The following is a 115,343-nucleotide window of genomic DNA, read 5'->3' on the forward strand; positions in this document are numbered from 1 at the left end:
AACTGGTTTTGATGATAGCATTGCAACTCAACCACCAAAACCAATTATTCGTCCGAATGCGAACCACACGCAACAACAGCAACAACCAGTAGCTCAACCTTCAAAACAGCGTGAAGTAAAACGTGAAATGAAGCGTGAAGAGCCAGTTGTACATGAGCGTCATTCAGATTCAGATGATATCGATATTCCAGCATTTTTACGTAACCGTCGTAGACGATAAAAAAAGGAGCTTTCATGCTCCTTTTTGTTTTTTATGGAAAAGACCTGCTAAGCAGGTCTTTTTTTTTATTTCGTATATTTCAATATATTTTGTTTGTGAAAATAAGAGTATATCATTCTATGAATTTGTACTTTTATTTTTTACCGACAGATTATGTCTAGAAATCACAAAATAACAAAAAAACACCTCCGCAAATTGACACACTTTCCTATTGGATATGCATTATACTAGTCTCAACTTGAAAAAAGAGGTGAATTGTTTGGTTGTTTACGCCGACGTTGTTTGGTTGTTAAACGCCTGCATTGATTTTCTTTTGCTTTTATTAACAGCTACCGTGTTAAAAAAGAAAATCAAAAGATGGAGGCTTGTGTTAGGGGCATTTATAGGTTCAACTATTGTTATTTTTGCCTTTACTCCTTTTGCTTCTATGATGACACATCCAATTATGAAACTACTATACTCGTTACTTATTGTGTATACAGCATTTGGGTTTACAACATTTAGAAATTATGCACAAACTGTTTTTACTTTTTACTTTGTAACCTTTATGGTTGGCGGAGGATTAATTGGAACTCATTTCTTTTTGCAAACGAATGAAATGGTAAATGGATTGGTTCAATCTCAGTCAATTTCTTACGGTGATCCAATTAGTTGGTTATTTGTTATTTTTGGTTTTCCAGTAATTTATTATTTTTCTAAAAAGCGTATTGAAAGCGTAGAGGTCACGAAAATACACTATGATCAAATTGTGAAAGTAAAAATTCAATTAGCCGAAGAAGAACTAGAACTCGCAGGTCTTATTGACAGTGGGAACCAACTTTATGACCCATTAACAAAAACACCTGTTATGATTATGCATGTTTCATCATTAGAACATTGCTTACCATCTTGGTTAACAGAACAAATTTATTCCAAAACAGAAATTCCTCAAATACCAGAAAATGATTCTGGTTGGGCGACCAAATTACGCTTAATTCCTTTCCGTGCAGTAGGAGTAGAGAGTCAATTTTTGTGGGCAATTAAGCCTGACAGTGTGCAAGTTGACCATGAAGGTAGTTCTATTGTTGTAAACAAAGTATTAATTGGATTAAATACACAACAGCTGTCTACTAATGGGGAGTATCAATGTATTGTGCATCCAAAAATGTTGATTTCGCAAAAAATGGTGATCGCTTAATAAATGAGAGGCGGGATAATATGATGAAATTAAAATTTTATTTAGTATACCTTTGGTATAAAGTATTGCTGAAATTAGGAATTAAGACCGATGAAATTTATTATATTGGTGGAAGTGAAGCGTTGCCACCACCGTTAACAAAAGAAGAAGAGGAAGTTCTTTTGAATAAATTGCCAAAAGGAGATCAGGCAGCAAGGTCATTACTTATTGAACGTAACTTAAGGCTCGTTGTATATATAGCAAGAAAGTTTGAAAATACAGGGATAAATATTGAAGATTTGATTAGTATAGGAACAATCGGCCTTATTAAAGCGGTAAATACATTTAATCCAGAAAAGAAAATAAAATTAGCAACATATGCATCGCGTTGTATAGAAAATGAAATTTTAATGCATTTACGTCGAAATAACAAAAATCGTTCGGAAGTTTCTTTTGATGAACCACTAAACATTGATTGGGATGGGAATGAACTGTTATTGTCTGACGTGTTAGGTACAGATGATGATATTATTACAAAAGATTTAGAAGCTACTGTAGATCGTCACCTTTTAATGAAAGCATTACACCAATTAAATGATCGTGAAAAACAAATTATGGAACTTCGGTTTGGGCTTGCTGGAGGAGAGGAAAAGACGCAAAAAGATGTGGCGGATATGCTTGGGATTTCACAGTCATACATTTCGCGTTTAGAAAAAAGAATTATAAAAAGATTACGAAAAGAATTTAATAAAATGGTGTGAAGAATAAGACCAGCCGTTATGTAGGCTGGTCTTATTCTATTTAGTTGTATTAGGAAAGATAATTTAAATAAAAAATCGTGAAAAAACCACATGCATAAAATCCCCTTCAAAGGAAATACTTTACACTGTACAGCAACTCCCGATAGGAGGGAACACTTTGACGAGAAACAAAGTAGAAATTTGCGGTGTTGATACAGCTAAACTTCCAGTATTAAAAAATGATGAAATGCGTAAATTATTTCGTGAAATGCAAAGTGGAGAGATAAGCGCAAGAGAAAAATTAGTGAATGGAAACTTACGTCTTGTACTGAGCGTCATCCAAAGATTTAATAACAGAGGAGAATATGTTGACGATTTATTTCAAGTTGGTTGCATCGGACTTATGAAATCAATTGATAATTTTGATTTAGGCCAAAATGTAAAATTTTCAACGTATGCTGTGCCGATGATTATTGGGGAAATACGCAGATATTTGCGTGATAATAATCCGATTCGCGTATCGCGCTCATTGCGAGATATTGCGTATAAAGCTTTGCAAGTAAGAGAAAAATTGATTGCAGAAAATTCAAAAGAACCAACAGCAATGGATATTGCAAAAGTGCTAGAAGTAACTCATGAAGAGATAGTATTTGCTTTAGATGCGATTCAAGATCCAGTTTCATTATTTGAACCGATTTATAATGATGGGGGAGATCCTATCTTTGTTATGGATCAGTTAAGTGATGAAAAACAAAAGGACGAGCAGTGGGTTGAAGAATTAGCATTGAAAGAAGGAATGAAGCGTTTAAATGATAGAGAGAAAATGATTATTAGAAAACGTTTCTTCCAAGGAAAGACACAGATGGAAGTTGCAGAAGAAATTGGGATTTCCCAAGCGCAAGTATCACGTTTAGAGAAGTCAGCTATTAAACAAATGAATAAAACGATTCAAGGATAAGGTCTCACCAATTATGGTGAGACCTTTTTATATGTAATATGGTTTGTGCTCATAGTAGGGGATTAGTGTTCATATAATGAAACTAGCATGGTGTTTCGTATAGATGGCTTCCTGTAAATATGAGAAACAGTTTCCAATTTGTCATATAAGGGAGAGGATAAAAATGGTGATACGAATTTCAGAGTTACAGATGAAGGATGTTATAAATATTTCAGATGGAAAAAGGATTGGGAATATTGGAGATATTGAAATTGATATGAACACAGGGCAAGTTTGTTCTGTTATTATTTCCAAACAGACACGTATGCTAGGTATTTTTGGAAAAGATGTTGAGATTGTAATTCCTTGGAAGGAAATTGTGAAAATTGGGGAGGATGTCATACTTGTAAGAGTAAATCCTGTTAATTCTGTAACAGAATCAATACAAACACCGACAATTTCATAAAGAATATTACAAATTCCTCTTTTTTTTCTGTTAGGATTATGAAAAAATAAAAGTATGGTAAAATAGACAGGAAGTACCATGCTTTTTTCTGTTATTTTAATTAAAAGGAGCCGCTTTATTATGAGAGAACCATTTAAATATGTGGACGGTATACTGTATTTACAAGCGTGGAAAGAACTTGGAAACATTACTGCTGGATTTACGACAAAAGATGGTGGGATAAGTACGGGCTCCTTTCATGCGATGAATTTAGGATTACATGTGAATGATATCGTGGAGAACGTTCATGAAAACAGACGCATTTTAGCAAATAAGTTACAAAAACCATTAGAAAACTGGATTTGCTCTGAACAAGTTCATGCTCATCATGTTGAAAAAGTAGGGCAACAGGAAAAGGGAAGTGGTGTCTATTCATATGAGGACGGCATTTCAAAAACAGATGGCATTTATACGAGTAATGAAGATGTTCTGTTAACGTCTTGTTACGCGGATTGTGTTCCGCTCTATTTTTATGCACCATCACATGGTATGATAGGACTTGCGCATGCTGGATGGAAAGGCACTGTACAAGAGATTGCAAAGGAAATGATTCAAAAGTGGAATGCAGAAGGTATTTCAAGTGATGAAATTCATGTTGCAATTGGGCCGTCGATCGGATCTTGTTGTTATGTTGTGGATGATCGTGTATTAACAGCAGCACAGGAAGTAGTTAGCGGTGCTGTTCCTCATCAAAAAATTTCTGACGGGCAGTACGCAATTAATTTAAAAGAAATTAATCGTATATTATGTGTACAAGCAGGCATAAAAGAAGAGCATATTGTAATGTCATCTCTTTGTACAAGCTGTGAAGAGCAACTATTTTTCTCTCATCGTCGTGATCAAGGTAAGACAGGAAGAATGTTGAGTTTCATAGGTTTTAAGGAGGAAGGAAGCAAGTGACAGTACAAGAAAATTTAGTAATTGTAAACGAAGCTATTAAAGAATCTTGCGCTCGAGCTGGACGTTCGTTGCAAGATATTAAACTTGTTGCAGTTACAAAAACTGTAGGGATTGAAAAAACAAACGAAGTAATTGAAGCTGGAATTATCGATTTAGGTGAAAATAGAAATGAAGGTTTCTTACAGAAATACGAGCATTTCGGTTCAAAAGTTAATTGGCACTTTATTGGCTCATTACAAACGAGAAAAGTAAAAGAAATCATTAATGAAATTGATTATTTACATTCGTTAGATCGTCTTTCGCTGGCGAAAGAAATTCAGAAACGTGCTGATAAGAAAGTGAAATGCTTTATTCAAGTGAAAACCTCATCTGAAGAATCGAAGCAAGGATTGGCAATAGAAGAGGTTGTTTCTTTTATTCAAAGTTTGCAAGAATTCGATAAAATTGAAGTGGTTGGACTAATGACGATGGCTCCATTTACAGAAGAAGAGGAAGAAATCAGACGCTGTTTTAAGGAATTACGTATGCTGCAAACAGAGGTGCAGGAGCTAGAGTTATTACATGCGCCATGTAAAGAATTATCAATGGGAATGTCCAATGATTACACAATTGCAATTGAAGAAGGGGCTACATATATTCGTTTGGGAACGATTTTAGTAGGAAAAGCGTAAAAGGAAGGAGAATCTTATTATGAGTTGGTCAAAAGTAAAATACTTCTTTTTTGATACACCGGAAGAAAAAGAAGCAGCTCAATATGGTTATGAAAAGGAGCAAACAGACATGAAAAAGCAGCAAGATCCACCAGAACAACAAGACGTTACGTTTCCGAAAGCGCAACCGAAGCAAAATGTTGTGAGTATTGAAACAGCAAAACAATCTTCAAAAGTTGTTTTATTAGAACCACGCACATATTCGGAAGCACAAGGGATTGCGGACCACTTAAAAGGTAGACGAGCTGTTGTAATTAATTTGCAGAGAATGTCTACTGATCAAGCGGTACGTATCGTTGACTTTTTAAGTGGTACTGTATACGCTATAGGCGGGGACATTCAAAAAATAGGACCGAAAACATTTATGTGTACACCTGAAAATGTAGATATTGTTGGTGCGATTTCAGAGTTATTCGGTGAAGAAGAAGAAACAAATATAAAGAGGTGGTAATACGCCATGACAACAGTTTTTATAGTGTTAAGTTATGCTATCGAGATTTACTCGTGGGCACTTATTATTTACATTCTCCTATCATGGTTTCCTGGTGCAAAGGAATCAGCTTTTGGAGAGTTCCTGGCACGTATTTGTGAACCGTATTTAGAACCATTCCGCCGCTTTATTCCGCCGCTTGGAATGATTGATATTTCTCCAATCGTTGCGATCTTTGCGTTGAAACTTGCTAAAACTGGTTTGTTCAGTTTATTAAGCTATTTCTTATAGTAAGAAGGTAAATACATGAGCATCTACGAACATTTTAGGCCTGATGAGGAGGTCTTTGTGGATAAAGTGCTAGAGTGGAAGCGAGCGGCGGAATACCATCAAGTGAAGTTAACGGATTTTCTTGATCCTAGGCAACAACAAATTGTTTCTATGGTAATAGGACAAGGTGATGTTGCTGTGCAATTTGGTGGTGCAACGCCTAATGCAGAGCGTAAAAGAGCACTTATTTATCCAGACTATCTAGAATTAAATGAAGAAGAATTTCAAGTAGAAGTATTAGAAATTGACTATCCTTCCAAGTTTTATACGCTAGAACATAGGCAAATATTAGGTACATTTATGTCTCTTGGTTTAACAAGAGAAAAATGTGGTGATATTTTGCTGCAAGAAAATCGTGCCCAAATTGTAGTTGCGAAAGAAATTGTATCGTATATTGAGATGAACTTACAATCAATAGGGAAAGTAAAAGTCTCTTTAGCGTCAGTGCAAGGAGAACAAATTCTACAGATAGATGAAACGTGGGGAGAGAAATCTGGAACGGTTTCTTCACTTCGTTTAGATGTTATGTTAGCTGAAATGTTACATTTATCTAGACAGAAAGTACAACCTTTCATAAAAAATGGTTTAGTAAAAGTCAATTGGAAAACAGTGGAGCAAACTTCTTATGAATGCTATCCAGGAGATGTTTTTTCTGTTAGAGGATATGGCCGAAGTAAATTATTTTCTGTAGAAGGTAGAACAAAACGCGACAAATGGAGAATTTTGTATGGTATACTAAAATGATTGGTTTTTTAGAAGGAAATCCTCCTATTTTGTCGAAGAAAAGATATAATTGAAAGAGGAAATTTAGATAACTACTTGGAGGTGGCGTTGTGCCGTTAACACCATTAGATATTCATAACAAAGAATTTGGTCGCGGATTCCGTGGCTATGATGAAGATCAAGTAAATGAGTTTCTTGATCAAATTATCAAAGATTATGAATTGGTCATTCGTGAGAAAAAAGCTTTAGAAGAAAAAGTTGCGCAGTTAGAAGGGAAGTTAGATCATTTCTCTAATATTGAAGATACGTTAAACAAATCTATCGTCGTTGCACAAGAAGCAGCGGAAGAAGTAAAACGTAATGCGCAAAAAGAAGCGAAATTAATTGTGCGTGAAGCTGAAAAGAATGCTGATCGTATTATTAACGAAGCATTAGTAAAATCAAGAAAAGTTGCTTTTGATATTGAAGAGCTAAAGAAACAAGCGAAAGTATTCCGAACTCGTTTCCGTATGTTATTAGAAACACAGCTTGAGATGTTAAACAACGATGATTGGGATAAACTAATTGAATTAGAAGACGAAGTAGATGAACTGTTGAAAAAAGAAGAAACAGTGTAAGCTTGACGTTTTTCTCATTATTACATATAATTTTAAACAACATATTTATTAAGAAAAACGAAGATAGGGATAAGTACCTTTTCAAACCTTATATAGCGAACTGAGGATGGTGTAAGCTCAGGATAAGGAGATAGTGGGAATATCACCCTGGAGTTCCGCGCTGAACAAATAGAGTAAGCGTAGGCGTGTATTCGCGTTAAGAATATAAAGAGGATTCTATACACATGTATATGATCTACTAGGGTGGTACCGCGGGAGACTTTCTCGTCCCTTTTTGGGATGAGAAGGTCTCTTTTTTATTCCGTTTTTTAAGTGTTTCTTTTATACATGTAAGGAGGAATTGAGCATGGAGTACAAAAATACATTACTGATGCCAAAAACAGAGTTCCCAATGCGTGGGAATTTACCAAAACGTGAGCCTGCAATGCAAGAAAAATGGGCTGAAATGAATATTTACGAAAAAGTACAAGAACATACAAAAGGACGTCCTTTATTTGTATTGCATGATGGACCTCCATATGCGAATGGTGACATTCATATGGGACATGCATTAAATAAAGTATTAAAAGACTTTATTGTTCGTTATAAATCAATGACTGGTTTTAGTGCGCCATATGTTCCAGGATGGGATACGCACGGTTTACCAATTGAACAAGCTTTAACAAATAAAGGTGTAAAACGTAAAGAAATGACAGTTGCTGAGTTCCGTAAGTTATGTGCAGAGTATGCATATGAACAAGTAGAACGTCAACGTGAACAATTTAAGCGTCTAGGTGTACGTGCAGATTGGGATAATCCATATATTACTTTAGAGCCAGCTTATGAAGCACAACAAATTAAAGTGTTTGGTGACATGGCGAAAAAAGGTTATATCTATAAAGGTCAAAAACCAGTTTACTGGTCTCCAACGAGTGAATCTGCTTTAGCGGAAGCTGAAATTGAATATCAAGATAAAAAATCAGCATCTATTTACGTAGCATTCCCTGTAAAAGATGGAAAGAACGTATTAGAAGGTGATGAAAAGTACATCATTTGGACAACGACACCTTGGACATTACCTGCAAACTTAGGTATTTCTGTTCACCCAGAGCTTGAATATAGCATTGTAAAAGTAAACGATGAGAAATATATCATTGCTTCTGAGCTGTTTGAGACAGTTGCAAAAACGTTAGAGTGGGAAAATGCTGAAGTTGTGAAAACAGTAAAAGGTAGCGAACTTGAGTACACAGTTGCAAAACATCCATTCTACGATCGTGATTCATTAGTTATGCTAGGAGACCACGTAACAACAGATGCAGGTACAGGTTGTGTTCATACAGCACCAGGACACGGGGAAGATGACTTCGTTGTTGGTAAAAAGTATGGATTAGAAGTACTTTGCCCAGTCGATGATAAAGGTGTATTAACAAATGAGGCACCTGGATTTGAAGGCTTATTCTATGATAAAGCTAACAAACCAATTACAGAAAAATTAGAAGAAGTAGGCGCGTTACTGAAACTAACATTCATTACACATTCATACCCACATGATTGGAGAACGAAAAAACCAATTATTTTCCGTGCGACAGCACAGTGGTTTGCATCTATTGAAGCATTCCGTAAAGAATTAATAGAAGCTGTAGCAGAAACAAAATGGGTACCAGCATGGGGAGAAACTCGTCTTCATAATATGGTTCGTGACCGTGGTGACTGGTGTATTTCTCGTCAGCGTGCATGGGGTGTGCCAATTCCAGTATTCTATGCTGAGAATGGTGATCCAATTATTACGGATGAAACAATTAACCATGTAGCAGATTTATTCCGTGAACACGGTTCTAACGTATGGTTCGAGCGTGAAGCGAAAGATCTATTACCAGAAGGATTTACACATCCAGGTAGCCCAAATGGCGAATTCCGTAAAGAAACAGACATCATGGATGTATGGTTCGATTCAGGTTCTTCTCACCAAGCGGTATTAGAAGAGCGCGAAGATTTACAGCGTCCAGCTGATTTATATTTAGAAGGATCTGACCAGTATCGTGGTTGGTTTAACTCTTCATTATCAACAGCAGTTGCTGTAACAGGTAAAGCTCCATATAAAGGCGTACTAAGTCACGGTTTCGTACTAGATGGTGAAGGACGTAAGATGAGTAAGTCGATTGGAAACATTGTCGTACCGAAGAAAATTATGGATCAATTAGGCGGAGACATTTTACGCTTATGGGTATCTTCTGTTGACTATCAATCTGACGTACGTATTTCAGATGATATTTTAAAACAAGTAGCAGAAGTGTATCGTAAAATCCGTAACACATTCCGTTTCTTATTAGGAAACTTAGACGACTTTAAGCCAAGTGAAAATGCAGTAGCTGTAGCTGAACTTCGTGAAGTAGATCGTTACATGTTAGTGAAATTAAATGACTTAATTACAAAAGTTAAAGAAGCATATGAGACATACGACTTCGCTGCTGTGTATCATGCAATTCATAACTTCTGTACAATTGATTTAAGTTCATTCTATTTAGACTTTGCAAAAGACATTTTATATATTGAAGGTGCAAACCACGAAGATCGTCGTGCGATTCAAACTGTATTATATGATGTTCTTGTTGCGTTAACGAAACTTGTAACACCAATCTTACCGCATACAGCTGATGAAGTATGGCCATACATTCCAGGCGTAACAGAAGAAAGTGTACAATTAACTGATATGCCAGAAGCTGTACAATTAGATGACGCGGAAGCGTTAAAAACAAAATGGGATGCATTTATGACATTACGTGATGACGTGTTAAAAGCACTAGAAGTAGCTCGTAATGAAAAAGTAATCGGTAAGTCATTAAATGCAAGCATTACGCTATATCCAACTGCAGAAATGAAAGCTATGTTAGAGTCTATTAGTGAAGACTTAAAGCAATTATTCATCGTTTCTGAGTATAAACTTGGTGGTATGATGGATGAAGCGCCAGCAGATGCACCGAAGTATGAACATACAGCGGTTGTTGTTGCTCAAGCAACTGGTGAAACATGTGAACGTTGTTGGGTAGTTTCAGAAACAATTGGTAAAGATGCTGAACATGAAACATTATGTGAGCGTTGTGCAACAGTTGTTAAAGAAAACTATGTAAAATAATAAAAAAAGCTGACTGCTATTGATGCAGTCAGTTTTTTTGTTGATGGCATATCAAAATCACTTTCAGACTCTTTCCTGTGAAGGAAAAATGTGTGTGAGGTAAGCAAATAAATTTCGGACACACTAACTGTACATTACAGCTAGGAGGAATGTACACGTGAATGAAATTTACATGGAAATAAAAGAAGAATTGCAATTGATGAGAAAAGAGTTGCAAGAGAGACTAGCTAAAGAAGTAATGCACAAATATGATGTCGAGTTCAGCCAAGAGCTTGGATATGAAATTAAGGAAGAGATAAAGAAAAAATTGCTATTACATGATATAAAAGAGGATTTAAAGGATGTAGAACGCGCATTATTTAAAATGGAAATAGACATGTATGGTATTTGTGAAGATACGGGGAGATTAATTTCGACAAAGCAAATGAAGACAATGCCGACTGCCCGTACGATTCATGAATTCTTTTATGAAAAGGTAAATGTATGAATACGCACAACGATATTATATTACCTTTTTTTAATTTATTTTATTCTTCTATAAAGGTTCATTGTGAAAAGGTAGCAGCTATGCTAAAATTTTGAGGTACACTGTCTTTGTGGGGGAAATGAAAATGATATATTATGTAATAGCGTTATTCGTCATTGCTATCGATCAAATATCGAAGTGGTTAATTGTAAAGAACATGGAATTGGGTACGAGTATTCCGATTATCGACAATGTATTATACATAACATCACATCGAAATAGAGGCGCTGCTTGGGGTATTTTAGAAAATAAAATGTGGTTCTTCTACATTATTACAGTTGTTTTTGTAGTGTTTATTGTATTTTATATGAAAAAGTATGCGAAAACAGACAAGCTTCTAGGTATTTCGTTAGGCCTAATTTTGGGCGGGGCAATTGGTAACTTTATTGATCGTGTATTTAGACAAGAAGTAGTGGATTTCATTCACGTGTATATTTTCTCGTACAACTATCCAGTATTCAATATAGCTGATTCAGCATTATGTATTGGTGTTGTATTAATTATTATTCAAACATTATTAGAAGGCAAGAAAGCGAAGGAGTAATTGAATGAGTGAAGTAGTACAAGTAACAGTTGCAGCAGAGCAAAAAAACGAGCGAATTGATAAATTCGTTACAGGGATAAATAACGAATGGTCACGTACGCAAGTGCAGCAATGGATTAAAGATGAAGTTGTGACAGTAAACGGGAAAGCGGTAAAAGGGAATTATAAAGTAAAAGAAGAAGATGAAATTACAGTAACAATTCCTGAACCAGAAGAGTTAGATATTCAACCAGAGGATTTAAATTTAGAAATTTATTATGAAGATGCAGATGTGCTTGTTGTAAATAAGCCACGTGGTATGGTTGTACATCCAGCACCAGGGCATACAAGTGGTACACTTGTAAATGGCCTTATGCACCATTGTACAGACTTATCAGGCATTAACGGTGTAATGCGTCCAGGTATCGTGCATCGTATCGATAAAGATACATCTGGACTATTAATGGTTGCTAAAAATGATATGGCACATGAATCGCTTGTAAATCAGCTTGTAGCAAAAACAGTAACGAGACGTTACAAAGCGATTGTACACGGTGTGATTCCGCATGATAAGGGAACGATTGATGCTCCGATTGCTCGTGATAAGAAAGAGCGTCAAAGTATGACAGTTGATGAAAATGGTAAGAACGCTGTTACGCATTTCCAAGTGTTAGAACGCTTTAAAGACTTTACACTTGTAGAATGTCGCTTAGAAACGGGACGTACGCACCAAATTCGTGTTCATATGAAATATATTGGCTATCCACTTGCAGGAGATCCGAAGTATGGTCCGAAGAAAACGTTAGATATGAATGGACAAGCACTTCATGCGGGTATTTTAGGCTTTGATCATCCTCGTACTGGTGAATATATTCAGTTTGAGGCACCGATTCCAGAAGTGTTTGAAGACGCATTAAATATTTTACGAAAATAGTATTGACAAATCATAAGAAAACTGAGATACTGACAACAGTTAAATAATGATCCTTTAACACAGCCCCGTGAGGTTGAGAAGGTAACGGTTTGAAATACTTAGGGTATGTTGTACCCTTTTTTCAAAAGTCCTCTCGCACACGCTGAGAGGACTTTTTTTATACCATTACTCTCACGCAAGAAAAAAGCTTGGAGGTGTAGAGCATGCAAGAGAAAGCTGTCGTTTTAGATGACCAAATGATTCGCCGCGCTTTAACACGAATTAGTCATGAAATCGTGGAACGAAATAAAGGTGTCGATAATTGTGTTCTTGTCGGAATTAAAACTCGTGGAATTTTTATTGCACAACGTTTGGCAGAACGAATTGGTCAAATTGAAGGAAAAGAAATGGAAGTTGGAGAGTTAGACATTACGTTATATCGTGATGATTTAACACTACAATCGAAAAATAAAGAACCACTTGTAAAAGGTTCTGATATCCCTGTAGATATTACGAAGAAAAAAGTTATCCTTGTGGATGACGTATTATATACAGGAAGAACAGTTCGAGCAGCAATGGATGCTCTTATGGATTTAGGTAGACCATCTCAAATCCAATTGGCGGTTCTTGTTGATAGAGGTCATCGCGAATTACCAATTCGCGCTGATTATGTAGGGAAGAATATTCCAACATCAAGTGAAGAGCGTATCGAAGTTGATTTGCAAGAGACAGATCAACAAGATCGAGTAAGCATATACGATAAGTAAAGCCCTTTTAAATGTAGTCCTGTGAGGCTGCCAAAGGGTCTTGGCTTTCATATGTCAAATTTGGCATACGAAAGTGTAGGACTCTTTGTGCACAGGCACAAAGAGTTTTTTTATTGCAAAGATTTAAACTGAAGGAGGATGTAACAATGGAACAAAAGCCAGTGTTAGACGTTAATGAAGTACCGAAACCGGGAAAATGGTTATTTTTAAGTATACAACATTTGTTCGCGATGTTTGGATCAACAGTGCTTGTTCCGTTTTTAACAGGATTGAATCCATCAGTAGCATTAATATCAAGTGGATTAGGAACGTTAGCGTTTCTTCTTATAACGAAAGGTCAAGTACCTGCTTATCTAGGATCATCATTCGCCTTTATCGCACCGATTATAACAGCGAAAACGGCAGGTGGACCGGGAGCGGCAATGCTTGGTGGTTTGCTAGCAGGACTTGTGTACATCTTAATCTCACTCGGAATTAAGAAATCAGGATCAGAGTGGATTATGAAATTACTACCACCAATCGTAGTTGGTCCAGTAGTAATGGTAATCGGTCTAGCTTTAGCACATACAGCAGTTAACATGGCGATGAACGGTGCGGATGGCAAATATAGCTTTACACACTTTTCAGTAGCGTTAGTAACATTAGCAATTACAATTATATGCTCGATATTTGGAAGAGGATTTTTCAGTATCATACCAGTGTTACTTGGCATTATCGGCGGATATATCTTCGCTTACTTCCAAGGGCTAGTAGACTTAAAGCCGGTAGCTGAGGCAAAATGGTTTGTTGTACCAGATTTCACAGTACCATTTGTAACATACACACCAGAGTTTTCATGGAAGATTGTACTCTTGATGGTACCAGTTGCACTAGTAACAATATCAGAACATATCGGACATCAAATTGTTCTTGGAAATGTTATTAAAAGAGATTTAATTGAAAAACCAGGTTTACACCGTTCAATCTTCGGTGACGGAGTAGCAACATTAATCGCGTCACTAATCGGTGGGCCACCGAATACAACGTATGGTGAAAACATCGGTGTGCTAGCAATTACGAGAGCATACAGTGTATACTTATTCATCGGTTCAGCAGTATTCGCAATCATGTTCGGATTTATCGGTAAGATTTCTGCACTGATTCATTCGATCCCAACACCAGTTATGGGTGGTGTATCAATCTTACTATTCGGTGTAATCGCATCAAGCGGATTACGCATGATGGTAGATGATAAAACAGATTTAAGTGACAAACGAAACTTAATGATTGCATCAGTAATATTAGTAATCGGTATTGGTGGAGCGGTACTTCATGTAGGAGAATCATTCCAAGTAGAAGGAATGGCACTAGCAGCAATTGTAGGTGTACTGTTAAATCTACTACTACCGGAAACGAAACAAATAAAACAATCTAAGCAGATTGCTTCATAATAATAACCTTTTAATTCAGTCCTGTGAGACCGGAAAGGGTGGCTTCTTTCTTGCACCCTAGTCTCACACGATTAGGGTATTTTTATGCAAAGGTTGTTATAAAAATTCAAAAGTGGTAACATAAAAATCAGAAAGATGAGGGATGACGATGAGCCATTTGTTAACGATGAGTGAATTATCGGAAGTAGAAATTTCAGAAATCCTAAAAGATGCAGAAGATTTTGCGAATGGAAAAGAGAGCAAAACGACAGAGCAAACTTTTGTTGCGAACTTGTTCTTTGAGAATAGTACGAGAACGAGATTTAGCTTTGAAGTTGCTGAGAAGAGATTAGGACTTGATGTTTTAAACTTTTCAGCTGATGCATCTAGCGTACAAAAAGGAGAAACTCTATACGATACGATAAGAACACTAGAATCAATCGGAACAAAAGCAGTGGTCATCCGCCACGAGCAAGATCGCTACTTCGATGAACTAAAAGATCAGGTGAATATTCCAATCTTAAATGCTGGAGATGGATGCGGAAACCACCCAACACAGTGCCTACTGGACCTTCTTACAATTAAACAAGAGTTTGGAAGATTTGAAGGTTTGAAGATTGCAATAGTAGGAGATGTTCGTCATAGCCGAGTAGCACGTTCTAATGCAGAAGCATTAACGAAGCTTGGTGCAACAATTTACTTTGCAAGTCCAGAAGAGTGGCAAGATGAAGACAACACATTTGGAACATACAAACCATTAGATGAACTTGTTCCAGAAGTTGATGTAATGATGTTACTCCGTGTACAACATGAGCGTCATGATCATTATGAAACAGACATTATGAAAGAATATCATGAGAAACACGGATTAACAGTAGAAAGAGAAAAGCGTATGAAAGAAGGAAGCATTATTATGCATCCAGCTCCTGTAAACCGTGATGTTGAAATTGCAAGTGAACTTGTTGAGTGTGAGCGTTCACGTATATTTAAACAAATGGAAAATGGAGTTTACGTAAGAATGGCTGTACTAAAACGCGCCTTACCAAATGTATTAGGAGGAATGAAACATGAATTATTTGTTTAAAAATGGTCGTTATATGAATGAAGAAGGAAAAATCGTAGCAACGGATCTTCTCGTACAAGACGGTAAAATCGCTAAGGTAGCAGAAAATATTACGGCAGATAATGCTGAAGTAATCGATGTGAACGGAAAGTTAATCGCACCTGGATTAGTAGATGTACACGTACATCTTCGTGAACCAGGTGGTGAACATAAAGAAACAATTGAAACAGGTACACTAGCAGCGGCAAAAGGTGGATTCACTACAATTTGCGCAATGCCAAATACACGCCCGGTACCAGATTGCAGAGAACATATGGAAGACTTGCAAAAACGTATTGAAGAAAAAGCTCATGTTAACGTACTACCATACGGAGCAATTACAGTACGTCAAGCTGGTTCTGAAATGACAGATTTCGAAACATTAAAAGAACTTGGAGCATTTGCTTTCACAGATGACGGCGTAGGCGTACAAGATGCGAGCATGATGTTAGCGGCTATGAAACGTGCAGCAAAATTAAATATGGCAGTAGTTGCGCACTGTGAAGAGAATACGCTTATTAATAAAGGTTGTGTACATGAAGGGAAGTTTTCTGAGAAACACGGATTAAACGGTATCCCATCAGTATGTGAATCTGTACATATTGCAAGGGATATACTGCTTGCTGAAGCAGCAGATTGCCACTATCACGTATGTCATGTAAGTACGAAAGGTTCTGTACGTGTAATCCGTGATGCGAAACGCGCTGGAATTAAAGTAACAGCAGAAGTAACACCGCATCACCTAGTGTTATGTGAAGATGATATCCCATCAGCTGATCCTAACTTTAAAATGAACCCACCGCTTCGTGGAAAAGAAGACCATGCAGCATTAATTGAAGGTTTATTAGATGGAACGATCGATATGATCGCAACTGACCATGCACCGCATACAGCGGAAGAGAAAGCACAAGGAATTGAAAGAGCACCGTTTGGAATTACTGGTTTTGAAACAGCATTCCCGCTTCTATACACAAACCTTGTGAAAAAGGGAGTTATTACGCTAGAACAGTTAATTCAATTCTTAACAGAAAAGCCAGCTGATACATTCGGCTTAGAAGCAGGTCGCCTAAAAGAAGGTAGAGCAGCTGATATTACAATCATTGATTTAGAACAAGAAGAAGAGATTGACCCAACAACATTCTTATCAAAAGGAAAAAATACACCATTCGCAGGTTGGAAATGCCAAGGATGGCCGGTAATGACAATCGTTGGTGGTAAGATCGCATGGCAAAAGGAGAGTGCATTAGTATGAAAAGACAACTTATCTTAGAAGATGGAACAGTATTAATTGGAACAGGTTTCGGAGGCGAAATCGAAAAGTCAGGTGAGGTTGTATTTACAACAGGAATGACTGGATATCAAGAAACATTATCTGATCCATCATATTGCGGTCAAATCGTAACATTCACGTACCCATTAATCGGAAACTACGGCATTAACCGTGACGATTTTGAATCCATTCACCCATCTGTAAATGGTTTAATCGTAAACGAAATTTGTGATCACCCATCAAACTTCCGTAATGAAATTTCGTTAAATGATTACTTGAAAGAAAGAAATATCCCAGGATTAGCAGGGATTGATACGAGAAAATTAACGAGAAAAATTCGTCAATACGGTACATTACGTGGACGCCTTTGTAACATGGATGCAGATGTAGAGTACATTGTAAGCCAATTAAAAGCGACAGTATTTACAGATCATGTAAAACGCGTATCAACGAAAGATCCATACCCAAGCCCAGGTCGTGGTCACCGAGTTGTACTAGTAGACTTCGGTATGAAACATGGTATTTTACGAGAATTAAATAAGCGTGACTGTGATGTAATTGTAGTTCCTTACAACACAACAGCGGAAGAAATTTTACGCCTTAGCCCAGATGGAATTATGTTAAGTAATGGACCTGGAGATCCGAAAGATGTACCAGAAGCAATTGAAATGTTAAAAGACATTATCGGTAAAGTTCCTTTATTCGGAATTTGCCTAGGACATCAATTGTTCGCTCTAGCATCAGGTGCAAATACAAGTAAGTTGAAATTTGGTCACCGTGGTTTAAACCATCCAGTAAAAAATCTTGCAACTGGAAAAGTAGCAATTACATCTCAAAACCACGGATACGCAGTAGAAGAAGAATCAGTTGAAAATACAGATCTTGAAATTACACATGTTGCTTTAAACGATGGAACGGTAGAAGGTCTTCGTCATAAGAAGTTCCCGGCATTTACAGTACAATACCATCCAGAAGCTTCAGCGGGACCAGAAGATGCAAATGATTTATTCGAAGATTTCTTAACAATGATTGAAAACTTCAAGAAAGAAGGGGAAGAGTTATGCCAAAACGCCTAGACATTAACACAATTTTAGTAATCGGATCAGGACCAATTGTAATTGGGCAAGCAGCGGAGTTTGACTACTCTGGTACACAAGCTTGTCAATCTCTTAAAGAGGAAGGTTACAAAGTAATCCTTGTTAACTCTAACCCAGCAACAATTATGACGGATACTGCAACAGCTGATAAAGTATACATCGAGCCATTAACATTAGAATTCGTAAGCCGTATTATTCGTAAAGAACGTCCTGATGCAATCCTACCAACATTAGGTGGTCAAACAGGTTTAAACATGGCTGTTGAACTTGCAAAATCAGGCGTACTTGACGAGTGCGGAGTTGAAATTTTAGGAACAAAATTATCAGCAATCGAGCAAGCGGAAGATCGTGATTTATTCCGTACATTAATGCAAGATTTAAATGAACCAACACCACCAAGTGAAATTATTCATAACCTTGATGAAGCATATGGATTTGTAAACGAAATTGGTTACCCAGTAATCGTTCGACCAGCGTTCACATTAGGAGGAACGGGCGGCGGAATTTGTCATAACGAAGAAGAGCTAATTGAAATCGTAACAAGTGGTTTAAAACATAGCCCAGTAACACAATGTTTATTGGAGAAAAGTATTGCTGGCTGTAAAGAAATTGAATACGAAGTAATGCGTGATTCAAATGATAACGCAATTGTAGTGTGTAACATGGAAAACATCGATCCAGTTGGTGTTCATACAGGTGATTCAATCGTTGTAGCACCGAGCCAAACGCTAAGCGACCGTGAATACCAAATGTTACGTAACACGTCATTACGAATTATTCGTGCACTAGGAATTGAAGGTGGATGTAACGTTCAGCTTGCACTAGATCCATATAGCTTCCAATACTATGTAATCGAAGTAAATCCACGTGTAAGTCGTTCATCTGCACTAGCATCTAAAGCAACTGGATATCCAATTGCGAAATTAGCAGCAAAAATTGCAGTCGGCTTAACGTTAGATGAAATCGTAAACCCAGTAACACAAAAAACTTACGCTTGCTTCGAGCCAGCGTTAGACTATGTTGTTTCAAAAATTCCACGTTGGCCGTTTGATAAGTTTGAATCAGCGAACAGAACGCTTGGAACACAAATGAAAGCAACTGGTGAAGTTATGTCAATCGGACGTAACTTAGAAGAATCATTACTAAAAGCAGTTCGTTCTTTAGAGCTTGGCATTTATCACTTAGAATTAGACCACTTAAAAGAACTTGATAAAGAAACGATGAAAAAACGTATCATTAAAGCGGATGATGAACGACTGTTTATTGTAGCAGAAGCAATTCGCCAAGGTGTAACGAAAGAAGAAATCAATGAATGGTGTGAAATGGACTTCTTCTTCTTACAAAAAGTTGAAAACATCGTAAATATGGAACGTGAAGTAAAAGCGAATGTAGGAAATATGGAAGTACTACAAACTGCAAAAGAAATGGGCTTCAGCGATCACTACATTGCAGCAGCTTGGAACAAAACGGAGCGCGAAATTTACGATATGCGTAAAGAAAATAATATGATGCCAGTATTCAAAATGGTAGATACTTGTGCGGCAGAGTTTGAATCTGCAACGCCATATTACTACAGCACATATGCGGACGAAAATGAATCGATTGTAACAGATCGTAAGAGTGTAGTAGTTCTAGGATCTGGTCCGATCCGTATTGGTCAAGGTGTTGAGTTTGATTACGCAACAGTTCACTCAGTATGGGCAATTAAAGAAGCTGGATATGAAGCAATTATCATTAACAACAACCCAGAAACAGTTTCAACAGACTTCAGTATTTCTGACAAATTATACTTTGAACCATTAACGATTGAAGATGTAATGCATATTATCGATTTAGAAAAACCAGAAGGTGTTATCGTTCAGTTCGGTGGACAAACGGCAATTAACTTAGCAGCGAAACTAGAAGAACATGGTGTGAAAATTTTAGGAACATCACTTGAAGACTTAGACCGTGCAGAAGATCGTGATAAATTCGAAGCTGCTTTAACAAAACTTGGCATCCCGCAACCAGTTGGTAAAACAGCAACGACTGTAGAACAAGCGGTAGCAATCGCAGAAGAAATTGGTTACCCAGTATTAGTAAGACCATCTTACGTACTAGGTGGACGTGCGATGGAAATCGTATATCGCCAAGAAGAACTACTGCACTACATGAAAAATGCAGTTAAAGTTCATGCAGATCACCCAGTATTAATCGACCGTTACATGGTTGGTAAAGAAATTGAAGTAGATGCAATTTCCGATGGTGAGAATGTATTCATTCCAGGTATTATGGAACATATTGAACGCGCTGGAGTTCACTCTGGTGACTCAATTGGAGTATATCCACCACAAAGTTTATCTGAAAAACTAAAAGAACAAATCATTGAACATACAATTGCACTTGGAAAAGGATTAAACATTGTTGGATTACTAAATATCCAGTTTGTAGTATTCAAAGATCAAGTGTACGTAATTGAAGTAAATCCACGTGCAAGCCGTACAGTACCGTTCTTAAGTAAAATTACAGGCGTACCGATGGCGAATGTTGCAACGAAAGTTATTTTAGGGCAAGACCTAGTAGAGCAAGGATACGGAACTGGCTATCACCCAGAAGAGAAAGAAGTATATGTAAAAGCTCCGGTATTCTCATTCGCGAAACTACGCTCAGTTGATACAACATTAGGACCTGAAATGAAATCAACAGGGGAAGTAATGGGTAAAGACTTAACGCTTGAAAAAGCATTGTATAAAGGATTAGTTGCTTCTGGAATTAACATCCCAACGCACGGCTCAGTAATCATTACTGTAGCGGATAAAGATAAAGAAGAGGCGATGGAAATTGCAAAACGTTTCCACGAAATCGGCTATAACTTATTAGCAACAGCTGGAACAGCACAATCATTAGAAGAGCAAAATATCCCAGTACAAGTTGTAAACAAAATTGATTCTGAAGACTACAACTTACTAGATATTATCCGTCAAGGAAAAGCACAGTTTGTAATTAACACATTAACAAAAGGTAAACAACCAGCGCGTGATGGTTTCCGCATTCGCCGTGAATCAGTAGAAAATGGTGTGGCTTGCTTAACATCACTTGATACAACAAGAGCAATCTTACGAGTATTAGAATCTATGACATTCTCAGCTCATTCAATGAAAGAAATTACGCAAACAAAGCGTCACGAGGTGGTACATGCATGATGCAAAAGCAAAATATGATCGTCGTTAACCAAAAAGAAATCGCAAAAAATATTTACGAATTAGTGCTTCAAGGAACGTTAGTACAGCAAATGAACGAACCAGGGCAGTTTGTACACATTAAGGTAGCAGAGGGCATTGCGCCCCTTCTGCGCCGCCCAATTAGTATTTGTAATGTAGATCAAGAGAAGAACGAATTTACAATGCTATATCGTGCCGAAGGACAAGGGACAAAAACATTAGCAACTAGAAAACAAGGTGAAATGGTAGATGTACTAGGACCATTAGGACACGGTTTTCCTGTAGAAGAAGCAGAAGCTGGTCAAACAGCTTTACTAGTAGGTGGGGGAATTGGTGTACCACCACTTTATGAATTATCACAGCGCCTCGTTGCAAAAGGTGTACGTGTTATTCACATCTTAGGCTTTCAAACGAAAGATGTAGTTTTCTATGAAGAAAAATTTGCAGAACTTGGTGATACGTACGTTGCGACAGTAGACGGTACACACGGTACAAAAGGATTTGTCACAGATGTAATTGATAATTACGGAATTGACTTTGATATTCTTTATTCATGTGGTCCGCTAGCGATGCTTCGTGCATTAGAAGGACGTTACAAAGAGAAAAAAGCCTATATTTCATTAGAAGAACGTATGGGCTGTGGTATTGGAGCTTGTTTCGCATGTGTATGCCACTTACAAGAAGATCCAAGTGGACATTCTTACAAGAAGGTGTGTAGCGACGGACCAGTATTTCCAATCGGGGAGGTTGTACTATGAACAGATTGCAAGTTGAATTACCAGGATTATCATTAAAAAATCCAATTATACCGGCATCTGGATGCTTTGGGTTTGGTCGTGAATATGCACAGTTTTACGATTTAAGTGTACTAGGATCAATCATGATTAAAGCGACGACAGAACAACCACGTTATGGAAATCCAACGCCTCGTGTTGCTGAAACACCAGGCGGCATGCTAAATGCAATCGGACTTCAAAACCCGGGATTAGACAAAGTAATGAATTCGGAATTACCATGGTTAGAACAATTTGACCTTCCAATTATTGCAAACGTTGCAGGCTCACAAGCTGAGGATTACGTAGCGGTTGCGAAGGAAATTTCTAAAGCGCCTAATGTCCATGCACTAGAATTAAACATTTCTTGTCCGAACGTAAAAACAGGTGGTATCGCCTTTGGTACAAATCCTGAAATTGCTGCTGATTTAACGAAGCGAGTAAAAGAGGTTTCTGAAGTACCTGTATACGTGAAATTGTCACCGAACGTGGCAAACATAGTAGAAATTGCAAAAGCGATTGAAAATGCAGGTGCAGATGGTTTAACGATGATTAATACATTGCTTGGTATGCGTCTAGATTTAAAAACAGCTAAACCAATTTTAGCAAACCGTACAGGCGGATTATCAGGTCCTGCGATTAAGCCAGTAGCAATTCGCATGGTACATGAAGTAAGCCAAGCGGTTAACATTCCAATTATCGGAATGGGTGGTATTGAAACAGCTGAAGATGTAATTGAATTCTTCTATGCTGGCGCAAGCGCAGTTGCAGTAGGTACAGCGAACTTTATCGATCCGTTCGTATGTCCGACAATTATTGAAGAGTTACCAGCATTATTAGATGAATTAGGATTTGATCACATTTCGGAATGTCAAGGAAGGAGCTGGAAGCAAACATGTCACAGTCGTTAATCGTTGCACTAGATTTTCCAGGGAAACAAGAAGTAGAACAATTCTTACACCACTTTGAAGGGGAAGAGTTATTTGTCAAAGTAGGTATGGAGTTATTTTACAAAGAAGGCCCTGCGATTATTACGTACTTAAAAGAAAAGGGACATAAGATCTTCTTAGATTTAAAACTTCATGATATTCCGAATACAGTAAAAAGCGCTATGCGTAGCCTAGCTAGTCTAGATGTTGATATGGTAAATGTTCATGCTGCTGGGGGAAGCAGCATGATGAAAGCTGCGATTGAGGGATTAGAGGAAGGTAAGCAAGAAGGTAAGCAAGAAGGAAAAGAGAGACCGATTTGTATTGCAGTTACACAACTAACAAGCACTTCGGAAGCTATGATGAAAAAAGAGATCGGCATTGAGAAAACGTTAGAAGAAGCGGTTGCTCATTATGCAAAATTAACGAAAGAAAGTGGACTTGATGGCGTTGTTTGTTCAACACTTGAAGTTCCAAAATTACGTGAAGTATGCGGAAATGAATTTGTAACAGTAACACCGGGGATTCGTCTTGCAAGCGATGATGTAAATGACCAAGTGCGCGTAGCAACACCGAAACGTGCGAGGGAACTTGGCTCAAGCTACATCGTAGTTGGACGTAGTATTACAAAAGCAGAAAATCCGCTTGAAGCGTATAAAACAGTAAAACAACAGTGGGAAGGTGTAACAGTATGAAAAAAGAAATCGCATCGCATTTATTAGAAATTGGAGCAGTATTTTTACAACCAAATGATCCATTCACTTGGTCTTCAGGTATGAAATCACCAATTTATTGTGATAACCGTTTAACTTTATCTTATCCAAAAGTACGTCAAGCGATTGCAGCTGGATTAGAAGAGTTAATTAAAGAGCACTTCCCAACTGTAGAAATTATTGCAGGAACAGCAACTGCTGGTATTGCGCACGCTGCATGGGTAAGCGATCGTATGGATTTACCAATGTGCTACGTACGTAGTAAAGCAAAAGGTCACGGTAAAGGGAACCAAATCGAAGGAAAAGCTGAAAAAGGTCAAAAAGTCGTAGTAGTAGAAGACTTAATTTCAACTGGCGGTAGTGCAATTACATGTGTAGAAGCACTTCGCGAAGCTGGATGTGAAGTATTAGGAATCGTATCAATCTTCACATACGAGCTTGAAGCAGGAAAAGAAAAACTAGAAGCAGCTAACGTAGTATCATACTCTTTAAGCGATTACAGTGCATTAACTGAAGTAGCAGCAGAAAAAGGTATGATTGGACAAGCTGAAACGAAAAAATTACAAGAGTGGCGTAAAAATCCAGCTAACGAAGCTTGGATCACAGCGTAACACGAAAAAAACGACTGCGGGGGAACGCGGTCGTTTTTTTATATCATTGTTAAAAATTCAAGTAAAGTTCCATCAATATCAAAGAAAATCATATTACAATCTCCTTAACTACTTAGTGCTTTCTGCAAGCTTATATCCTCTTACAAACAATAGAGTCACATAAGAAACAATAAATGAGAAAATGCTATACATGCCGACCCAAAAGAAAAATTTTGGAGTAAAGGCGATAACACCTATTATTAAAAAACTAGCAAACGTTACAATCGGCATTACGTAATACGTTTTCGACTTGCGCGTTCCAATAACAGAAACGATAAAGATAAGTAACGGACAAATTAATAAGACGAAAATCAATTCATTCATAGTTATGTCCCCTTTTCTAATTGCAGTAATCTGTTTCTCGTAAACGTTTTGAAAAAATTACTCTCCTAATATAATTTCGCTAAGGGATAACGAATCCCTGTTGAAAACCAGTAATTCATGATGAATTTTACAAGAAAAAACGTAAGCAAGAGAATGCTTGCTTACGTTATAAAATAAACATTGCAAAGATAGTGGTGACAATTAAACCGATAACAACCGGTAAAAAGTTTCGGCGTGCCAGTTCAAATGGATCTACCTTGCAAATTGCAGCAGCAGGAATAAGCGCCCAAGGAATTAACGTCCCGCCCCCGGTCCATATAGCCGCAATTTGTCCGAGTGCTGTTAATGTAGCTGTTCCATGACCTAAAGCTGTTCCGAAAAGGTTTGCAATGGAACCAGCAAGCGATATACCGGAAAAACCAGATCCATCTAAGCCTGTTATGACACCAACGATAGTTAATGTTCCCGCCGATACGTATTGGTTTAAAGGGACCGTTTGAGATAAGGCAATCCCTAAGTCGTTAATGATTCCATGTGAACCTTTCGGTAAATAGTCTCCGATAATTTTCACAAAGCCGCTATCTCCTAAATAAAAGAGTGCAGCAATTGGAATAACTGGACCAAAGATTTTAAATCCAAATTGGAGCCCTTCTATAAAATAATCGGTTGTTTTATTTAGTCCATTACCTTTGTAGGCGATGAGTGAAATGATGATAATCATAATAACAGTCGTTCCGCCGATAAGTGCAGTTGCGTCGCTTCCTTGTAGTTTAAATTGAATCATGCAAAGGATATCAATGATATATACGATAGGAATACATATAGCGAGCCATTTCTTTATGCGAGGAGATAATGAAGTGAGCGTTTTAGAAGACGCAGTTAATGGAATAGATTCTTGTATAGATAAGCCTGTATGAAACTCTTTTCGTAAGAAGAAAAAAGCGACGGAAGTTGTCACAATGCCCATAACGATAACAAGTGGAACACTTGCAGATACGACGCTGGAAACAGGGAGACCAGCCGCGTCTGCAGTTAATTTCGGTGCACCTTGAATAACGAAGTCGCCAGATAAGGCGATGCCGTGTCCGAATAAGTTCATAGCAATTGCAACCCCAATTGGAGGAAGACCGACACGTACAGCAACCGGCAATAAAATAGCTCCCATTAAGGCGACAGCTGGAGAAGGCCAAAAGAAGAAAGAAATGGTCATCATTAAAAGGCCGATAATCCAGTAGGCGAGTGTAGGTGTACGAATCATTTTTGTAAATGGTGAAATCATCGTATCATTTATGCCAGTATGAACGAGTAAATTGCTCATTGATACGATAATGGAGATGATTAATATAGTTGGTAATAGCTCAGTAATGGCGTAAATGAAACTTTGAAAAATCCCGCTAATGGCAAGAGGGATAGAACTTGTTGCAGTTAATGCTAATAAAAAGATAAAAACGATACAAATAATCGTCGTATCTTTCCGGAGAATAAAAAAGGTAATAATAGTGAGTAAACAAATAATGTAGAGAGCGTGTAATAGCGTTAATTCAACTCCCATAACATTCACATCCTTTAGGCATTCGTGTAGTTTATTGTATGAAAGCAGTGAAAGTATGTGAGTATAGGAAAAAGAAAAAAGTAAAATTTCATGTACTGTAATGGTAAGGACGATAAATGGATGTTACAATACAATTAATCCTAAAAATGGAATTTGAGGAGAAGTAGAATGGGGGAGTACGAATGAGAGAGAGAATAGGATATTATGGTGTGCTCGTTTGTTTACTATTATCAGTTATTTCAGGGCAATTTCTTAACAGTGGATGGGTACCAGTTATATTATGTATTGGCGTATTGATTTTTGCTCCTATGTATCGCTGGAATGAATGGAAAGCATATAGTCGAAAAAAGAAAATGCTTTTCAGTATCGAGTTTATCATTATAATTAGTATGATCCTATTTTTGTTATTAAAAGGAAATGAAATAATAGATGGAATTGTAATGTTTCAAGGATGGTTGTTTATTGCGAAATTACTATATTTAATTTGCATTTTAATGTTGGTAGCGATAGTCACTAAAAAATTAAACGAAAAGTTATTCGTTAATGAATAAAAGAAAATGCCACCTTATTCGGTGGCATTTTCTCATTTTACTGAATGGGCTTTTTGCATTTTTTTAATTAAACGAATTTGTCCGCGATGATTGATTTCATCTTCAAAAACGTGAAACCATTTAAAGTAGTTGTTAGCTGGTTTGTCATACCAAAAGTCTGTTGTTTTAAACAGCCATTCATCAGGTAATGATTGAAATGTTGCAATCGTTTTGGAACGTACTTCTTGTAATGTATTGATGTAAAATTTTATAGATTTTCCTTTTATTTTCTCGCGTCCAAGGTTCCCTAACTCAATAGCAGGTAACCAATGTTCTAATTCGGCTTCCGTCGGTTCACGGTCTTCAAAGGTATGAATTTGGTAGTAAAATTCAATAGCAGCCATATGGTACAATAACATACCAATTGAATTTGCGTCCTTATCATATAAATAATCAAGTTCTTCAATTGTTAAACCTTCCACTGCTTGCATTGTTGTATAGCGAGCGTAATTCATCATGGAAACAAGATTTGAAAATTCTACTTGTAAACCCTCTATTTTATCAATTACAAAATTCAATTTAAATTCCTCCTCTTTAAACGAATACTCCAGAGAAGGAATTCTATGTGTAGAGAAAAACTCCTTTTAAAAAGGCCATGATTTTAACAAGGGATTACAATTAGTTCTCTATTTGATTTTGTAATAACTTCATATCCGTCTTTTGTAATGACGATATCGTCTTCAATTCTACAACCGCCCCAGTTTGGTATGTAAATACCTGGTTCAACTGTAACAACCATACCTTCTTTTAATGTAGCTTTACTTTCTTGGGATAAGCGAAGAGGTTCATGTATTTCTAAGCCAAGACCATGACCAGTAGAATGACCAAAATATTGACCATATCCACAATCTGTAATGTAGTTTCTTGTTACATCATCGATACTTTTCGCGGTTTCTCCAGGCTTAATCGCTTCAGTCCCACGTTTTAACGCTTCTCGTACAACATTGTATATTTTTTTGAATTCTTCCGATGGTTCCCCTATTGCTACAGTACGTGTTATATCAGAACAATATCCGTCATAAAGTGCACCGAAATCTAATGTAACGATGTCGCCTCGTTCAATTATTTTATTTGATGCAACTCCATGTGGAAGAGAAGAACGAACACCAGAAGCTACAATAATTTGAAATGATGAAGATGCAGCACCTTTTTTTCGCATGAAAAATTCTAATTCATCTCGTACAGCATTTTCACTTAGTCCTGGTTTTAGAAACGTAAGAATGTGGTGAAATGCTTCGTCCGCGATATTAGCTGCAATTTTCATTGTTTCTATTTCAGGCGTGTCTTTAATGATACGAATATTTTCGATAATTTCGCACACTTGAATCATTTCCGCCTGTACGTATTTTTGCAAGTTTTTATATTGTTGCAATGTCATGTTGTTTTCTTCAATTCCAAGTTTTTGAATGTTTAATTTCGATACTTGATGTGCAATTTCTTTTTCTAAATTTCCTTTATGCATAATAATTTCAGCATCTTTTATTTGTGATTTCGCTTGATCTACATAGCGGAAATCAGTGATAAAAACAGCTTGATCGGCAGAGATTAAGACGACGCCAGCGCTACCTGTAAAGCCTGTTGCATATTGGCGATTTTCTTTTTTTGTAATAAGTAACCCGTCAATTTCATAGTTTTGTAGTTGATTTTGGATTTTATTAATTTTTAAAGTCATGTTAATTCCTCCTATTCATAGTATTGAATAAAGCAAATAGCGTGCCAAAATGTATATTTGAAGAAAGGATAGTAGGGACAACATATATTTTAGGGGAGATAAAAAAATAGCCCGTAATTTGTGGGAGACGGTTTGTTCATAAAATCTAGATTGCTTCAATGAATAGCAGGGGGATGGGGAAAAATGATTGGAGTTACACTTGTACTTTATTTACATGCTGTAAAAAAATTTATACAAATGTGAAATGATACTGTCAATTTTTTTGACAATATTGAATGGATATAGCAACGAAATTGAAAACATATAAAAAATGCGCTGCATACAAGCAACGCATTTTTTTATTTATGCTTTTAATTTCATTACAATATCAGCATCTGGTGTTACATATACGGTTTGCTGATTGTCGTACGTAACAAAACCAAGTTTTGCACCACTCGGTTTTTTGACATGGCGTATTTTGGTGAAATCAACAGGTACAGAGCTAGACTCTTTCGCTTTACTGTAATAGGCAGCAATTTTGGCAGCTTCTAGTAAAGTTTCTTCAGCAGGCTCTAAAGAACGAATGACAACGTGAGAGCCAGGTATATCTTTCGTATGTAACCAAATTTCATCACGGCGGGCAAACTTCGTTGTTAAATAATCATTTTGTTTATTGTTTTTACCAACGAAAATCTCTGTGCCATCACTTGCTACATATTTATCTAATACTGGTTTAGTAGGCTTTTTCTTTGCGTTTTTCGTTTTGCGATTGCGCACATAACCTTCTTCAGCTAATTCCTCACGAATTTCTTCAATGTCTTTTGAAGAAGCAGCTTCCATTTGTTGAAGTAAGCTATCAAAATAAAGAATTTCTTCATTTGTTTTTTCAATTTGTTCTTCTACAACAACAACTGAATTTTTTGCTTTTTGATACTTTTGGAAATAGCGTTGTGCATTTTCAGATGGTGTTTTTAAAGGATCTAATGTGATTTTTACAGTTCCACCATTCTCATCGTAATAATTAACGACCTCAATATCTTTATCGCCCTTTTTTAAAGCGTACATATTGGCTGTAAGTAGCTCTCCAAATAGTTGATACTTATCTGCTTTTCCAGCATCTTGCAGTGTTTTTTCGAGTTTAATGAGTTTTTTCTCGTTTTTATTTTTTTCGTTTTGCATAAAGCGTTCTAAATCATGAGCTTGTTGTTTTACACGATCACGTTCTGCTTTGCCAAAGAAGAAACGATCTAACAATTCGCTCACTGATGAGAATGTTTTTTCTTCTCCTTGCAAGTGTGTAAGAGGGAAAAGATAAAAGAATTCTTTTCCATTTGCAGTAATCATTGTAGGTGTATATGCATGAGATAGTAATGGTGTTTGTACAGAGAAAAATGCTTCTGATAATGCTTTCTCGTTTACCATACCGGCTTTCTTTACTACTTCTTTTGCAAATAATGGGGATATTCCCATGAAAGCACCGACGAGTTGTTTATCCATATTTCCAGATAGAAAGTCTAGCGGTCTAATAAAATCATCTGCGGTTTCAATTTGCAGAGGATTGATTTTATGTTGGGCTGGTGGCGCGACGTACTCAGCACCAGCATATACAGTTCGGTGACGGTTTACGGCTAATGAAACGTGTTTTAAGCTATCTAAAATCACGTTTGTTTTCGTATCTAATAAGATAATGTTACTATGTCGTCCCATTATTTCAATTACTAATGTTTTTAATGATTCGTCTCCGATCTCATTACGACTGCGAACTGTAATTTGAATAATGCGTTCTAAGTCGATTTGTTCAATTTTTTCAATAAATCCACCTTCTAAATGTTTGCGAAGAAGCATACAGAACATCGGCGGTATTGCTGGCGAATCGTAGTTTTGATTCGTTAAGTGCATACGCGCATATGTAGGATGAGATGAAAGAATTAGTTTTTGGTTCTTTCCATTCGCTCGAATATGTAATAAAATCTCGTATTTTGAAGGTTGATATATTTTGGAAATTCTTCCTGTGTAAAGAGAATTTTCAATTTCATGTGTAATCGCTCTTGTAAATAATCCATCGAATGCCATAAATGAACACTCCTTTCTAACTAAATGTTAATTATAGCATTTTTTTGGACGAGGCTGAATAAGCTTTCAATAGAGTATGTCTGGAATCAGGAGGTCGATAGCAGGATGAACTGGTATGGAATGCGAGCACATGAAGTGGAAGAAAGAACGAATACGAATGTAAAGGTTGGACTTACAGAGAAAGAAGCAGAAGGGCGAGTAAAGAAATTTGGTACTAATGAATTAGAAGAAGCAAAAAGGCCTTCTGCACTAATGGTATTTTTAGCACAGTTTAAAGATTTCATGGTACTCGTTTTGTTTGGAGCAACAATTGTTTCTGCGTTTTTAGGTGAATACATTGATTCTATTGCTATTGTTGCCATTGTTATTATCAATGGTATTCTCGGCTTTTTTCAAGAAAGAAAAGCTGAAAAATCATTGGAAGCTTTAAAGGAACTAGCTGCCCCGCAAGTTACTGTAATGCGGAATGGAAAGTGGGTAAAAGCACCATCTAAAGCACTTGTTTTAGGTGATATTATTAAGTTTTCCAGTGGTGATCGTATTGGGGCTGATGTGCGTCTTGTTGAGGCATCAAGTTTATATATTGAAGAGTCTGCTTTGACAGGGGAGTCCGTACCTGTACAAAAGAAGGTAGAAGCACTGCAAGGGCAAGATGTTGCAATTGGGGATCAAAAAAATATGGCTTTTATGGGGACAATGATTACGCGAGGATCTGGTACAGGAGTCGTTGTAGCAACTGGTATGAATACAGCGATGGGGCAAATTGCAAATATGTTGCAAAATGCAGAGCAAATGGAAACGCCACTGCAAAGAAGGTTAGAACAGCTCGGAAAAATATTAATTATTGTAGCTCTTATTTTGACAGCGCTCGTTGTATTGGCTGGTGTGTATCAAGGGAATGAAGTATATCATATGTTTTTAGCTGGGGTATCGCTAGCTGTTGCGGCTATTCCAGAAGGATTGCCAGCAATTGTTACAGTAGCTTTATCACTTGGTGTACAGCGTATGATAAAAAAGAGAGCAATTGTAAGGAAGTTACCGGCCGTAGAAACGTTAGGCTGCGCTTCTGTTATATGCTCTGATAAAACGGGAACAATGACACAAAACAAAATGATGGTAACACATATGTGGTCAGGCGGAGAATTGTGGAAAGTGACAGGGCAAGGATATGAACCTAATGGCTCTTTTATGAAAGGTGAAAAAGAAGTGAATCCAGCTAAGACAAAATCACTTTATCAGCTACTTACATTTGGTTCACTATGTAACAATGCAAATATTATTCAAAAGAAAAAGGCGTACGTATTAGATGGGGATCCAACAGAGGGAGCGCTTGTAGCTGCAGCAATGAAAGCTGGGATAACACGTGAGGCATTGAAAGGGAAATTTGAAATTATTCGTGAATTTCCATTTGATTCAACTCGAAAAATGATGAGTGTTATTGTACGAGATCGAGAGGGGAAAAAGTTTATTGTTACGAAAGGAGCACCGGATGTTCTTTTGCAAATGAGTCAAACAATCTTATGGGGGGATAAGCAGCAGCCGTTAAGTGAGCTATATAGAAAAGAAGTACAGGCGGCTATTCATAGCTTAGGTAGTCAAGCGCTTCGAACAATTGCAGTTGCGTTTAAACCTTTAAAAGTCACGGATTCTATTGAACATGAAAGAGACGTTGAAAAAGATTTTATGTTGGTTGGGATACAAGGTATGATTGACCCGCCAAGGCCAGAAGTCGCGCAGGCGGTAAAAGAGTGTAAAGAAGCTGGTATTCGAACAGTAATGATTACAGGTGATCATAAAGTGACAGCAATGGCGATTGCTGAACAATTAGGAGTTTTACCACCAGATGGACGCGTTGTTGAAGGAGTAGAACTCGCGAATATGGATGTGGAGGAATTAGAAAATGTTGTAGAAGATACGTATGTATTCGCTCGTGTATCACCTGAGCATAAATTGAAAATTGTTAAAGCATTGCAAAATCAAGGACATATAGTAGCGATGACAGGTGATGGAGTGAACGATGCTCCAGCTATAAAAACAGCGGATATTGGGATAGCGATGGGGATTACAGGGACAGATGTTGCAAAAGAAGCCTCTTCACTTGTTTTACTAGATGATAATTTTGCTACAATTAAGTCAGCGATTAAAGAAGGAAGAAATATATACGAGAACATACGTAAGTTCATTCGCTACTTATTGGCGTCAAATGTTGGAGAAATTTTAGTTATGTTATTTGCGATGTTACTTGCATTACCACTGCCGATGGTTCCTATTCAAATTTTATGGGTGAACTTAGTTACTGATGGTTTACCAGCGATGGCATTAGGTTTGGATAAGGCTGAAGGAGATGTGATGAAGAGAACACCGCGTCACCCGAAAGAAGGGGTATTCGCTAGAGGGCTTGCGTGGAAAATAATAAGTCGAGGGTTTTTAATTGGAGCAGTGACGTTAGTGGCGTTTATTATTGCGTATAACCAACATCCAAATGAACTGAAATATGCACAAACTGTAGCGTTCGCGACGTTGGTACTTGCACAGCTTATTCATGTATTTGATTGTCGTAGTGAGCATTCTGTCTTTCACCGTAATCCATTTGGGAACGTGTATTTAGTAGGGGCGGTTATTATTTCGTTACTACTTATGCTAGTGGTTATATATTATCCACCGTTACAACCGATCTTTAGCACAATGCCGATACAAGCAAGAGATTGGTTATTAATTGGAGGTTTGTCATCAATTCCGACTTTCTTACTAGTAGGTTCTTTATTAACAGGGAAAAAGGCTAAGAAGAAAAAGCCGATGTTATATAAGAAGGGATTAAACTTGAAATAGTCAATGTTATGAAAATGTGATATAATTTACAGAAGGTAGTAGAGCCTTGTCTCTATTACCTTTTTCATTGAGTTATTTTATGGCTTGGATGTGATAAAAATGATTTCTAGTATGACAGGGTTTGGAAGATCGAAAGTAGAAAGTGATACTTTTCAAATTACAGTAGAAATGAAATCGGTGAACCACCGTTTTTTAGAGATGAGTATTCGACTTCCTAAGCAAATGATGGTATTTGAGGACAAAATTCGTAAAATAATTGCACAGCAAGTTCGACGTGGACGCATCGAAGTGTCTATTAGTATAGCAGGTGAAGGACTTGTTGAAAGAAAATTAAGTGTGAATTGGTCACTTCTTGAGCAGTACCAATCGATGATGGAAGATATAAAAGGGAAATTTCAATTACAAGATTCTATTACACTCGAACAATTAATGGCAATGCCAGAAGTAACAGCAATTGAAGAAATAGAAAATGTAAATGAACATTTTGAGAACAGTTTATATGAGGCTGTTCGTCAAGCTGCTCATATGTTGAAAACGATGAGAGATGGCGAAGGAGAACGATTACATAAAGATATAGCGTATCGTTTACAAGAGATTAGCAATTGTGTAAATGCGATTATTCCACATGCACCAATTGTTACACAAAAATATCGTGAACGATTAGAAAATCGCTTAAAAGAATTACATAATCAAGATCTAGATGAACAAAGATTGCTAACAGAAGTCGCAATCTTTGCAGAGCGTTGTGATATTCATGAAGAGTTAGTTCGTTTGCAAAGTCATTTAGAGCAATTTCGTGAAACATTGCAGATTGAAGAGCCTGTTGGAAGGAAAATGGATTTCATCGTGCAAGAGATGCATAGAGAAATTAATACGATTGGTTCTAAGGCAAATGACTTAACAATTTCAAAATATGTTGTAGAAATGAAAAATAACCTTGAAAAAATTCGTGAACAAGTACAAAATATTGAGTAGCTTTCAAAAAATATATAAAGTTATACGTGGTGGAGAAATCGGATAGACTTACTAGGAGGCGCAAACTATGGCCATGCGGTTTTTAAATATTGGATACGGAAATATTGTATCTGCTCATCGAATTATTGCTATTGTAAGTCCGGAGTCAGCTCCTATTAAACGAACAGTACAAGAAGCACGCGAACATAATGCTTTGCTTGATGCTACGTATGGGAGAAAAACAAGGGCGGTTATTGTTATGGATGATGGGCATGTTGTATTAAGTCCAATTCAACCAGAGACGATTGCACATCGTTTGAATAATAAAGAAGATTTAAGTGAGGAAGGGTAGGTTTTACATATTTATGAGAAGTAGAAGAGGATTGCTCATCGTTCTTTCAGGGCCTTCTGGGGTTGGAAAAGGGACGGTTCGTAAAGAGCTGTTTAGCCATGAGGATACACGTTTTCAGTACTCTATTTCAGTAACGACACGTAAGCCGCGTGAAGGTGAAGTAGATGGTGTGGATTATTTCTTTAAAGAAAGAGAAGAATTCGAGGAAATGATTCGTAATGAAAAATTACTTGAGTGGGCTGAGTTCGTAGGTAATTATTACGGAACACCGATTGACTATGTTGAAAAAACATTACAAGAAGGAAAAGATGTATTCTTAGAAATTGAAGTGCAAGGAGCAATTCAAGTTAAGAAAGCTTTCCCAGAAGGTGTATTTATTTTCTTAGCACCTCCAAGTTTATCTGAACTAAAGAGCCGTATTGTCGGACGTGGTACAGAGACTGAAGATGTTATTGAAAATCGTTTAACTGTAGCGAAAGAAGAAATCGAGATGATGGACGCTTACGACTATGTAGTAGAAAACGATCAAGTTGAATTAGCTTGTGATAGAATTAAAGCAATTGTGGTTGGCGAACATTGCCGCCGCGAAAGGGTAGCAAAATATTATAAAGAAATGACGGAGGGTCTATAATTATGTTAAATCCATCAATTGACTCATTACTACAAAAAATCGATTCTAAGTACACTTTAGTAACAGTGGCTGCAAAACGCGCACGTGAAATGCAACTTGCTAATAACTGTGTTGTAGAAAAACCTGTTTCTCATAAATGTGTAGGTAAAGCATTAGAAGAAATCGATGCAGAAGCATTAAGCTACGTACCAAGTGAAGATAAAGTAGCTGAATAAGCCTTTGCCTTCGACAAAATAAAACATAGACTTTATAATTTTCTATGTAACGGTAACAACCTATTTACAAGTAGGTTGTTATTTTTTTACGAAAGGAATGAAATATTGGTACTGACGAGCTGAGAATTCTATTTCAGTATTATAAGTTTGAAAAAGAAAGAGGACGAGTCATATGCTAAAAGGGAAAAAGATACTTCTATGTGTAACAGGAGGCATTGCGGTTTTTAAAGCAGCTGCGTTAACGAGTAAATTGACACAATCTGGCGCGATTGTCAAAGTAATGATGAGTGAGTCGGCAATGAAGTTTGTTACGCCTCTTACATTCCAAGCGCTTTCTCGCCATGATGTATATACGGATACATTCGATGAGAAAGACTCAGCTGTTATTGCTCATATTGATTTAGCAGATTGGGCGGATGTTGTACTTGTCGCACCTGCTACTGCCAATTGTATTGGAAAGTTAGCTGGTGGTATTGCAGATGATATGATTACAACTACTTTGTTAGCTACTACAGCTCCGGTATGGATTGCGCCTGCTATGAATGTGCATATGTATGAAAATAAAATAGTTCAAAAAAATATGATGACATTGAAAACGCTAGGATATACATTTATTGAGCCTGGGGAAGGCTTTTTAGCATGTGGATATGTAGCGAAGGGACGACTAGAAGAACCTGAAGCAATTATTGCACGGTTAGAGGAAGCTTTCTCAGAACACAAACCATTGCAGGGAAAAAGAATATTAATAACTGCTGGCCCAACACGTGAAAAGGTTGATCCAGTTCGTTTTATGACGAATTTTTCTTCTGGGAAAATGGGGTATGCGATTGCGGAAGTGGCAGCGAATTTAGGCGCTGATGTTATACTCGTTTCAGGACCGACAGCATTAAATCCACCGTTACATGTAACGACAGTGCAAGTGGAATCTGCACAAGATATGTTAGAAGCAGTTCTTCAACATTATCAAAACGTAGACGTTGTCATTAAAACAGCAGCAGTTGCAGATTATCGTCCGAAATATGTGCATGAGAATAAAATGAAAAAGCAAAATGGTGATGCTGTCATTGAACTTGAAAGAACGGTGGATATTTTAAAAACGTTAGGTCAGAAAAAGGATAAACAGTTACTTATCGGTTTTGCTGCTGAAACGACAAATGTAGAGGAATATGCAACGAAAAAACTACGTGAGAAAAATGCAGATATGATTGTCGCGAATGATGTAAAAGCGCAAGGAGCTGGATTTGGCACGGATACGAATATTGTAACAATGTATAGAAAAGATGGAAAAGTTATTGAGTTGCCACTTTTAATGAAAAAAGAGGTAGCTCGTGAAATATTGAAGCAAATTGAAATGATGTTAGAAGATGATCGTTTATGAAATTTGCAAGTGTAATTGTTGATGTACCTGCCCGTCAGACAGATCGACCATTTGATTATATTATTCCTAAAAAATGGGAAGATATTGTACAGACAGGAATGCGTGTAGTAGTTCCGTTTGGGCCAAGAAAATTGCAAGGTTTTATTATTGGGATTAAAGATTCGGTGGATGTAGAAAGTAAGAAGTTAAAGACAATCCATGAAATATTAGATGTAACACCGGTTTTAAATGATGAATTATTAAAGCTTGGATATTGGCTTACAAGTGAAACGTTATGCTACATGATTTCAGCTTTTCAAGTGATGCTTCCAACTGCGATAAAAGCAACGTATAAAAAACGTCTACAACTTTGTAAACAGGAAGAAATAGCACCTGAAATACTATATTTATTTCAGGATAAAGAAGCAATTGATTTTGAAGTAATCGAGCAACAGCCACATTTATACCGAACTATTCAACAAGAAATTAAAAATGGTACGGTTGAAGTCGCTTATCAAGTGAAAGATAAAGTACAAAAGAAGAAGCAAAGAGTGGTTCAGCCGGAGTTGCCAGAAGATAAATTGGAATTAGCGGCATTTGAACTGAAAAGTAAAAAACAACAAGATGTACTTTATTATTTTGTGGAAAATTATAAAAGTACACCGTTGAAAGTAATTACAGAAGAGTTACAAATAACAGATGCTCCAATAAAAGCACTTGTTAAAAAGGGATTCATTTCAGAAAAGTATGTGGAAGTATACCGAAATCCGTATGACGATGATGATTTTGAACAAACAAAACCATTTCCACTTACGGAGGAACAAAAACAAGTTATTACACCGATTTTATCATCAATTACAAATGAAACTTATAATCCATTTTTACTATATGGTGTTACAGGAAGTGGAAAGACAGAAGTATATTTACAATCTATAGCAGCAGTGCTCAAGAAAGGAAAAGAAGCTATCGTTCTTGTTCCTGAAATTGCACTAACGCCCCAAATGGTGGATCGTTTTAAAGGTAGGTTTGGCTCGCAAGTTGCAGTTCTTCATAGTGCGTTGTCTGTTGGAGAAAAGTATGACGAGTGGCGTAAGATTTTAAGAAAAGAAGTGAAAGTTGTAGTTGGTGCGCGTTCAGCTGTTTTTGCGCCTTTTGAGAATTTAGGGATTATTATTATTGATGAAGAGCATGAATCAAGTTACAAACAAGAAGATAATCCGAGGTATCATGCAAGAGATGTAGCTGTCTGGAGAGGACAATATCATAAATGTCCTATCGTTCTTGGTAGTGCGACACCAACACTTGAATCGTTTGCAAGGGCGAAAAAAGGTGTTTATGAACTATTAACAATGGAAAAACGTATGAATGAACAAGCTTTACCAACGGTAGAGATTGTTGACATGCGAGAAGAACTTCGTGACGGGAATCGATCAATGTTTTCTAAGGCGCTGCATGAAAAAATAGCAGATCGATTAGAAAAGAAAGAACAAATGGTACTCTTTTTAAATAGAAGAGGTCATTCTACATTTGTTATGTGCCGTGATTGTGGGTATGTTGTCCAATGTCCGCATTGTGATATTTCATTGACATATCATAAAATGAATCATCGTTTAAAATGTCATTATTGTAGTTACGAAGAGAATATGCCAACTGAGTGTCCAGCTTGTCAAAGTACATACATTCGTTTCTTTGGTACAGGTACACAAAAGGTAGAAGAAGAAATTACAAAACTATTTCCAGAGGCACGAGTCATTCGAATGGATGTAGATACGACAAGTCGAAAAGGAATGCATGAAAAATTATTAAAGGCGTTTGGGGAAGAAAAAGCAGATATATTACTTGGAACACAAATGATTGCTAAAGGATTAGATTTTCCGAAAGTAACGCTCGTTGGGGTTTTAACTGCAGATACGATGCTTCACTTACCTGATTTTCGGGCGAGTGAAAAGACATATCAGTTACTGACGCAAGTAAGTGGACGAGCGGGTAGACATGAATTGCCAGGGGAAGTTGTGATTCAAACGTATACGCCAGAACATTACAGTATAGAGTTAGCGAAGAACCAACAATATGATGTGTTTTTTGACCAAGAAATGCAAATGAGACGAACAAGACAATATCCCCCATATTACTATGTTGTACTCGTAACTGTATCTCATCCAGAATTATTAAAAGCGGTACAAGTGACGGAAAAAATTGCCTCGTATTTACGAACGCATTGCTCACAGCAAACAATGGTGCTAGGACCAGTTGCTTCAGCGATTCCAAGGATAAAAGATAGATATCGTTATCAATGCATGATAAAATACAAACGGGAACCAAACTTAAAGAACGTGCTCAAAATGGTAAATGAACATTATCAAGCAGAAATGCAAAAAGAGCTACAAATCTCAATTGATTTTAATCCAACAATGTTAATGTAGCGGAGGGAAATATGGCAGTTTTAGAAATAATAAAGCATCCAAATGAAGTGTTAGAAACACCATGCGAAAGAGTAATTAACTTTGATAAAAAGTTAGTGAAATTGTTGAAAGATATGCATGAAACAATGTTAATTGCGGACGGAGTCGGTTTAGCTGCGCCTCAAGTAGGTGTAAGCTTGCAAGTAGCGGTTGTTGATGTAGATGATGATACTGGGAAAATCGAGTTAATCAATCCATCAATATTAGAAAAACGTGGTGAACAAGTAGGTCCCGAAGGCTGTTTAAGCTTCCCGGGACTTTATGGTGAAGTAGAACGTGCCGATTATATTAAAGTAAGAGCGCAAAATCGCCGTGGGAAAGTATTCTTATTAGAAGCGGAAGGATTTTTAGCGCGTGCAATTCAACATGAAATTGATCATTTACACGGTGTTTTATTTACATCGAAAGTGACAAGATATTATGAAGAAAACGAACTAGAATAGGTGTTAAAAGGAGCGGTTTTTAAATGATAAAAGTAGTGTTTATGGGAACACCGGACTTTTCAGTGCCGGTGCTTCGTCGTCTTATTGAAGATGGCTATGAGGTAGTAGGTGTTGTGACGCAACCTGATCGTCCAGTAGGTAGAAAAAAAGTATTAACACCTACACCTGTTAAAGTTGAAGCGGAAAAACATGGTATCCCTGTGTTACAGCCGTTAAAAATTCGTGAAAAAGATGAATATGAAAAAGTATTGGCATTAGAGCCAGATTTAATTGTAACAGCTGCATTTGGGCAGATTGTACCAAATGAAATTTTAGAAGCACCAAAGTATGGGTGTATTAATGTTCACGCTTCTTTACTTCCTGAACTTCGTGGTGGTGCACCAATTCATTATGCAATTATGGAAGGTAAAGAAAAAACAGGTATTACAATTATGTATATGGTAGAAAAATTGGATGCTGGTGATATCTTAACGCAAGTGGAAGTTGAAATTGAAGAGCGTGAAACGACAGGCTCATTATTTGATAAATTAAGTGAAGCAGGAGCACACCTTCTATCTAAAACAGTGCCTTTATTAATTCAAGGTAAGTTAGAACCGATTAAACAAAACGAAGAAGAAGTAACGTTTGCGTACAATATAAAACGTGAGCAAGAGAAAATTGATTGGACAAAAACAGGTGAAGAAGTATACAATCACATTCGCGGATTGAATCCATGGCCAGTTGCTTATACAACTTTAGCAGGACAAGTTGTTAAAGTATGGTGGGGGGAAAAAGTGCCTATAACTGAACCGGCTGAAGCAGGTACGATTGTTGCAATCGAAGAAGATGGTTTTGTTGTAGCAACGAGTAATGAAACAGGTGTTAAAATTACTGAATTGCAACCTTCTGGTAAAAAGCGTATGAGTTGTTCACAATTTTTACGTGGAACAAAACCTGAAATTGGAACGAAGTTAGGAGAAAATGCATGAGACAAAATGTTCGTGAATTAGCTCTTGATGGTTTAATTCAAGTGGAAAAAAGTGGTGCATATAGCAACTTACTTTTAAATAATCTAATTGAAAAAAGTGCAATTGATAGAAAAGATATTGGTTTATTAACTGAAATTGTATATGGAACGATTCAACGTCGTGACACATTAGATTATTATTTACAGCCTTTTTTAAAAAAGAAGGTTGAGGCGTGGGTAAGAGTATTGCTTCGCTTATCTTTATATCAAATGATTTATTTAGACCGAGTGCCAGAAAGAGCGGCTATTCATGAAGCGGTTGAGATTGCAAAGCGTCGCGGGCATAAAGGAATTGCTGGTATGGTGAACGGTGTATTACGTTCGATTCAGAGAGAAGGTGTACCTTCTGTAGATGAAATCAAGGATCCAGTAGAACGTCTTGCAATTACAACAAGTCATCCAGTTTGGCTTGTCCAAGAGTGGACTTCAGAATACGGTTTAGAAACTGCAGAAAAAATGTGCGAAGTAAACATGTTACCCCCTGTACCAACAGCGCGTGTGAATGTTGATAAGGTAACTGTAGAAGAAGCGATTGAGTTGTTGGCAAGTGAAGGTATAGAAGCAAAACGTGGTGACTTATCAGATGATGCTATTCAGATTGAAAGAGGAAATGTAGCGCATACAGAAGCGTTTAAAAAAGGATTTCTTTCTATTCAAGATGAAAGTTCTATGCTTGTAGCACGCGCTTTAGAACCGAATACGGGAGATGCAGTTCTTGATAGTTGTGCTGCTCCAGGCGGAAAAACAACGCATATCGCGGAACGATTAAAGGGAACTGGTAAGGTCATGTCCCTTGATTTACATGCACACAAAGTACGTTTAATTAAACAGCAAGCAGAGCGACTTGGTCTAGAAAATGTCGAAACTAAAGCGCTAGATGCTAGAAAAGTGCAAGAGCACTTTGCAAATGAAACGTTTGATAAAATATTGGTAGATGCACCGTGTTCTGGATTTGGTGTAATTAGACGTAAACCTGATATTAAGTTAGGAAAAGATAAAGGCGATAGTGAAAGATTATCGACGATTCAAATTGCAATACTAGAAAAAATAGCACCATTATTAAAACAAGGCGGTCGTCTTGTTTATAGTACGTGCACAATTGAGAAAATAGAAAATGAACAAGTAATAGAGAAATTTTTACAAGAACATCCTGAATTTGAATGGGATACTACGCTTAAAGAGCGTATGCCAGAAAATTTAACTCCGTATATTGATGAAGGTCAAGTGCAAATTTTACCGCATTATTTTGCGACGGATGGCTTTTATATTGCTTGTTTAAGGAAGAAGGTGTAGCATCATGGAAACGACTGTAAGAAAACAAAAGAAAAATTTAGAAATGAAGAAACCATCAATTTACTCTTTACAACTTCATGAAATGCAAGATTGGTTAAAGGAACAAGGAGAACCGAAGTTCCGTGCTGGACAAATTTTTGATTGGTTATATAAAAAACGTGTAAAAAATTATGAGGATATGTCAAACCTTTCTAAAGGATTGCGTGATAAATTGTCGAATTCCTTTGATATTACTACTTTAAACACGTTAGTAAAACAAACGTCTTCGGATGGAACAATTAAATTCTTATTCCAATTATATGACGGATATTCTATTGAAACGGTATTAATGCGACACGAATATGGAAATTCCATTTGTGTAACAACGCAAGTGGGTTGTCGTATTGGGTGTACGTTCTGTGCTTCGACACTTGGTGGATTAAAGCGAAACCTAGAAGCTGGAGAAATCGTAGCGCAAGTAGTAGAAGTTCAGCGTGCGCTTGATGAAACGGAAGAACGTGTAAGTTCTCTTGTTGTTATGGGGATTGGAGAACCATTTGATAACTATGATAATTTAATGGGATTCTTACGCATCATTAACCATGAAAAAGGACTTCATATTGGTGCGAGACATATGACTGTTTCGACGAGTGGAATTATCCCGAAAATTTATAAGTTTGCTGAAGAAGATCTACAAATTAATTTTGCGATTTCATTGCATGCTCCAAACTCAGAATTACGTTCAAAATTAATGCCGATTAACCGTGCTTATAAATTACCAGATTTAATGGAAGCTATTAAATACTATGTAAATAGAACAGGGCGTCGTATTACTTTTGAATATGGATTATTTGGAGGAGAAAATGACCAAGTAGAGCATGCTGAAGAGCTTGCTGCGCTCTTAAAAGGTGTAAAATGTCATGTGAACTTGATTCCGGTAAACTACGTACCTGAACGTGATTATGTACGTACGCCACGTGAACAAATTTTCTTGTTCGAGAAAACGTTAAAAGATCGTGGAGTGAATGTAACGATTCGCCGTGAACAAGGTCATGATATTGATGCAGCCTGCGGTCAGTTGCGTGCGAAGGAGCGCAAAGAAGAGACGAGGTGACGAGATGAAAGCCGTATTTCTATCGGATAAAGGAAAAGTTCGTCAACATAATGAAGATAGTGCAGGAGTTTTTCACAATTTAGATGGAAATGTATTAGCGGTAGTAGCAGATGGAATGGGAGGTCATCGAGCTGGTGATGTAGCTAGCTCGATGGCCATTCAATTATTCCATGATTATTGGAAGCAAACACATAATATGAATGAGCCGAAAAAAGTAGAACAATGGTTACATACTAGTGTTGGGATTATTAATGAGCGTATATATGAATACGCTCAGCAAAATGTAGAATGTAATGGTATGGGAACAACGCTTATAATAGCTGTTTGTACACCAAGCTTTGTGACAATAGGGCATATAGGAGATAGTCGTTGCTATATGGTATCAGAAGGAGAAATGACGCTAGTAACGGAAGATCATTCACTTGTAAATGAGCTTGTGAAACATGGTGAAATTTCGAAGGAAGACGCAGAGTATCATCCGAAAAAGAATGTGTTATTAAGAGCATTAGGAACAGAAGAAAAAGTTGGGTTAGATGTTAAAACGTTGGTGATTGAGGAAGATGATCAATTACTTCTTTGCTCTGATGGGTTATCAAACAAAGTTTCTATTGATGATATGCGACAAATTTTACAGTTAAATGAACAGCTTGAAGGTAAAGGGCAGTGTCTCATTCAATTGGCAAATGATCGCGGTGGAGAAGATAATATCACACTTGTTCTTATTGATTATGCGGGTTCGACAAACGAAAGTAGGTGAAGTGCAACGTGCTGATTGGAAAACGCTTAAATGACCGTTATAAGCTGCTGAAAATGATTGGTGGTGGCGGAATGGCCAATGTATATTTAGCTCATGATGATATACTTGGCCGGGATGTAGCGGTAAAAATATTAAGACTCGACTACTCAAATAACGAAGAGTTTATTAAACGTTTCCATCGAGAAGCGCAGTCTGTTACAACGTTGTCGCATCCAAATATTGTGAATATGTATGATGTCGGAGAAGAAGATGGTATATACTATCTTGTCATGGAATATGTACCAGGGCAAACATTGAAGCAATACATAATTGAGCGAGGGATGTTACCTATAGGAGAAGCTCTTGATATTATGGAGCAGTTAACATCCGCTATGGCACACGCCCATCATTTTGAAATTGTGCATCGTGATATAAAGCCGCACAATATTTTAATTCGAGCTGATGGAATAATAAAAGTAACAGATTTTGGAATTGCGACAGCTACAAGTGCAACAACAATTACACATACAAATTCAGTGCTCGGTTCAGTCCATTATTTATCACCAGAACAGGCACGTGGCGGGATAGCAAATAAACAATCAGATATCTATTCTCTTGGGATAGTTATGTTTGAATTGTTAACAGGAAGACAACCGTTTTCTGGCGAATCTGCTGTTGCTATAGCTTTAAAACATTTACAAAGTGAAATCCCATCACCAAAAAGATGGAATGAAAATATTCCGCAAAGTGTTGAAAATATTATATTAAAAGCAACTGCAAAAGATCCGTTCCATCGATATCAATCTGCCAATGCGATGAAGCGAGATATTGAAACTGCGCTATATCCAGAGAGGATAAATGAGCAACCGTTTTACATACCAGAAGATATGGAAGCGACGAAAGCGATTCCGATTATTCAACAAGAACAATTATTTGAAAATGTAAGTGATGAAACGATTGTTTTAAAAGGGAGTAAGGTGGAAGAACCGATAAGAGCAGAAGCAGCTGAGTTAGATAAGAAGAAAAAACGGAGTAACAAGTGGCTTAAAGTTTTAATTTCAACATTTTTATTTTTAGCAATAGGAATAACATTAGCGCTTACGGTTATTCCAGGATTATTTATTCCGAAAGATGTGAAAGTTCCTGATGTGGCTGGTATGAAATACACGACAGCTGTAAATACATTAGTAGAAAAGGGCTTTGAGGTGACGGAGCCTAATATTGTATATACAGATGATGTTGAAGTTGGGGATGTAATAAAAACGGACCCTGTAGCAGGAAGAGTCGTAAAAGAAAACGCTAAAATTACTATCTATCAATCAGGTGGAAAAAAGAAAAGTAAGATGGCAAATTTCACAGGTCAAAACTTTGAGAGTGTAAAAGCTGAGTTAGAAGAAAAATATAAACAAGTTACGGTAAATTATATTGAAAATGATAAGCCGAAAGGTGAAATTGTAGAACAAATTCCGACGCCTGATCAGATGGTTATAGAAGCGGAGCAAGAACTGAAAATCTGGGTAAGTAAAGGGCCTTATCAAATTAGACCAGGTGACTTTTCGGGGTGGACTGAAAATAGTGTAACTGGTTATTTGAATGAGAGAAAACTAACGTCAGATATAAAACGAGAGTATTCAGATACAGTCGAAAAAGGACTTGTAATTTCGCAATTTCCAAAACCAGGTACACCATTAAAAGAGGGAGATAAAGTAACTATTATTATCTCTGATGGTCAAAAGCCTAAAGTGACTAAAACGGTAAAAGTGGACAATATCTCTATCCCATATGAGCCTGCTGTAACAGGTGAAAAAAAGCCGCAAACAATAGAAATTTATAAAGAAGACATGCAGCAAAAAATGGATAGACCGGTTGAAACGAGAACAATTACTGAATCAGCGACTATTTCTTTAGAATTTGTAATTCAAGAAGGTTCAAAGGGACACTATAAAATTGTACGGGATGGAGTAACGATTATTGATAAAGAAGTACCATATCCAACTCAATAATAGTGAAAGTCTACTTATTATTATTGCCTGTTATGCTGTCTACAAAGTGGACGGTATAGCAGGCAAAAATATATGATTCAAAAAGCTAGTAAAGTGATGCAGCTGTAAATATTTTTTTGCATTTAATGGGAAATTCAATGTATATTAGCGAAAGTATATATGGTAGGTTTTGAAATCGTTATTTGGAAAATTTAAATCCATTCATTTTTAAATTCAGCATCACCTTATACAAAAAAGGAGAATTCTATGCCAGAAGGAAAAATTATAAAAGCTTTAAGTGGGTTTTATTACGTGCAGCATGAAGAAGGGGTTACGCAATGTCGTGGACGAGGTGTATTTAGAAAAAATAAAATTACACCACTTGTAGGAGACCAAGTTGTTTTTCAGGCAGATAATCCAACTGAAGGTTATGTGCTTGAAGTGTTTGATCGAAAAAATGAACTTGTTAGACCTCCTATTGCTAATGTCGATCAAGCGATCCTTGTGTTCTCTGCAGTAGAACCAGATTTTAATCCTGGACTGTTAGATCGATTTTTAGTGCTGATTGAATATCATAACATTAAGCCAATTATTTGTATTAGCAAGATGGATTTAGTAGATGAAAAGATGAAAGCAACTGTTGAAGCTTATGCGAATGATTATCGTGAGATGGGTTATGATGTTTTATTTACTTCTATTAATACGTCAGAAAGTATTGATATATTAAAACCATACTTAGAAAATTGTGTTTCTGTCGTTGCGGGCCAATCTGGTGTTGGGAAATCTTCAATGCTTAATGTGCTACGTCCAGAATTAGAGCTGAAAACAAATGATATTTCTTCCCATTTAGGACGCGGGAAGCATACGACAAGACACGTAGAATTAATTGCAATTGGGAGTGGACTAGTAGCAGATACACCGGGTTTTAGTTCACTAGATTTCATTGATATAGAAGTAGAAGATCTTACATATTGTTTTCCAGAGTTGAAAGAAGCGAGCCAATACTGTAAATTTAGAGGGTGTACACATCTTTCTGAACCGAAATGTGCGGTGAAAGCTGCGGTTGAAGAAGGGAAGATTACAGAATATCGCTATAAGAACTATAAACAATTCGTAGAAGAAATTAGAGAGAGAAAGCCGAGGTATTAGTTATGATTAAAATTGCACCATCGATTTTATCAGCAGATTTTTCAAAATTAGGGGAAGAGATTAAAGATGTAGAAAAGGGCGGAGCGGATTACATTCACGTTGACGTAATGGATGGACATTTCGTACCAAATATTACGATTGGACCGTTAATTGTAGAAGCAATCCGTCCGATTACATCATTACCATTAGATGTACATTTAATGATTGAAAATCCTGATAACTATATCCCGACTTTCGCACAAGCGGGAGCGGATATTATTACTGTTCACGTAGAGGCGTGTCCGCATCTACATCGTACAATTCAGTTAATTAAATCTCATGGTATTAAAGCGGGCGTTGTATTAAATCCACATACGCCAGTTTCAGTGATTGAGCATGTATTAGAAGATATAGATATGGTATTACTTATGACAGTAAACCCTGGATTTGGTGGACAGAAGTTTATCCATTCTGTATTACCGAAAATTAAACAAGTTGCAGACATGGTGAAAGAGCGCAATCTAGAAGTGGAAATTGAAGTTGATGGTGGTGTAAATGCTGAAACAGCAAGACTTTGTGTGGAAGCAGGAGCAAATGTACTTGTAGCTGGGTCAGCAGTATACAATCAAAAAGACCGCGGTGAAGCAATTCGCGTAATTCGTGGGTAGTGGTGAACTTTTATCCTAGTAAGGCATTTATAGGATAGGATAAAAATATGTAAAAAGGCAATCTACCGAATGGCAGATTGCCTTTTTACAATGGAAGGAGAAGAAAAAATGATTATTCATATTTTGGCAGGAGGACCTTCGGAATATTGCGCAGATTTTGCTCGATACGAGAATGAGGAAGTAGTGTGGGCAGCGGTTGATAGGGGAGTATACCGTCTATTAAAGAAAGGGATTACCCCGGCTGTTGCGTTTGGAGATTACGATTCAGTTACTGAAGAAGAATTAGTATGGATGGGACAGCAAACGAACGAATTACATATTGTTCCGCGGGAAAAAGATCAAACGGATTTAGAAATTGCAATCAACTGGGCATTAGAACAGAAGCCGGCACTAATTCGTATTTTTGGTGCTACTGGTGGAAGGCTTGATCACGGTTTGGCAAATATACAGATGCTTTTAAAAGGGTTAGAAGTAGAGATAGAAATGTGTATTGTGGACAATAAAAATGAAATAACAGTTAAAAAAATGGGTACACATATAATTGAAGAAAATAAAAATTTTCCTTATGTATCTTTTGTACCAGTTACTGAAATAGTGGAAGGGATTACATTGTTTGGTTTTAAGTACCCTCTTACTAATAAAACAATAGAGTGGGGATCAACACTTTGTATTAGTAACGAACTCGTTGAGGAAAAAGGTACTTTTTCATTTACTTCTGGCATATTAATGTTGATAAGAAGCACTGATTGAAGAAACAATTTTGCTCCTTACATCATATAGTGACCAAGTGGAGTAATGGGGATTAGGAGGGAAACCATGAGATTTTATACAATTAAGTTACCTAAATTTCTTGGTGGAATAGTTCGTGCAATGTTAAATACCTTCAAAAAAGATTAAAAAAAGCACCTATCACCGGTGCTTTTTCCATTGTTATAGTAAAAAAAGAGCCTATCGGCTCTTTTTTTTATTATTAAACACGTTCGATTTTGCCAGATTTTAATGCTCTAGCAGAAACGTAAACACGTTGAACTTTTCCGTCGATGCGTACGCGAACTTTTTGAAGGTTAGCGCCCCATTTACGTTTTGTAGCGTTCATTGCGTGAGAACGAGAGTTACCAGAACGAGCTTTTCTTCCAGTAATAGCACAAACACGAGCCATTTATATTTCCCTCCCTTGATACCTTACCATACGTAATTTTTCAATGTTAGTCTTTTATGCGATGCTAAAAACACTACTATAATTTAACACAACTAAAAAGAGAATGCAACACCGTAGAAAAAAGAAATCAAGAAAATTTACTTGACACTATATGTTAATGAAGAAAAGTTGAAATCCATAAAAATTGCTTGACATATTATAGTGGTACATGTTGTATAATAACAATGGACTATTTTGCTCATCATAAAAAAGTGTAATTTAAAACATAAAATATGAGAGTGAAAAGAAAGAACGATGGAATTTTCTTTAAAAAGATTATATGATAGTAACTAAAGTAGTCTAGCTCACTTTCACCATTTATGAAGGGGGAAACGAGATGTCAATTGAAATTAAAACGAAGTACGGTCAAATTGATATTAGTACAGATGTAATTGCAACAATTGCTGGAGGTGCCGCGGTAGATTGCTACGGTATCGTAGGTATGGCATCAAAAAATCAGTTAAAAGATGGATTAACAGACATTTTACGAAAAGAAAACTTCACTAGAGGTGTTATTGTTCGTAAAGATGAAGATGAAGTACATATTGATATGTATATTATTGTGAGCTATGGTACGAAAATTTCAGAAGTGGCACATAATGTGCAGACGAAAGTGAAATATACATTAGATCAAACTGTAGGACTAGCAGTAGATTCTGTAAACATCTACGTACAAGGAGTTAAAGTAATAAACTTGTAATGTGCATTAAGGAGGAAAATCTGTGTCAATTCAAAAAATTGATGGAAAACGTTTATCACAAATGATCATGCAAGGAGCGAATAATTTAACAAACAATGTTCAGCTTGTTGATGCATTAAACGTATTTCCAGTTCCAGATGGCGATACCGGTACAAACATGAACTTATCTATGACTTCAGGTGCGCGTGAAGTGAAAGCAAACCCTTCACAGCATGCTGGTAAAGTCGGCGTAAGTTTAGCCAAAGGATTATTAATGGGAGCTCGTGGTAACTCTGGAGTTATTTTATCTCAGTTGTTCCGTGGTTTCTCTAAATCCATTGAACAAAAAGAAGAATTAACAACAGTTGATTTTGCTGCAGCACTAGAAGCTGGAGTAGAGGCGGCTTATAAAGCGGTTATGAAACCGATTGAAGGAACGATTTTAACGGTTGCAAGAGAAACGGGTAAATATGCAGTAACAGTTGCGAAAAAACAGCGCGACTTTGTTTTGTTTATGGAAGATGTTGTGAAAGAAGCAAACGCATCGTTAAATCGTACGCCAGATTTATTACCTGTATTAAAACAAGTTGGCGTTGTAGATAGCGGTGGTAAAGGTCTTGTAGTGGTATACGAAGGATTTTTAGCTGACTTAAAAGGAGAAACGATTTCTTCTGATGCACCGACGCAACCATCTATGAATGAAATGGTACGCGCAGAACATCACCGTAGTGTACAAAGCCAATTGAGTACAGAAGATATTAAGTATGGATATTGTACGGAGTTCATGGTGAAATTAGAGGCTGAAAAGGTGAAAGAGCATAATTTCTCTGAGCAAAAATTCCGTGAAGATATTAGTGTATATGGTGATTCTCTACTAGTTGTGTCTGATGATGAAATTGTAAAGGTTCATATCCATGCAGAACATCCTGGAGACGCTATGAACTACGGGCAAAAATACGGTAGTTTAATTAAGATTAAAGTAGAAAATATGCGTGAACAGCATACTGCTTTATTAGATGAACCTACTATGGTTCCTGAACAACCAGCTCAATCGAAAGAAAAACAACCATATGGTATCGTAACTGTAGCTATGGGGTCTGGTATTAAAACTTTATTTGAGAGCATCGGCGCAACGAAAGTTATCGAAGGTGGTCAAACGATGAATCCAAGTACGGAGGATATCGTGAAGGCAATTGAAGAAGCAAATGCTGAAAAAATCATTATTTTACCGAATAACGGAAATATTGTAATGGCAGCAGAACAAGCGGCATCAGTTGTAGATCAAGAAGTTATTGTTGTTCGTTCGAAAACAGTTCCTCAAGGTATGGCAGCAATGTTAGCATTTAACCCAGTTGGAACGTTAGAAGAGAATGAAGAAAACATGCAAGAAGCTTTATCTCATGTGAAAACAGGTCAAATTACGTATGCTGTACGTGATACGGAAATTGATGGTGTAGCAATTCAAAAAGATGACTTCATGTGTATTGCAGATGGGAAAATTGTATCTACAAATGCTGAAAAAGTAGGAGCTGCGAAGCAATTACTAGAAGCGCTTATTGATGAAGATTCTGAAATCGTAACGATTCTACAAGGTGAGGATGCAACTGACGAAGAAGTAGCGGAGTTAGTTGAATTTGTAGAAGAGAAATTTGAAGATGCAGAAGTAGAAGTGCATGCTGGAAACCAACCAGTGTATTCTTTCATCTTCTCTGTAGAATAAGATAAGATTCGTTTTGAAAATAAATGGATTACTTACTTGCTAATGGATAAGAAGTAGTAATATGAAGTTTATTACTAGTTTTTATTCAAAAGGCTAGCATATTGAAGAGAGAAAAGAGCCTTGCTGCTAATAGTGAGGCTCTTTTTTACTTGTTTTATATAAGGGATTTGAGTAGTTTCTCTTAGAATGCCTATGATAGAATATATAAGGTGAAAGAGAGCGATTACAGATGCTAATTGGTACTCAAATAAAATGCAATAAAGAAAATAATGTGACGGGGTGTGAGAATCTTGAATGATGTTGTACAAGTTCCTGTTACGGATGTAAAGGGGATCGGAGGAGAAACATCTGAGTTACTACATGAGATGGGTATTTATACAGTTTCTCATCTATTAGAACATTTTCCATACCGTTATGAAGATTATGCGATGAAAGATCTTGCTGAAGTAAAGCATGATGAACGTGTAACGGTTGAAGGGAAGATTCATAGTGCTCCTTTGCTGCAATATTATGGTAAGAAGAAATCGCGTTTAACAGTTCGTGTTCTCGTCGGTCGTTATTTAATTACGGCGGTATGTTTTAATAGGCCTTACTATAAGCAAAAATTAAAGTTAGATGAAACGGTAACGATTACTGGTAAATGGGATCAACATCGTCAAACAATTGCTGTATCAGAACTTCATTTTGGGCCGGTTGTACGTCAACAAGAAGTGGAACCTGTTTATTCAGTAAAGGGGAAACTTACAGTAAAACAGATGCGTCGTTTTATTGCTCAAGCGTTAAAGGAATATGGAGATTCTATAGTCGAAGTGTTACCGGATGGTTTGTTAGGGCGATATAAATTATTACCAAGATATGAAGCGCTTAGGGCATTGCATTTTCCGGTAGGACAGGAAGATTTGAAGCAAGCGCGTCGCCGTTTTGTATATGAAGAATTTTTCTTATTTCAGCTGAAAATGCAAACGCTCCGGAAAATGGAGAGGGAAAATTCAAAAGGGACGAAGAAAGAGATTCCGTCAGTAGAATTACAAGAATTTATCGATGCACTGCCGTTTCCATTAACGGGTGCGCAGCGCCGAGTTGTAGATGAAATTTTGAAAGATATGACATCTCCTTATCGGATGAACCGACTATTGCAAGGTGACGTTGGTTCTGGGAAAACAGTTGTTGCTGCGATTGGCCTTTATGCATCGAAATTAGCCCATTATCAAGGTGCTTTAATGGTTCCTACAGAAATTTTAGCTGAGCAACATTATCAGTCGCTTGCTGAAACGTTTTCGCATTTTGGTATGAAGGTGGAACTGTTAACAAGTTCTGTTAAAGGGGCGAGACGTCGAGAAATTTTAGCGAAGTTAGAACAAGGAGAAATAGATATTCTTGTTGGAACGCATGCCTTAATTCAAGATGAAGTTATATTTCATAGGTTGGGTCTCGTTATTACAGATGAACAGCATCGATTTGGTGTAGCGCAGCGCCGAGTTTTACGGGAGAAAGGTGAAAGTCCAGATGTATTATTTATGACAGCGACACCAATTCCGCGTACGCTTGCAATTACTGCATTTGGAGAGATGGATGTTTCGATAATCGATGAGATGCCAGCAGGTAGAAAGGTGATTGAAACATACTGGGCAAAACATGATATGTTAGATCGCGTTCTCGGTTTCGTTGAAAAGGAGATAAAAAAAGGAAGACAGGCATACGTTATTTGTCCTTTAATTGAAGAATCTGAGAAACTTGATGTGCAAAATGCTATCGACTTACATAGTATGCTGACGCATCATTACCAAGGGAAATGCCAAGTTGGATTGATGCATGGGAGATTATCGTCTCAGGAAAAAGAAGAGATAATGGGACAGTTTAGTGAAAATAAAGTACAAATTCTTGTATCGACAACAGTTGTTGAAGTAGGTGTGAACGTACCGAATGCGACTGTAATGGTTATTTATGATGCAGAACGTTTCGGTTTATCGCAGCTTCATCAGCTTAGAGGGCGTGTCGGCCGTGGTAGTGAACAATCATATTGTTTATTAATAGCAGACCCTAAATCAGAAACAGGGAAAGAAAGAATGCGCATAATGACTGAAACAAATGATGGATTTGTATTGTCAGAAAAAGATTTAGAATTACGAGGTCCTGGAGATTTCTTTGGGAGTAAGCAAAGTGGCTTACCAGAATTTAAGGTTGCTGACATGGTACATGATTATCGAGCGTTAGAAACAGCAAGGCAAGATGCGGCGATACTAGTAGATTCAGAAGCGTTTTGGCATAATGATCAGTATGCTGCCTTGCGTACGTATCTTGATGGGACAGGTGTGTTCCAAGGAGAGAAGCTCGATTAAAGGGAGTCAACAAAAGTTTTTGTTGCATTCTACTTTTAATGATTATATACTACTGTTAGTACCTAGTCATAAAAATGGATGGTGCGGTATGAAAAAAAGAAGAAGTAAAAAAGAAAGACAAGAGTTATTACAACAAACAATCGAATCAAATCCTTTTATTACGGATGAAGATTTAGCGGAAAAATTTCAAGTGAGTATACAAACAGTACGACTTGATCGTATGGAATTGTCTATTCCTGAATTAAGAGAGAGAATTAAACATGTAGCTACAAAGCAACATGAAGAAGATGTGAAATCTTTACCGTTAGAAGAGGTTGTTGGAGAAATTATTGATATTGAATTAGATAGACATGCAATCTCTATCTTTGAAGTAAAGATAGAACATGTATTTAAAAGAAATCAAATTGCTCGTGGGCATCATCTGTTTGCGCAAGCAAACTCACTAGCTGTTGCGGTTATTGATGAAGAATTAGCTTTAACTGCAAAGTCTACCATTCGATACATTCGCCCTGTAAAATTAGGAGAGCGTGTTGTTGCAAAAGCGCGCGTTGAAGATGTAGAGAATGATAAAGGACGGACGGTTGTCAAAGTGCGTAGCTTCGTTGGAGAAGAACTTGTTTTTACAGGCACTTTTGAAATGTATCGATCTAGTAATTATAGTGAGGAAGGTAACAACTTATGAAAATCGCAATAGATGCAATGGGCGGAGATCACGCTCCAAAGGCTGTAGTATTAGGGGCAATGAAAGCTATTAAGGAATATTCTGATTTACATATTACGTTAGTAGGGAAAGAAGAGGAAATTCGTCAATACTTAACGAGTGATGAACGAATTACTATTCTTCATACAGACGAAAAAATAGAATCAACGGAGGAACCAGTAAGAGCGGTTCGTCGAAAAAAACAAGCTTCAATGGTGCTTGCGGCACAACAAGTAAAGGATGGAGAAGCAGACGCTTGTATATCCGCAGGTAGTACGGGAGCTTTAATGGCAGCTGGATTATTTGTAGTCGGTCGTATGGAAGGAATTGAGCGACCAGCTTTATCGCCTACAATGCCAACTGTAGATGGAAAAGGTTTTGTTATGTTAGATGTTGGAGCAAATGTTGATGCAAAACCAATTCATTTATATCAATATGCAGTAATGGGATCTGTTTATGCTGAGAAGGTAAGAGGAATTGAAAATCCTCGCGTTGGACTATTAAACGTTGGAACAGAGGATGGAAAAGGAAACGAGCTTTCAAAGCAAGTATTTGCAATGCTTAAAGATGCGCCAATTAATTTCGTTGGGAACGTTGAATCAAGAGATTTATTGCAAGGTGTAGCAGATGTTGTTGTATGTGATGGTTTTACAGGGAATGTAGCGTTGAAATCATTAGAGGGAACAGCACTTGCGCTATTCTCTATGTTGAAAGAACAGTTAATGAGTTCATTTACGAGCAAATTAGCAGCGGCGGTATTAAAGCCAAAACTTATGGTATTAAAAGATAAAATGGATTATTCGGAGTATGGAGGAGCTGCATTATTTGGATTGAAAGCACCTGTCATTAAGGCTCATGGTTCTTCTAATGACCAGTCGATATTTAGTGCGATTCGTCAAACGAGAGAAATGGTAGCGAAAGAAGTAATTCCTACGATTTCAAGCGTAATGGAGAAAGAGTCACTCCAATAAGAGGAGGATTTGAAATGGGAAAAATAGCATTTCTTTTTCCGGGCCAAGGTTCACAGGCAGTTGGAATGGGTAAACAATTAGCAGAGAATAATAAAGAGGTTGCAAAAGTGTTTGCAAAAGCAGATGAGGTGTTGGAAGATTCACTTTCAGAAGTGATTTTTGAAGGACCGCAGGAAAAGCTTACATTAACAACAAATGCGCAGCCTGCATTATTAACAACGAGTTTTGCTATTTTGACAGCTTTGAAAGAGTATGACATTACACCTGACTTTGTCGCTGGTCATAGTTTAGGTGAATATAGTGCTCTTGTAGCAGCTGGTGCATTAACTTTTGAAGATGCTGTATATGCTGTAAGGAAACGTGGCGAATATATGGAAGAAGCTGTTCCGGGCGGGGAAGGCGCAATGGCAGCTATATTAGGTGCTGACCCACATATGCTGAAACAAGTTACAGAAGAAGTAACAAGTGAAGGATATGCAGTGCAAATCGCTAATATGAATAGTACCAAGCAAATTGTGATTTCTGGAACGAAGCAAGGCGTAGAGGTTGCTTCTCAAAGAGCGAAAGAAAATGGTGCAAAGAGAGCGATTCCACTAAAAGTAAGTGGGCCATTCCATTCTTCACTTATGAAGCCGGCAGCTGAGAAGTTCCAAAGTGTTTTAAATGAAATTACAATTCATGACACGAATATTCCTGTTATTGCAAATGTTACGGCGGAAGTTATTACACGTGGTGCAGACATTCAAGAAAAGTTAATTGAACAGCTTTATTCGCCTGTATTATGGTACCCGTCTATTGAATATATGGTGAGCCAGGGAGTAGATACGTTTATTGAAATTGGACCTGGAAAAGTACTTGCTGGACTTATGAAGTCAATTGATTCATCAGTAAAAGCATATGCGATATACGATGAAGAGACATTAAAAGATACCATTTCAAATTTGAGAGGAGAAAACTGATGTTAAAAGGGAAGGTAGCATTAGTAACTGGCGCTTCACGTGGAATTGGTCGCGCGATTGCGATCGATTTAGCGAAACAAGGGGCAAATGTAGTAGTAAATTATGCTGGTAATGAACAAAAAGCAAATGAAGTAGTAGATGAAATTAAAAAATTAGGTTCTGATGCAATTGCGGTAAGAGCAGATGTTGCAAATGCTGATGATGTTACAAATATGGTGAAACAAACAGTAGATACATTTGGACAAGTTGATATTCTTGTAAATAATGCTGGTGTAACGAAAGATAATTTATTAATGCGTATGAAAGAAGAAGAATGGGATACAGTTATTAATACAAACTTAAAAGGTGTATTCTTATGTACAAAAGCAGTATCTCGTTATATGATGCGTCAACGTCACGGTAGAATTATAAACATCGCTTCGGTTGTTGGTGTTATAGGAAACCCAGGACAAGCTAACTATGTTGCTGCTAAAGCGGGTGTTATTGGATTAACAAAAACATCTGCAAAAGAGTTAGCAAGTCGAAATATTACAGTGAATGCAATTGCGCCGGGCTTTATTGCGACTGATATGACGGATGTACTAGATGAGAATATTAAAGCCGAAATGTTAAAAGTTATTCCAGCTGCTCAATTTGGTGAAGCGAAAGATATCGCGAATGCTGTAACGTTTTTTGCTTCTGATCAAAGCAAATATGTTACAGGTCAAACGTTAAATGTTGATGGCGGTATGGTAATGTAATAAAAGAATCGATTTCACCTAGTTTTTTTGGTCAATATTTAATATAATATTTGAGGGGAGGTGAATGGAATGGCAGATGTTTTAGAGCGCGTAACAAAAATCATCGTTGATCGTTTAGGAGTAGAAGAGACTGAGGTAGTACCAGCTGCAAGCTTCAAGGAAGATTTAGGAGCAGACTCCCTAGATGTAGTAGAACTTGTAATGCAATTAGAAGATGAATTCGAAATGGAAATTTCTGATGAAGATGCTGAAAAGATTGCTACTGTTGGCGATGCTGTGACTTACATAGAGAGTCATCTATAATGCTTAAGTGAAGTCCCGTTTTTTAGCGGGGCTTTCTGGCTTATATCTGGAGGGACCTATGCCGTACCGAAAATATAGAGAAAAAAAATACGAAACAAAATATCGTGAAGCATTTAAAGTGTTTCAAGAAAAGATAGGTATTACGTTTACAGATGAAAAATTATTGATTCAAGCATTTACGCATTCATCGTATGTGAATGAGCATCGAAAAAAACCGCATGAAGATAATGAGCGTCTTGAATTTCTTGGAGATGCAGTATTGGAACTGACTGTATCGCAGTATCTGTTTCAAAAATATCCGACAATGAGCGAAGGAGAGTTAACAAAACTACGTGCAGCTATTGTATGTGAGCCATCTCTTGTTCGTTTTGCGAACGAATTGTCATTTGGTAGCCTTGTTTTATTAGGAAAAGGTGAAGAAATGACAGGTGGACGTGAACGACCAGCTTTATTAGCGGATGTCTTTGAAGCGTTTATTGGTGCCCTTTATCTTGATCAAGGGCTAGAAACAGTTTGGGAATTCTTAAAAGAAATTGTATATCCGAAAATTAATGAGGGTGCTTTTTCTCATGTGATGGATTATAAGAGTCAGTTGCAAGAATTGATTCAGCGTGATGGCAGTGGCAATGTTGAGTATCAAATTTTGCAAGAAAAAGGACCAGCTCACAATCGAGAATTTGTGTCACGTGTTACGTTAAATAACGTAGCTTTAGGTCTTGGTAGTGGTAAGTCGAAAAAAGAAGCAGAGCAACAAGCTGCTGCAGAAGCATTGAAAAAATTAAAAGAACAACTATAAGGAATCCCCCTTTGAATGAGGGGGATTCCTTGTGCATAGAATGAAACTTTCTTTTTGTTTATAATGAAAAAGAAGGTAAATCCGTATAATACTTGTTTTTGTATAGAGAACATTTATAACGACGGAGAATAGGAGGAAGGCCTTTCGTGTTTTTAAAAAGATTAGAAATAGCAGGGTTTAAGTCTTTTGCTGAGCGTGTATCTGTTGATTTTGTCCCAGGTGTAACTTCTGTAGTAGGACCTAATGGAAGCGGGAAAAGTAATATTACTGATGCAATTCGCTGGGTACTTGGTGAACAATCTGCAAAATCATTACGTGGTGCAAAGATGGAGGATATTATTTTTGCAGGCAGTGATACGAGGAGAGCGGTTAATGTTGCTGAAGTAACAATAACTTTAAATAATGAAGATCAACGTTTACCAATTGAATACAATGAGGTGTGTGTAACACGTCGTGTATCTCGTTCAGGTGATAGTGATTTTTATATTAATAAACAATCATGTAGATTGAAAGATATTATCGATTTATTTATGGACTCTGGTATGGGAAGAGAAGCTTTTTCAATTATTAGCCAGGGGAAAGTGGAAGAGATTTTAAGTAGTAAGTCAGAAGAGCGTCGAGGTGTATTTGAAGAAGCGGCAGGCGTACTAAAATACAAACTTCGCAAAAAGAAAGCTGAAGGGAAATTAGCAGAAACACAAGAAAACTTAAATCGTGTACAAGATATAATTCATGAATTAAGTAGTCAAGTAGAACCTTTAGAAAGACAAGCTTCTATTGCGAAAGATTATCTTGAGAATAAAGAAGAATTAGAGAAAGTAGAAGCCGCGCTTATTGTCCATGAAATTGAAGAATTGCACGAGAAATGGGAAGCGCTTCGAAATCAGTTTGGGCATAATAAAAACGAAGAAGCTAAAATGTCAACGAATTTACAAAAAAGTGAAGAAGAGCTTGAGGAATTACGAGGACAATTACAAGCGGTAGATGAGTCTGTAGACTCGTTGCAAGAAGTACTTCTTCTTTCTAGTAAAGAGCTAGAAAAACTTGAAGGGCAGCGTGAGTTGTTAAAAGAGAGAAAGCAAAATGCTACGACGCATTGTGCGCAACTTGAGCAGTTAATTGTTGAATTAACAGAGAAAGCTAAAAGTTACGATGGTGAGATTGAGTCAAGTACAGAAGCTTTAATGCAATTTGTGAATGAAGTAAAAGAGTTGGAGCAAAAATTGCATGATAATGAGCAACTGCTTGCTACTTTTGCTGACAATTTAGAGGAACAGATTGAGAATTTAAAAGGTGACTATATTGAGCTTTTAAATCAACAAGCTAGTCATCGTAATGAATTATCTATGATTGAAGAACAATCTAAACAGCAAACGTCTAAAAACGAGCGTCTAGATGAAGAGAATGCGAAATATGTAGAAATGCGTATGGAAATTACAGCGAAAAAGACGAAACTTGTAGAAAGTTACGAACAAGCGAAAGAAAAAGTAGCTGGCATTCTCTCAAACATACAGAAGACAGAGGCGGCGCTTGGGAAATGTAAGACGCAGTATAGTGAAAATGAAACAAAACTGTATCAAGCATATCAATTTGTGCAACAGGCACGTTCTCGAAAAGAAATGCTTGAAGAGATGCAAGAAGATTATTCTGGATTCTATCAAGGTGTACGTGAAGTATTGAAAGCTAGAGAAAATAGGTTGCAAGGTATCGAGGGTGCTGTTGCGGAACTGTTAACGGTACCGAAAGAATACGAAGTTGCAATGGAAATTGCTCTAGGTGCAGCGATGCAGCACATTGTTGTACAAACAGAGGAGCATGCTCGTAATGCGATAGCATTTTTAAAGCAAAATAAACATGGACGTGCAACGTTTTTACCGCAAGCTGTTATTAAAAGCAGGTCTTTATCATTTGAGCAATTACGCATTGCAAATCAACACCCATCGTTTGTAGGTGTGGCGGCAGAACTTGTGCAGTACAACAATAAATATGAAAATGTAGTTTCAAATTTATTAGGTACGGTTATTGTTGCGAAAGATTTACGCGGAGCAAATGAGTTGGCGAAACAACTGCAATACCGTTATCGCATTGTAACAATCGAAGGTGATGTAGTGAATCCTGGCGGTTCTATGACTGGTGGGGCGGTAAAGCAAGCGAAATCTTCTTTATTAGGACGCCAACGTGAACTGGAAGAGTGGACTCGCAAGTTAACTGATATGGAAGAAAAAACAATGAAGTTAGAAAACTTTGTTAAAGCAGTAAAACAAGAGATTCAAGAAAAAGAAGTGAAAATACGCGAACTAAGGCAAACTGTAGAAGTAGATCGTGTAGATGAGCAGAAATTAAGAGAAGAGATTAATCGTCTAGAATTAGAAGAACATCGTATTAATGATCGATTGTCTATTTATGATTTAGAGATTGAAGGGTTTTTACAAGATCGAGTAAAAATGCAAGGGCGTAAAGAGGAGTTAGAAGGGATTTTAACGAATCTTCAAGCTGATATCACTAAGTTAGATAGTAAAATTGTAGCTTTAACAAAACAAAAAAGTGAGCAACATTCTTCGAAAGAAAAAGTTCAAAAAGAAATGACGGAGTTAAAAGTTCTGGTAGCTGAAAAGCAACAACGCTTATTTAATCAAAAAGAAAAAGTTGAACGATTGACGAAGGAAAAAGAAGAAACGGATGCGACACTTGTAAAAACGAAAGAGGATTTAGCGTTCTTAAAACAAGAAATGACATCTAATTCAAGTGGTGAAGAGCAAATTACGAATATGATTGAGAAGAAAGCATATGATCGTAATCAAACTTCAGAATTAATTCGCTCTCGTCGTGAACAACGTGTATCGTTGCAAGAGAGGGTAGAACATTTAGAGCGCAATTTGAAAGAAACGACAGGTAAACATAAATATATTCTTGAAATGTTGAAAGATCAAGAAGTGAGAATAAATCGACTTGATGTAGAGTTGGAAAATAGATTACAACATTTACGTGAAACATATACGATTTCATTTGAAGCGGCAAAACTAAAATATACAATGACAATGCCTGCAGAAGATGCGCGTAAGAAAGTAAAATTAATCAAATTATCTATAGAAGAGTTAGGTACAGTGAACCTAGGGGCAATTGATGAATATGAACGTGTAGCGGAGCGTCATACATTCTTACTAGAGCAGAGAGACGACCTAGAAGAAGCGAAAGCGACATTGCACCAGCTTATTACCGAAATGGATGAAGAAATGAAAAAACGCTTTTCTACTACGTTTGAAGGCATTAGAATGGAGTTTCAATCGGTATTCTCTGAATTATTTGGAGGCGGTAGAGCGGATTTAGTAATGACTAATCCAGAGGATTTACTAAATACGGGTATTGATATTGTAGCACAACCGCCAGGGAAGAAACTGCAGAACTTAGGTTTACTTTCAGGTGGAGAGCGTGCTTTAACAGCAATTGCGCTTTTATTTGGTATTTTAAAAGTACGCCCAGTACCATTCTGTGTACTAGATGAGGTAGAGGCAGCCCTTGATGAGGCGAATGTAGCTCGTTTTGCACAGTATTTAAAGAAATTCAGTAATGAGACGCAGTTTATTGTAATTACACATAGAAAAGGTACAATGGAAGAGTCTGATGTGTTGTACGGTGTAACAATGCAAGAATCAGGGGTATCTAAACTTGTTTCGGTTCGTTTAGACGCCGGAGAAGAACTTGTTGCAAGTGAATAGGAAGGATGGGAAAGTATGAGTTTTTTTAAAAAACTAAAAGAAAAAATTTCAAAACAAACGGATACAGTTACAGAGAAATTTAAACAAGGATTAGAAAAAACGAGAAATTCATTTGCGGATAAAGTGAATGATTTAGTGTATCGTTACCGTAAAGTGGACGAAGATTTTTTCGAAGAGTTAGAAGAAATCTTAATCGGTGCAGACGTTGGCGTTGCGACGGTAATGGAATTAATTGACCAATTGAAAGAAGAAGTACAACGTCGTAACATTCAAGATCCAAAAGAAGTACAAGCTGTTATTTCAGAAAAACTAGTAGGAATTTACAAAGGCGACAGCGATTTTAGTAACGAAATTAATATGCAAGAGGACCAATTAACGGTTGTTTTATTTGTTGGTGTTAATGGTGTAGGAAAAACGACGACAATTGGTAAACTGGCGCATAAGTTTAAATCAGAAGGTAAGTCAGTCCTATTAGCGGCAGGAGACACATTCCGTGCTGGAGCGATTGAACAATTAGAAGTATGGGGCGATCGCGTTGGTGTAGAAGTGATTAAACAAGGATCTGGATCTGATCCAGCGGCGGTTATGTATGACGCTGTACAAGCTGCGAAAGCACGTAAGGTAGATGTATTACTATGTGACACAGCAGGACGCTTGCAAAATAAAGTAAATTTAATGAAAGAATTAGAGAAGGTGAAGCGTGTAATTGAGCGTGAAGTACCAGGTGCTCCTCATGAAGTATTACTTGTTATTGATGCAACAACAGGACAAAACGGTTTAAGCCAAGCGAAAACATTCCGTGAAGCAACGAATGTAACTGGTATTGTTTTAACGAAGTTAGATGGAACTGCTAAAGGTGGTATTGTATTAGCGATTCGTAACGAAATGGATGTACCAGTGAAGTTTGTTGGATTAGGAGAGCAAATGGATGACTTGCAACAGTTTGATCCAGAACAATATGTGTATGGTTTATTTGCGAACTTAGTAGAAACAGAAGAAGTATAAGTGAAAGGAGCGGTATTTCCGCTTCTTTTTCTATAAAAAATATATGATGTTAAGAAAAAAACTTGACACTCTTTTGGACTACATGTAAACTAATTCATGTAAAGGGAAATCACTTAACAAAGGATGATCCAACATGCTCGAAAAAACAACGAGAATGAACTATTTATTTGATTTTTATCAATCGTTGTTAACGCAAAAACAAAGAAGTTATATGTCGCTTTATTATCTAGATGATTTATCTCTTGGTGAAATTGCGGAAGAATTTGATGTAAGTCGCCAAGCCGTGTATGATAACATTAAACGGACTGAAGCGATGCTTGAAGAATATGAAGAAAAATTAGTATTACTTCAAAAGTTTCAAGAGCGACAGCGACTTGTTGCAAAGCTAAAACAGCTAATCAGCGAAGAAGAGCATGTGAATGAAGAAATGAAACAAGTTGTTGAAGCTATCGAAAAATTAGATTAGGAGGGCGGCAATATGGCATTTGAAGGATTAGCCGACCGACTTCAACAGACAATGCAAAAAATCCGCGGCAAAGGAAAAGTTTCTGAAGCCGATGTGAAAGAAATGATGAGAGAAGTTCGTCTAGCTCTTTTAGAAGCAGATGTTAACTTTAAAGTAGTAAAAGATTTTGTGAAGCGTGTGTCTGAACGTGCTGTCGGACAAGATGTAATGAAAAGTTTGACACCTGGACAACAAGTAATTAAAGTTGTACAGGAAGAACTTACAGAACTTATGGGCGGAGAGCAAAGCAAAATTGCTGTTGCTAATAAGCCACCGACTGTTATTATGATGGTTGGTCTGCAAGGTGCGGGTAAAACAACGACGACAGGTAAGCTTGCGAATTTGCTTCGTAAAAAGCATAACCGTAAACCGATGCTTGTTGCAGCGGATATTTACCGTCCAGCAGCGATTAAACAGCTTGAAACATTAGGGAAGCAATTGGACATGCCTGTATTCTCTTTAGGAGATCAAGTAAGTCCTGTTGAAATTGCGAAACAAGCGATTGCAAAAGCAAAAGAAGATCATCACGATTATGTTTTAATCGATACAGCGGGTCGCCTGCATATTGATGAAGAACTAATGGATGAATTAGCGAAAGTTAAAGAAGTTGCGAAACCGGATGAAATTTTCCTTGTTGTCGATGCGATGACGGGACAAGACGCGGTAAATGTTGCACAAAGTTTCCATGAACAGTTAGGTTTAACAGGTGTTGTATTAACGAAGTTAGATGGTGATACGCGCGGTGGTGCTGCATTATCTATTAAGGCTGTAACAAACACGCCGATTAAATTTGCTGGTATGGGTGAAAAACTAGATGCAATTGAAGCGTTCCATCCAGAGCGTATGGCATCCCGTATTTTAGGGATGGGCGATGTCTTAACATTGATTGAAAAAGCGCAAGCTACAGTTGATGAAGAGAAAGCGAAAGAACTTGAGCAAAAAATGCGTACGCTTTCGTTTACGCTTGACGATTTCCTAGAACAACTTGGACAAGTGCGTCAACTTGGGCCGCTTGATGAATTGTTAGGAATGCTTCCTGGTGCAAATAAAATTAAAGGGCTGAAAAATGCACAAGTTGATGAAAAACAAATTGGGCATATTGAGGCAATTATTCGTTCTATGACTAAATTAGAACGAGAACAACCGGAAATAATCAATGCTAGTCGCAAAAAGCGCATTGCCAAAGGTAGCGGTACAACTGTACAAGAAATCAATCGTCTAATTAAACAATTCGATGACATGAAAAAAATGATGAAGACGATGACGGGAATGCAAAAAGGTAAGAAAAAAGGACTAGGTGGATTGAAGTTTCCATTCATGTAAGGAAAAAAAGATGGCTCTGTTAAGAAAAAATACTTTACAAAGCAATAGTCTTTTTGCTAATATAATTATCTGTGTGAAATAAATTCGGAGGTGCTTTATAAATGGCAGTTAAAATTCGTTTAAAACGTATGGGAGCTAAAAAAACTCCTTTCTATCGTGTAGTTGTTGCAGATTCTCGTTCTCCTCGTGACGGACGTTTCATTGAGGAAATCGGAACTTACAATCCAGTTGCTCAACCAGCTGAAGTTAAGATCAACGAAGAAGCAGCATTAAAATGGTTAGGAAATGGTGCTAAACCATCTGATACAGTTCGTAACTTATTCTCTAACCAAGGTATCATGGAGAAATTCCACTTATCTAAACAAGGTAAGTAATTGAGGCAATGACTATGAAGAAGTTAGTCGAGACGATTGTCAAGCCTCTTGTCGATTATCCTGAAGATGTAAAAGTTACACAGGAACTTTGCAACGGAGAGATAAAGTATCGATTAACTGTACATCCTGAGGATGTTGGAAAAGTCATTGGAAAGCAAGGGAGAGTTGCGAAAGCGATTCGAATGCTCTTGTATTCAGTGGGACATCATAATGATGAAAAAGTAACACTGGAAATTCAATAAACGTAAAAAAGGGCGAGGAGTTATTCCTCTCCCTTTTTTAACATTTAAATAGAGAGTGCATGTTCCATCTGTGAAATGGAGATGCTTAATTTATATAGAAACCAGGGGTGACATACTATTTATGACAAAATGGTTTAACGTAGGGAAGATTGTAAATACTCATGGCGTAAGAGGGGAAATCCGTGTTATTTCTCGTACTGATTTTCCAGAAGAGCGATATAAAGTAGGAAACACGTTATACATATCGAATGAGAAAGGCACAGACTACCTTCCGGTGAAGGTAACTTCTCATCGCCAACATAAGACATTCGATTTATTAACATTTGAAGGATATAACAATGTAGATGAAGTAGAGAAGTTTAAAGGTTCTTTAATAAAAGTACCAGAAGAGCAGTTAGGTGAACTTGCTGAAGGTGAATACTACTATCATGAAATTATTGGTTGCAGTGTTGTAACGGAAGAAGGAGAAGCGCTAGGGACAATCAAAGAGATTCTATCTCCTGGTGCAAATGATGTTTGGGTAATTAAACGCCCGAAGGGTCAAGATCTCTTAATTCCTTATATCGATGACGTTGTACTTCAAGTTAATATTGAAAATAAATTAGTAACCATTCATGTAATGGAAGGGCTGCTATAATGAAAATTGATATTTTAACGTTGTTCCCAGACATGTTTACCGGTGTATTTGGATCTTCTATATTAAAGAAGGCGCAAGAAAAAGAAGCGGTAAACCTTCGTGTTGTTAACTTTCGTGATTATACAACAAGTAAGCATAATAGCGTAGACGATTATCCTTACGGCGGAGGAGCTGGTATGGTCCTTACTCCTCAGCCTATTTTTGATGCTGTAGAAGATTTGACGAAAGAGACAGAGCGTAAGCCTAGAGTTGTCTTAATGTGTCCGCAGGGCGAAAGATTTACGCAGAAGAAAGCGGAAGAGCTTGCAGGGGAAGAACATTTGATCTTCGTATGTGGGCATTATGAAGGGTATGACGAACGAATTCGTGAGCATCTCGTAACGGATGAGATTTCTATTGGTGACTATGTATTAACGGGCGGAGAATTAGCCTCTATGGTTATTACTGATAGTGTTGTACGTCTCTTGCCAGGTGTGCTAGGAAATCATGCTTCACAAGTAGAGGATTCGTTTAGTACAGGTTTATTAGAGCATCCTCATTATACACGTCCAGCTGATTTTCGTGGTATGAAGGTACCGGATGTATTAATGTCAGGGAATCATAAAAACATTGATGAATGGCGACATAAGGAATCTTTGCGTCGAACGTATACGCGTAGACCTGATTTGTTAGATGAGAGAGAGTTATCTAAACAAGAGAAAAAATGGCTTGAGGAAATAAAGCGAGAGCAGTAATAACTTCATATATTTGCTATTGCAACAGGCCTAGTAATATGCTATTATAACATTTGTGCTACTGAAATCAGTAGCCGTATTAACGATGTTCCGCTGTAATTTATTAAGACTTTATAAGAGCATCTGTTTAAAGGAGAGAATTTAATATGCAACAATTAATCGCAGAAATTACAAAAGGCCAATTAAAAACTGACCTTCCTTCATTCCGTCCTGGTGACACTTTACGTGTACACGTAAAAGTTGTTGAGGGAACTCGTGAAAGAATTCAGCTTTTCGAAGGTGTTGTAATTAAACGTCGTGGTGGCGGAATCAGTGAAACATTCACAGTTCGTAAGATTTCTTACGGTGTAGGTGTTGAGCGTACATTCCCAGTTCACACGCCAAGAATCGCGAAAATCGAAGTACTTCGCCGTGGTAAAGTACGTCGTGCTAAGTTATACTACTTACGTAACCTTCGCGGTAAAAAAGCACGTATTAAAGAAATTCGATAAGACATGTATGGGAGCTTGTAAATGCACAAGCTCCCTTTTTCCAATCTATATGAAATTTTGGTATAATACGAGCAGTTTACATAACCGTGGAGGGGAAATGCATGAAAAAAGAGAAGAGTTCACTTTGGGAATGGATTAAAGCAATTTTGATTGCTGTTGTATTAGCTGGTGTTATTAGACAGTTTTTCTTTGCGCCAATTCTCGTAGACGGGGTATCGATGGCACCTACTTTACATGATCGTGATCGAATGATTGTGAATAAAATTGGTTATCACATTGGAGATCCAAAACGCTTTGATATTATCGTATTTCGAGCAACAGAAGATAAAGATTACATTAAGCGCATTATAGGCCTGCCAGGCGATGAAATAGAGTATCGTAATGATAAACTGTATGTTAACGGAAAGGCTTATGAGGAGCCGTATTTAGACAAGCAGAAAAAGCAAATTGCTGATGGACCGCTTACATATGATTTTAATCTTGAAGAAATGACAGGCAAGAAAACCGTTCCAAAAGATCAATTATTTGTTTTAGGTGATAATCGTCGTTTTAGTAAAGATAGCCGTTCAATCGGTACGATTTCAATGGATCAAGTAATTGGTAAAGCTAATATGTTATATTGGCCGTTAGAAGACGCACGTATTGTGAAATAAATGAAAAAGAAGGTGGCAACATGGTAATTCAATGGTTTCCAGGGCATATGGCGAAGGCTAGACGCCAAGTAACGGAGAAATTAAAATTAATTGATGTTGTAATTGAACTTGTAGATGCTCGATTACCATTATCATCTCGAAACCCAATGATTGATGAAATCATTACACATAAGCCAAGGCTTGTTGTTTTAAATAAAGCGGATATGGCGGATGATCGTTTAACAAAACAATGGATCGCATATTTTAAAGAAAAAGGCCATATGGCAATTTCGATTAACGCGCAAGCTGGACAAGGTATGAAGGAAATTGCAGCAGCTTGTAAAGTGCTTGTTAAAGAAAAATTTGATAAAATGGTTGCAAAAGGTATTAGACCGAGAGCGATTCGTGCATTAATTGTAGGTATACCAAATGTTGGTAAATCTACATTGATTAATAAATTGGCAAAGAAAAATATTGCTAAAACAGGAGATCGTCCAGGTGTGACAACAGCTCAACAATGGATTAAAGTTGGGAAGGAAATGGAATTGTTAGATACACCAGGTATTCTGTGGCCTAAATTTGAAGATCAATTAGTGGGTCTTCGTTTAGCGACAACGGGTGCAATTAAAGATTCAATTTTAAATTTACAAGATGTAGCTGTTTACGCATTACGTTTTATGGAGAAACATTATCCAGAACGCTTGAAAGAACGCTATAATTTAAATGAGATTCCAGAAGATATTGTGGAATTATTCGATGCAATTGGAAAAAATAGAGGCTGCTTAATGGGCGGCGGAATGATTGATTATGATAAGACATCTGAGCTTGTGCTTCGTGAGCTTCGTGGTGGCAAACTTGGAAAAATGACGTTTGAAACACCGGAAGAGTTTGGAGAGCAAGTGGAAGATGTGGAAAAAATAGAAGAAGTATAAGACGTGCGTTTGTGCGTCTTTTCTTTTTGGATATGTTTAAAAAGGAGCTTGTATAAATGCAAACTATGACGATAAAAGAAGCGGAAAATGTATTGAAAGAAATTATGAATGAAGAAGATGATCGCTTTCAACTGTTAATGAAAGATGATCGAAAAGGTGTTCAAAAGCTCGTTTTGAAGTGGTATAAACAAAAAGAGTTAGAACAGAAAGAAAAAGAGAAGTTTTTTGAAATGTCCAAGTATGAAAATGCTTTGCGTGAAAAAGGGGTCACATATATCGCGGGTATTGATGAAGTAGGGCGTGGGCCATTGGCTGGGCCTGTTGTGACGGCAGCTGTCGTTCTTCCTGAGGATTTTTATATTCCAGGGTTAAATGACTCGAAAAAGTTGAGTGAAGCGAAACGTGAGCGTTTTTATGATGAAATAAAAGTACAAGCAATTGCAATTGGAGTAGGAATTGTATCACCGCAAGTTATTGATGATATTAATATTTACCAAGCAACGAAACAAGCGATGTTAGATGCAGTTGCAAATTTATCTTGTACACCCCAACATTTATTAATTGATGCGATGAAGCTTCCTACACCAATTCCGCAAACATCAATTATTAAAGGTGATGCGAAAAGTGTTTCGATTTCAGCAGCATCCATTATAGCAAAAGTAACGAGAGATCGTATGATGAAAGAACTGGGAGAGAAGTATCCTGAATATGGATTTGAGCAACATATGGGATATGGCACAAAGCAACATTTAGAGGCAATTGAAGTGCATGGAGTACTAGATGAACACCGCAAGTCATTCGCACCAATTAAAGATATGATTCAAAAATAAGCTGTAAATATACAGCTTATTTTTTTATTTTGGCATATAAACATTACTATTTTCGAAAAAGAATAAAGCGATTTCAGTTTTCTGACACTTTATTGTAGACAGCGTGCCAATCATCTTATACAATGGCAATGTAATGTTTTTTAAACATTAAAAAACTTTTCGAGTAAAACAGGAAAACAGGGGAGGATGGGACCATGAATATCCATGAGTACCAAGGTAAGGCAGTCCTTAGAAGCTATGGGGTTAGCGTTCCGAACGGGAAGGTTGCATTTACAGTAGAAGAAGCTGTAGAAGCAGCGAAAGAATTAGGAACAGATGTATGTGTAGTGAAAGCACAAATTCACGCTGGTGGACGCGGCAAAGCTGGCGGAGTAAAAGTTGCAAAAAATTTAGATGAAGTTCGTACATATGCAGAAAGCATTTTAGGAACTACACTTGTGACACATCAAACAGGTCCTGAAGGTAAGGAAGTAAAACGCTTACTTATCGAAGAAGGTTGCGATATTAAAAAAGAATATTATGTAGGTCTAGTTTTAGATCGTGCAACTTCTCAAGTTGTTTTAATGGCGTCTGAAGAAGGCGGAACAGAAATTGAAGAAGTAGCAGAAAAAACACCTGAAAAAATCTTTAAAGAATATATTGATCCAGCAGTAGGCTTGCAAGGTTTCCAAGCGCGCCGAATTGCATTTAACATCAATATTCCAAAAGAGCTTGTAGGACAAGCTGTGAAGTTTATGATGGGCTTATATCGTGCGTTTATCGAAAAAGATTGCTCTATCGCTGAGATTAACCCACTTGTTACAACAGGCGAAGGTAAAGTTATGGCATTAGATGCAAAATTAAACTTTGATTCTAATGCGTTATATCGCCATAAAGACATTTTAGAGCTTCGTGATCTTGATGAAGAGGATTCAAAAGAAATTGAAGCTTCAAAATACGACTTAAACTACATTCCTTTAGATGGAAATATTGGTTGTATGGTTAATGGTGCAGGTTTAGCGATGGCTACAATGGATATCATTAAACATTACCACGGTGACCCAGCTAACTTCTTAGATGTTGGTGGCGGTGCAACTGCAGAAAAAGTTACAGAAGCATTCAAAATTATCCTTTCTGACAAAAATGTAAAAGGTATCTTCGTTAACATTTTTGGTGGCATTATGAAGTGTGATGTTATTGCAGAAGGTGTTATTGAAGCAACGAAACAAGTAGGTCTTGAGTTACCTTTAGTTGTACGTCTTGAAGGCACAAACGTAGAACTAGGTAAGAAAATTTTAAATGAGTCTGGCTTAAATATTGTTGCAGCAGAATCTATGGCAGACGGTGCACAAAAAATTGTTTCACTAGTGGGCTAATAGAAAGCGGGGGAGAAAAATGAGCGTATTAGTTAATAAAGATACAAAAGTTATTGTTCAAGGTATTACAGGTTCTCAAGGTTTATTCCATACAAAACAAATGATTGAATACGGTACGAAAATTGTCGGTGGTGTAACACCAGGTAAGGGAGGCACTGATATTGAAGGTGTACCAGTATTTGATACAGTAGAAGATGCAGTGAAAGCAACAGGCGCAAACGCTTCAGTTGTATACGTTCCACCCGCTTTTGCGGCAGATGCAATTATGGAAGCTGTTGATGCAGAAATTGATTTAGTAGTATGTATTACTGAAGGGATTCCTGTATTAGATATGGTAAACGTAAAGAGATATATGGCGGGTAAACATACACGTTTACTTGGACCAAACTGCCCAGGTGTAATCACACCAGATGAATGTAAGATTGGTATTATGCCAGGATATATTCATAAAAAAGGTCATGTTGGTATCGTATCTCGCTCTGGTACATTAACTTATGAAGCTGTACATCAGTTAACACAAGAAGGTATTGGCCAATCTACTGCTGTAGGTATCGGCGGAGACCCTGTTAACGGTACAGACTTTATTGATGCGTTAAAAGCATTTAATGAAGATGAAGAAACACATGCTGTAATTATGATTGGTGAAATCGGCGGTACAGCAGAAGAAGAGGCAGCTGAATGGGTAAAAGCTAATATGACAAAACCTGTTGTAGGCTTCATTGGTGGTCAAACAGCGCCTGCTGGCAAACGTATGGGTCATGCTGGTGCAATCATTTCTGGCGGTAAAGGAACTGCTGCTGAAAAGATTAAAACAATGGAAGCTTGTGGCATTAAAGTAGCTGAAACTCCAGCAGTTATGGGAGAAACGCTAATCTCTGTTTTAAAAGAAAAAGGTTTATTTGAGACTTGTAAAAACTATTAATCTGTTGAAAGACACCTTCTTACTTGAGGGTGTCTTTTTACACTTTTTTCTGTTTACATAATAAAAATTATGGGTAAGGAGAATCAAGATGAAAAGAGAGAGATTATTACATCTTCATTACTTGCTAGCAGATTATTGGAAGGCGATGGAGAGGCTACTATATGTCGATCCAGAATTAAAGAACATATATAAATTTAACGAAAAACAAATGGAACACTACACTGGAATATCCTCGAAAAAATCTTCAGAACTAGTAAAATTTCTTCAAAGTTCAAATCTTCCGCAATATATATCTTATTTAGAGAGAAATCGTATTTTTTATATAACGATATGGGATGAAGATTATCCGCAATTATTACGTGAAATACAAGACCCTCCCTTCGTTTTATATGGAAAAGGAGAGAAAGATTTCCTGAATAAAGTAAATAAATTAGCAGTTGTTGGAACGAGAGAACCATCATTATATGGTCATGAGAGTTTGAAGTTTATTTTACACCCTTTATTAGAAAGAGAGTGGCTTATTGTCAGTGGGTTTGCAAAAGGGATAGATACAATGTCTCATGAGATTACAGTAAGGCATCATCGCCCGACTATTGCGATATTAGGGCATGGATTGTCTTTTATGTATCCGAAAGAAAATAGACATTTATATGAAATGTGGAAGGAATATATATTGTTATTGACAGAGTATCCGCCGCACTATGCACCGAAAAAGTGGTATTTTCCAAAAAGGAACCGGATTATTAGTGGTATAAGTAAAGGTGTTTTAGTTGTAGAAGCGAAATCGAGAAGTGGAACACTTATTACTGCAGACCTTGCGTTAGAGCAAAATAGAGAGGTGTTTGCGCTTCCTGGACCTATATTTATAGAGGGGGCATCGGGAACGAATCATCTTATTCAGCAAGGAGCAAAACTAGTAAGAAATGCAGAAGATATCTTGGAAGAGATTTTAAATTAACCTTATATTTTTATGTTTTTATTAAACAATTATTGACAAATGGTAGATTGGCACTGTATGGTATATTCATTCTTGATTGACAAAAACAAGAGAAATCAATAAGATTAATGAAGACTTGAATCCACCTCTTAAGGAGGCACTAGCATGTCAGATTACCTCGTAATCGTGGAGTCGCCTTCTAAGGCGAAGACCATTGAGAAATATTTAGGGAAAAAATACAAAGTTGTCGCGTCTATGGGACATGTTCGCGATTTGCCAAAAAGTCAAATGGGGATAGAAGTAAAGAACAACTTCACCCCGAAGTATATTACCATTCGTGGTAAAGGTCCCGTCTTAAAAGATTTAAAATCAGCGGCGAAAAAAGCAAAGAAAGTCTATCTCGCGGCCGATCCAGACCGTGAAGGGGAAGCAATTGCTTGGCATTTAGCGAATACGTTAAATGTGGACGTTGAATCAGATTGTCGGGTTGTGTTTAATGAGATTACGAAAGATGCAATCAAAGAATCATTTAAACATCCTCGTGCAATTAATATGGATTTAGTGGATGCACAACAAGCAAGACGTATACTTGATCGTCTTGTTGGTTACAATATTAGTCCTTTATTATGGAAGAAAGTAAAAAAAGGATTAAGTGCAGGACGTGTACAATCTGTAGCAGTTCGTTTAATCATCGAGCGTGAAAGGGAAATTCAAAACTTTGAACCTGAAGAATTCTGGACAATTAAAACAGAATTTGTAAAAGGAAAAGACACATTTGAAGCAAGCTTTTACGGTGTAGATGGTGAAAAAGTTCAATTAACAAATGAAACGCAAGTGAATGAAATAATTGAACAGATGAAAGACAATGCGTTTTCAGTTGAAAATGTAACGCGCAAAGAGCGAAAACGTAATCCTGCATTACCGTTTACAACATCTTCCTTGCAACAAGAAGCAGCACGTAAGTTAAACATGCGAGCAAAGAAAACAATGATGCTTGCACAGCAATTGTATGAAGGGATAGATCTTGGAAAACAAGGAACTGTAGGTCTTATTACGTATATGAGAACTGATTCAACACGTATCTCAGAAACAGCTCAAACAGAGGCTCGTACTTACATCACTGAAGCGTATGGTACGGAATACATAGGAACAGAAAAGAAGAAAGAAACGAAAAAGTCAAATGCACAAGATGCGCATGAGGCAATTCGTCCTACTTCAGTAATGAGAAAGCCAGAGGAACTAAAAAGTTTCTTAGGTCGTGATCAACTTCGATTATATAAATTGATTTGGGAGCGATTTGTTGCAAGTCAAATGGCGTCTGCTATAATGGATACTGTGACAGCGAGACTCATTAATAACAATGTTCAGTTCCGTGCAAGTGGATCGGTTGTAAAGTTCCCAGGATTTATGAAAGTGTATGTAGAGTCAAAAGATGATGGTGCTGAAGAAAAGGATAAGATGTTGCCACCTTTAGAAGTAGGGGAAACTGTATTTTCAAAGGATTTAGAACCAAAGCAACATTTTACACAACCTCCTCCGCGCTATACAGAGGCTCGCCTAGTAAGAACACTTGAAGAACTTGGAATTGGAAGACCGTCAACATATGTACCTACACTTGAAACAATTCAAAAGCGTGGGTATGTAGGTTTGGATAATAAACGCTTCGTTCCGACTGAACTTGGTGAAATAGTAATTGAACTTATTTTAGAGTTTTTCCCAGAAATTATTAACATTGAATTTACTGCCAATATGGAGCAAAGCCTTGATGAAGTAGAAGAAGGAAATGCGAATTGGGTAAAAATTGTTGATGATTTCTACGTAGGTTTTGAACCGCGTTTAGAAAAAGCGGAAAAAGAAATGCGTGAAGTGGAAATTAAAGATGAACCAGCTGGGGAAGATTGTGAATTATGTAATCACCCAATGGTCTTTAAAATGGGTAAATACGGGAAATTTATGGCTTGCTCGAATTTCCCAGATTGTCGTAATACAAAGCCGATTGTGAAAGAAATCGGTGTTACTTGTCCAAAGTGTGATAAGGGTCAAATTATTGAACGCCGTAGTAATAAAAAGAAACGTCTTTTCTATGGGTGCGGTACGTATCCGGAATGCGACTTTGTATCTTGGGATAAGCCAATTGGTCGTAAGTGTCCGAAGTGCGAAGGCATGCTTGTAGAGAAAAAGTTGAAAAAAGGCGTGCAAGTACAATGTATTTCGTGCGATTATGAAGAAGAACAACAAATGTGAGCGTAACTGCTCACATTTTTTTCGGGAAGAAAAGGAAAGGTGATATAAATGACAACACAAGTAGTAAACGTCATTGGCGCAGGTCTTGCAGGAAGTGAAGCGGCTTACCAAATTGCAAAACGTGGTGTCCAAGTTAGATTATATGAAATGAGACCGGTAAGGCAAACGCCAGCTCATCACACAGATAAATTCGCTGAATTAGTATGTAGTAACTCACTTCGTGCAAACACTTTAACAAATGCAGTTGGAGTTATTAAAGAGGAAATGCGCTTAATGGATTCTGTAATTATTCGTGCGGCGGATGAGTGCTCTGTACCAGCTGGAGGTGCTTTAGCTGTAGATCGTCATGAGTTCGCAGCTAAAGTAACAGAATACGTAAAGAACCATCCAAATGTAACTGTAATGAATGAAGAAATTACAGATATTCCAGAGGGACCGACAATTATTGCTACAGGTCCATTAACATCTCCTGATCTTTCTGCAAAATTGAAAGAATTAACAGGAGAAGATTATTTCTACTTCTATGATGCTGCAGCCCCAATCGTAGAAAAAGACAGTATTGACATGAATAAAGTATATTTAAAATCGCGTTATGACAAAGGTGAAGCTGCATATTTAAATTGCCCAATGACAGAAGAAGAGTTTGATCGTTTTTATGAGGCTCTAATTGCTGCTGAGACAGTGCCTTTAAAAGAGTTTGAAAAAGAAATTTTCTTTGAAGGTTGTATGCCAGTAGAAGTTATGGCAAGTAGAGGGAGACAGACGTTAGTATTTGGACCTATGAAACCTGTTGGATTGGAAGATCCAAAAACAGGGAAAACGCCATATGCTGTTGTTCAGTTACGTCAAGATGATGCAGCGGGAACTTTATACAATATCGTAGGTTTCCAAACTCATTTAAAGTGGGGACCGCAAAAAGAAGTGCTACAGTTAATTCCGGGATTGGAAAATGCAGAGATTGTACGTTATGGTGTAATGCATCGTAATACGTTTATTAATTCACCTAATTTGCTTCGTCCAACATATCAATATAAACAACGTGATGATTTATTCTTCGCTGGTCAAATGACTGGAGTAGAGGGATATGTTGAATCAGCAGCATCAGGATTATTAGCAGGAATTAATGCTGCGCGTCTTGTGCAAGGTGAAGAGCCAGTTGTATTACCGCCAGTAACTGCGATGGGTAGCATGGCAAATTACATTACGGCAACGAACGCTAAAAACTTCCAGCCGATGAATGCGAACTTCGGTCTATTTGCACCGTTAGAGAAGAAGATTAAAAAGAAAGCAGAACGAAATGAAGCGTACGCAGCACGCGCTTTAGAAACGATTCGAAATTTTGTAAATATTTAGTTAAATTTCTTGCAAAGGCTACTAAGTTGTGATACGATTTAGTAGCCTTTATTGAGGTGAGTTGTGTGAATGTGAAGAAATTGTTACAATTATTCGTTGGATATTTACAAATTGAAAGAAATTATTCAAAATATACAATTGCAAGTTATCAAAATGATTTAGAACATTTTGTGCAATTTATGGAACGAGAAGGCATATCCTCTTTTTTAGACGTTACATACGCGGATGTTCGTTTGTACTTAACGACGTTGCACGATGAAAAGTTAGCCCGTAAATCTGTCGCAAGAAAAGTATCAAGCTTACGAAGTTTATATCGTTTTTTGATGCGTGAAGGTTATCGAAAGGATAATCCGTTTGCACTTGCGTCACTCCCCAAAAAAGAATTGTCAATCCCAAAGTTTTTATATGCTGAAGAGTTAGAGGAATTATTTGAAGTTTCTGACACGGAAACGCCATTAGGCCAAAGGAATCAAGCTTTATTAGAGTTGATGTATGCGACTGGGATCCGTGTGAGTGAATGTGTCAATTTACAACTTACCGATATTGACTTTGCGGTGGGAACAATTTTAGTAATGGGAAAAGGAAAAAAACAAAGGTATATTCCGTTCGGAAGCTATGCGCAAGATTCTTTAATTACTTATATAGAGAATGGGAGAAAACAGTTAGTTAATAAGACTGACGAAGATTCTCATATGGTATTTTTAAATGCGAAAGGTACACCGCTAACAAGTCGTGGGGTTCGTTATGTTTTAAATGAACTCATTAAAAAGGCTTCGCTGACAATGCGGATAAGTCCCCATATGTTAAGGCATACATTTGCTACACATATGCTAGATGAAGGGGCGGATTTACGTACTGTACAGGAGCTATTAGGCCATGAAAATTTGTCGACGACACAAATTTATACGCATGTCTCTAAAGAAAGATTGCGTTCTGTTTACATGAAGCATCACCCGCGGGCATAAATTGCTTTAAAAGCTATAAAAACAAATAAAGGAGTTTTTTCTATGGGAAATTTCCACGCTACAACGATATTTGCAGTTCATCATAATGGAGAATGTGCAATGGCTGGAGATGGCCAAGTGACAATGGGAAATGCTGTTGTAATGAAACATACAGCTCGTAAAGTTCGTAAACTTTTCCAAGGTAAAGTTTTAGCTGGTTTCGCAGGATCAGTTGCTGACGCATTTACTCTTTTTGAAATGTTTGAAGGGAAATTAGAAGAGTATAATGGCAACTTGCAGCGTGCTGCTGTTGAAATGGCAAAACAATGGCGTGGCGATAAAATGTTACGTCAGCTAGAAGCGATGCTCATTGTCATGGATAAAACAACTATGCTCCTTGTTTCAGGTACAGGAGAAGTGATTGAACCGGATGATGGTATTTTAGCAATTGGATCTGGTGGGAATTATGCACTTTCTGCAGGTCGTGCTTTAAAGCAATATGCAAGTGAACACTTAACAGCGAAGCAAATTGCGAAAGCGAGTTTAGAGATTGCTGGCGATATTTGTGTTTATACGAATCACAACATAATTGTTGAAGAATTGTAGAATCGTAAGGGAGGCATTTTATATGCATTTACATTTTACTCCGCGCCAAATTGTGGAAAAATTAGATCAATACATCATCGGTCAAAAAGACGCAAAGAAAGCGGTTGCTGTAGCGTTGAGAAATCGATATCGCCGCAGTAAATTAGCTGAAAATTTACGTGACGAAATTGCACCTAAAAATATTTTAATGATTGGACCGACAGGTGTTGGGAAAACAGAGGTAGCACGACGAATGGCGAAACTCGTTGGAGCACCTTTTATTAAGGTTGAGGCTACAAAATTCACAGAAGTTGGATATGTGGGTAGAGATGTAGAGTCGATGGTACGTGACTTGGTGGAAACATCGGTTCGTATCGTAAAAGAAGAAATGGTAGTGAAAGTTCAAGATAAAGCAGAAGAGCAAGCGAATCAACGTCTTGTTGAAATTTTAGTGCCGAGTCCGGAGAAGCAATCTGGATTCAAAAATCCATTAGAGATGCTTTTTGGAGGCGCTCAAAATTCGAATCAAACGTCTGATACACAAGAAGATGTTGAAATCGAAAAGAAACGTCAAGATGTAGAGAGAAAGCTTGCTGCAGGGCTTCTTGAAGAAGAAATTGTATCGATTGAAGTGACTGAACAACAGTCTTCCATGTTTGATATGTTACAAGGAACTGGCATGGAACAAATGGGAATGAATTTCCAAGATGCGCTAGGAAGTTTTATGCCGAAAAAAACGAAAAAACGTAAACTTTCTGTAAAAGAAGCAAGAAAACTCTTGACAAATGAAGAGGCACAGCGCTTAATTGATATGGATGAAGTTACACAAGAGGCTGTTTATCGTGCTGAACAGCTCGGGATTATTTTTATCGATGAAATTGACAAAATTGCTGGTAAGCAGTCGAATAGCGTAGATGTATCACGTGAAGGTGTGCAACGTGACATTCTGCCAATTGTAGAAGGGTCGAATGTTGCGACAAAATACGGATCAGTAAAAACGGATTATATTTTATTCGTTGCAGCTGGAGCGTTCCATATGTCTAAACCGTCGGATTTAATTCCGGAATTGCAAGGGAGATTTCCGATTCGAGTAGAATTAACAAAATTATCGACAGACGATTTTGTTAAAATATTAATCGAGCCTGACAATGCGTTAATTAAACAATATATGGCATTATTAGCGACTGAAGGTATAGAAATTGAATTTTCAGACGAAGCTATTCGTAAGATTGCTGAGATTGCTTATCAAGTTAATCAGGATACAGATAATATTGGAGCAAGAAGACTTCATACGATTATGGAGAAGCTCCTTGAAGATTTATCGTTTGAAGCATCTGAAATTACGTTAGAGAAAATAACGATAACACCTCAATACGTTGAGGAGAAATTAGCAACAATTGCTAAAAATAAAGATGTGAGCCAGTTTATTTTGTAATAGTGTCATCAGGTGACTCGCCCTAGTTTCCAAGTGATGAAAAAATATGTGAGTAACATGTAGGAGGAACTTTTGAAATGGAATTATTAGCAAAAACGAGAAAATTAAATGCGTTATTACAGAGCGCAGCAGGGAAGCCTGTAAACTTTAGAGAAATGTCTGACACAATGTGTGAAGTAATCGAAGCAAACGTATTCGTAGTTAGCCGTCGTGGTAAATTACTAGGTTATGCAATTCACCAACAAATCGAAAACGAACGCATGAAGCAAATGCTTGCAGAACGTCAATTCCCAGAAGAATATACACAAAGCTTATTCAACATTACAGAAACATCTTCAAACTTAGATGTGAACAGTGCTTACACAGCATTCCCAGTAGAAAACAGAGAATTATTCGGTCAAGGTTTAACTACAATCGTACCAATCGTTGGTGGCGGTGAGCGTCTAGGTACATTAGTATTAGCTCGTCTTGGTCAAGAGTTCTTAGATGATGATTTAATCCTTGCTGAGTACAGCTCAACTGTTGTAGGTATGGAAATCTTACGTGAAAAAGCAGAAGAAATCGAAGAGGAAGCGCGTAGTAAAGCTGTTGTTCAAATGGCAATCAGCTCATTATCTTACAGTGAGTTAGAAGCAATTGAGCATATCTTCGAAGAATTAAATGGAACAGAAGGTTTACTTGTTGCAAGTAAAATTGCTGATCGCGTAGGAATTACTCGCTCTGTAATCGTAAATGCACTACGTAAATTAGAAAGTGCTGGTGTTATTGAGTCTCGCTCTTTAGGTATGAAAGGAACATACATTAAAGTGCTAAACGACAAGTTTCTACAAGAACTTGCTAAATTAAAAACAAACTAATTTATAAAAAACTCTCCTCAATTGAGGAGAGTTTTTTTGTGCAATGGATAGAAGATGCTTGTGAAAAGTGTCATAAGCGTTTTTTCTGGGAAAACTATTAATTGTATTTACTTTTTTGCTTAAAAGAAAAGAAGGTTGGTAATACTAGAATTCGAGTATGAACAAAGAAAGTTTTACATTGTTCGCATTTTCGACTTGATTGTAATATTTCAGTATGATATAGTAAGCAGTGGTGTCAGTACAAAGTACACACGTTTACTGATTTAAGTGTTGGTGCTACGTTTGTAGTTTCGCTTAGAGATGAAGTAAACGGAGGATATCAAAAACCATTTAGGAGGAACTATATTATGTCAGTAATTTCTATGAAGCAATTGCTTGAAGCTGGTGTTCATTTCGGACATCAAACTCGTCGTTGGAACCCAAAAATGAAGCGTTACATTTTCACAGAGCGTAACGGTATCTACATCATCGACTTACAAAAAACTGTGAAAAAAGTTGAGGAAGCTTACAGAACGATGCGCGACATCGCTGCTGAAGGCGGAGACATCTTATTCGTAGGTACTAAAAAACAAGCACAAGAAGCTATTAAAGAAGAAGCAACTCGTGCTGGTATGTACTTCGTTAACCAACGTTGGTTAGGTGGAACTTTAACAAACTTCCAAACAATCCAAAAGCGTATCAAGCGTCTTAAAGACATCGAAAGAATGCAAGAAGATGGTACTTTCGAAGTACTTCCTAAGAAAGAAGTTGTTCAACTTAAAAAAGAGTTAGAGCGTCTTGAGAAATTCTTAGGCGGTATTAAAGATATGAAAGGTCTTCCAAGTGCATTATTCGTAGTAGACCCTCGTAAAGAGCGTATTGCAGTTGCTGAAGCACGCAAATTACACATTCCAATCATCGGTATCGTTGATACAAACTGTGATCCAGACGAAATCGATCACGTTATCCCAGCAAACGATGATGCAATTCGTGCTGTAAAACTTCTTACATCTAAAATGGCAGACGCGATCCTTGAAGCAAAACAAGGTGAAGAAACTGTTACTGCGTAACAAAGTTGGAAAGGTGATAAGGGGTTCGGCCTTTTATCACCTTTTTTAAGGTATAAACACCTTTATAAAAGGTATAAATACATATTTTAGGAGGATGAAAAGTATGGCAATCACTGCTCAAATGGTAAAAGAATTACGTGAAAAAACTGGCGCAGGTATGATGGACTGCAAAAAAGCTTTAACAGAAACTAACGGCGACATGGAGAAGGCAATTGACTTCTTACGTGAAAAAGGTATTGCGAAAGCTGCTAAAAAAGCAGACCGCATTGCTGCTGAAGGTTTAACTTTCATCGAAACAAACGGTAACGACGCTTTAATCTTAGAATTAAACTCTGAAACTGATTTCGTTGCGAAAAACGAAGGTTTCCAAACACTAATTAAAGAATTAGCTGCTCACTTATTAACTAACAAACCAGCTAACGTTGAAGAAGCTATGGCTCAAACAATGGAAAACGGTAAAAAAGTTGAAGAGCACATCAACGAAGCAATCGCTAAAATTGGTGAAAAACTTACACTTCGTCGTTTCGAAATCGTATCAAAAACTGATGCAGATGCATTCGGCGCTTACCTACACATGGGTGGACGCATTGGTGTATTAACAGTTCTTGAAGGTTCTACTGATGAAGCTGCTGCTAAAGATGTTGCAATGCACATCGCTGCAGTTAACCCTAAATACATCGACCGCGATGCTGTAACAGCTGAAGAAGTTGAGCATGAGCGTCAAGTATTAACACAACAAGCATTAAACGAAGGCAAGCCTGAGAAAATCGTTGCGAAAATGGTTGAAGGCCGTCTAGGCAAATTCTTCGAAGAGATTTGCTTACTTGACCAAGCATTCGTTAAAAACCCTGATATGAAAGTTCGTCAATTCGTTGAGTCTAAAGGCGGAACATTAAAAGGATTCGTTCGCTACGCTGTTGGTGAAGGTATCGAAAAACGCGAAGACAACTTTGCTGAAGAAGTAATGAACCAAGTAAAAGGTAGTAACTAATACAGATTAGGGAACACATTGTGTTCCCTTTTTTAAAATAAAGATGTAAGCAATTGGAGGTTCATTATGAGTAAACCGAAATATAATCGTGTCGTTTTAAAGCTAAGTGGAGAAGCTTTAGCTGGAGAGCAAGGATTTGGAATTAACCCAACTGTTATTAAGTCAGTTGCGGAACAAGTAAAAGAAATTGCAGAACTTGATGTAGAGGTTGCTGTTGTTGTTGGTGGCGGTAACATTTGGCGTGGAAAAATTGGAAGTGAAATGGGCATGGATCGTGCAGGGGCAGATTACATGGGCATGTTAGCGACAGTTATGAATTCATTAGCTCTTCAAGATAGCTTGGAGAATATCGGAATTCAAACTCGTGTACAAACTTCAATTGAGATGCGTCAAGTTGCAGAACCTTACATTCGTCGTAAAGCAGTTCGTCACTTAGAGAAAAAACGTGTTGTTATCTTTGCAGCAGGTACAGGTAACCCATACTTCTCTACAGATACAACAGCAGCATTACGTGCGGCAGAAATTGAAGCAGATGTAATTTTAATGGCGAAAAACAATGTAGATGGTGTATATAATGCGGATCCATCTATTGATCCAACAGCTACAAAATACGAAACGCTTACTTACTTAGATGTATTAAAAGAAGGTTTAGGTGTAATGGATTCTACAGCTTCTTCTCTATGTATGGATAATGATATTCCATTAATTGTATTCTCAGTTATGGAAAAAGGTAATATTAAACGTGCCGTTTTAGGCGAAAATATCGGAACAGTGGTAAGGGGGAAATAAATATGGGACAACAAGTATTGAAGTCTTCAAATGAAAAAATGGAAAAAGCAGTTGCTGCTTATTCTCGTGAATTAGCAACAGTTCGTGCTGGCCGTGCAAACGCGTCTGTATTAGATAAGGTACAAGTTGATTACTACGGTGCACCAACACCAGTTGTGCAATTAGCGAACATTACAGTTCCAGAAGCACGTTTACTAGTAATTCAACCTTATGATAAAACTTCTATCGGTGATATTGAAAAAGCAATTTTAAAAGCAGATTTAGGCTTAAACCCTTCTAATGATGGAACTGTAATTCGTATTGCATTTCCTGCACTAACAGAAGAGCGTCGTCGTGATCTTGTAAAAGTTGTGAAAAAATATGCTGAAGAAGCAAAAGTTGCTGTTCGTAACGTACGTCGTGACGGAAATGATGATCTTAAGAAGCTTGAAAAAGCTGGCGAGATTACAGAAGATGATTTAAGAGGATATACTGAAGATATCCAAAAAGAAACAGATAAATATATTGCAAAAGTTGACGAAATCGCAAAAAACAAAGAAAAAGAAATCATGGAAGTGTAATAGCGATAACTTCGCAAATATGACCCTCTTCTTAAGGGGGTCTTTTTACACTTTTAGGCATACGTCTGCTTGCTGGAGGGTATGAATGATGTTTAAAAACTTTCCTTTTTTTAAAGGTAAAAAGGACACATCGTTTGATCATCTCGTTGAAGAAGTGAAAAAAGGATATATCCCAGAACATATTGCCATCATTATGGATGGGAATGGAAGATGGGCAAAGAGGAGAGCAATGCCTCGTATTGCGGGACATCATGAAGGTATGCAAGTTGTAAAGAAAATTACAAAATTTGCAAGTAAACTTAATGTGAAAGTGTTAACTCTCTATGCTTTTTCAACTGAGAACTGGAAAAGACCGAAAAAGGAAGTTGATTATTTAATGAAGCTTCCAGAAGAATTTCTAGGTACATTTTTACCAGAATTGATTGAAGAAAACGTACAAGTCCGAGTAATAGGGCAAAAAGATCGTCTTCCTACGCATACACGCAGAGCGATGGAGAAAGCCATGGAAGATACGAAAGAGAATACGGGATTAATTCTTAATTTCGCGTTAAACTATGGAAGTCGAGATGAAATCGTTTCTGCTGTGCAACATATGATGAAAGATAATGAGGAAGGAAAAATTCGTTCTGAAGAGGTAAGTGAAGAAATGCTTTCCTCCTACTTAATGACGAGTTCTTTACCTGATCCAGAGTTGTTAATCCGAACAAGCGGAGAGCTACGTATTAGTAATTTCATGTTATGGCAAATTGCATATTCGGAGTTTTGGTTTACAGACGTGTATTGGCCAGACTTCAAAGAAGAACATTTGCTAAATGCGATTACTGACTTTCAACATAGAGGGCGCAGATTCGGAGGCGTGTAGAAAGAGAGGGTTTGGTAGTGAAACAGAGAATTATTACTGGAGTGGTTGCTGCCGCGCTATTCATTCCCATCGTAATATACGGTGGCGTGCCTTTTACGGTTTTAGTGTATGCACTTGCTTCTATAGGTTTATATGAATTAATTCGTATGAATAAGCTTACGCTTATTTCAGTACCGACAGTTTTAGCTGCAGTATTATTGTGGATTCTTTTAATTCCAAGTAGTGCATCAAAACTGTTTACATGGATTGGATTAGGTAAATTGGAAATCACATTTGTGATTGTTTTATTACTTTTATCATATACAGTCCTTTCTAAGAATACATTTACTTTTGATAATGCTTCATTTTTACTGATGGCAACGACATATGTGGCAATGGGATTCTTATATTTAAATGAAACGAGAATATTAGGAATTAAATATGTATTTTGCGCATTATTTGTTATATGGGCTACTGATTCAGGCGCATATTTCGTAGGAAAAGCATTGGGCAAGAGAAAATTGTGGCCAGAAATTAGTCCAAATAAAACGATTGAAGGTTCATTAGGCGGCATCGTTTGTGGAATTATTGTGGCACTTGTTTACAACGTGTTCTTCCCAGTCGAATCGAATGTAGTAATTTTAATTGTGCTGACAATTATCATTTCTATTTTTGGACAAATTGGTGATTTAGTACAATCTGCTTTTAAACGTCATTATGGCGTAAAAGATTCAGGTACAATTTTACCTGGGCATGGTGGTATATTAGACCGAACAGATAGTTGGTTATTCGTTTTACCAATTCTCTACTTCTTATTACAATACAATTAATAAATGAACGAGGGGTTGGAGTCATGAAAAACATTAGTTTATTAGGTGCAAGCGGATCAATTGGTACACAAACTTTAGATGTATTACGCTCGCACCCAGACCAATTCCGTCTCGTTGCTTTTTCTGTAGGGAAAAATATTGACTACGCAGTAAAGGTAATTCAAGAATTTTCTCCGCAAATCGTCTCTGTGCAAAGAGAGGAAGATGTTTTAAAATTACAATCTGTTTCTGGTAATACAAAAATTGTATATGGTAGTGAAGGACTTTTAGAAGTAGCATTACATCCAGATGCGGAGATTGTAGTAAATGCTGTTGTAGGTAGCGTAGGGTTGTTACCAACACTTCGTGCAATTGAGGCGAAAAAAACAATTGGAATTGCAAATAAAGAAACGTTAGTAACTGCAGGACATCTTGTAATGGAAGCAGCACGAAAACATAATGTTTCGTTACTTCCAGTAGATAGTGAACATTCGGCTATTTTTCAGTGCTTGAATGGTGAAAATGAAAAAAGAATTTCTCGTCTTATTATAACGGCTTCTGGTGGAAGTTTCCGTGATAAAACGAGGGATGAATTGCATCATGTGACCGTAGAAGATGCGCTTCGACATCCAAACTGGTCAATGGGTTCGAAAATTACAATTGATTCTGCTACAATGATGAATAAGGGACTAGAAGTAATTGAAGCACATTGGCTTTTTGGTATCCCTTATGAGCAAATCGATGTTGTTTTACATAAAGAAAGTATTATCCATTCTATGGTTGAATTTGAAGATCGTAGTGTAATGGCGCAGCTTGGTTCACCTGATATGCGAGTACCAATTCAATACGCACTTACATATCCTGATAGATTGCCTCTTTCAGACACAAAACAGTTAAACTTATGGGAAATAGGGACGTTGCATTTTGAGAAAATGGACCAAGAACGATTCCGTTGTTTACGTTTTGCGTATGAAGCTGGAAAAGCAGGTGGAAGTATGCCAGCTGTAATGAACGCAGCGAATGAAGTAGCTGTTGAAGCCTTTTTACAAAAGAGAATTGGTTTCTTAACAGTGGAAGACCTCATTGAAAAAGCAATGAACCATCACAATGTCATTGCACGACCGAGCTTAGAGGAAATTTTGGAAATTGATGCGGCCACAAGACGGTTTGTGATGGAACAAATTTAGCAAAGGTGGTTATGGAATTGAATACAGCGATTGCCTTTATATTAATTTTCGGTGCACTCGTATTTTTCCATGAGCTAGGGCATCTATATTTCGCAAAAAGAGCAGGTATTTTATGCCGCGAGTTTGCGATTGGTTTTGGTCCGAAAATATTCTCATTTGAAAAGAATGAAACGGTGTATACGATTCGATTACTGCCCCTTGGTGGCTATGTAAGAATGGCCGGCGAGGATGCGGACACAGTTGAGTTAAAGCCTGGGAAAAAGGTTGGCCTTGTATTAAATGAAAAAGACGAAGTTGTGAAATTAGTTTTTGATGGATATGAAAAGTATCCAAATGTTCGTGTTATTGAAGTCGAACAAGCTGATTTGGAGCATAATTTAACAATTTCGGGCTATGAAGAGTACGAGGAAGAGCTTCAAACATTCCGAGTGAATGAAAAGGCTCGTATTATTACTGCGGGGGAAGAAATTCAAATTGCTCCGTATAATAGACAATTTGGCTCGAAAAAACTAGGGCAACGCGCTTTAACAATCTTTGCGGGTCCTGCAATGAACTTCATTTTAGCATTTGTTATTTTTGTGATTCTTGGATTTGTACAAGGGGTTCCTATTGACAAACCAATGGTCGGAAAAGTGATGGATAACAGTGCAGCACAGCAAGCTGGATTGAAAGAGAATGATACAATTCAAGCTATTGATGGGAAAAACACAAGTACATGGAAAGATGTTGTTACTATTGTACGTGAAAACCCAAATAAAGAAATTACGTTACAAGTAAAGCGTGATAATGAACAGTTTAATGTGAAAGTAACGCCAACACTCGATAAAGAAGGAAAAGACGAAGTTGGTAGAATCGGTGTGTATTCTCCTGTAGAGAAAACAGTAATGGGTTCTATTAAATCAGGATTTGAACAAACGTACCAATGGACGAAACTAATTTTTGAATCTCTTGTTAAATTAGTAACTGGTCAATTTTCTATTAATGAGTTATCAGGTCCAGTAGGAATTTATAATCTAACAGATCAAGTTGTAGATTATGGGTTTACGCGTGTACTAAGTTTAGCTGCAGTTCTAAGCATTAATCTTGGTTTATTTAATTTATTACCAGTTCCTGCTTTAGATGGTGGCCGTTTATTCTTCTTCTTAATTGAAGCGTTACGAGGGAAACCAATTGATCGCCAAAAAGAAGGAATGGTTCACTTTATTGGTTTTGCATTATTAATGTTACTTATGTTAGTTGTAACTTGGAATGACATTCGTAAGTTTTTCTTGTAAAATAAAGTGAAACTTATAATGAAATAGAGCTCGTAGAATAAAATCCCTCACCTAACTCGAGGTGAGGGGTTTTACTGCGTGTAAGAGTAAAATGAAGAGGTGCAAATAAATGAAACAAAGTATGGTATTCAGTCCTACATTACGTGAAGTTCCAGCTGATGCTGAAATTAAGAGTCATCAGCTATTACTTCGTGCAGGTTTTATGCGTCAAAATGCTTCTGGTATTTATAGCTTTCTACCATTTGGATTAAAAGTATTACACAAAGTAGAACGTATCGTTCGAGAAGAAATGGAGCGCGCAGGAGCTGTAGAATTATTAATGCCAGCTATGCAAGCTGCGGAATTGTGGCAAGAATCAGGTCGTTGGTATTCTTACGGATCTGAATTAATGCGTATGAAAGATCGTAATGCTCGTGAATTCGCATTAGGAGCGACACATGAGGAAGTAATTACGGATCTTGTGCGTGATGAAGTGAAATCATATAAAAAATTACCGTTAACATTATACCAAATTCAAACAAAATTCCGTGATGAGCAAAGACCTCGTTTCGGCTTATTACGTGGAAGAGAGTTTCTAATGAAAGATGCATACTCTTTCCATGCTACACAAGAGAGCTTAGATGAAGTATACGATCGTTTATATAAAGCATACTCTAACATTTTTGCTCGCTGTGGCTTGAATTTCCGTGCAGTTATTGCTGATTCTGGAGCAATGGGCGGAAAAGATACACATGAATTTATGGTATTATCTGATGTTGGTGAAGATACAATTGCATACTCTGACACATCTGATTATGCAGCAAACATCGAAATGGCTCCTGTTGTAGCTACGTATACGAAGAGTGACGAAGCAGAAAAAGCACTTAAAAAAGTAGCAACACCAGACCAAAAAGCAATTGAAGAAGTATCTGCATTCTTAAACATTGCAGCTGACAAGTGCATTAAGTCTATGGTGTTTAAAGTAGATGAGAAATTAGTAGTGGTACTTGTTCGTGGTGATCACGAAGTAAACGATGTGAAAGTGAAAAATGTATACGGCGCTTCAGTTGTTGAGCTTGCTTCTCATGAAGAAGTAAAAGCATTATTAAATTGTGAAGTTGGTTCATTAGGACCGATTAATGTAACAGGTGATATCGAAATTATTGCTGATCATGCTGTAGCATCAATTGTTAACGGATGTTCAGGAGCGAATGAAGAAGGATTCCATTATGTAAATGTAAATCCAGAACGTGACTTTAAAGTAAGTCAATATACAGATTTACGCTTCATCCAAGAAGGAGACCAATCTCCAGATGGAAACGGAACAATTCTTTTTGCACGCGGAATTGAAGTTGGTCATGTATTCAAATTAGGAACTCGTTATAGTGAAGCAATGAACGCAACATTCCTAGATGAAAACGGAAAAACACAACCACTTATTATGGGTTGTTACGGTATCGGTGTATCTCGTACAGTGGCAGCAATTGCAGAGCAGTTTAACGATGAGAACGGCTTAGTTTGGCCAAAAGCTGTAGCACCGTTCCATGTGCATGTAATTCCAGTAAATATGAAATCGGATGCACAACGTGAAATGGGTGAAAATATCTACAACTCATTACAAGAACAAGGCTATGAAGTGTTATTAGACGATCGTGCAGAACGTGCAGGTGTTAAATTTGCAGATGCAGATTTATTCGGTCTTCCAGTTCGTGTTACAGTTGGTAAAAAAGCAGACGAAGGTATTGTAGAAGTGAAAGTACGTGCTACAGGTGAGTCTGAAGAAGTAAACGTAGAAGAACTTCAAACATATATTGCAAATATTTTAAAATAAGAAGAGGTACCTCGTAATGGGGTACCTTCTCTTTCTTTGTAAACGTATTTTGTAAAAGAAGAGGTGAGAAATCTTTCTTTGTGGTACGTTTCAATTTATAATAGCAAATGGAAGGAGAGTGCTTATGTCTTTAACAAATGAACAACAAGAGCGATTTCAAATTTTGCTCCAGCAGTTGCAAATACCAGACGACCTTATAAATCAATATTTACAAGGCGGTGGTATTGAAAGGCTCGTTATTGATAAAGCGAATAAAAGTTGGCATTTTGATTTACAAGTGCCACGTATTTTGCCTACAGAATTATATGAATTGCTAGAAACAAAGCTTAAGCAATCATTTTCTCATATTGCAAGAACAACATTTGCATTAGAAACAGAGAATAAACAATTTACAGAAGAAGAAGTGAGGGCGTATTGGCCGCTTTGTACGGAACGAATTACATTTTCACCTATGTTCGCATACTTAAAGAAGCAGCTTCCGCAGGTGAATGGAGTGAAGTTGCTAATAAATGTGAATAACGAGCTGGAGTCTACTGCTTTAAAGAAAAACGTTGCGAAACCAGTAGGGGATCAATACGAAGTTTTTGGATTCCCGCGTTTTCAGTTAGACACACATATACAGCAAAATACAGAAGAAATGCAAAAATTTCGTGAACAAACGCAGCAAGAAGACCGCGAGCGTGTTATACAAGCTATGGAAGAAATGGCGAAGAAGCAAGCTGAAGAAAGCAGCGTTGTGTATGAAGGACCGATTACACTCGGGTATCTTATTAAGCCAGATGAAGAGATTACACCGATGCGAGAAATTCAAGATGAAGAAAGAAGAAAAACGGTTCAAGGATATGTCTTCCATGTAGAAACAAAAGAGCTTCGTAGCGGACGTACGTTATTAACTTTAAAAATAACGGATTATACGGATTCTATTATGATCAAAATGTTCTCGCGTGACAAAGAAGATATTCCAATGCTGCAATCCTTGAAAAAAGGAATGTGGGTGAAAGCGCGTGGTTCTGTTCAAAACGATACATTCGTTCGAGATTTAGTAATGATTGCAAATGATATTAATGAAATAACAGGACCGTCTCGTAAAGATAAAGCACCAGAAGGCGAAAAACGAGTAGAGCTGCATCTCCATACTCCGATGAGTCAAATGGACGCTGTCACTCCAGTTTCTAAGCTTGTTGCTCAAGCTGGTAAATGGGGACATGAGGCTATTGCGGTTACAGACCATGCCGTGGCTCAGTCTTTCCCAGAGGCGTATTCTGCGGGGAAGAAGGCTGGAGTTAAAGTTATATATGGTGTAGAAGCAAATCTAGTTAATGATGGTGTACCGATAGCGTATAACGAAGCGCATCGTTTACTTGCAGAGGAAACGTATGTTGTTTTCGACGTTGAGACGACAGGTTTATCAGCTGTATACGATACAGTCATTGAGTTGGCTGCCGTAAAAGTAAAGGGTGGCGAAATTATTGATCGCTTTGAATCTTTCGCAAATCCACATCAACCATTATCAGCGACGATTATTGAATTGACAGGTATTACAGATGATATGTTAACTGATGCACCTGAAGTGGACGAAGTGTTTAAAAAGTTTGAGGAATGGATGGGCGACCATACACTTGTTGCCCATAACGCGAGCTTTGATATGGGCTTTATTAACGTAGGTTTTAAAAAGGCTGGACTAGAAAAAACGAATAACCCCGTTATTGATACGTTAGAACTTGCACGATTCTTATTCCCAGAAATGAAAAATCATCGATTAAATACGATGTGTAAAAAACTTGATATTGAATTAACACAACATCACCGTGCGATTTATGATACAGAAGCGACGGGATATTTACTTGTGAAAATGTTGAAAGACGTAATTGAAAAGGGATTTGAATATCACGATCAATTAAATGATAGCATGGGACAAGGGGATGCGTATAAGCGTGGCCGTCCAAGTCATATGACGTTACTTGCCACATCAGATGTTGGATTGAAAAATTTATATAAACTTGTTTCATATTCTCACCTTAATTACTTTTACCGTGTACCACGTGTGCCGAGGTCACTATTAAAAAAATACCGTGAAGGAATTTTAGTAGGAACGGCTTGTGATAAAGGTGAAGTGTTCGAGGCAATGATGCAAAAGGCACCTGAAGAGGTAGAAGAAATTGCCCAGTTCTATGATTACATTGAAGTAATGCCTCCAGAGGTGTTGCGTCATTTAGTAGAACGTGAACTTGTTCGAGACGAAGGTCAATTAAAAACAATTATTTCTAACTTAGTAAAACTAGGTGAGACGTTAGATAAACCAGTTGTTGCTACAGGAAACGTGCATTATTTAGACCCTGAGGATGCAATGTATCGTAAAATTTTAGTCAGTTCGCAGGGCGGAGCCAATCCGTTAAATCGACATTCATTACCGCCAGTACATTTCCGGACAACTGATGAAATGTTAGAATGTTTTTCATTCTTAGGTGAAGACAAAGCGAAAGAAGTTGTTGTAACAAATACACAAAAGATTGCGTCATTAATTGGTGATGTGCATCCAGTAAAAGACGATCTATATACACCGAAAATTGAAGGTGCTGATGATGAAACGCGTGATATGAGTTATAAAATGGCGCGTAGCATTTATGGTGAAGAGCTACCGGAAATTGTAGAAGCACGTTTAGAAAAAGAATTAAAAAGTATTATTGGGCATGGATTCGCCGTAATTTATTTAATTTCACATAAGCTTGTGAAAAAATCGTTAGTAGACGGATATCTAGTAGGTTCGCGTGGATCGGTAGGGTCATCATTTGTTGCAACGATGATGGAAATTACAGAAGTAAACCCATTACCACCACACTATGTATGTCCGAAGTGTAAGCAATCAGAATTCTTTAATGATGGTTCTGTAGGTTCTGGTTTTGACTTACCAGATAAAGAATGCCCTGCTTGTAATATTCCATATGTAAAAGATGGACATGACATTCCGTTCGAAACGTTCCTTGGATTTAAAGGAGATAAGGTACCCGATATCGATTTGAACTTCTCCGGGGAATACCAACCACGTGCCCATAACTATACGAAAGTACTGTTCGGTGAAGACTATGTATATCGTGCAGGAACGATTGGTACAGTTGCGGAAAAAACTGCTTACGGATATGTAAAAGGTTATGCAAATGATCATAACTTAACGATTCGAAATGCAGAGATTGATCGCTTAGTAGCAGGGTGTACCGGTGTAAAACGTACAACAGGACAGCATCCAGGCGGTATTATCGTTGTGCCAGATTACATGGATATCTTTGATTTCTCACCAATACAGTATCCAGCTGATTCAATTGGTGCTGAATGGAGAACAACGCATTTTGATTTCCACTCGATTCATGATAATTTATTGAAACTTGATATACTAGGACACGATGATCCGACCGTTATTCGTATGTTACAAGATTTAAGTGGTATTGATCCGAAAACAATCCCAACGGATGATCCAGAAGTAATGAAAATTTTCTCTGGTCCAGAATCGTTAGGGGTAACGGAAGAACAAATTAACTGTAAAACAGGTACACTTGGTATACCAGAGTTTGGTACAAAATTCGTAAGACAGATGTTAGAAGAGACAAAACCGACGACATTCTCAGAGTTAGTCCAAATTTCTGGACTATCACATGGTACTGACGTATGGCTTGGTAATGCAAACGAGTTAATTTATAACGGTACATGTACGCTGAGCGAAGTTATCGGTTGTCGTGATGACATCATGGTATATTTAATCTATCAAGGTCTAGATCCATCATTAGCCTTCAAAATCATGGAGTCGGTTCGTAAAGGTAAAGGTGTACCGGAAGAATGGGAAGAAGACATGAAAAATAATAATGTACCAGGTTGGTATATTGATTCATGTAAGAAGATTAAATACATGTTCCCTAAAGCCCATGCGGCTGCTTACGTACTTATGGCTGTACGTATCGCATACTTTAAAGTACATTTTGCACTGTTATTCTATGCCGCATATTTTACAGTTCGTGCAGATGATTTTGATGTAGAGGCAATGGCGAAAGGTTCAGCATCTATACGTGCAAGAATTGATGAAATTGCTCAAAAGGGACTCGATGCTGCGCCGAAAGAGAAGAGTTTATTAACGGTACTAGAAATGACACTTGAAATGTGTGAGCGTGGATACTCATTCCAAAAGGTGGATTTATACCGCTCACATGCAACAGAATTTATTATTGATGGAGATACATTAATCCCTCCATTTAATGCAGTACCTGGTCTTGGCACAAACGCAGCTTTAAGTATTGTAGAAGCACGTAAAAATGGAGACTTCTTATCAAAAGAAGACTTGCAACAGCGAAGTAAGGTTTCGAAAACAATTATTGAGTATTTAGATAGCCAAGGTTGTTTAGGAGACTTACCGGATCAAAACCAGTTATCACTGTTCTAGTAGGTAGGAAAAGTCTTTGCAAATCAACATTTCCTATGATATACTATTAACCGAGATAACCATGTCATGTATATTGTGTAAAGAAAAGAGTGGGGAAACCCACTCTTTCGTGTTACTATCTATGTTTTATCTACGTAGATAGGTAAAAGATTTCTGTCGTATATACATATTTTGTTACAAGTTTTACTTCTTAAATTTGGTAATACTAAGACAGATAATCCCTGCTGAACAGCAGGGGCTTTTGTTAGCTAACGAGAAAGAATAAGATAGACCGTTTTTAAATTGGCGGGGTCTTCTTCTTTTAAATGGTACATGACGGCAGGAAGGAGGCTGTTTATGGATAAGAAAGTCACAGAAGTTGTAGAAGCATTTGCGCAGCCGATCGTTGAAGAGTTAAATCTTGAACTTGTAGATGTAGAGTATGTGAAAGAAGGACAAGACTGGTTCTTACGCGTATTCATCGATTCTGAAAAGGGAGTCGACATTGAAGAATGCGGTGCGGTAAGTGAACGTTTAAGCGAAGCTTTAGATAAAGAGGACCCAATTCCTCATCTTTACTTTTTGGATGTATCATCTCCTGGAGCGGAACGCCCATTAAAGAAAGAAAAAGACTTCCAGCAAGCGGTAGGAAAACAAGTGGCAATTAAAACATATGAGCCGATTGATGGTGAAAAGATGTTTGAAGGAAAGCTGCTTTCTTACGATGGTACAACAATAACATTATTATTAACAATTAAAACACGTAAAAAAGAAATCCAAATTTCGATGGATAAAGTCGCAAATGCGCGACTTGCTGTTACGTTTTAGTTAGAAGGGGGATCTTCATGAGCACTGAGTTATTAGATGCTTTGCTCGTATTAGAATCTGAAAAAGGCATTAGCAAAGACATTATTATTGATGCGATTGAAGCAGCTTTAATCTCTGCTTATAAGCGCAATTTTAATCAAGCACAAAACGTTCGTGTGAGCTTTAACCCAGAAGTGGGAACAATTCAAGTTTTAGCACGTAAAGACGTAGTAGACAATGTGTTTGATCCACGTCTTGAAATTTCTGTAGAGGAAGCAAGACAAATTAATCCAAACTATCAAGATGGTGACGTACTAGAAATTGAAGTAACACCAAAAGACTTTGGTCGTATTGCAGCACAAACTGCAAAACAAGTTGTAACACAACGAGTGCGTGAAGCAGAGCGCGGTGTTATTTACTCTGAGTTTAGTGACCGTGAAGAAGATATTATGGTAGGTATTGTACAACGTCAAGATGCTCGTTTCATCTATGTAAGCTTAGGAAAAGTAGAAGCTTTATTACCTGTAAGTGAGCAAATGCCTAATGAGCAATACAAACCACATGATCGTATTCGCGTATTCATTACGAAAGTAGAAAAAACGACAAAAGGACCACAAATTTACGTATCACGTACACATCCTGGTCTTTTAAAACGTTTATTCGAAATGGAAGTTCCTGAAATCTATGATGGAACTGTAGAAATTCGTTCTGTAGCACGTGAAGCTGGCGATCGCTCTAAGATCTCTGTATATGCAGAGAACACTGATGTTGATCCAGTTGGTTCTTGTGTAGGACCAAAAGGGCAACGTGTACAACGCATTGTAGATGAATTAAAAGGTGAAAAAATTGACATCGTTCGCTGGTCAAATGATCCAGTTGAATATGTTGCAAATGCATTAAGCCCATCACAAGTTGTTAAAGTACTTGTAGATGAAGAAGAAAAAGCGACAACAGTAGTTGTTCCAGACCACCAGCTATCATTAGCTATCGGTAAGCGTGGACAAAATGCACGTCTTGCAGCTAAATTAACAGGCTGGAAAATTGACATTAAGAGTGAGTCTGATGCGAAACAACTTGGTATTGTAACAGAAGAAGATAGCGTAATCGCATTTGGATTCGATTCAGTGGAAGACGAAATCGAATAGAGGTGATGAGTATGAGCAATCGAAAAGTTCCGTTACGAAAATGTGTTGCAACGCAAGAAATGAAATCAAAACGAGAGCTCGTTCGCATTGTTCGTTCCAAAGAGGGAGAAGTGTCCATTGATTTAACTGGGAAAAAATCAGGACGAGGTGCTTACTTGTCGAAGGACAAGGAGAGCATTCTTCAAGCTCAAAAGAAAAATGTTTTGGAACATCATCTAAAAGCGAAAATCGACGGTTCTTTATATGAAGAGCTTCTTGAGCTTGTTGAGAAGGAGTCGAAATAAGTGTCCGATTGGAAATCGTTTTTAGGACTAGCAAACCGGGCTCGGAAAATTATTTCGGGTGAAGAACTCGTTTTAAAAGAAGTACGAAGTGGCAAAGCAAAACTTGTATTGCTATCTGAAGATGCGTCAGTAAATACTACAAAACGCATCACAGATAAAACTACGTACTACAACGTACCAATGAGAAAGGTCGAAAATCGACAACAATTAGGGCATGCGATTGGGAGAGATGAGCGAGTCGTTGTAGCTGTGTTAGATGAAGGCTTTGCGAAAAAGCTGCGTAGCATGCTCGATACAAATTACCGGGGGTGAAGGTATGAGTAAAATTCGAGTGCATGAATATGCAAAAAAACATAATATCTCAAGTAAAGATCTTATGACAAAACTAAAAGAAATGAATATCGAGGTTTCGAATCATATGACAATGTTAGACGATGAAGTAGTAAATAAATTAGATAATGAATATCAAACTGAAAAACCTTCTGTTGCAGATGAGTTTGAAGTAGAAGAAAAAGTTGTTCGCAGTAAAAAGAACAGCAATAAGAAAAAGAAAAAAGGCAAAGGGAACGAAGACAAACGTCAAGAGAACTTTGCTGGTAGACAACAAACTCAAATTGTAGAAACACCAGATAAAATTACTTTCTCTGGAAGCCTTACAGTAGGAGATCTTGCTAAAAAATTAAGCAAAGAGCCATCTGAAATTATTAAGAAGCTCTTCATGCTTGGAATTATGGCAACAATTAACCAAGACTTGGATAAAGATACAATTGAGTTAATTGCTAACGACTACGGTATTGAAGTAGAAGAAGAAGTAATTGTGAGCGAGACTGAGTTTGAAACATTCATTGATGAGCAAGATGATGAAGAGAACTTAAAAGAACGTCCAGCTGTAGTTACAATCATGGGACACGTTGACCACGGTAAAACAACATTACTGGATTCTATTCGTAACTCAAAAGTAACTGCAGGCGAAGCGGGTGGAATTACTCAGCATATCGGTGCATATCAAGTTGAAGTAAACGATAAGAAGATTACATTCTTAGATACACCTGGTCACGCAGCATTTACAACGATGCGTGCTCGTGGTGCACAAGTAACGGATATTACAATCCTTGTTGTTGCAGCGGATGACGGTGTTATGCCACAAACGGTTGAAGCAATTAACCATGCGAAGGCAGCAGGAGTACCAATTATTGTTGCTGTGAATAAAATGGATAAACCAGCTGCAAACCCTGATCGCGTAATGCAAGAACTAACAGAATATGAATTAGTTCCAGAAGCTTGGGGCGGAGATACTATTTTCGTACCAATTTCTGCAATTCAAGGCGAAGGCATTGACAACTTACTAGAAATGATCCTTCTTGTAAGTGAAGTAGAAGAATATAAAGCAAATCCAAACCGCTATGCAACTGGTACAGTAATCGAAGCACAGCTTGATAAAGGTAAAGGAACTATCGCGACATTACTTGTTCAAAACGGTACGCTTCGAGTTGGAGATCCAATCGTTGTTGGAACTTCATTCGGACGTGTTCGTGCAATGGTAAGTGATATTGGTCGTCGTGTAAAAGTTGCTGGTCCATCAACTCCTGTTGAAATTACTGGTTTAAACGAAGTACCACAGGCTGGAGATCGTTTCATGGCATTCGCTGATGAGAAGAAAGCTCGTCAAATTGGTGAATCACGTGCACAAGAAGCTTTAGTTGCACAACGTGGTGAGAAATCTAAATTAAGCCTTGAAGATTTATTCCAACAAATCCAAGAGGGCGATGTAAAAGAAATTAACTTAATCGTAAAAGCAGACGTACAAGGTTCTGTTGAAGCGATGGCAGCATCACTTCGTAAAATTGATGTTGAAGGTGTAAAAGTTAAAATCATTCACACTGGTGTAGGTGCGATTACAGAATCTGATATCATTTTAGCTTCTGCATCTAATGCAATTGTAATTGGATTTAACGTACGTCCAGATGTGAACGCGAAGCGTACAGCTGAATTAGAGAACGTTGATATTCGTTTACACCGTATTATTTATAAAGTAATCGAAGAGATTGAAGCAGCGATGCAAGGTATGCTTGATCCAGAATTCGAAGAAAAAGTAATCGGTCAAGCAGAAGTTCGTCAAACGTTTAAAGTAACAAAAGTTGGAACAATCGCAGGTTGTTACGTAACAGACGGTAAAATTACGCGTGATAGTGGCGTACGTATTATCCGTGACGGCGTAGTAATTTTCGAAGGACAACTTGATACGTTAAAACGTTTCAAAGACGACGTAAAAGAAGTTGCACAAAACTATGAGTGTGGTATTACAATTGAGAGATATAATGATCTTAAAGAAGGGGACATCATTGAAGCGTACATTATGGAAGAAGTGAAGCGATGATTATCGCTTCACTCTCATTCGAGTGTATGATTTACGATGTGCATTCTTTAAAAGAGAAACGTGCAATTTTACAACGTGTGTTAACTCGTGTGAAACAGCGCTATAATGTAGCTGTTTCTGAAGTTGGGCATCAAGATGTATGGCAACGTACAGAAATTGCAATTGTTTCCGTATCCTCAAATCGTGTTATCTGTGAAAAAGAAATGAATCGTGTACTTGAGTACATCGATTCATTTCCTGAAATTGAACGTACAATAACACATTTGGAATGGTATTGAATGAGGTGAAGAGTTATGAAATTACGTGCGAACCGTGTGGGCGAGCAAATGAAAAAAGAATTAGGCGATATTATCAGTCGTAAAATTAAAGACCCACGTATTGGATTTGTTACAGTAACAGATGTACAAGTGAGTGGTGATTTACAAATTGCTAAAGTATATATTTCTGTTTTAGGTGACGAAGAACAGAAAGAAAATACTTTAAAAGGTTTAGCGAAGGCAAAAGGCTTTATTCGTTCAGAAATTGGCCAACGTATTCGTCTTCGTAAAACACCGGAAATTACCTTTGAGTTTGATGAGTCTATCGGATATGGTCATCGAATTGATACACTTTTACATGAAATTAATAAAGACGGTAAACGTGAAGAATAATGGATAGACATTTGTCTATCCATTTTTTCAATGCAAAATAAGTTTTGGATATTTAATACGAAAGAATTATGATGAGGTGAACATATATGGAAGGTGTAGTATTATTACATAAGCCAAAAGGCATGACATCACATGATTGTGTATTTAAATTAAGAAAGATATTGCGAGAAAAGAGAATTGGTCATACGGGAACATTAGATCCAGATGTAACAGGAGTATTACCTATTTGTGTGGGACGAGCAACGAAAATTGCACAATTTTTAACAAGTGAAACGAAAACATATGAAGGTGAAGTAACATTAGGGTTTTCGACGACAACTGAAGACGCTTCTGGTGAGGTTGTTGAAACGAAAAATGTAGATCGTACTATTACTCGTATGGAAGTAGAGAAAGCCCTTGCGGAATTAACAGGCACGATTGAACAAATGCCACCAATGTTCTCGGCTGTAAAAGTAAACGGGAAAAAATTATATGAATATGCAAGAGCAGGACAAGAGGTGGAACGTCCAGTTCGTACAATTACAATTCATGAATTCGTATTACTTGATGATCGTGAAGTTTTTGAAGGTGAAAATATTTCATTCCGTTTCCGTGTAACGTGTAGTAAAGGAACATATGTAAGAACATTAGCTGTAATGATCGGGGAGAAACTTGGTTTCCCATCACATATGTCTCACCTTGTAAGAACGGCATCTGGTGAATTTTTATTAGAAGATTGCATATCATTTGAAGAAATTGAAGAAAACGTGCAAAATGGAACAGTAGAGTCTATCTTCATTTCAATTGATGAAGCATTAAGTAAGTTTCCAAAAATGGTTGTAGATGAAAAGCAAGCAGAGAAAATAAAGAATGGTATGTTCTTAAAGAATGAATTAGAAATAACAGCACCATTTATTACAGTGTTTGATAAAAATGATCGTTGCTTAGCAATTTATGAACATCATCCGAAACATCCTGGCATGTTAAAGCCGATGAAAGTACTTGTGAATAATCAAGAACTAAAGCTATAATGAATTATTGGAAGGATTATTACAGAAAAAGGTGAATTCAAGCGTGAAACTTATTCATTTAACTCATCCACATGAACAAAATAAATTAGAATTACCACCTACTGTAATGGCATTAGGATTTTTTGATGGCATTCATTTAGGACATCAATGTGTAATTCGAACTGCGAAAAAAATAGCGGACGAACGAGGATATAAAAGTGCAGTTATGACATTTCATCCTCATCCATCTGTTGTTTTAGGGAAAAAGGATGCGCATGTGGAGTATATTACACCAATGCGCGATAAAGAAAAAATAGTCGAAAGCTTAGGAATCGATATATTATATGTGATTAAATTTGATGAATCATTTGCAGGGTTATTACCGCAACAATTTGTAGATGATTATATTATTGGTTTAAATGTAAAGCATGTAGTAGCAGGGTTTGATTATTCATATGGACGTTTAGGAAAAGGAAAGATGGAGACTTTACCATTTCATGCAAGAGGGGAGTTTACACAGACTGTGATTGAAAAAGTTGAATTTCAAGAAGAGAAAGTAAGTTCTACAGCATTACGAAAGTTAATTCGAAATGGCGAAATGGAGCAAATTCCATCTATTTTAGGTAGAGCCTATACTGTAGCGGGAACAGTTATACACGGCGACAAACGTGGGCGTCAAATTGGTTTTCCAACAGCTAATGTAGGTTTAAGTGATGAGTATTTATTGCCACCTGTAGGTGTTTATGCAGTGAGATTAAAAGTTCACGATGAATGGTACGATGGTGTATGTAATATTGGATATAAACCGACTTTTAAAGAAGATGAGCGTCAATTATCAATTGAAGTGCACTTATTTGAATTTAACAAAGATATATACGATCAAAATGTTACAGTAGAGTGGCATATGCGTATAAGAGCAGAAAAGAAATTCAACGGTATTGATGAGTTAGTTGAACAAATCGCAAAAGATAAGAAAACAGCACAAGAATATTTTATGAGCGAAAAGAATATACTTGCTTTTTCAAATGAAAAGTAGTATTCTATGTTATGTACTTTATGACAACCATTGCTTGGCATTGCGACTCACCGACGCTTGCTAGGTAATTGGGGGTTTAATTAATAGGAGGTGAAATAGGATGGCTTTAACACAAGAACGTAAAAATGAAATCATTGCACAATTTAGAACTCATGAGACTGATACTGGTTCTCCAGAGGTTCAAATTGCTGTCCTAACGGAGCAAATTAACACTCTAAACGAGCACTTACGTACTCACAAGAAAGATCATCATTCACGTCGTGGTCTATTAAAGATGGTTGGTAAACGTCGTAACTTACTAACTTACCTTCGTAATAGCGATATCACACGTTACCGTGAATTAATCACAAAGCTTGGCTTACGTCGATAGTCAAAGAAGCGGGAATATTCCCGCTTTTTTGTTAGGTAAAAATATATCTTCTACGCTTTATAGCTTACTTAATTTTAGGCAATACTAGAGGTAGAATATTGTGATATACTATCCATTTACATAGAAGAATTGAATACTTTAAATTGAGAGGGGTACTTAAATGAGTCAAGAAAAGCAAGTCTTCTCGATAGATTTAGCTGGTCGCCAGCTAACAGTTGAAACTGGTCAGCTTGCAAAACAAGCGAACGGAGCAGTATTAGTAAGATATGGCGATACAGCGGTTCTATCTACAGCAACTGCATCAAAAGAAGCAAAAAATGTAGATTTCTTCCCACTTACAGTAAACTATGAAGAGCGTTTATATGCAGTCGGAAAAATTCCTGGCGGTTTTATTAAGCGTGAAGGTCGTCCAAGTGAAAAAGCAATTTTGGCAAGTCGTTTAATCGACCGTCCAATTCGTCCGCTATTCGCAGATGGCTTCCGTAACGAAGTACAAGTTGTCAGCATTGTAATGAGTGTTGATCAAGATTGTTCTTCTGAAATGGCAGCTATGCTTGGTTCTTCATTAGCGTTATCGATTTCAGATATTCCATTTGAAGGTCCAATCGCTGGTGCGACAGTTGGCCGTATTAATGGCGAATTCGTTATTAACCCAACAGTAGAACAGCAAGAACAAAGTGATATCCACTTAGTTGTAGCTGGTACGAAAGATGCGATTAACATGGTTGAAGCAGGAGCAGATCAAGTACCTGAAGAAACAATGTTAGAAGCAATTATGTTTGGTCATGACGAAATTAAACGTCTAATTGCATTCCAAGAAGAGATTGTACAAGCTGTAGGTAAAGAGAAATCAGAAGTGAAACTTTATGAAGTTGACGCTGATCTTAACCAAGCTGTACGTGAAATGGCTGAAGAAGATATGCATTCAGCAATTCAAGTACATGAGAAACATGCACGTGAAGATGCAATTAACGAAGTGAAAAAGCGTGTTATTGAGCATTACGAAGCGCAGGAAGCTGACGCTGATACATTAGGACAAGTAAATGAGATTTTATATAAAATTGTAAAAGAAGAAGTACGTCGTCTTATTACAGTTGAAAAAATCCGTCCAGATGGCCGTAAAGGTGACGAAATCCGTCCATTAGCATCAGAGGTTGGTATTTTATCTCGTACACACGGTTCTGGTTTGTTCACTCGTGGACAAACACAAGCATTAAGTATTTGTACATTAGGTGCATTAGGCGATGTGCAAATTTTAGATGGTCTTGGCGTAGAAGAATCAAAACGTTTTATGCACCATTACAATTTCCCATCATTTAGTGTTGGTGAAACAAGACCAATGCGTGGACCAGGTCGTCGTGAAATCGGTCACGGTGCACTAGGAGAACGCGCACTTGAGCCTGTAATTCCATCTGAAAAAGATTTCCCATACACAGTACGTCTTGTATCTGAAGTTTTAGAATCAAATGGTTCTACTTCACAAGCAAGTATTTGTGGTAGTACTTTAGCAATGATGGATGCTGGTGTTCCACTTAAAGCTCCAGTTGCAGGTATTGCAATGGGTCTAGTTAAAACTGGTGAGCATTACACAATTTTATCTGATATTCAAGGTATGGAAGATCATTTAGGTGATATGGACTTTAAAGTAGCAGGTACAGCACAAGGTGTAACTGCACTACAAATGGACATTAAAATCGATGGTCTATCTCGTGAAATTTTAGAAGAGGCATTACAACAAGCGAAAGTTGGTCGTGTGCACATTCTAAATCATATGTTATCTGTTATTCCAGAGCCACGCACTGAATTATCAGCGTACGCTCCAAAGATTATTACAATGACAATTAATCCAGATAAAATCCGTGACGTTATCGGACCGAGCGGTAAACAAATCAATAAAATTATTGAAGAAACTGGCGTTAAAATTGACATCGAGCAAGATGGCACAGTATTCATTTCTTCAATAAACCAAGAAATGAACGACAAAGCTAAGAAAATTATCGAAGATATCGTTCGCGAAGTACAAGTAGGTGAAATCTACGAAGGAAAAGTGAAACGTGTTGAGAAATTCGGTGCTTTCGTTGAATTATTCAGCGGTAAAGATGGATTAGTTCACATTTCTGAACTTGCACTTGAGCGTGTAGGTAAAGTAGAAGACGTTGTAAAAATCGGTGACGTAATTACGGTTAAAGTTATCGAGATTGACAAGCAAGGTCGCGTAAATCTATCTAGAAAAGTATTGCTAAAAGAAGAGCAAGAAAAAGAAGCTGCTAAAGAAGAAAACAAACAAGAGCAGCAATAAGTAAAAGCCAGTTTAACTGGCTTTTTTTGTTATGTAAAAAACATGATGTTCAATATATTTTTATGTCGGTATAGGTATAGTTTTCATTATAACGCTCAAATTAACAAAGATAAGAAGAAAATGTTTTTATATAGTTAATTTGGGAGGGTTTATATGAAAGTTCGTATATTGGCATACATATGTATATTTTCTTTATATGTCAGTTTAGGCTCTTATTCTGTTTTTGCGCAAGATAACTTGCATGAAGAAATTCAAAAGCATGCAAAACAGTATGAGATTGCACCTCAAAATGCGATGATTGATAAAATATGGAAGGCAACACCTGGATATAATGGAAGACAAGTGGATATTGAAGCATCGTATAATAATATGAAGAAGCTAAAGGAATTTGATCAAAAATATCTTGAATTCAAAGAAGTCTCACCGAGTGTTCATTTAGAAGATTTATCACCAGCTCCAATTTATAGAGGGCATCCAAATAAAAAGATGGTAGGATTAACAATAAATGTGGCATGGGGAAATGAGTATTTGCCTCGCATATTAGAGATATTGAAAAAGCATGATGTGAAGGCCACTTTCTTTTTAGAAGGACGTTGGGTGAAAGAAAATTTGCGATTCGCAAAAATGATTGTCGATGCAAAACAAGAAGTTGGAAATCACTCATACACACATCCAAATATGAAAACGTTATCGTCTGATGAAATACGAGAGCAGTTACAAAAAACAAATCGAATGATAGAAGTAGTAACGAATCAAAAAGTAAGATGGTTTGCCCCGCCGAGTGGAAGTTTTCGAGATGAAGTCGTAAAGATTGCAGATGATTTTCAAATGGGAACGATTATGTGGACTGTAGATACGATTGATTGGAAGCGACCTGAGCCGGATGTACTATTGCAGAGAGTAATGAGAAAAATACATCCAGGTGCTATCATATTAATGCATCCTACTTCGTCTACAGCAGAGGCTTTAGATATAATGATTACAAAATTGAAGGAACAAGGATATAAAGTGGGGAATATAACTGAATTACTGGATGAAAAACGTGTGGATTAAATACATTTGCATGACATTCATCCTTAAACTTGTTATCATTAAATAATAGCGTTTTATTTAGAGAAACTGGCAGTAGGAGGAAAGTTTTTGATTAAAAAATATACTTGTAAAAATGGTGTAAGAATAGTTATGGAGAATATACCAACTGTAAGATCGGTTGCAATTGGTATTTGGATCCATGCGGGATCAAGAAATGAAAATGAAAAAAATAATGGGATTTCTCACTTTTTAGAGCATATGTTCTTTAAAGGGACAGAAACACGTAGTGCACGAGAGATTGCAGAATCATTTGATAGCATTGGTGGTCAAGTGAATGCATTTACTTCAAAAGAATATACATGTTACTATGCAAAAGTATTAGATGAGCATGCTAAATATGCTTTAGATGTTTTAGCAGATATGTTCTTTAATTCAACATTTGATGAGGAAGAACTGAAAAAAGAGAAGAATGTCGTATGTGAAGAAATTAAAATGTACGAAGATGCTCCAGATGATATTGTGCATGATATGTTAACGAAAGCAACATATGAAACGCATCCACTTGGATATCCTATTTTAGGAACAGAAGAAACGCTTAATACGTTTACAGGTGATACGTTACGTCAATATATAAAAGATCATTATACACCTGAAAATGTAGTTGTATCAATCGCAGGAAATATTGATGAAGCATTTTTACAAACAGTGGAGCAATATTTCGGTAGTTATGAAGGAACAACAAACCGTGAACAAGTACATAGCCCAATTTTCCATTTCAATAAGGTAGCCCGTAAAAAAGAAACGGAACAAGCTCATTTATGTCTAGGATATAAAGGCTTACAAATGGGACACGAAGATATTTATAACTTAATTGTATTAAATAATGTTTTAGGCGGTAGCATGAGTAGCCGTTTATTCCAAGAAGTACGTGAGCAACGTGGATTAGCTTACTCAGTATTTTCTTACCACTCTTCTTATGAAGATACAGGCATGTTAACACTTTACGGTGGAACAGGTAGCCAACAATTAGATACATTGTATGAAACAATGCAAGAAACATTAGAGACATTGAAAAATACAGGTATTACAGAAAAAGAGCTTATGAATAGTAAAGAGCAATTAAAAGGAAACTTAATGTTAAGTTTAGAAAGTACAAATAGCCGTATGAGCCGTAACGGTAAAAATGAATTGCTTCTTCGTAAACATCGTTCACTTGATGAGATTATTGAAAGTGTAAACACTGTAACAAAAGAAAATGTGGACGGATTAATTCGCAATATGTTTACTGACGAGTTCTCTGCGGCACTTATTAGTCCAGACGGAAAACTTCCAAAAGGAATAAAACTATAATCAATTTTTACGATGTATAAAAAATAACCTTCTCTCTTTTTAAATGAGAGAAGGTTATTTTTTTTATACATATAGAATAGGTACTAATTATAGACAATGCAAATGAAAAATTCATTAGGGGAGTGGAGTGTGTATGCGATTAAGTGAATTAAGTGGTAAAGAGGTTGTAGATATAGAAAAAGCGGAAAAAATGGGAGTCTTAGGTTATATGGATTTAGAGATTAATGAGAAAGACGGGCAAATACAAACACTTATAATACCTGTAGGGAAGTGGGGAGGTTTTAAAAAGGAACCACAAGAAGTAAGGGTGGCATGGAGTCAAATAAAGAAAGTCGGACACGATATGCTTCTTTGTGATAGTATAGATCGTTCAAATTCGGAGTGAAGGATGGCCATTTTGGTCATCTTTTTTTGTATCTACATAGAAACCTGATAAATCATATGTGCATTTGGATTTTCAATCACCATAAACTCGTACATTACATATGATGTGGAGGAAAAAGAAAAAGTAGGCACTTTTCTTATAAATGACAGAAAAAGAAGGTGAATTAGGGAATGTTGACTGAGATGCATATTGCTGTCATAGGAGGAGATGCAAGACAGCTAGAAGTAATTCGTAAGCTAGTTGAATTGGATGCGAAACTTTCTTTGATAGGTTTTGATCAGTTAGATCATGGTTTCACAGGGGCAGCAAAAGAAAGTATACAAAATTTAGATTTCACTTCTGTAGACGCAATTATTTTGCCGGTTGCCGGTACAAATGCCAAAGGAGAAGTAGATACTATTTTTTCAAATGAAAAAGTTTCAATAACGAAAGAACAAATTGAAAATACACCAGAACACTTTACTATATATTCAGGTATTGGTACACCTTACTTGGAAAATCTCGTATCTACTACGAACCGAAAACTTGTTAAATTATTTGATCGTGATGATGTAGCAATATACAATTCTATTCCAACGGTAGAAGGTACATTAATGATGGTAATTCAACATACCGACTATACAATTCATGGGTCCAATGTAATGGTTCTAGGATTTGGTAGAACAGGAATGAGTGTTGCGAGAGCATTTCAATCATTAGGAGCCCATGTCAAAGTTGGAGCAAGACGATCTGAACATATTGCACGTATTACAGAAATGATGTTTTCTCCTTTTCATATGCAAGACATAGAGAAAGAAGTAGGAAATATCGATATTGTAATTAATACGATTCCGCACCTCGTTGTAACAGCGAATGTTATTGCAAAAATGCCAGCTCATACGTTAGTGATTGATTTAGCTTCTAAACCAGGCGGTACCGACTTTAGATATGCGGAAAAAAGAGGAGTCAAAGCATTGCTAGCACCTGGATTACCAGGTATTGTTGCCCCAAAAACGGCTGGGCAAATCTTAGCAAATGTTCTTTCTCAGTTATTAGCAGCAGATGCAATCGCAAAGGAGGAGGAAAAGAAATGAGTTTGAAGGGGAAACGAATTGGTTTCGGATTTACAGGTTCACATTGTACGTATGAGGAAGTTATGCCGCACTTAGAAAAATTAATTGCTGAAGGAGCAGAAGTACGTCCTGTTGTTTCATACACTGTTCAATCAACAAATACTAGATTTGGAGAAGGAGCAGAGTGGATTAAGAAGATTGAAGAAATAACAGGTTTTAAAGCAATTAATTCAATTGTTGGAGCAGAGCCACTTGGACCTAAAATTCCATTAGACTGCATGGTAATCGCTCCTTTAACAGGAAATTCTATGAGTAAATTTGCAAATGCAATGACAGATTCTCCAGTACTAATGGCAGCAAAAGCGACGCTAAGAAATGGCAAGCCTGTCGTATTGGCGGTTTCGACGAATGATGCTTTAGGGTTAAATGGGGTAAATCTCATGCGCCTAATGGCAACAAAAAACATCTACTTCGTCCCATTCGGTCAAGATGCGCCAGAGAAAAAACCCAACTCAATGGTAGCTCGTATGGAGTTACTGGAAGATACAGTATTAGAAGCGCTGCAAGGGAAGCAATTGCAACCGGTGGTCGTAGAAAAATTCAGATATATGAATTAAAAAACGAAAAAAAACGGACAATTTTTGATGAAACCATCATTCTTACTGTAGAATATGATAAAATTAACGTTATTAAGATTAGAAGGGGTATTGTATACTCCTTCTGATTCTAAGTTATAGAAGGATTGGTATCTAGAAAGGGGCATAGTGATGGAAAAGCAAAAAACTTTTCATGTCGCTGTAGTTGGAGCAACCGGCGCAGTTGGTGAACAAATGTTAAATACTTTAGAGAAACGAGAATTTCCAATCGGGAAATTAACGTTACTTTCATCTAAACGATCTGCAGGTAAGAAACTTGTATTTAAAGGCGAAGAATTTACAGTTCAAGAGGCAACTCCTGAAAGCTTTGAAGGAGTAGATATTGCACTATTTAGTGCTGGTGGATCTGTATCGAAACAATTAGCGCCAGAAGCAGCAAAACGCGGTGCGATTGTTGTTGATAATACAAGTGCATTCCGTATGACAGAAAACGTGCCACTTGTTGTACCTGAAGTAAATGAAAACGACTTAAAAGAACATAATGGTATTATTGCAAATCCAAACTGTTCTACAATTCAAATGGTAGTAGCTCTTGAGCCAGTTCGTCAGCAATATGGTTTAAAACGAGTAATCGTTTCCACATATCAAGCTGTATCAGGTGCTGGTGCGGCAGCTATTGAAGAACTGCATGAACAATCACAAGCAATCTTAAATGGCGAAGAAGTTAAGGCAAATGTTCTTCCTGTATCAGGTGATAAGAAGCATTTCCCAATTGCTTTTAATGCGATTCCACAGATTGATAAATTCCAAGATAATGGATTTACGTTTGAAGAAATGAAAATGATTAACGAAACGAAAAAAATTATGCATATGCCTGAATTAGAAGTAGCGGCAACATGTGTACGTTTACCAGTTGTATCAGGACACTCTGAGTCTGTTTACATCGAAGTAGAAAAAGAAGGCGTAACAGTAGCAGAATTAAAGAGCTTACTTGCAAATGCGGAAGGTATTGTTCTACAAGATAATCCAGAAGAGCAGTTATATCCAATGCCAGCTACTGCAGTAGGTAAAAACGAAGTATTCGTTGGAAGAATCCGTAAAGATTTAAATAACGATAAAGGATTCCATCTTTGGGTCGTATCTGATAACTTATTAAAAGGCGCTGCATGGAATTCTGTTCAAATTGCAGAGCGCTTAGTAAAATTACAATTAGTGTAAACGGCTAAGAGAAGGTGCAAAATATGAAAATAATTGTTCAAAAATTTGGTGGCACATCAGTACGTGATGACAATGGACGTAAGCATGCGCTTCATCATATAAAAAAATCATTAGCTGCTGGTTATAAAGTAGTTACTGTCGTATCTGCTATGGGCCGTAAAGGTGAACCATATGCAACGGATACGTTATTAAGTCTTGTAAATCAAGAGGAATCTACTATTTCTAAGCGTGAGCAAGATTTATTATTATCGTGTGGAGAGTTAATCTCTGCAATTGTTTTCTCTAATATGTTGAATGAGAACGGTATAAAAGCAGCAGCATTAAATGGTGCACAAGCTGGTTTTGTAACGAATGATGACTTTACGAATGCAAAGATTATTGAAATGAATTGCGATCGTATACATGAAGAGTTAGAAAATGTAGATGTAATCGTCGTTACAGGATTCCAGGGACAAACGAAAAAAGGTGATACGACAACACTTGGACGCGGAGGTAGTGATACTTCAGCTTCAGCATTAGGTGTTGCACTTCATGCTGAATACATCGATATATTCACTGATGTAGAAGGTGTTATGACTGCGGATCCTCGTATTGTAAAAGATGCACGTCATCTTCAAACTGTAACGTATAACGAAATTTGTAACATGGCTTATCAAGGTGCGAAAGTCGTTCATCCACGTGCAGTTGAAATTGCGATGCATGCAAAAGTGCCACTTCGTGTACGTTCTACGTATTCTGATAGTGAAGGTACGCTTATTTCAGCATATGACGGTGCTACAAGAGGTCGTGATGTAGAAGAACGTCCTGTTACAGGCATTGCCCACGTATCAAACGTAACGCAAATTAAAGTGCTTGCAAAAGAAACGGCATATGATTTGCAACAACATGTGTTTAAAGAGATGGCGAACGAAGGAATAAGTGTTGATTTAATTAATATTTCACCTACTGGCGTAGCATATACGGTGAGTGATAATGTATCAAGTCATGCAGTTAAATTATTACAGAACCTTGGATATGAGCCAATTGTGACAGAACATTGTGCGAAAGTATCTATCGTTGGGGCTGGAATGGCAGGATACCCAGGGGTTACTGCGAAAATCGTTACAGCTTTAGCGGAAAAAGGTATTCAAATCCTGCAATCGGCAGATAGTCATACAACAATTTGGGTTCTTGTAAAAGAAACTGATTTAGTGGAGGCTGTAAATGCATTACATAGTGCGTTTGAGCTTTCAAAAGAAAAGCAACTGGAACAATAAGGAGTGAGACCATGATAGATTTTGGGACAATTGCAACCGCGATGGTAACACCGTTTGATATAAACGGGAATATCGATTTTGCAAAGACAACGAAATTGGTAAATTATTTAATTGATAACGGTACAACAGCAATCGTGGTAGGAGGAACGACAGGAGAATCTCCTACATTAACTTCAGAAGAGAAAGTAGCGTTATATCGCCATGTCGTATCTGTTGTCGATAAAAGAGTGCCCGTAATCGCTGGAACAGGTAGCAATAATACGCATGCTTCTATTGACTTAACTAAAAAGGCAACAGAAGTTGGTGTGGATGCAGTAATGCTAGTAGCACCGTATTATAACAAACCGAGTCAAGAAGGAATGTATCAGCATTTTAAAGCAATTGCTGAAAGCACGCCGCTTCCGGTTATGCTATATAACGTTCCAGGACGATCTATTGTACAAATCTCCGTTGATACAGTTGTTCGTTTATCAGAAATAGAAAACATTGTTGCTATTAAAGATGCCGGCGGCGATGTGTTAACAATGACAGAAATCATTGAAAAAACAGCGGACGACTTTGCGGTATACAGCGGTGATGACGGTTTAACGTTACCAGCTATGGCAGTTGGAGCGAAAGGTATCGTTTCGGTAGCCTCTCATGTTATCGGAAACGAAATGCAAGAAATGATTACAGCATTTCAAGCAGGAGAATTTAAGAAGGCACAAAAATTACATCAATTACTTGTAAGAGTAACTGATTCATTATTTATGGCGCCAAGTCCAACTCCAGTAAAAACAGCGTTACAAATGGTTGGATTAGATGTAGGTTCTGTACGTTTACCACTTCTTCCATTAACAGAAGAAGAAAGAGTAACGTTACAATCTGTAATGCAATCTATCCCTCGTTAATAAAAAATGACCTAGTGTAGAACTAGGTCATTTTTTATTATATGCAAATCTTTTCCTCTTTTTCTCACTTATATGTGTTCTTATAAGAATATTAATCGCTTCTTCATTATGTGTATAAGAAAATAATCGTACCCCTTTAACTGAGTCAAAAAATGATAGATATTATGGCATAAACGTAATAAACTACGGTGTCTGTTTTTAGAGAAATCCCCTCAAATGTGACGTAATTCATAAAAAAACTCCATTTTGTAAGTGTTTTTGTTGGATTCTAGAAAAATAAATCTTGAAACTTCCTATTATGAAATGAATTTAGCGTATGTATGGCTAGTTCTTAAAAATAATATGGAGTATAAAATCGGAGTAAATATAAAGGAAATACGTTCGATACTTTTGTTGTCATTCCGTTCTTTTACTCTTTCTTTCGCACGATTTAACTTGTGTTCTATTTCTTGTATCAGGTATAATATGGCTAAGTAGCTTAGTACGGGTATGCTTAGCAAAATTGGGAAAAATTATAATTTAATTAAATTTTCATATCATATCGAATAAGATATTTGATTTATATAATGAAAGAGAGGTGAAACCTGGTTTAAAAAATAAACAAGGACATGATATCGCATAACGGTAAGGACATTCGTCTTGGACGGTGAAAATATGGTGGTTGTAGAGTTTCCCCTGGTGTCTCTGCAATTTTAGTGAAATCAGTGTTTGCAAGATTTTTAAACCAGGCAACAACATGAAGAGAAAAGAGAATGAGTCTGTTAAAGTATTTGCTCTTGGTGGAGTAGGTGAAATCGGGAAAAATATGTACTGTGTTGAAATTGATTCTGAAATCTTTATCGTAGATGCAGGGTTAATGTTCCCGGGAGATGAAATGTTTGGAATTGATATCGTTATTCCTGATATTACATATTTAGTGGAAAATCAAGAGCGAGTAAAAGGTTTATTTATTACTCACGGTCATGAAGATCATATTGGTGGAATTGTGTATGTACTTCGTAAATTATCTATTCCAGTCTATGCAACGAAATTAACAGTAGGACTTATACAAGAAAAACTTGGTGAAGCGGGCATGTTAGGCCGTGTAGACCTAAAAACAATCGATTCAAATTCAACAGTAGAATTTAACACTACAACGGTGTCATTCTTCGGAACGACACATAGTATTCCGGATTCTGTTGGCGTTTGTTTCCATACATCAAAAGGTGCAGTCGTATATACGGGAGACTTTAAATTCGATCAAACTCCAATTGGAAATAGTGGAGCAGACCTTGGGAAAATGGCGCAAATCGGAAATGAAGGCGTACTTTGCTTATTATCTGATAGTACAAACGCAGAGCGCCCAGGCTATACAGGTTCAGAAAAAGAAGTTGGTGTAGAAATCTCTAAAGTGTTCTACGGTGCAGAAGGTCGTATTATCGTTGCTTCATTTGCATCGAATGTACATCGTATTCAACAAGTATTTGATGCAGCTGCTGAAACAGGGCGAAAAGTAGCGGTAGTAGGACGTAGTATGGTGAAAGTAGTAGACATTGCAAGACGTCTTGGTTATTTAGATGTTCCAGAAGGTATGGTTATTTCATTACAAGAAGTAGACAACTTTCCAGAGAAAAAGGTAGCTATTTTAACGACAGGTAGTCAAGGTGAACCGATGGCTGCTCTATCTAGAATGGCAAAACAAGCACATAAACAAATTTCAATTCGTAAAGGTGATACTGTTATCATTGCTGCTTCACCAATTCCGGGTAATGAAATATCTGTATCAAAAATTATTGATTTGTTATTTAGAGCTGGAGCTGAAGTTGTTTATTACGGCGAACGAAAAGTTCACGTGTCAGGTCACGGTAGCCAAGAAGAATTAAAATTAATGTTAAATTTAATGAAACCAAAGTACTTTGTACCCGTACATGGTGAGTTCCGTATGCAAAAAGCACATGCATATTTAGCTGAAGATGTAGGTATTACAAGAGAAAATATCTTTATCGTAGAAAAAGGCGATGTAATTGCTTTTGGTGACGATGAAGCGAACTTAGTCGGTAAAGTACAAGCTGGTAATGTTTTAATTGATGGATTAGGTGTAGGTGACGTTGGTAATATCGTTCTTAGAGATAGAAAGATGTTATCTCAAGATGGAATACTAGTAGTTGTTGTAACACTTGGTAAAGATGAAAAGAAAATTATCTCTGGTCCAGAAATCATTTCACGTGGTTTCGTATATGTTCGTGAATCAGAAGCGTTAATTGAACGATCTACAGAGATTGTACGTATGATTGTTGAGCAGTCAATTAAAGAATATTCAATTGAATGGTCAATGTTAAAACAAAATATTCGTGAATTATTAGGACAGTTCTTGTACGAAGAGACAAAGAGAAAACCTATGATTTTACCGATTATTATGGAAGTATAAAAAGATCACCCTTATGGGTGATCTTTTTTCTTTTTAACCCTATCGAATGAAATTTATAACTTAAGAAATAATAGTTATATACGAGTGAAAGGGGATGCGAAATGACAGAACGTGATCGATATACAAATGAAGAAAAAGAAGCTGAGCCAAAAGAAGCTGGAAAAGAGGCTTCAATAGTTGAAAAAATTCAACAGCTTGGACAGACAAATGTACCACAGATGAATGAATCACGTATTCATTGTTTAACGATTATCGGACAAGTGGAAGGTCATGTTCAATTACCACCGCAAAATAAAACAACAAAATATGAGCATATCATTCCGCAAATTGTTGCGATTGAACAAAATCCGAAAATTGAAGGTTTGCTTTTAATATTAAATACAGTTGGAGGTGACGTTGAAGCTGGGCTAGCAATTTCTGAAATGGTAGCTTCACTTTCAAAACCAACAGTATCTCTAGTTTTAGGTGGGGGACATTCCATCGGTGTACCGATTGCTGTTTCTACTGACTATTCGTTTATTGCGGAAACTGCGACGATGACAATTCATCCAATTCGTTTAACAGGTCTTGTCATAGGTGTGCCACAAACATTTGAGTATTTGGATAAGATGCAAGAAAGAGTCATTCGTTTTGTGACGAAGCACTCGAAAGTAACAGAAGATCGTTTTAAAGAGCTTATGTTTGCGAAAGGAAATTTAACGCGAGATATTGGGACGAATGTAATTGGTGGAGATGCAGTAAAGTACGGTCTTATAGATGATGTCGGCGGTATTGGAAATGCGATTCGAAAATTAAACGAATTAATAGATGTTCGTGCGGAAGATAGTACAGAAGGGACAATGCTACAATGATTTTATATACAATTATGCCAGAGCAACTTGTGTATCCGGTCGATTATTCACAATGTGAAAGTCAAAAAGTTGTAAATATAAATGGTGTGGAATTAATGGTTTCTGAAGAGGAACATGGATGTTATTCTATTGTACGTGTGCTAAGTACGGACCCACTTCACTATTTAGAGTTTGAGCCCGGTCAGAAAATAACCTTTTAGCAAAAAGAAGGATTTTGTTTAGAAGCTATGGTATAATATAAAAAACAAGACGGTTGAGCAGCCATGAGTAGGCTGCTTTCTTCTGTTTATTTAGCATTTTACAAGAAGTGTAAAAATAGAAGATATAAAGACCTGAAAAATAGAGAAAACAGACATATAAATAGAGCATTTTGAAGGGAGCTTTACTTATATGTAGAACACGAGGTGAAGAAATGGCAAAACAAAAGCAAAGAGGGACGAAGGCAAAGGCAAGACGTACGATAAAGCCAACTTTGTATTATGAAATCGTCGGTTTAACTCTTTTTGCACTTTCAATCATTACGATTTTACAGCTAGGTGTTGTAGGGAAATCGTTTGTGTTATTTTTTCGCTTCTTCTTTGGTGA

Annotated in this window: 112 protein-coding genes and 1 other annotated feature (2 of these 113 running past the window's edge); of the genes, 106 read left to right on the plus strand and 6 right to left on the minus strand. The window is 37.2% G+C overall.

The genetic code is table 11. The features are described 5' to 3' along the window. From ftsZ to pyrE, 25 genes are all read left to right on the plus strand, one after another. Positions 1–220: the final stretch of a cell division protein FtsZ gene (gene ftsZ / locus HMAS_RS05015; protein ID WP_000888984.1), read on the plus strand. It extends 935 nt beyond the left edge of the window; the window shows 220 of its 1,155 coding nt (coding positions 936–1,155); its start codon lies off the left edge, out of view; its stop codon occupies positions 218–220. 259 nt (positions 221–479) lie between these two features. After that, positions 480–1,397: a sigma-E processing peptidase SpoIIGA gene (spoIIGA, locus tag HMAS_RS05020; protein WP_000261975.1), complete on the plus strand. Its 918-nt coding sequence runs from the start codon at positions 480–482 to the stop codon at positions 1,395–1,397. 20 nt (positions 1,398–1,417) lie between these two features. Beyond that, positions 1,418–2,137: an RNA polymerase sporulation sigma factor SigE gene (gene sigE, locus HMAS_RS05025; RefSeq protein ID WP_000976948.1), complete on the plus strand. Its 720-nt coding sequence runs from the start codon at positions 1,418–1,420 to the stop codon at positions 2,135–2,137. Between the two features lie 157 nt (positions 2,138–2,294). Next, positions 2,295–3,074, plus strand: a complete 780-nt coding sequence (sigG, locus tag HMAS_RS05030) for an RNA polymerase sporulation sigma factor SigG (RefSeq protein ID WP_000197753.1) — start codon at positions 2,295–2,297, stop codon at positions 3,072–3,074. A 163-nt stretch (positions 3,075–3,237) separates the two neighbouring features. Further along, complete coding sequence (locus tag HMAS_RS05035) at positions 3,238–3,519, plus strand: YlmC/YmxH family sporulation protein (RefSeq protein ID WP_000236750.1); 282 nt, start codon at positions 3,238–3,240, stop codon at positions 3,517–3,519. Positions 3,520–3,639: 120 nt separating this feature from the next. After that, on the plus strand, positions 3,640–4,458 hold the full coding sequence (gene pgeF / locus HMAS_RS05040; protein ID WP_001209008.1) for a peptidoglycan editing factor PgeF: 819 nt from the start codon (positions 3,640–3,642) through the stop codon (positions 4,456–4,458). Continuing rightward, positions 4,455–5,129, plus strand: coding sequence for a YggS family pyridoxal phosphate-dependent enzyme (locus tag HMAS_RS05045; protein ID WP_000218005.1), 675 nt, complete (start codon positions 4,455–4,457; stop codon positions 5,127–5,129). The genes pgeF and HMAS_RS05045 overlap by 4 nt, the downstream gene beginning before the upstream one ends. Positions 5,130–5,148: 19 nt before the next feature. Then, complete coding sequence (locus HMAS_RS05050) at positions 5,149–5,619, plus strand: cell division protein SepF (protein WP_000119129.1); 471 nt, start codon at positions 5,149–5,151, stop codon at positions 5,617–5,619. 6 nt (positions 5,620–5,625) lie between these two features. Continuing rightward, complete coding sequence (locus HMAS_RS05055) at positions 5,626–5,889, plus strand: YggT family protein (protein ID WP_000214232.1); 264 nt, start codon at positions 5,626–5,628, stop codon at positions 5,887–5,889. Positions 5,890–5,904: 15 nt separating this feature from the next. Next, on the plus strand, positions 5,905–6,672 hold the full coding sequence (locus tag HMAS_RS05060) for an RNA-binding protein (RefSeq protein ID WP_002164454.1): 768 nt from the start codon (positions 5,905–5,907) through the stop codon (positions 6,670–6,672). 89 nt (positions 6,673–6,761) lie between these two features. Continuing rightward, positions 6,762–7,268 (plus strand): septum site-determining protein DivIVA, encoded by a 507-nt coding sequence (divIVA, locus tag HMAS_RS05065; RefSeq protein ID WP_001131611.1) that lies wholly within the window; start codon positions 6,762–6,764, stop codon positions 7,266–7,268. Between the two features lie 51 nt (positions 7,269–7,319). Beyond that, positions 7,320–7,543 (plus strand) — a binding site (T-box leader). Between the two features lie 71 nt (positions 7,544–7,614). After that, positions 7,615–10,380, plus strand: a complete 2,766-nt coding sequence (gene ileS2 / locus HMAS_RS05070) for an isoleucine--tRNA ligase (RefSeq protein ID WP_000455951.1) — start codon at positions 7,615–7,617, stop codon at positions 10,378–10,380. Positions 10,381–10,537: 157 nt separating this feature from the next. Continuing rightward, entirely contained in the window at positions 10,538–10,867 is a 330-nt protein-coding gene (locus HMAS_RS05075) for a molecular chaperone DnaK (protein ID WP_001002955.1), read from the plus strand. Between the two features lie 124 nt (positions 10,868–10,991). After that, positions 10,992–11,450 (plus strand): lipoprotein signal peptidase LspA, encoded by a 459-nt coding sequence (gene lspA / locus HMAS_RS05080; RefSeq protein ID WP_000642180.1) that lies wholly within the window; start codon positions 10,992–10,994, stop codon positions 11,448–11,450. 4 nt (positions 11,451–11,454) lie between these two features. Further along, positions 11,455–12,363, plus strand: a complete 909-nt coding sequence (locus HMAS_RS05085; RefSeq protein ID WP_000005833.1) for an RluA family pseudouridine synthase — start codon at positions 11,455–11,457, stop codon at positions 12,361–12,363. A gap of 203 nt (positions 12,364–12,566) precedes the next feature. Then, positions 12,567–13,109 (plus strand): bifunctional pyrimidine operon transcriptional regulator/uracil phosphoribosyltransferase, encoded by a 543-nt coding sequence (gene pyrR / locus HMAS_RS05090; RefSeq protein WP_001156491.1) that lies wholly within the window; start codon positions 12,567–12,569, stop codon positions 13,107–13,109. Positions 13,110–13,255: 146 nt separating this feature from the next. After that, the gene (uraA, locus tag HMAS_RS05095; protein WP_000435928.1) at positions 13,256–14,539 is read left to right on the plus strand and encodes a uracil permease; all 1,284 of its coding nucleotides are present in this window, start codon (positions 13,256–13,258) and stop codon (positions 14,537–14,539) included. A gap of 148 nt (positions 14,540–14,687) precedes the next feature. Next, positions 14,688–15,602, plus strand: a complete 915-nt coding sequence (pyrB, locus tag HMAS_RS05100; RefSeq protein ID WP_000018861.1) for an aspartate carbamoyltransferase — start codon at positions 14,688–14,690, stop codon at positions 15,600–15,602. Continuing rightward, entirely contained in the window at positions 15,586–16,872 is a 1,287-nt protein-coding gene (gene pyrC, locus HMAS_RS05105; protein ID WP_046392970.1) for a dihydroorotase, read from the plus strand. The genes pyrB and pyrC overlap by 17 nt, the downstream gene beginning before the upstream one ends. After that, complete coding sequence (locus tag HMAS_RS05110; protein WP_000828680.1) at positions 16,869–17,966, plus strand: carbamoyl phosphate synthase small subunit; 1,098 nt, start codon at positions 16,869–16,871, stop codon at positions 17,964–17,966. Before pyrC ends, HMAS_RS05110 begins: the two co-directional genes overlap by 4 nt. Further along, positions 17,951–21,169, plus strand: a complete 3,219-nt coding sequence (carB, locus tag HMAS_RS05115; RefSeq protein ID WP_001126101.1) for a carbamoyl-phosphate synthase large subunit — start codon at positions 17,951–17,953, stop codon at positions 21,167–21,169. The genes HMAS_RS05110 and carB overlap by 16 nt, the downstream gene beginning before the upstream one ends. Then, on the plus strand, positions 21,166–21,945 hold the full coding sequence (gene pyrK, locus HMAS_RS05120; RefSeq protein WP_000983359.1) for a dihydroorotate oxidase B electron transfer subunit: 780 nt from the start codon (positions 21,166–21,168) through the stop codon (positions 21,943–21,945). The genes carB and pyrK overlap by 4 nt, the downstream gene beginning before the upstream one ends. Continuing rightward, complete coding sequence (gene pyrD, locus HMAS_RS05125) at positions 21,942–22,871, plus strand: dihydroorotate oxidase B catalytic subunit (RefSeq protein WP_001081049.1); 930 nt, start codon at positions 21,942–21,944, stop codon at positions 22,869–22,871. The genes pyrK and pyrD overlap by 4 nt, the downstream gene beginning before the upstream one ends. Then, positions 22,856–23,584 carry an orotidine-5'-phosphate decarboxylase gene (gene pyrF, locus HMAS_RS05130; RefSeq protein WP_116344712.1) on the plus strand — a complete coding sequence of 243 codons (729 nt, stop codon included), beginning with the start codon at positions 22,856–22,858 and terminating at the stop codon, positions 23,582–23,584. The genes pyrD and pyrF overlap by 16 nt, the downstream gene beginning before the upstream one ends. Next, the gene (pyrE, locus tag HMAS_RS05135) at positions 23,581–24,213 is read left to right on the plus strand and encodes an orotate phosphoribosyltransferase (protein ID WP_000711443.1); all 633 of its coding nucleotides are present in this window, start codon (positions 23,581–23,583) and stop codon (positions 24,211–24,213) included. Before pyrF ends, pyrE begins: the two co-directional genes overlap by 4 nt. 108 nt (positions 24,214–24,321) lie before the next feature. Here the strand turns inward: pyrE and HMAS_RS05140 are convergent, their stop codons facing one another. Next, positions 24,322–24,576, minus strand: a complete 255-nt coding sequence (locus tag HMAS_RS05140) for a YbeF family protein (RefSeq protein WP_006928316.1) — start codon at positions 24,574–24,576, stop codon at positions 24,322–24,324. Positions 24,577–24,742: 166 nt separating this feature from the next. After that, positions 24,743–26,128, minus strand: coding sequence for a hypothetical protein (locus tag HMAS_RS05145; RefSeq protein ID WP_016123279.1), 1,386 nt, complete (start codon positions 26,126–26,128; stop codon positions 24,743–24,745). Between the two features lie 182 nt (positions 26,129–26,310). On the opposite strand from HMAS_RS05145, the gene HMAS_RS05150 reads away from it, so the two are divergent. After that, positions 26,311–26,679, plus strand: coding sequence for a YoqO family protein (locus HMAS_RS05150; RefSeq protein WP_001209171.1), 369 nt, complete (start codon positions 26,311–26,313; stop codon positions 26,677–26,679). Between the two features lie 32 nt (positions 26,680–26,711). On the opposite strand, the gene HMAS_RS05155 is transcribed toward HMAS_RS05150, so the two are convergent. From HMAS_RS05155 to HMAS_RS05165, 3 genes are all read right to left on the minus strand, one after another. Then, a complete protein-coding gene (locus HMAS_RS05155; RefSeq protein WP_001012051.1) occupies positions 26,712–27,236 on the minus strand; it encodes a DinB family protein in 525 nt (174 codons plus the stop codon). 83 nt (positions 27,237–27,319) lie between these two features. Continuing rightward, the gene (locus HMAS_RS05160; RefSeq protein WP_000172805.1) at positions 27,320–28,390 is read right to left on the minus strand and encodes a M24 family metallopeptidase; all 1,071 of its coding nucleotides are present in this window, start codon (positions 28,388–28,390) and stop codon (positions 27,320–27,322) included. A gap of 342 nt (positions 28,391–28,732) precedes the next feature. Next, the gene (locus tag HMAS_RS05165) at positions 28,733–30,442 is read right to left on the minus strand and encodes an Rqc2 family fibronectin-binding protein (protein ID WP_000863286.1); all 1,710 of its coding nucleotides are present in this window, start codon (positions 30,440–30,442) and stop codon (positions 28,733–28,735) included. A gap of 105 nt (positions 30,443–30,547) precedes the next feature. Here HMAS_RS05165 and HMAS_RS05170 point away from each other — a divergent pair, with 105 nt between their 5' ends. From HMAS_RS05170 to spoVM, 17 genes are all read left to right on the plus strand, one after another. Further along, positions 30,548–33,271 carry a calcium-translocating P-type ATPase, SERCA-type gene (locus HMAS_RS05170; protein WP_001104778.1) on the plus strand — a complete coding sequence of 908 codons (2,724 nt, stop codon included), beginning with the start codon at positions 30,548–30,550 and terminating at the stop codon, positions 33,269–33,271. 99 nt (positions 33,272–33,370) lie between these two features. Beyond that, positions 33,371–34,246, plus strand: a complete 876-nt coding sequence (locus HMAS_RS05175; RefSeq protein WP_000625866.1) for a YicC/YloC family endoribonuclease — start codon at positions 33,371–33,373, stop codon at positions 34,244–34,246. Between the two features lie 67 nt (positions 34,247–34,313). Continuing rightward, positions 34,314–34,577, plus strand: coding sequence for an extracellular matrix/biofilm regulator RemA (gene remA, locus HMAS_RS05180; RefSeq protein WP_001251456.1), 264 nt, complete (start codon positions 34,314–34,316; stop codon positions 34,575–34,577). Between the two features lie 13 nt (positions 34,578–34,590). Continuing rightward, positions 34,591–35,208 carry a guanylate kinase gene (gene gmk, locus HMAS_RS05185; protein WP_001257741.1) on the plus strand — a complete coding sequence of 206 codons (618 nt, stop codon included), beginning with the start codon at positions 34,591–34,593 and terminating at the stop codon, positions 35,206–35,208. Positions 35,209–35,210: 2 nt separating this feature from the next. Beyond that, positions 35,211–35,423 (plus strand): DNA-directed RNA polymerase subunit omega, encoded by a 213-nt coding sequence (gene rpoZ / locus HMAS_RS05190; protein ID WP_000933960.1) that lies wholly within the window; start codon positions 35,211–35,213, stop codon positions 35,421–35,423. A gap of 172 nt (positions 35,424–35,595) precedes the next feature. Then, a complete protein-coding gene (gene coaBC, locus HMAS_RS05195) occupies positions 35,596–36,801 on the plus strand; it encodes a bifunctional phosphopantothenoylcysteine decarboxylase/phosphopantothenate--cysteine ligase CoaBC (protein ID WP_000911750.1) in 1,206 nt (401 codons plus the stop codon). Continuing rightward, complete coding sequence (gene priA, locus HMAS_RS05200; protein ID WP_116344713.1) at positions 36,798–39,203, plus strand: primosomal protein N'; 2,406 nt, start codon at positions 36,798–36,800, stop codon at positions 39,201–39,203. The genes coaBC and priA overlap by 4 nt, the downstream gene beginning before the upstream one ends. Before the next feature lie 11 nt (positions 39,204–39,214). Beyond that, positions 39,215–39,685 carry a peptide deformylase gene (gene def, locus HMAS_RS05205; RefSeq protein WP_000279455.1) on the plus strand — a complete coding sequence of 157 codons (471 nt, stop codon included), beginning with the start codon at positions 39,215–39,217 and terminating at the stop codon, positions 39,683–39,685. A gap of 23 nt (positions 39,686–39,708) precedes the next feature. Further along, entirely contained in the window at positions 39,709–40,653 is a 945-nt protein-coding gene (fmt, locus tag HMAS_RS05210) for a methionyl-tRNA formyltransferase (RefSeq protein ID WP_000598804.1), read from the plus strand. Next, entirely contained in the window at positions 40,650–41,984 is a 1,335-nt protein-coding gene (gene rsmB, locus HMAS_RS05215; protein ID WP_116344714.1) for a 16S rRNA (cytosine(967)-C(5))-methyltransferase RsmB, read from the plus strand. The genes fmt and rsmB overlap by 4 nt, the downstream gene beginning before the upstream one ends. A 4-nt stretch (positions 41,985–41,988) precedes the next feature. Beyond that, entirely contained in the window at positions 41,989–43,077 is a 1,089-nt protein-coding gene (rlmN, locus tag HMAS_RS05220; RefSeq protein ID WP_000450537.1) for a 23S rRNA (adenine(2503)-C(2))-methyltransferase RlmN, read from the plus strand. Between the two features lie 4 nt (positions 43,078–43,081). Continuing rightward, positions 43,082–43,834 carry a Stp1/IreP family PP2C-type Ser/Thr phosphatase gene (locus tag HMAS_RS05225; RefSeq protein ID WP_000648707.1) on the plus strand — a complete coding sequence of 251 codons (753 nt, stop codon included), beginning with the start codon at positions 43,082–43,084 and terminating at the stop codon, positions 43,832–43,834. 8 nt (positions 43,835–43,842) lie between these two features. Continuing rightward, a complete protein-coding gene (gene pknB / locus HMAS_RS05230; RefSeq protein WP_000904748.1) occupies positions 43,843–45,816 on the plus strand; it encodes a Stk1 family PASTA domain-containing Ser/Thr kinase in 1,974 nt (657 codons plus the stop codon). Positions 45,817–46,062: 246 nt separating this feature from the next. Beyond that, complete coding sequence (rsgA, locus tag HMAS_RS05235; protein ID WP_001113932.1) at positions 46,063–46,944, plus strand: ribosome small subunit-dependent GTPase A; 882 nt, start codon at positions 46,063–46,065, stop codon at positions 46,942–46,944. Positions 46,945–46,946: 2 nt separating this feature from the next. Next, positions 46,947–47,591 carry a ribulose-phosphate 3-epimerase gene (gene rpe / locus HMAS_RS05240; RefSeq protein WP_000589974.1) on the plus strand — a complete coding sequence of 215 codons (645 nt, stop codon included), beginning with the start codon at positions 46,947–46,949 and terminating at the stop codon, positions 47,589–47,591. Positions 47,592–47,660: 69 nt separating this feature from the next. Next, positions 47,661–48,341 carry a thiamine diphosphokinase gene (locus HMAS_RS05245; RefSeq protein WP_000752663.1) on the plus strand — a complete coding sequence of 227 codons (681 nt, stop codon included), beginning with the start codon at positions 47,661–47,663 and terminating at the stop codon, positions 48,339–48,341. Positions 48,342–48,407: 66 nt separating this feature from the next. Continuing rightward, complete coding sequence (gene spoVM / locus HMAS_RS05250) at positions 48,408–48,488, plus strand: stage V sporulation protein SpoVM (RefSeq protein WP_001213599.1); 81 nt, start codon at positions 48,408–48,410, stop codon at positions 48,486–48,488. Positions 48,489–48,561: 73 nt separating this feature from the next. On the opposite strand, the gene rpmB is transcribed toward spoVM, so the two are convergent. Then, positions 48,562–48,750 carry a 50S ribosomal protein L28 gene (gene rpmB / locus HMAS_RS05255; protein WP_000124776.1) on the minus strand — a complete coding sequence of 63 codons (189 nt, stop codon included), beginning with the start codon at positions 48,748–48,750 and terminating at the stop codon, positions 48,562–48,564. Positions 48,751–49,126: 376 nt separating this feature from the next. On the opposite strand from rpmB, the gene HMAS_RS05260 reads away from it, so the two are divergent. The 63 genes from HMAS_RS05260 to HMAS_RS05570 form a co-directional block, all read left to right on the plus strand. Next, on the plus strand, positions 49,127–49,489 hold the full coding sequence (locus HMAS_RS05260; protein ID WP_000021109.1) for an Asp23/Gls24 family envelope stress response protein: 363 nt from the start codon (positions 49,127–49,129) through the stop codon (positions 49,487–49,489). Positions 49,490–49,511: 22 nt separating this feature from the next. Next, entirely contained in the window at positions 49,512–51,188 is a 1,677-nt protein-coding gene (locus HMAS_RS05265; protein ID WP_000027129.1) for a DAK2 domain-containing protein, read from the plus strand. A gap of 290 nt (positions 51,189–51,478) precedes the next feature. Then, positions 51,479–53,527, plus strand: a complete 2,049-nt coding sequence (gene recG, locus HMAS_RS05270; RefSeq protein WP_001000813.1) for an ATP-dependent DNA helicase RecG — start codon at positions 51,479–51,481, stop codon at positions 53,525–53,527. A gap of 88 nt (positions 53,528–53,615) precedes the next feature. Next, positions 53,616–54,209, plus strand: a complete 594-nt coding sequence (gene fapR / locus HMAS_RS05275) for a transcription factor FapR (RefSeq protein ID WP_000747348.1) — start codon at positions 53,616–53,618, stop codon at positions 54,207–54,209. Then, entirely contained in the window at positions 54,206–55,198 is a 993-nt protein-coding gene (gene plsX / locus HMAS_RS05280) for a phosphate acyltransferase PlsX (protein WP_000684100.1), read from the plus strand. The genes fapR and plsX overlap by 4 nt, the downstream gene beginning before the upstream one ends. 14 nt (positions 55,199–55,212) lie before the next feature. Then, positions 55,213–56,157: an ACP S-malonyltransferase gene (gene fabD / locus HMAS_RS05285; RefSeq protein WP_000515900.1), complete on the plus strand. Its 945-nt coding sequence runs from the start codon at positions 55,213–55,215 to the stop codon at positions 56,155–56,157. Beyond that, the gene (fabG, locus tag HMAS_RS05290; protein WP_000911773.1) at positions 56,157–56,897 is read left to right on the plus strand and encodes a 3-oxoacyl-[acyl-carrier-protein] reductase; all 741 of its coding nucleotides are present in this window, start codon (positions 56,157–56,159) and stop codon (positions 56,895–56,897) included. The genes fabD and fabG overlap by 1 nt, the downstream gene beginning before the upstream one ends. A 69-nt stretch (positions 56,898–56,966) precedes the next feature. After that, complete coding sequence (gene acpP / locus HMAS_RS05295) at positions 56,967–57,200, plus strand: acyl carrier protein (RefSeq protein WP_000786062.1); 234 nt, start codon at positions 56,967–56,969, stop codon at positions 57,198–57,200. A gap of 58 nt (positions 57,201–57,258) precedes the next feature. After that, on the plus strand, positions 57,259–57,996 hold the full coding sequence (gene rncS, locus HMAS_RS05300) for a ribonuclease III (protein ID WP_001146875.1): 738 nt from the start codon (positions 57,259–57,261) through the stop codon (positions 57,994–57,996). A 146-nt stretch (positions 57,997–58,142) separates the two neighbouring features. Then, on the plus strand, positions 58,143–61,712 hold the full coding sequence (smc, locus tag HMAS_RS05305; RefSeq protein ID WP_000478974.1) for a chromosome segregation protein SMC: 3,570 nt from the start codon (positions 58,143–58,145) through the stop codon (positions 61,710–61,712). 15 nt (positions 61,713–61,727) lie between these two features. Then, a complete protein-coding gene (gene ftsY, locus HMAS_RS05310) occupies positions 61,728–62,717 on the plus strand; it encodes a signal recognition particle-docking protein FtsY (protein WP_000007655.1) in 990 nt (329 codons plus the stop codon). A gap of 133 nt (positions 62,718–62,850) precedes the next feature. Continuing rightward, positions 62,851–63,183, plus strand: a complete 333-nt coding sequence (locus tag HMAS_RS05315; RefSeq protein ID WP_000891062.1) for a putative DNA-binding protein — start codon at positions 62,851–62,853, stop codon at positions 63,181–63,183. A 12-nt stretch (positions 63,184–63,195) separates the two neighbouring features. Further along, entirely contained in the window at positions 63,196–64,545 is a 1,350-nt protein-coding gene (gene ffh / locus HMAS_RS05320) for a signal recognition particle protein (protein WP_000863460.1), read from the plus strand. Between the two features lie 101 nt (positions 64,546–64,646). Beyond that, positions 64,647–64,919, plus strand: a complete 273-nt coding sequence (rpsP, locus tag HMAS_RS05325; RefSeq protein ID WP_000268750.1) for a 30S ribosomal protein S16 — start codon at positions 64,647–64,649, stop codon at positions 64,917–64,919. A 14-nt stretch (positions 64,920–64,933) separates the two neighbouring features. Then, complete coding sequence (locus HMAS_RS05330; RefSeq protein WP_000737401.1) at positions 64,934–65,161, plus strand: KH domain-containing protein; 228 nt, start codon at positions 64,934–64,936, stop codon at positions 65,159–65,161. Between the two features lie 121 nt (positions 65,162–65,282). After that, complete coding sequence (gene rimM / locus HMAS_RS05335; protein WP_000170278.1) at positions 65,283–65,798, plus strand: ribosome maturation factor RimM; 516 nt, start codon at positions 65,283–65,285, stop codon at positions 65,796–65,798. Continuing rightward, positions 65,798–66,532: a tRNA (guanosine(37)-N1)-methyltransferase TrmD gene (gene trmD / locus HMAS_RS05340; RefSeq protein WP_000686903.1), complete on the plus strand. Its 735-nt coding sequence runs from the start codon at positions 65,798–65,800 to the stop codon at positions 66,530–66,532. Before rimM ends, trmD begins: the two co-directional genes overlap by 1 nt. A gap of 146 nt (positions 66,533–66,678) precedes the next feature. Further along, the gene (gene rplS, locus HMAS_RS05345) at positions 66,679–67,023 is read left to right on the plus strand and encodes a 50S ribosomal protein L19 (RefSeq protein WP_001186516.1); all 345 of its coding nucleotides are present in this window, start codon (positions 66,679–66,681) and stop codon (positions 67,021–67,023) included. A 101-nt stretch (positions 67,024–67,124) separates the two neighbouring features. After that, a complete protein-coding gene (lepB, locus tag HMAS_RS05350) occupies positions 67,125–67,676 on the plus strand; it encodes a signal peptidase I (RefSeq protein WP_000711853.1) in 552 nt (183 codons plus the stop codon). 20 nt (positions 67,677–67,696) lie between these two features. Then, a complete protein-coding gene (gene ylqF / locus HMAS_RS05355) occupies positions 67,697–68,587 on the plus strand; it encodes a ribosome biogenesis GTPase YlqF (RefSeq protein ID WP_000236704.1) in 891 nt (296 codons plus the stop codon). Between the two features lie 56 nt (positions 68,588–68,643). Next, positions 68,644–69,417 carry a ribonuclease HII gene (locus tag HMAS_RS05360; protein ID WP_001194265.1) on the plus strand — a complete coding sequence of 258 codons (774 nt, stop codon included), beginning with the start codon at positions 68,644–68,646 and terminating at the stop codon, positions 69,415–69,417. A gap of 194 nt (positions 69,418–69,611) precedes the next feature. Further along, on the plus strand, positions 69,612–70,772 hold the full coding sequence (gene sucC / locus HMAS_RS05365; protein WP_001020791.1) for an ADP-forming succinate--CoA ligase subunit beta: 1,161 nt from the start codon (positions 69,612–69,614) through the stop codon (positions 70,770–70,772). Positions 70,773–70,791: 19 nt separating this feature from the next. Further along, the gene (gene sucD / locus HMAS_RS05370; RefSeq protein ID WP_000115178.1) at positions 70,792–71,694 is read left to right on the plus strand and encodes a succinate--CoA ligase subunit alpha; all 903 of its coding nucleotides are present in this window, start codon (positions 70,792–70,794) and stop codon (positions 71,692–71,694) included. An 88-nt stretch (positions 71,695–71,782) separates the two neighbouring features. Beyond that, positions 71,783–72,652, plus strand: a complete 870-nt coding sequence (gene dprA / locus HMAS_RS05375) for a DNA-processing protein DprA (protein WP_000818043.1) — start codon at positions 71,783–71,785, stop codon at positions 72,650–72,652. Between the two features lie 144 nt (positions 72,653–72,796). Beyond that, positions 72,797–74,875: a type I DNA topoisomerase gene (gene topA, locus HMAS_RS05380; RefSeq protein ID WP_001286963.1), complete on the plus strand. Its 2,079-nt coding sequence runs from the start codon at positions 72,797–72,799 to the stop codon at positions 74,873–74,875. A 48-nt stretch (positions 74,876–74,923) separates the two neighbouring features. Further along, entirely contained in the window at positions 74,924–76,228 is a 1,305-nt protein-coding gene (gene trmFO / locus HMAS_RS05385; RefSeq protein ID WP_000213002.1) for an FADH(2)-oxidizing methylenetetrahydrofolate--tRNA-(uracil(54)-C(5))-methyltransferase TrmFO, read from the plus strand. Positions 76,229–76,293: 65 nt separating this feature from the next. Further along, positions 76,294–77,193 (plus strand): tyrosine recombinase XerC, encoded by a 900-nt coding sequence (gene xerC, locus HMAS_RS05390; RefSeq protein ID WP_001101243.1) that lies wholly within the window; start codon positions 76,294–76,296, stop codon positions 77,191–77,193. Between the two features lie 42 nt (positions 77,194–77,235). Further along, entirely contained in the window at positions 77,236–77,778 is a 543-nt protein-coding gene (gene hslV / locus HMAS_RS05395) for an ATP-dependent protease proteolytic subunit HslV (protein WP_000526272.1), read from the plus strand. A 22-nt stretch (positions 77,779–77,800) separates the two neighbouring features. After that, positions 77,801–79,192: an ATP-dependent protease ATPase subunit HslU gene (hslU, locus tag HMAS_RS05400; RefSeq protein ID WP_000550078.1), complete on the plus strand. Its 1,392-nt coding sequence runs from the start codon at positions 77,801–77,803 to the stop codon at positions 79,190–79,192. A gap of 77 nt (positions 79,193–79,269) precedes the next feature. Then, positions 79,270–80,049 (plus strand): GTP-sensing pleiotropic transcriptional regulator CodY, encoded by a 780-nt coding sequence (codY, locus tag HMAS_RS05405; RefSeq protein ID WP_000421290.1) that lies wholly within the window; start codon positions 79,270–79,272, stop codon positions 80,047–80,049. A 347-nt stretch (positions 80,050–80,396) separates the two neighbouring features. Beyond that, positions 80,397–81,098, plus strand: a complete 702-nt coding sequence (gene rpsB / locus HMAS_RS05410; RefSeq protein WP_000111485.1) for a 30S ribosomal protein S2 — start codon at positions 80,397–80,399, stop codon at positions 81,096–81,098. A 103-nt stretch (positions 81,099–81,201) separates the two neighbouring features. After that, on the plus strand, positions 81,202–82,089 hold the full coding sequence (gene tsf / locus HMAS_RS05415; RefSeq protein WP_001018578.1) for a translation elongation factor Ts: 888 nt from the start codon (positions 81,202–81,204) through the stop codon (positions 82,087–82,089). A 66-nt stretch (positions 82,090–82,155) separates the two neighbouring features. Next, positions 82,156–82,878, plus strand: a complete 723-nt coding sequence (gene pyrH, locus HMAS_RS05420; RefSeq protein WP_000042668.1) for a UMP kinase — start codon at positions 82,156–82,158, stop codon at positions 82,876–82,878. A gap of 2 nt (positions 82,879–82,880) precedes the next feature. Then, positions 82,881–83,438, plus strand: a complete 558-nt coding sequence (gene frr / locus HMAS_RS05425; RefSeq protein WP_000531501.1) for a ribosome recycling factor — start codon at positions 82,881–82,883, stop codon at positions 83,436–83,438. 85 nt (positions 83,439–83,523) lie between these two features. Further along, on the plus strand, positions 83,524–84,300 hold the full coding sequence (uppS, locus tag HMAS_RS05430) for an isoprenyl transferase (RefSeq protein ID WP_000971296.1): 777 nt from the start codon (positions 83,524–83,526) through the stop codon (positions 84,298–84,300). A 17-nt stretch (positions 84,301–84,317) separates the two neighbouring features. After that, a complete protein-coding gene (cdsA, locus tag HMAS_RS05435) occupies positions 84,318–85,109 on the plus strand; it encodes a phosphatidate cytidylyltransferase (protein WP_000813594.1) in 792 nt (263 codons plus the stop codon). 23 nt (positions 85,110–85,132) lie between these two features. Then, a complete protein-coding gene (dxr, locus tag HMAS_RS05440) occupies positions 85,133–86,275 on the plus strand; it encodes a 1-deoxy-D-xylulose-5-phosphate reductoisomerase (protein WP_000790373.1) in 1,143 nt (380 codons plus the stop codon). A 17-nt stretch (positions 86,276–86,292) separates the two neighbouring features. Then, the gene (rseP, locus tag HMAS_RS05445; protein WP_001090243.1) at positions 86,293–87,549 is read left to right on the plus strand and encodes an RIP metalloprotease RseP; all 1,257 of its coding nucleotides are present in this window, start codon (positions 86,293–86,295) and stop codon (positions 87,547–87,549) included. A gap of 109 nt (positions 87,550–87,658) precedes the next feature. After that, a complete protein-coding gene (locus tag HMAS_RS05450; RefSeq protein WP_000814309.1) occupies positions 87,659–89,359 on the plus strand; it encodes a proline--tRNA ligase in 1,701 nt (566 codons plus the stop codon). Between the two features lie 124 nt (positions 89,360–89,483). Further along, a complete protein-coding gene (locus HMAS_RS05455) occupies positions 89,484–93,785 on the plus strand; it encodes a PolC-type DNA polymerase III (protein WP_000060005.1) in 4,302 nt (1,433 codons plus the stop codon). A gap of 336 nt (positions 93,786–94,121) precedes the next feature. Next, positions 94,122–94,592: a ribosome maturation factor RimP gene (gene rimP / locus HMAS_RS05460; protein ID WP_000359096.1), complete on the plus strand. Its 471-nt coding sequence runs from the start codon at positions 94,122–94,124 to the stop codon at positions 94,590–94,592. Positions 94,593–94,609: 17 nt separating this feature from the next. Further along, positions 94,610–95,716 (plus strand): transcription termination factor NusA, encoded by a 1,107-nt coding sequence (gene nusA / locus HMAS_RS05465; RefSeq protein WP_000102604.1) that lies wholly within the window; start codon positions 94,610–94,612, stop codon positions 95,714–95,716. 11 nt (positions 95,717–95,727) lie between these two features. Continuing rightward, a complete protein-coding gene (gene rnpM, locus HMAS_RS05470; RefSeq protein ID WP_000071127.1) occupies positions 95,728–96,000 on the plus strand; it encodes an RNase P modulator RnpM in 273 nt (90 codons plus the stop codon). Next, complete coding sequence (locus HMAS_RS05475) at positions 96,001–96,312, plus strand: YlxQ family RNA-binding protein (RefSeq protein WP_001286523.1); 312 nt, start codon at positions 96,001–96,003, stop codon at positions 96,310–96,312. Between the two features lie 4 nt (positions 96,313–96,316). Beyond that, positions 96,317–98,377: a translation initiation factor IF-2 gene (infB, locus tag HMAS_RS05480; protein WP_000036343.1), complete on the plus strand. Its 2,061-nt coding sequence runs from the start codon at positions 96,317–96,319 to the stop codon at positions 98,375–98,377. After that, complete coding sequence (locus tag HMAS_RS05485) at positions 98,374–98,655, plus strand: DUF503 domain-containing protein (protein WP_000582363.1); 282 nt, start codon at positions 98,374–98,376, stop codon at positions 98,653–98,655. Before infB ends, HMAS_RS05485 begins: the two co-directional genes overlap by 4 nt. A 15-nt stretch (positions 98,656–98,670) precedes the next feature. Further along, positions 98,671–99,027, plus strand: coding sequence for a 30S ribosome-binding factor RbfA (gene rbfA / locus HMAS_RS05490; RefSeq protein WP_000776437.1), 357 nt, complete (start codon positions 98,671–98,673; stop codon positions 99,025–99,027). Positions 99,028–99,113: 86 nt separating this feature from the next. Further along, positions 99,114–100,037 (plus strand): tRNA pseudouridine(55) synthase TruB, encoded by a 924-nt coding sequence (gene truB, locus HMAS_RS05495; protein WP_000399350.1) that lies wholly within the window; start codon positions 99,114–99,116, stop codon positions 100,035–100,037. A 43-nt stretch (positions 100,038–100,080) separates the two neighbouring features. Next, positions 100,081–101,052: a bifunctional riboflavin kinase/FAD synthetase gene (gene ribF, locus HMAS_RS05500; RefSeq protein ID WP_000766706.1), complete on the plus strand. Its 972-nt coding sequence runs from the start codon at positions 100,081–100,083 to the stop codon at positions 101,050–101,052. Positions 101,053–101,152: 100 nt separating this feature from the next. Next, on the plus strand, positions 101,153–101,422 hold the full coding sequence (rpsO, locus tag HMAS_RS05505) for a 30S ribosomal protein S15 (protein ID WP_001229392.1): 270 nt from the start codon (positions 101,153–101,155) through the stop codon (positions 101,420–101,422). Positions 101,423–101,582: 160 nt separating this feature from the next. After that, complete coding sequence (gene pnp, locus HMAS_RS05510) at positions 101,583–103,721, plus strand: polyribonucleotide nucleotidyltransferase (protein WP_000076737.1); 2,139 nt, start codon at positions 101,583–101,585, stop codon at positions 103,719–103,721. 153 nt (positions 103,722–103,874) lie between these two features. Then, positions 103,875–104,774, plus strand: a complete 900-nt coding sequence (locus HMAS_RS05515; protein WP_000868224.1) for a polysaccharide deacetylase family protein — start codon at positions 103,875–103,877, stop codon at positions 104,772–104,774. Between the two features lie 87 nt (positions 104,775–104,861). Beyond that, positions 104,862–106,103: a M16 family metallopeptidase gene (locus HMAS_RS05520; protein WP_000592996.1), complete on the plus strand. Its 1,242-nt coding sequence runs from the start codon at positions 104,862–104,864 to the stop codon at positions 106,101–106,103. A 133-nt stretch (positions 106,104–106,236) separates the two neighbouring features. Next, positions 106,237–106,488, plus strand: a complete 252-nt coding sequence (locus HMAS_RS05525; protein WP_001239759.1) for a YlmC/YmxH family sporulation protein — start codon at positions 106,237–106,239, stop codon at positions 106,486–106,488. A 170-nt stretch (positions 106,489–106,658) separates the two neighbouring features. Beyond that, on the plus strand, positions 106,659–107,561 hold the full coding sequence (gene dpaA, locus HMAS_RS05530) for a dipicolinic acid synthetase subunit A (protein WP_000954735.1): 903 nt from the start codon (positions 106,659–106,661) through the stop codon (positions 107,559–107,561). Continuing rightward, positions 107,558–108,157: a dipicolinate synthase subunit B gene (gene dpaB / locus HMAS_RS05535; protein ID WP_000053596.1), complete on the plus strand. Its 600-nt coding sequence runs from the start codon at positions 107,558–107,560 to the stop codon at positions 108,155–108,157. Before dpaA ends, dpaB begins: the two co-directional genes overlap by 4 nt. A gap of 150 nt (positions 108,158–108,307) precedes the next feature. Further along, the gene (gene asd, locus HMAS_RS05540) at positions 108,308–109,354 is read left to right on the plus strand and encodes an aspartate-semialdehyde dehydrogenase (RefSeq protein ID WP_000414846.1); all 1,047 of its coding nucleotides are present in this window, start codon (positions 108,308–108,310) and stop codon (positions 109,352–109,354) included. A 23-nt stretch (positions 109,355–109,377) separates the two neighbouring features. Then, positions 109,378–110,610 (plus strand): aspartate kinase, encoded by a 1,233-nt coding sequence (gene dapG, locus HMAS_RS05545; protein WP_000692451.1) that lies wholly within the window; start codon positions 109,378–109,380, stop codon positions 110,608–110,610. 11 nt (positions 110,611–110,621) lie between these two features. Next, positions 110,622–111,500, plus strand: coding sequence for a 4-hydroxy-tetrahydrodipicolinate synthase (gene dapA / locus HMAS_RS05550; RefSeq protein ID WP_000564763.1), 879 nt, complete (start codon positions 110,622–110,624; stop codon positions 111,498–111,500). A gap of 736 nt (positions 111,501–112,236) precedes the next feature. Then, complete coding sequence (locus tag HMAS_RS05555) at positions 112,237–113,907, plus strand: ribonuclease J (protein ID WP_000823096.1); 1,671 nt, start codon at positions 112,237–112,239, stop codon at positions 113,905–113,907. Positions 113,908–114,008: 101 nt separating this feature from the next. Beyond that, on the plus strand, positions 114,009–114,758 hold the full coding sequence (gene tepA / locus HMAS_RS05560) for a translocation-enhancing protein TepA (protein WP_000139806.1): 750 nt from the start codon (positions 114,009–114,011) through the stop codon (positions 114,756–114,758). Continuing rightward, entirely contained in the window at positions 114,755–114,958 is a 204-nt protein-coding gene (locus tag HMAS_RS05565) for a YlzJ-like family protein (protein WP_000605036.1), read from the plus strand. The genes tepA and HMAS_RS05565 overlap by 4 nt, the downstream gene beginning before the upstream one ends. A 212-nt stretch (positions 114,959–115,170) precedes the next feature. After that, positions 115,171–115,343 carry the start of a DNA translocase FtsK gene (locus HMAS_RS05570; protein WP_001118782.1) on the plus strand. Its footprint extends 2,209 nt past the window's final position, so the window shows 173 of its 2,382 coding nt (coding positions 1–173); it begins with the start codon at positions 115,171–115,173; its stop codon lies beyond the right edge, outside the window.

It is taken from the genome of Bacillus sp. HMA207 (genome assembly GCF_003402455.1).
In the GTDB taxonomy this organism is placed as follows: domain Bacteria; phylum Bacillota; class Bacilli; order Bacillales; family Bacillaceae_G; genus Bacillus_A; species Bacillus_A cereus.

Coding starts and splice junctions, on each gene's coding strand:
- sigE (WP_000976948.1), top strand. CDS start 1,418: ATGATGAAATTAAAATTTTATTTAGTATACCTTTGGTATAAAGTATTG.
- HMAS_RS05035 (WP_000236750.1), top strand. CDS start 3,238: ATGGTGATACGAATTTCAGAGTTACAGATGAAGGATGTTATAAATATT.
- pgeF (WP_001209008.1), top strand. CDS start 3,640: ATGAGAGAACCATTTAAATATGTGGACGGTATACTGTATTTACAAGCG.
- HMAS_RS05050 (WP_000119129.1), top strand. CDS start 5,149: ATGAGTTGGTCAAAAGTAAAATACTTCTTTTTTGATACACCGGAAGAA.
- HMAS_RS05055 (WP_000214232.1), top strand. CDS start 5,626: ATGACAACAGTTTTTATAGTGTTAAGTTATGCTATCGAGATTTACTCG.
- HMAS_RS05060 (WP_002164454.1), top strand. CDS start 5,905: ATGAGCATCTACGAACATTTTAGGCCTGATGAGGAGGTCTTTGTGGAT.
- ileS2 (WP_000455951.1), top strand. CDS start 7,615: ATGGAGTACAAAAATACATTACTGATGCCAAAAACAGAGTTCCCAATG.
- lspA (WP_000642180.1), top strand. CDS start 10,992: ATGATATATTATGTAATAGCGTTATTCGTCATTGCTATCGATCAAATA.
- HMAS_RS05085 (WP_000005833.1), top strand. CDS start 11,455: ATGAGTGAAGTAGTACAAGTAACAGTTGCAGCAGAGCAAAAAAACGAG.
- pyrR (WP_001156491.1), top strand. CDS start 12,567: ATGCAAGAGAAAGCTGTCGTTTTAGATGACCAAATGATTCGCCGCGCT.
- uraA (WP_000435928.1), top strand. CDS start 13,256: ATGGAACAAAAGCCAGTGTTAGACGTTAATGAAGTACCGAAACCGGGA.
- pyrB (WP_000018861.1), top strand. CDS start 14,688: ATGAGCCATTTGTTAACGATGAGTGAATTATCGGAAGTAGAAATTTCA.
- pyrC (WP_046392970.1), top strand. CDS start 15,586: ATGAATTATTTGTTTAAAAATGGTCGTTATATGAATGAAGAAGGAAAA.
- HMAS_RS05110 (WP_000828680.1), top strand. CDS start 16,869: ATGAAAAGACAACTTATCTTAGAAGATGGAACAGTATTAATTGGAACA.
- carB (WP_001126101.1), top strand. CDS start 17,951: ATGCCAAAACGCCTAGACATTAACACAATTTTAGTAATCGGATCAGGA.
- pyrK (WP_000983359.1), top strand. CDS start 21,166: ATGATGCAAAAGCAAAATATGATCGTCGTTAACCAAAAAGAAATCGCA.
- pyrD (WP_001081049.1), top strand. CDS start 21,942: ATGAACAGATTGCAAGTTGAATTACCAGGATTATCATTAAAAAATCCA.
- pyrF (WP_116344712.1), top strand. CDS start 22,856: ATGTCACAGTCGTTAATCGTTGCACTAGATTTTCCAGGGAAACAAGAA.
- pyrE (WP_000711443.1), top strand. CDS start 23,581: ATGAAAAAAGAAATCGCATCGCATTTATTAGAAATTGGAGCAGTATTT.
- HMAS_RS05140 (WP_006928316.1), bottom strand. CDS start 24,576: ATGAATGAATTGATTTTCGTCTTATTAATTTGTCCGTTACTTATCTTT.
- HMAS_RS05145 (WP_016123279.1), bottom strand. CDS start 26,128: ATGGGAGTTGAATTAACGCTATTACACGCTCTCTACATTATTTGTTTA.
- HMAS_RS05150 (WP_001209171.1), top strand. CDS start 26,311: ATGAGAGAGAGAATAGGATATTATGGTGTGCTCGTTTGTTTACTATTA.
- HMAS_RS05160 (WP_000172805.1), bottom strand. CDS start 28,390: ATGACTTTAAAAATTAATAAAATCCAAAATCAACTACAAAACTATGAA.
- HMAS_RS05165 (WP_000863286.1), bottom strand. CDS start 30,442: ATGGCATTCGATGGATTATTTACAAGAGCGATTACACATGAAATTGAA.
- HMAS_RS05170 (WP_001104778.1), top strand. CDS start 30,548: ATGAACTGGTATGGAATGCGAGCACATGAAGTGGAAGAAAGAACGAAT.
- HMAS_RS05175 (WP_000625866.1), top strand. CDS start 33,371: ATGATTTCTAGTATGACAGGGTTTGGAAGATCGAAAGTAGAAAGTGAT.
- remA (WP_001251456.1), top strand. CDS start 34,314: ATGGCCATGCGGTTTTTAAATATTGGATACGGAAATATTGTATCTGCT.
- gmk (WP_001257741.1), top strand. CDS start 34,591: ATGAGAAGTAGAAGAGGATTGCTCATCGTTCTTTCAGGGCCTTCTGGG.
- rpoZ (WP_000933960.1), top strand. CDS start 35,211: ATGTTAAATCCATCAATTGACTCATTACTACAAAAAATCGATTCTAAG.
- coaBC (WP_000911750.1), top strand. CDS start 35,596: ATGCTAAAAGGGAAAAAGATACTTCTATGTGTAACAGGAGGCATTGCG.
- priA (WP_116344713.1), top strand. CDS start 36,798: ATGAAATTTGCAAGTGTAATTGTTGATGTACCTGCCCGTCAGACAGAT.
- def (WP_000279455.1), top strand. CDS start 39,215: ATGGCAGTTTTAGAAATAATAAAGCATCCAAATGAAGTGTTAGAAACA.
- fmt (WP_000598804.1), top strand. CDS start 39,709: ATGATAAAAGTAGTGTTTATGGGAACACCGGACTTTTCAGTGCCGGTG.
- rsmB (WP_116344714.1), top strand. CDS start 40,650: ATGAGACAAAATGTTCGTGAATTAGCTCTTGATGGTTTAATTCAAGTG.
- rlmN (WP_000450537.1), top strand. CDS start 41,989: ATGGAAACGACTGTAAGAAAACAAAAGAAAAATTTAGAAATGAAGAAA.
- HMAS_RS05225 (WP_000648707.1), top strand. CDS start 43,082: ATGAAAGCCGTATTTCTATCGGATAAAGGAAAAGTTCGTCAACATAAT.
- rsgA (WP_001113932.1), top strand. CDS start 46,063: ATGCCAGAAGGAAAAATTATAAAAGCTTTAAGTGGGTTTTATTACGTG.
- rpe (WP_000589974.1), top strand. CDS start 46,947: ATGATTAAAATTGCACCATCGATTTTATCAGCAGATTTTTCAAAATTA.
- HMAS_RS05245 (WP_000752663.1), top strand. CDS start 47,661: ATGGCAGATTGCCTTTTTACAATGGAAGGAGAAGAAAAAATGATTATT.
- spoVM (WP_001213599.1), top strand. CDS start 48,408: ATGAGATTTTATACAATTAAGTTACCTAAATTTCTTGGTGGAATAGTT.
- rpmB (WP_000124776.1), bottom strand. CDS start 48,750: ATGGCTCGTGTTTGTGCTATTACTGGAAGAAAAGCTCGTTCTGGTAAC.
- HMAS_RS05260 (WP_000021109.1), top strand. CDS start 49,127: ATGTCAATTGAAATTAAAACGAAGTACGGTCAAATTGATATTAGTACA.
- fapR (WP_000747348.1), top strand. CDS start 53,616: ATGAAAAAAAGAAGAAGTAAAAAAGAAAGACAAGAGTTATTACAACAA.
- plsX (WP_000684100.1), top strand. CDS start 54,206: ATGAAAATCGCAATAGATGCAATGGGCGGAGATCACGCTCCAAAGGCT.
- fabD (WP_000515900.1), top strand. CDS start 55,213: ATGGGAAAAATAGCATTTCTTTTTCCGGGCCAAGGTTCACAGGCAGTT.
- fabG (WP_000911773.1), top strand. CDS start 56,157: ATGTTAAAAGGGAAGGTAGCATTAGTAACTGGCGCTTCACGTGGAATT.
- acpP (WP_000786062.1), top strand. CDS start 56,967: ATGGCAGATGTTTTAGAGCGCGTAACAAAAATCATCGTTGATCGTTTA.
- rncS (WP_001146875.1), top strand. CDS start 57,259: ATGCCGTACCGAAAATATAGAGAAAAAAAATACGAAACAAAATATCGT.
- ftsY (WP_000007655.1), top strand. CDS start 61,728: ATGAGTTTTTTTAAAAAACTAAAAGAAAAAATTTCAAAACAAACGGAT.
- HMAS_RS05315 (WP_000891062.1), top strand. CDS start 62,851: ATGCTCGAAAAAACAACGAGAATGAACTATTTATTTGATTTTTATCAA.
- ffh (WP_000863460.1), top strand. CDS start 63,196: ATGGCATTTGAAGGATTAGCCGACCGACTTCAACAGACAATGCAAAAA.
- rpsP (WP_000268750.1), top strand. CDS start 64,647: ATGGCAGTTAAAATTCGTTTAAAACGTATGGGAGCTAAAAAAACTCCT.
- HMAS_RS05330 (WP_000737401.1), top strand. CDS start 64,934: ATGAAGAAGTTAGTCGAGACGATTGTCAAGCCTCTTGTCGATTATCCT.
- rimM (WP_000170278.1), top strand. CDS start 65,283: ATGACAAAATGGTTTAACGTAGGGAAGATTGTAAATACTCATGGCGTA.
- trmD (WP_000686903.1), top strand. CDS start 65,798: ATGAAAATTGATATTTTAACGTTGTTCCCAGACATGTTTACCGGTGTA.
- rplS (WP_001186516.1), top strand. CDS start 66,679: ATGCAACAATTAATCGCAGAAATTACAAAAGGCCAATTAAAAACTGAC.
- lepB (WP_000711853.1), top strand. CDS start 67,125: ATGAAAAAAGAGAAGAGTTCACTTTGGGAATGGATTAAAGCAATTTTG.
- ylqF (WP_000236704.1), top strand. CDS start 67,697: ATGGTAATTCAATGGTTTCCAGGGCATATGGCGAAGGCTAGACGCCAA.
- HMAS_RS05360 (WP_001194265.1), top strand. CDS start 68,644: ATGCAAACTATGACGATAAAAGAAGCGGAAAATGTATTGAAAGAAATT.
- sucC (WP_001020791.1), top strand. CDS start 69,612: ATGAATATCCATGAGTACCAAGGTAAGGCAGTCCTTAGAAGCTATGGG.
- sucD (WP_000115178.1), top strand. CDS start 70,792: ATGAGCGTATTAGTTAATAAAGATACAAAAGTTATTGTTCAAGGTATT.
- dprA (WP_000818043.1), top strand. CDS start 71,783: ATGAAAAGAGAGAGATTATTACATCTTCATTACTTGCTAGCAGATTAT.
- topA (WP_001286963.1), top strand. CDS start 72,797: ATGTCAGATTACCTCGTAATCGTGGAGTCGCCTTCTAAGGCGAAGACC.
- trmFO (WP_000213002.1), top strand. CDS start 74,924: ATGACAACACAAGTAGTAAACGTCATTGGCGCAGGTCTTGCAGGAAGT.
- hslV (WP_000526272.1), top strand. CDS start 77,236: ATGGGAAATTTCCACGCTACAACGATATTTGCAGTTCATCATAATGGA.
- hslU (WP_000550078.1), top strand. CDS start 77,801: ATGCATTTACATTTTACTCCGCGCCAAATTGTGGAAAAATTAGATCAA.
- codY (WP_000421290.1), top strand. CDS start 79,270: ATGGAATTATTAGCAAAAACGAGAAAATTAAATGCGTTATTACAGAGC.
- rpsB (WP_000111485.1), top strand. CDS start 80,397: ATGTCAGTAATTTCTATGAAGCAATTGCTTGAAGCTGGTGTTCATTTC.
- tsf (WP_001018578.1), top strand. CDS start 81,202: ATGGCAATCACTGCTCAAATGGTAAAAGAATTACGTGAAAAAACTGGC.
- pyrH (WP_000042668.1), top strand. CDS start 82,156: ATGAGTAAACCGAAATATAATCGTGTCGTTTTAAAGCTAAGTGGAGAA.
- frr (WP_000531501.1), top strand. CDS start 82,881: ATGGGACAACAAGTATTGAAGTCTTCAAATGAAAAAATGGAAAAAGCA.
- uppS (WP_000971296.1), top strand. CDS start 83,524: ATGATGTTTAAAAACTTTCCTTTTTTTAAAGGTAAAAAGGACACATCG.
- dxr (WP_000790373.1), top strand. CDS start 85,133: ATGAAAAACATTAGTTTATTAGGTGCAAGCGGATCAATTGGTACACAA.
- HMAS_RS05450 (WP_000814309.1), top strand. CDS start 87,659: ATGAAACAAAGTATGGTATTCAGTCCTACATTACGTGAAGTTCCAGCT.
- HMAS_RS05455 (WP_000060005.1), top strand. CDS start 89,484: ATGTCTTTAACAAATGAACAACAAGAGCGATTTCAAATTTTGCTCCAG.
- rimP (WP_000359096.1), top strand. CDS start 94,122: ATGGATAAGAAAGTCACAGAAGTTGTAGAAGCATTTGCGCAGCCGATC.
- nusA (WP_000102604.1), top strand. CDS start 94,610: ATGAGCACTGAGTTATTAGATGCTTTGCTCGTATTAGAATCTGAAAAA.
- rnpM (WP_000071127.1), top strand. CDS start 95,728: ATGAGCAATCGAAAAGTTCCGTTACGAAAATGTGTTGCAACGCAAGAA.
- infB (WP_000036343.1), top strand. CDS start 96,317: ATGAGTAAAATTCGAGTGCATGAATATGCAAAAAAACATAATATCTCA.
- HMAS_RS05485 (WP_000582363.1), top strand. CDS start 98,374: ATGATTATCGCTTCACTCTCATTCGAGTGTATGATTTACGATGTGCAT.
- rbfA (WP_000776437.1), top strand. CDS start 98,671: ATGAAATTACGTGCGAACCGTGTGGGCGAGCAAATGAAAAAAGAATTA.
- truB (WP_000399350.1), top strand. CDS start 99,114: ATGGAAGGTGTAGTATTATTACATAAGCCAAAAGGCATGACATCACAT.
- rpsO (WP_001229392.1), top strand. CDS start 101,153: ATGGCTTTAACACAAGAACGTAAAAATGAAATCATTGCACAATTTAGA.
- pnp (WP_000076737.1), top strand. CDS start 101,583: ATGAGTCAAGAAAAGCAAGTCTTCTCGATAGATTTAGCTGGTCGCCAG.
- HMAS_RS05515 (WP_000868224.1), top strand. CDS start 103,875: ATGAAAGTTCGTATATTGGCATACATATGTATATTTTCTTTATATGTC.
- HMAS_RS05525 (WP_001239759.1), top strand. CDS start 106,237: ATGCGATTAAGTGAATTAAGTGGTAAAGAGGTTGTAGATATAGAAAAA.
- dpaA (WP_000954735.1), top strand. CDS start 106,659: ATGTTGACTGAGATGCATATTGCTGTCATAGGAGGAGATGCAAGACAG.
- dpaB (WP_000053596.1), top strand. CDS start 107,558: ATGAGTTTGAAGGGGAAACGAATTGGTTTCGGATTTACAGGTTCACAT.
- asd (WP_000414846.1), top strand. CDS start 108,308: ATGGAAAAGCAAAAAACTTTTCATGTCGCTGTAGTTGGAGCAACCGGC.
- dapG (WP_000692451.1), top strand. CDS start 109,378: ATGAAAATAATTGTTCAAAAATTTGGTGGCACATCAGTACGTGATGAC.
- dapA (WP_000564763.1), top strand. CDS start 110,622: ATGATAGATTTTGGGACAATTGCAACCGCGATGGTAACACCGTTTGAT.
- HMAS_RS05555 (WP_000823096.1), top strand. CDS start 112,237: ATGAAGAGAAAAGAGAATGAGTCTGTTAAAGTATTTGCTCTTGGTGGA.
- tepA (WP_000139806.1), top strand. CDS start 114,009: ATGACAGAACGTGATCGATATACAAATGAAGAAAAAGAAGCTGAGCCA.
- HMAS_RS05565 (WP_000605036.1), top strand. CDS start 114,755: ATGATTTTATATACAATTATGCCAGAGCAACTTGTGTATCCGGTCGAT.